The following is an 84,595-nucleotide window of genomic DNA, read 5'->3' as shown; positions in this document are numbered from 1 at the left end:
TGAAGCTTATAATAGTCATTCATCGCCCGAGACATTCGTGTTTTCCATGACCTCTTATAAACGCCGTGAATTCAATAGGCATATACTTTACACCTTTATTGATAAGTTAGATTTAGACCGGAATTTAATTTTAAATCACCCTAACCTTCCATCAGTCCTATCCTATGGTACTCTCGCGGCTTAAAAACTGTCCGAAGTATTGTTTCAATAAGTTGGGTAATTTTGTTTCAATCCGCTTTCGTCCACTGCGATTGAAACCATCGACAATTGGCTAACCACTTTTCAACTCTTTCATCCCTTTACGAATGGTGCGTCTGTTCCATCCTAACTCCTGTTCTACTAACGTTTGTCCACCTATTCCTAAATCTTTGACTACCGATGCCATGAATTGTCGTCTGTCTGTCCCCTTAAGTTTTTTAGCTGTTTCGATGTAAAGAGATTTGGCGTGTTCGGTCAGTTTCATTATAGATTTTAGAGACATAAGATAGGCTGCACACTGAAATTATCTTTTGGTCATTATAGGATAAATCATTCTGTGGTGTTCCCTTATTGGGTCGTGGCAAGGTCAAAATGCAGGTGATTGGTGCTTTGATGCGGAAATTGGTGCATTTGGCTTTTGGTATTTTAAAGTCCCAAAAGCCTTTCGACCCCAATTATTTACTTGCTACCCCTTGACAGCTCAAGACAGTATCTACAGGAATTGGGATTCAACCTTCCGCTGTCAACATATTAAATTGCTCGGTATCAATGCGATTTGCTTGATACAAAATCTCAGCTATCTCCGAAAGTGCTAGCACAGAATGTGCGCGATAACCGTTAGCCTGCAATTTATCTTTCACTCCCTGTTCGTGGTCAATTAAAACCACAATATCTTCCACATTCAACCCCACAGATTTTAACTTCCCCGCACCTTCCATCACGCTTTTACCGCTAATCAAAATATCATCGACTACGACAATCGTTTCTCCAGGCTGAAAATGCCCCTCAATTAACTTACCCGCACCGTAGGTTTTCACTTCCTTGCGCGGGAAAATCATCGGGCGTTCCATCCGCAATGCTAAACCCGTTGCTGTAGGTAAAGAACCGTAGGGAATGCCCGCAATGCGATCGAATTTTAAGTCTTTGAGAATGTCTGCGTAGGCGCTAACTATTTGGTGGAAAATTTGCGGAATTGAGATGATCTTACGCAGATCTATATAATATGGAAATACAGCGCCCGATGCTTGTACGTGGTCGCCAAAAACTACGCAGCCAATGTCATAAAGTTGCAAGATTAAATCGCGGTTGGGTTCTGGTTGCAAAAAGCAAACATCCGGCAGCCACAATTCGCAAGTCGGACTTCCTTCGATCGCGCGCAGCCTCTCTTTGTTAATATTATCCCGTAATTTCTCAATTTCTCGGCGTGGCTCCTTCCCCGCCAACAAACTTGGGGGGACTGGCAGCAATAAACCCTCACCATTCTTGCTTAAACCGGCCGCCAGCAGTTGCGCGAGGTCGTTTTCTTCTGTCAAGTGATTTTCTCCGGTGATGTCTCCTTCCACTAAAATCAGCCGTTCGGGAGCAGCTTGGCGAATTCGCGCCAAGATATCCGGCATTACTCCTACAGCTAAACCCAGTTGTTCGGGAGTTCCCCAAGTCTGAGATACTCGGACTAATTGCAAGTAGAAAGGGTTTTCTGCTGTCGGATATTCTTGCAATTCGGCGGCTGACGGGTTGGCGGTGGCACAGAGGACAAAGACTGTTTTTCCGGGATATAATAAAAAAGGCGCTACTTCATCGATTCCCGCGTAGGGACTTAAGGTAACAGCGTCAAATTGCCAGTCTTGGAATACGATTTTGGCAAATACCGCGCTGGTGTTTAAATCGCTGTGTTTGGCATCTAAAATTACTGGCAGGTGCTCTGGAATAATTGTTAATATTTGTTGCAGCAGTTGCCAGCCGGGAATGCCGAGAGATTGATAAAAACCGAGGGTGATTTTGCAGGCGCAGATTAAATCGGCTGTTTGGTCGATCGCACTTTTGAGCCTTTTCAACAAATCAGTTACAAAACTTTGAGTTTCCTCGACAGTCATCGAAACCAGTGCTGGCAAGGTTTCCGGGTTGGGGTCGAGGGCTAAATAAAGCAGACTTTGATTGATTTCAACAGCCGCTAACAGTTTATCAAAAAAATTTGTGCGATCGCTCATAGTTGCTTTGTTTGGTAACGAAAAATTACAAATTTGCATTTGAAAGTGGGATTGGTGTTGTGCCGGAATAAGCCGCTCCCCGTTGAAGTTTAAATTAAGAATCTTTTATAATTGTAGAAGGTAAACACTATGAAATCTGTAACTTTAGGAGCGATTTCATTTGGACTGATATTCGGGTTGGCTACAGCGGTGATTGCAGCGAACCCCCAGCAAATGAACCAGTTGCGGCAAACTAACCAATGTCCGGGATGCGATTTGAGAAGCATTCCCCTCCAGCAAGCCAGTTTAGCAAATGCCGATTTGCAAGGGGCAGATTTGAGAGGTGCAAATCTCAGAGAAGCGAATTTAGCTGGGGCAAATTTGAGCGGGGCTTCACTCAGCGGGGCATCTTTGCGGCAAGCTAATTTAGCAGGTGCTGATTTGACTGAGGCCAATTTAACCGGAGCCGATTTGACGGGGGCGAATTTGGAAAATGCTAAGCTTAAAGGGGCTACTTGGGTTGACGGTAGGGTTAAATAAGCTGTTGTATAGCCTTTCTGGTGTAATATGAGCTGCTAATAGGGCATGGGCATAGGGCATAGGGCATAGGGCATAGGGCATACCTCACTTATTTGAGAAAGGCTAAGCTGTTCGACATTCAAACTGCGCTATTTGTAGCTCAGACCCCATACTTTAAGGGGTTCAAGCAATAAATTTAAATGACTAACAGCTTATACACTTGAATTTAACTTTTCGGCAGCGTCGAAGGCTACCGCACAAGAGTTAAAAGAAAATAAGCGTACAATAAATAAAACCCGAACCTAAAGCAATGTCGGCTTTAGAATGCGGACAGTAATTTGACAGTTGACAGTTGACAGTTGACAGTTGACAGTTGGAAAGTGACTTCTACCTAAAACGAAGAGGATTGGAGTAATGAATAGTTTGAGTTTAATTTCTCCCTCAAAGGGTTCCGGCTTTCAACCAATTCTTGGTGGTAAATCGATCTAATTAAACGTGAAATACGGATAGCTAAAAAGCTGGCTGTGTATCTCTTTTCCCTCCTTCTTACTTCTTACTTCTCCCTTCTCCCTTCTTCCTTCTTCCTTCTTCCTTCTACTTAATGATAAATTCGATCGACTTTTCGATTTGGGACGAGTTGCTAAAATGCTACGTTGACGATTTCGGCCGCGTCAATTACCGACGCTGGAAAGCTGAAGGGGCGGAGGTTTTGAGCAATTGGCTGGGAACTTTGGCAGGTGTAGATTTAGCTGCTATGACGGATGCGGATGCGCGGTTGGCGCTGTGGCTGAATGCGTACAATGCGATCGCAATTTCCCAAGTAATCGAAGTATACCCGATCGCGTCCATCCGTCCCAAAATTTTAGGAATCCCCAACTGGCTGGGTTTTCTGGAATTCTTCACCCGTTCAAATTCAATTATTGGCCACAAAAAGTACAGTCTCAATCAAATCGAACACGCAATTTTGCGCCCGGAATTTGCCGAAGCGCGCATCCATTTTGCCTTAGTTTGCGCTTCCGTCGGATGTCCGTTGTTGCGCCGCGGCGCTTACTTTCCCGAGTCGGTGCGAACTCAACTGGAGACGGATGCGAATAGTTTTATCAAGAATCCCGATAAGGTGCGGTACGATGCTGGCAAAAAGACGCTTTATTTGAGCAAGATTTTCCAGTGGTACGGCGAGGATTTTGTCAAGACGGCGGGTTCGGTAGCTGCGTATGTGGGCGGTTATTTGGGGCCGGAGGTGGCTGTAAGCGATGAATGGGCGATCGTTTTTTTACCCTATGATTGGAATTTAAATCAAGTTTAGAACCACTCTTAAAAATGTCAATTTTTATCGACCTCACATCTGCGGTTACTCTATCAATCAACAATTTAGGCAATTCCAGTTTACTGTCTTCAAACACTCCTGTGCAACTTCAGCAGGTGTCCCAACATCCACCGACAATCGACCGACAAGTGACATTATTATAAGAATCACAGTTAAAACACTCTGGAATATTGAAAATGATTTCAGATAAATTTCGGCGCGAGTTGCGTGCAGAAGCCAAACTCTGGGAAGCAGAAGGATTCATCGACAAATCCTTCTACCAACAACTTTCGGAACGATATCAATTCCACATCATCGAAACCACTTCCCGCAACCAATTTCTGAGCATTCTCATCGGTTTGGGCAGCATACTTCTAGGCATAGGAGTTATAACATTTGTAGCAGCCAACTGGCAAGTTTGGTCGCGCGAAGTGAGAGTGGCACTGCTGCTAAGCGTTTTCGTTGCAGTCAATGTCGCAGGTTTCTATTTGTGGCGCATTCCCCCATCCCAAAACAAAAACTTAAATCAAAGTATTTTACCCGCAACAAAAGGGCGAAACAAGCTTCTCGGTGAAGGATTGTTACTCTTAGGTGCTCTGATTTTAGGAGCAAATATGGCGCTGATGGCGCAAATGTTCCACGTGGGCGGTTCTTCCTACGGACTTTATCTCGTTTGGGGAATCGGAGTGTTAGGAATGGCTTACAGTTTGCGCTTGACTTCGTTGGGTGTTTTGTCCGCACTTTTAATCGGTTTCGGCTATTGGCTGGCGGTGTTAGATTGGTCTTCTAAAGTTGAGTTTTCTTGGCTGGAAGTTTTGGTGCGACAAATGCCAATCGCTGGAAGTTTGATGTTTGTGCCGTTAGCTTATTGGTGTCGATCGCGTGTTATTTTTACTATAGGTGCGATCGCCATAATTTTCTCATTACAAGTTTCTATTGCCCAAGCAGTAGATGGTGGCTGGGGTGCAGCAATATTTTGTGGTTTAGCGCCCGCCTTGCTGTGGGGATACGACGATGCGATATGGCCTCACGTACACAGCAGGCTGTTTCAACCTACCGCCCGCAGTTTAGCACTGCTGTATTTCGCCGGCCTGTTTTACTTTCTGTCTTTCCACTGGTTTTGGCAATATTCGCCGACAGCTAGGCAAACCGGGTCTGATTGGGTTTTGTTGGCAAATGTCGCTGTTTTGGGCGGTTTAGCAGTGTTTGAGTGGCTGCATTTGGGACGTTTGGAGATGGGGCGCCGCCCGCGAAAAACAGTCAATTTGACTACAGGTGCGATCGGCATTTTCATTCTCGCCAGCGCTTTCATACCGTTTTTTCACCTCACTTTTACTCCGATTCCTCAATTAGCAACTTTTCTGTTTAATGTTTTATCATTTCTGCTCGCAGTCGGCTTAATCCGAGAAGGTTTAGCTTTAGGAAACCGTCAGAGTTTTTGGGGAGGAATGGTTTTCATAACTTTGCAAATTATCAGTCGAGTCTTTGAATACAACACAGAATTGTTGCTCAAATCTTTTGTCTTTGTATTGTGCGGAATTGGTGTAATTGCAGCAGGTTTGTGGTTCGAGAAACACTTCGCTAAAATCGATGATTAGGAGTCAGATAGTTGTTTCTAGGTATGTTGTTGGGCTTTAGCCCTCTTGAGAATTTTAGACAAAGAGGGCTAAAGCCCAACTACATACCAATTAATCACAAATTCCCAAATCCTAATATGAATACCGAAAACTCAGAAACAACCAACACTTTAATTCAGCCGCCATCCTTCACCCTTCCCCCCGCTGCAAAACGGCTTCCCGAGTGGCGGCTGTGGGCTCCTTTACTGCTACAAATTGGACTGATTGCCGCAGTACCGGCTCCAGCAGTTTACACTTTTGTTACTGGCAAAACAGTTGTCTTGCAAACTGCACCAGTAGACCCCTACGACTTTTTGCGCGGATATTACCAAGTTTTGAGTTATGATATTTCCGATCGCACAAATCTCGAAAAGCTCCCCGGCTGGAAAGATTTACCAGGAAAACTAGAGAAAATACCTTGTCGGCGCGGAGTTGTTTGCGAAAAACAAATATACCGTGTCAACCCAAATATCAGTTTTTACGTAATCCTAGAAGCGCCAACAGCCGCGACAAATTCCGCCCGCCCCCAACCTTGGAAGCCCACGCGCGTCAGTCTGAACAATCCCCCAAATTTACCCGCCAATCAAATCGCCATTCAAGGTAAATATAACGGTTCCCAGATGGAATACGGCTTGGAAACTTATTATATGCCCGAGAATGAAAGGGAAAAAGTCAATGACGAGATTAGCGAAGCTCAACGGAAGCAGCGGCAGTCTTTTGTCGTAGAAGTCAAGGTTGACAAAACAGGCCATGCTGTGCCTGTGAGTTTGTGGGTGCGCGATCGCAATTATCGATTTTAGCCGGTTTTGTCACAAGCACGCGGCGTAGCTATCCCGAGCGTGAATCGACCTTACAACCTGGCTTTGATATCAAATCCGGTGCTTCATTGGAATGATTCATCTCTATTCTCTCCCTCTGTGTCCTCTGCGCCCTCTGTGGTTTAATCATTTCGGTACAGCCGGATTTGATATGAGTGTTTTTGCTTAGAGTTGACCCAGTGGCGGGCGATTAAGATTCCGATAGCTACGCTTCACGACTTTCAAGCCCAAATCCCGTAAAATCGACCTGTGCCAGACAATATCCGTTACAATTGGCGATCGGATGTCAATTCAATTGCCGACAACCCAATAGAATCCATTAAGATAGATAAGACTTGCACAAATCTTGCGAATTCAAGGTTGCAAGTTCAGACTCTACTGGAGCTTCTCATGTTAGCCGAGCTAATTTCTGCCAGACGAATACTCAAAGCCCAACTCCTCGACTTCTTAGGACTTCCCGACAATTCTCAAGACCAAACAGATCGCATCGTCAGCACAATTGTATCAGTGCTGGAAGCAAATGCAGCCGAACAAGAAAGATTTTGGGAGACCTTCAAAAGTGAATTAGCCGTCGATCCGGTAGAATTAGAAGCAATGCTCAAGTGTTCAGCAGCAGAACGCCAGCAATGGATCGAACAAGGCAGACTCCCGATCCTAGAATACCGCTCTTTCCGCAAATCTGGAATTCATTTAGAATATCCCGTTCACGACAGAAGATTCATCTTAAGTCTCACGCCAACAGACATTGATAACTGGCGCAAAGAACCAAAAGGGTTGATTAAAAATCATCGCCCAACAGCCGAGCCAATCAATACAGAAAACTCCGAACAAAACGAACAATCGCGAGGAGCTTTTAGTGCAGCGTGGGAAAAAATTATTTCCGACTGGAAAGAACAAGGTTCGGCGGAAATTTCAGCAACTTTCCAGTTAGCTTACTGGACAGTTTGGGCGTCGCGGTGGGCAAAAGAAAATCAGCTTAACAGCTTTAAAGCAATTAAATCTAACGAAGTCTACGAAATTTATGAAATTCACCAGCAAGAATGGTACGAGCGCAAAAATCAAGCAGTCAAATTACTGATTGAAATGCCCTACGCTATGCTTTACTTTTACCGTCCTCCCGGTGCTGACAAATTATATCTCGAACTGTGCGACGACCACCAGGACATGATGAAAGATGACTACTATTGGGATAAGTGGGATTTTTTCTATCAAAACCGGAAACTGGTAAATAAGTGCCGGGAATGCGTGTACTGTGAAACAAAGGATTATTATTCGCTTTATTACCTAGAAATTAAGAGCGATAAGTTTCCCGATTTTAGTTTTTCTTACCACACGCCGTACCCGATTGGTCGCAAATTTTTACCGCATCCCGAAACGCTTCCTGCTGTAGACCACGTAGAACAAGATGGTATTTTTCGGTTTGGTCGCCCGCTACTAGAACAGGAGAAAGTTATTCACACCGAAAAGGATGTATTGCTTAAGTTTGAAGCAGCTTTGACTGAAGCGAAAAAGTTTGTTTAGTTGTTACTCATAAACCCAAATGTCACATTAAATCCAGGTACGTAGTTGCGCTTCAGCGCTCTTTCATGTATATAAAGAAAGAGCGCTTAAGCGCAACAACATACCTATTTTTGAACTTGAATTACCTGGATACTGCCGCCAGCATAAAGTTTAGGTTGTTGACTTCCTTCGGAATTGTAGAGTTGAAATCCCACTTGGGCCAACAAACTCTGCAAGTCAGTTTCAATCAACTGCCAAGCAGTTTCAGTCTCAAACAACCACAAAAATACAGCCAACCCCGGCCACAATAGCAGATTTGTGGGCCGATGAAAATCTACCAAAGTGAATACACCACCGGGCTTGAGCACGCGGTATACTTCCTCAAAGATTTGCCTCAACTGTAACGGCTGCATTTCGTGCATCGCAACGCTGCTGTGTACTAAATCAAAATGATTGTCGCCAAAAGGCATCGATTCGGCAAAAGCTTCTACATAATTTGCTGAGGGCACATTTTTCCTTGCCCGTTGCAGCGATAATGGCGAAGCGTCAAGTCCTGTGACATCCTGGGAATATTGCACGAGAAATTGCGTGGTTTGACCGCTACCGCAACAAAGGTCTAAAACCTTAGTTTCCGCGCCCAGGGTCACATTTTCCAAGGCTAGCTGCCTAAAACGAGTTTCACCACCTACGCTTAAAGCAGCCAGACGCGCGATCGCATCGTACAGCCACTGATACCTATAACTTAAATCTCTCAAAATTGTTGCCATATTCAAAATTATGTATATCTTGCTATCGACTTAAGATATTATTAAGTTATATGATAAAAATAAGTAACAGAACTGAGACGATGGGAGAGCTGTAACCGCTATGGGCCGTGTAGGAGTATTACTATTAAACTTGGGCGGGCCCGATCAAATCGAGGATGTCCGTCCTTTCCTGTTCAACTTGTTCGCAGACCCGGAAATCATTCGCATTCCGTTTCCGTGGATGCAGAAACCGCTCGCCTGGTTGATTTCGACTCTACGTTTTAAAAAATCCCAGGAAAACTACCGCCAAATCGGGGGCGGCTCTCCTTTGCGGCGGATTACCGAAGAACAAGCCTTGGCGCTGCAAGAACTTTTGCAGTCTAAGGGACAAGATGCCAGAGTATACGTGGGGATGCGTTACTGGCATCCTTTTACTGAAGAGGCGATCGGCAAAATAAAGCGCGATCGCATCGAACAATTGGCAATCTTGCCATTGTATCCTCAATTTTCGATCAGCACCAGCGGTTCTAGCTTCCGCCAGCTAGAAGAAATGTGGAACCAAGATCCAGAACTCAACCAGATAGAATATACCGCGATTCCTTCTTGGTATCACCGACCAGGCTACCTTCAGGCAATGTCGGAATTGATCGCCCAAGAATTAGATAACAGTCCAAATCCCGATCGAGTTCACATCTTTTTCAGCGCTCACGGCGTCCCCCTCAGCTACGTAGAAGAGGCTGGAGACCCCTATCAGCGCGAGATTCAAGATTGCACTCGCCTGATTATGGAACATTTGAATCGATCGAACGAACATACACTAGCTTACCAAAGTCGGGTTGGCCCGGTGGAATGGCTCAAGCCTTACACCGAAGAAGCGATTACCGAATTAGCAGAAAGTGGAGTTCAAGATTTGTTGGTAGTTCCAATTAGTTTTGTTTCCGAGCACATCGAGACTCTGCAAGAAATTGACATGGAGTATCGAGAATTAGCAGAAGAGTCGGGGATTGAAAATTTCTACCGAGTCCCTGCATTGAATACTCATCCGGTATTTATTGAAGCCTTGGCAGATTTAGTCATCGAGTCGATAGAATCTCCCAGCGTTAAATTCTCGGATGTGATACGCCCTTCCAAGAAAGTTAAAATGTACCCTCAAGAGCAGTGGGAGTGGGGTTTGACGACGGGGGCGGAAGTCTGGAACGGTCGTGTAGCAATGATTGGTTTTATAGCATTAGTGATCGAGTTAATTACGGGTCAAGGCCCGCTACACTCGATCGGCTTGCTTTAAATAATAATCGGTTGTGCGATCTATTTTTAGGTGCAGATTAAGCCTGCAATCTGAACCAACAGCAGACAAAGAATCTCAACATAAAACCCGCCCCGCGCATCTAAAAACTGCAAGAGGGCGGTTTTTGCATGGAGATTAAATCCATTAAATCAAAGGTACGTAGTTGCGCTTGGGCGCTCTTGGTACGTAGTTGCGCTTGGGCGCTCCGAGGTACGTAGTTGCGCTTCAGTGCTCTTTCAAAGGTACGTAGTTGCGCTTGAGCGCTCCGAGGTAGGTAGTTGCGCTTGAGCGCTCCGGAAAGGTTTTTGTATTGGAGAATAAACTGATTCCTAGACGCAACATTCAGATCAAACAAAAGGTACGTAATTGCGATGAAATCACTCTTTCTTATATATAAAAGAAAGAGCGCCCAAGCGCAACTACGTGCCTAAAAATTAATCTGGATTGCGCTTGTGGCGGCGGGGATTTCCCCCATCCCCCGGTACTCCCTGACTTCTGTACCAGCAATACCACTCCTTAGAACTGCGAATAGCCAACCACAGCAGCAGCATAGCAATTAACGCACCCTCTTTCGGGGCGTCAAAGGCAAACAAAACCAAGGAAATACACAGAACATCTTGCAGGAAAATCACCCAAATCGGTAAAATCTGTAGTCGGTAAAGCCATCCTGCTTGTACCAGTTGCAGCACTAAAGCCAGCAAACCTCCGACAATACCAATAATCCACAGCATCCCAGGGTGAAAAATGATTTCGTCGATCGCACTTACCTGAGCGATCGCAATTCCCATAATTGCTCCTACAATAGGACTAAAAATAATTTGCACAACTTGCAGCACCCGCTGTCCAACAAAGGTTTTAGAAGCAAATAGCTCTAACAGCGACCAACTCACCAAGATAGATATCACCACTTGGGGGTGAACGCGAGACAATAGAGGTATTTCCGACCAAAGTTTGTCAATCCGCAACAAACCAATCAACAGAAGCGGCAGGGCAATTCTCATACCCCCCGCCGCAGACGCAGAGAGCGCGGCTAGGAGTCCAACCATGATAATAATTTAGTTTATAACGTTTGCGAAAGCGTCGAAGATTTCAGAATATAATTCCCCTGGTGGCTGGCGGTGATTTGAGCGATGGAACTCAAATTGCTGCTTGAGCTTAAACATCACCCTCTATTTTAACTGTATTTGCTGAATCGGTGCTTGGGACTGCCCCGAAAGTCGATCGACAATCAGACAGAAGCCACCTATGGAGTTATTGTAGTTATCTAGAATCAAACCGGGAGCGCGATCGAATGAGAAAGTATCGAAAAACCAGCAGTTAAGCCAAAATAATTAAATTTAAAATACCACCTAACCCAGAGCTTTCCGGCAAATCACTCTCCTATCTTCCTTCTCCCGTCTTCCGTCTTCCTTCTCCTGTCTTTCCTCTTCCTCTTCCTTCTTCCGTCTTCCGTCTTCCTTCTTCCTTCTTCCTTCTTCCTTCTTCCTTCTTCCTTCTTCCTTCTTCCGTCTTCCTTCTTCCGTCTTCCTTCTTCCGTCTTCCTTCTTCCTTCGGTCAACTGTCAACTGTCAACGAAGAGGGCGGGCACGGGGGCACCGCCCCTACAACATATCGACTGTCAACTGTCAACTGTCAACTGTCAACTGTCAACTGTCAATTGTTACCTATTCTTATGTCTGAATCATTATTTGCCGATGCCAGCCGCCGATTAGAACGAGCCTTAAAATATGTATCCCTTTCCGAGGATACTAGCGAGCGGCTCAAATATCCCAAATCCAGTTTAATCGTATCAATTCCCGTGCGGATGGACAACGGTGAGCTGCGAATTTTCCAAGGTTATCGAGTGCGCTACGACGATACCAGAGGCCCGTCGAAAGGAGGAGTGCGCTACCACCCGAAAGTATCCCTGGATGAAGTGCAATCACTGGCATTTTGGATGACTTTTAAATGTGCAGTCCTCAACATACCTTTTGGAGGAGCAAAGGGCGGAATCACAGTCAACCCCAAAGAATTATCCAAACTCGAATTGGAAAGATTGAGTCGGGGTTATGTAGATGCGATCGCAGATTTTATCGGCCCAGATGTCGATATTCCCGCACCGGATGTCTACACCAATCCCATGATTATGGGTTGGATGATGGATCAGTACAATATTATTAAGCGGCAGTTAAGTCCGGCGGTTGTGACAGGTAAACCAGTAACAATTGGTGGCAGTTTGGGCAGAGATACCGCTACCGCCACCGGCGCTTTTTTTGTAATTCAAAATCTCCTACCCAAATTTAACCGAACTCCGTGGGAGACAACGGTAGCCGTCCAAGGTTTTGGTAATGCCGGAGCTGAATTAGCAGAATTGCTTTGGAAAGCAGGTTACAAAGTTGTGGCTGTCAGCGATTCCCAAGGGGGAATTTACGCGAAACAAGGGCTGGATATTCCCAGCATCCGCCGTTTCAAAGAAGCTAACAAAGGTATCAAAGCTATTTACTGCGAAGGTTCTGTTTGCAATATTGTCGAACACGAAATCTTGACAAACGAGCAGCTTTTAGCCTTAGATGTAGACGTGCTGGTTCCAGCAGCTTTGGAGAATCAAATCACTGCACAAAATGTCAATGATGTCAAGGCTAAGTTTATTTTTGAAGTAGCGAACGGGCCGATTGATTCTGCTGCTGATTTGATTTTGGAAGCGCGGGGAATTCAGGTGTTCCCGGATATTTTAGTCAATGCCGGGGGCGTGACGGTGAGTTATTTTGAGTGGGTGCAAAATCGCAGCGGGCTTTATTGGACGCTGGAGGAAGTCAACCAGCGCTTGCAGCACAAAATGGTCGAGGAAACTGAGGCAATTTGGACAAAATCTCAGGAATTGTCGGTTTGTATGAGAACTGCTGCTTACGTGTACGGTTTGCAGCGACTCGGAGAAGCTATGAATGCGAAGGGAACGCGCGATTATTACCTAAACGGTTGACGGAATGCTGGGAAGTGCGATCGAACGAACAGGCTAGAAGCTTGTTCCACAAAAAAAGGCTTCTAGCCTGTTTCACAAAAAAAGGCTAGAAGCCTGTTCCACACAAACAGGCTAGAAGCCTGTTGCACAAAAATAGGTTATCTCATGTCCGGTTGATTGACCACAATAAAATGGGTTCGTAGTGCGGACTTCAGTCCGCATAATACGGACTGAAGTCCGCACTACAAACTTTCATTGTTATGGTAATTGACCGGACATGATATTAGAAGCTTGTTCCACAAAAACAGGCTAGAAGCCTGTTCCACAAAAAAAGATTGAATATGATTGTGGGGCGGGCTGCGGCGAGGCTCAGAACAGGTAGCAGCTAATTATCAAAAATTTGGTGGACGCAGATTGACTAATATTACTTGATAATGTAAAGTAAAATGTTAATGGTCGCAAAATTTAAAAACTATGTGCGGCAAGGGGTCTCCTGTGAACTCGATCGAGTTTAACGGGAGAGAACGTAAAAAAAATTCCAATCATTAAAACTATATAGGCTACTCTAATGAGACAACCTTTATTTGGCAAACTCGCCGCGGCAGCGATCGTTCTAGGTACATCGGGTGTTTTTTCGCAGCCGAGCCAAGCTCAAACCAGAAATCAATTTTTCTGCGGGATTAGCGAAGGCAAACCAGCAACAATCGTCCGCACGGCCGCTAAAGGCCCCGTACCGCTGATAGTTTGGAACAATGAAGCTTTTTCCGGTTCAGGTTGGACTCCCAAACGGCGCTGCGAAGACGTATCGGCTAGATTTCAACGGTTTAACGATAACGGTCAACTCAGATTCATGAGAGCGGGGACTTTCAATGGTCAACAAGTATTGTGCGTCGATAGAGTCAGAGGTAGCGGGAACTGTTCGAGTGCTGAAGCAATAGTGCTGACAGTACCCCGGCCCAACAATGCCAACCAGATTCTCGAAGAAATGCTTAACACCCGCAACCGCGCCTCCAAGCAGCCGCTTTACCTGAGTGGGGAAAAGCAACTGGTAACATACGAAAATGGGTTTGCTAACGTCAATCTCAATCAATGGTTTGAAAACGAACTACCAGACAACGAGCGTTTGTGGTAAAAGTAGCAAAGAAACTGCGAGCTAAACAAACATGGATTGGCGTTCACTAATCTTGGCAACTTGTATCAGTGGCATCTCAATGATTTTGCCTGCACAACTTCCGCGTGCCAAAAATTTCTTAAAACAGATGCCAGTCGAAATGTCGCAACAGCAATTGCAGCAACACGCTGAGTCGATCGCTGTTAGGGTGCGATCGTCTGGACAAGTTGCCGGAACGGGAATCGCCATTCGCAAGCAGGGTTCGCAGTACACCGTACTGACAAACGAACACGTCCTCAAAGCCGGCAAGGCTCCCTACCAAATCCAAACCCCAGATAATAAAATTTACCCTGCAATCTTTGTCAAAGACGCTAATTTTAAAGGCAATGATTTGGCGTTGTTGCGCTTTACTAGCAGCGTTGAATATACCACTGCTAAGCCGGGTGCCGTACCAAAAGTTCAGGATGCAGTATTTGCAGGTGGGTTTCCTTTGACAGAAGAAGGTCAAAAAGACAGAGGATTTGTGTTCAAAACTGGCAAAGTTTGGCGAGTGTTAGATAAAGCTTTGGAAGGTGGCTATCAAATTGGTTACACCAATGAGATTGAAAAAGGGATGAGCGGCGGGCCGCTGCTGAATGTTCGCGGCGAGGTGGTGGGGGTTAACGGCGTCCACGCTTACCCGCTGTGGGGAGACCCATACCAGTATAAAGATGGCACTGAACCGAATGCAGCGCTGCGAGAGCAGATGAGTAAGTACAGTTGGGGAATTCCGATCGACACTTTTAAGCAGCTAGCACCTTCAGGGCTGGAAATGACAACCAATTCTGTGAAAAAATAGGCGCGATTGAGTGCGGGATATTTCGTGCTTTGGCTTGGTGGCGATTTGAGCGATCGAAAATATATACAAACCCGCCCTAATATTCCTGAAACTAAACTAAATAATTGGACTATGACAAAATTTTATAGCAGAATTCCAACAACATTGGTAGGGGCGGTGGCGATCGTCGTCTCAGTGCAAATTCTGCCAGCACCAGCACTAGAACGAACCGAAATCGGGGAAATTGCTAAAAAATTTACGGTAATGATCGCTGGCGACTGTCAGGGATCGGGCTCGATCATTGAGCGTCAAGGTGAAAATTATACAGTCCTTACTGCCAATCACGTCGTAGCAACTACTGGTGAATGCTTTATTCAAACTGGCGACGGTATGCGTTACAAAATCTACGAAGCCATAAACGTGCCGGGAACAGATTTAGCAGTGTTGCAGTTCCAAAGCAAAAATAACTATGGAGTCGCTCAAACTGCGACCTCTGCAAATTTGCAGCCTGGGTCAACAGTTTATGTAGCAGGCTATCCCAGTCCCGGACAATTTGATACCAAACGCGGCTACCGCTTTTACCCTGTCAACGTCAACGGTAGAGCACCCGGTTCTCGTGAAGGTTACGAACTATCCTACGACGGCGCATCTCTCCCCGGTATGAGTGGCGGCCCGGTTCTCGACAGCAACGGCCGTGTGGTAGCAACTCACGGTAAAGCTGACGTGCGGCTTCAACAGGCTGTAGAGAATTACGGCGTTCCTTTTGAGATATTTCTGGCGAGGCGGAACCAAATAAGGGGCGACGCCCGATCGACCTCAGCCCAGAATCCACCCGTACCAGCCCCCGCACCAGCACCCGTACCAGCCCCCGTACCAGCCCCCGCACCAGCACCTGCACCAGCACCCGCACCAGCCCCAGCCCCCGTACCAGCACCAGCGCCAGCGCCAGTACCAGCCCCCGCACCAGCACCAGCCCCCGCACCAGCACCAGCCCCTGCACCACAGGCGGAAGCACCAGCACCAGAACCGGAACGCATCGCAGCTAGGGAAGCGCTATCACCTGCGGAGTCGGCAATTAGTGCGATGGTGCGCGGCCAGCAAACCTATGTGGTTCGCAACCACGATTTTCTCAATTCTGTGGGGTCGATCGCCAAAACCTTTAGTATTTTATTGCCACAGGATTACAACTTTGCAATTCGCACCACTACCAGAGGCGCCTTTCACTACGCAATACCCAAGTCTGCGGATATGAAAGCTTATGTCGGAGCAATTTTCTTGGAAGAAAACGCCAATTTAAAGAATCCGGCAACTGTCTCCATTGTCTGCGAAGCCACCACACCAATCAATGTTCGCCCCTCCGATCCGACTTACGGCAGAAATAATTTAGTTTGCGGTGTGGGTACTCAACGCAAGACTGCCAGCAGTCTGCCGCAGCAAAACGTAGTAACCCAGCCTGCACCTGCGACAAGGCCTGCACCTGCGACAAGGCCAGCACCTGCGACAAGGCCAGCACCTACTCCCGCAGCCAGAGTAAATCCACCTCAAACTAGAGCCGCAGGGCCGATCGGGTTTTTGAGTTTAGTTAATGTTTGCAATACTTACGACCTCAGCGGTCAAAGTCCTCACCAAGAGAGAGCTTTAGAGTGGTTGCAGGGCAGGATTCCCGCGCCCACCATGCAGAAATTTGCTGAAGAGTGGCGCACTCAATTGATAGCAAGACTCGGTAACAGGCCGATTAATTTGGTCGATGTTTGCAAAGTGTACGATCGCGCCGGCCTTCACCCGCACCAAAATCGAGCTTTAGAATGGTTGCAGCAGCAAATTCCCAAGGAAACGCTGACAGATTTCGGGAAAAAGTGGCAAAATCAAGCCGGTTCGTAGTGAGGACTTCACTCCTTTCCAAGTTCGTAGTAAGGACTTCAGTCCTTTCCAAGTTCGTAGTAAGGACTTCAGTCCTTTCCAAGTTCGTAGTAAGGACTTCAGTCCTTTCCAAGTTCGTAGTAAGGACTTCAGTCCTTTCCAGGTTCGTAGTGAGGACTTCAGTCCTTTCCAGGTTCGTAGTGAGGACTTCAGTCCTTTCTCCTATGAAAAAATCAGGACTAAAGTCCTTACTACAAACAATTGGACTAAAGTCCTTACTACAAACTGAATTAGTTTATCTCAAAGGAATTCATCATATTTTCAGCCGTTTTCAAATATTCCGAATACTCTGATTTCTCCGCAGTGTAAGTAATCACGTAAGCTTTATTATTCATCAAAGTCCAAGTTTGCATTTTTTTTGTATTGGTTTGTCCGTCTTTATCATCAAAAACAACTGTATAACCTCGATGATTGGCAATGGTTTTAGGATTTTCTTCTAAAATTTTAACATCAGTAAAATTTGTTTTAATTTGCTTGAGAGACGATTCATTGTATTCATCGAGAGACATCGGTTTTGGCAAATCTTCTATACTGACAGTAATTTGTTCTTGATAAGCATCAGCCGTGTTCTTTTTGGGGGCGATGAATACAACCACATCGTTAATTACTGGATTTTGCAACTCTTGTTTTTCCCACTTTTCAGGGTATTTGATTTTAAACTGATGGGCCGAACTTTGATAACTTAATAAATTTTCTACTTGAGTTTTAGAGAAATGTTGGATTGCGAAGGCGGAAATGGCGATCGCCCCAGCAACTCCGAGTCCCATTAAAGCCGGCTTCCATCCCAAAGCAAATCTAGGACTTCTGCGATCGGGAGATGGCGATGGCGGGCGATTCCCTACGGGATAGCTTCGCTTCACGACCATTTTACCAAGTCGCTGCAAAAGAACTTGAGTATCCTTCGGCCTGTCTTTCGGAAAATAAGCCATCAAATCATCAATCAAATCTGCTAGCGGCTTCGATGTTTGAGTCGCCACATTCCGCCAAATCAATTTACCCGATCGCGGATCTTCCTGCAAATTTCTCGGTTCTTGAGCCGTCAGCAAATACGTAAAAGTCCGCCCCAAAGCAAAAAAATCAGAACGCGGCTCAGCCTTGCCCTTTTTCTGTTCTTCGGGAGTGTAACCCATCGAAGAAATGCGAGTTACTTCTCCAGTTGCTCTCTGAATAGTTTCTGTAACTTCCCGCACCGCCCCAAAATCAATTAATACTAATTTTCCATTCGACCGGCACATGACATTTTGTGGCTTAATATCCCGGTGAAAATAATTTTGATTGTGAACGAGATTCAAGATTTCCGTCAGTTGTGTCAACCAGTCAATAGCTAGTTCCGAGGAAATAGGTTGGTAGTTCTGAGCTTCTAGCCACTGCTGCAAATTTTTACCTTCAATTTTCTCCATCACCAGACAGTGCAAAGGTTTATCGCTACCCTTAACTCTAAAAGTAAAATAGCCCTCAGATTCAACTGTTGGGAGTCCCGGATGCTTCAGCCGCTGCAAAACGTTCGCTTCTCTCTGAAAAAGTTCGACACCTAGAGTATCGTTGTTCATCAGAACTTTCAACACTTTCTGAGTACCGTCTCTGTCTCTGACTGCAAAAGTTTTACCAAATCCTCCTTGTCCCAAAACAGTAATTACCCGATAGCGTGCGTTGATTAGCAACTCAGATCCGCAAGTTTGGCAAAAATTGATAGTTTGAGGATTTTCTGGATGGCGGCAGTTGGGATTAATGCAGTAGCTCATGGTTGGGAGAAATTAGTTTGGTAAAAATAGTATAGAAGTGCCAAAGCAGCTTAATGATAGCTATCTGATTTGGCAAATAGCTTGGGATTAGTGAGGTGCTTGTTAGCATTGATTATTAAACATGGTATAACATTACTCATGTTTTGAATACAGAATTCTCGCACAATCTAAAATCTAAAATCTAAAATCCTATGACAGGTCAAACCCATAAGAAAACAAACTTAATCGCCAGCCCCTATTTAGAAATCGACTATCAAGGCGAAGTGGTACGCTTGGAATTGACCAAGACTGAACACGTACTGGGACGAAATCCCCAACAAGCTGACTTGCTGGTTCCCAAAGATTGGGAGAAGCTGTCGAGATGTCAAGCGATTTTGCGCCAAGAAGGGGACGACTACCGCATCTATGACGGCGACGGCCTAAAACCCAGCAGTGGCGGGTTATTTGTGCTTCCGACTGAAACTCCTGTAACTCCGACTCAAGGCTGCGTTTTGCGACACGGAATCGAGTTGCGGATTGGTACGGATTTGAGAAATCCGGTGCGGGTGAGTTATTTCAATCCCGGAAGTCCGGCGCTGGCCGTTTTGGGTTCGCGGGAGTCTGTGTCTCTGCGAAATCGATCGGTCGTCTTGGGGCGCGATCGCACTTCTACGCTAGAGTTAAATTCGCCGATCGTCTCCCGCACCCACTGTACGATCGACGCCAACAAACGCGGAGACTACGTTCTCACAGACACCAGCGCCAACGGCGTATTTATTAACGGCCAACGCATCAAAAAAACAGCCGTTTTAACCGAAGGCGCCAAAATTCGCATCGGCCCTTTTCTGCTAATTTATCAAAACGAAGAATTAACAGTTATCGATCCAGGAAACGCGATCGGCTTAGAAGCAATTAACTTAAACCGACCTTTTGTCAACGATATTTCTTTAGTAATTGAACCCGGACAGTTAGTGGCATTAGTCGGAGGAAGCGGCGCGGGCAAATCCACATTAATGCGAACCTTGCTGGGAATTGAAACCACAGATCGCGGTATAGTTTACGTCAATGGCGACGAATTGCGAAAAAACTTTGAATGCTACAGTTCTTTAATCGGTTACGTGCCGCAGGATGATATAGTCCACGGCGAATTAACAGTTACAGAAGCCCTAACCTACGCAATTAAATTGCGCTTGCCACCGGATGTCGATGTCGAGCAAGTTTTGACAAAAACTCTGACCGATATTGAGATGTTGGACAAGCGAAAAACCTTTGTCAAAGACCTCAGCGGCGGGCAGAGAAAGCGGGTTAGCATCGGCGTTGAATTGCTGGCAGATCCGAAGTTGTTTTTCTTGGACGAACCAACTTCTGGACTAGATCCCGGGCTGGATAAAAAGATGATGGAACTGCTGCGGAATTTGGCAGACAAAGGTCGGACGGTGGTTTTGGTGACGCACGCAACGGCAAATGTCAATTTGTGCGATCGGCTAGTTTTTCTCGGCCGCAACGGCTACCTTTGCTACTTCGGCCCGCCCGCAGATGCTGCCAATTTCTTTGGAGTCAATCAAGCAGACTTTGCCAATATTTATAACGAATTAGAAATCGGCGAAAAAGTCATCAAAGAATGGGCGAATACCTATCGCAATTCCGCCTATTACCAGCGGTACATAACCGCGCCCTTAAGTCCAAAAGCACCGCAAAAACAAGCACCTCCCGTCAAACTTCCCCAACCCGCGAAAGTTTCCCCAATCAAACAACTGTTTATCCTTGCAGAGCGCTATTTCAAGCTAACTTTACGCGACCCAGTTAACGTTGGTTTAGGGCTGTTAACTGCTGCTGTTTGCCCGATTTTGCTAGCCGGAATCAAAGATATAGAACCGCTAGTTACCGGAACAGCAGACGATCCAGCGCTGGCTTTTTTAGCTTTGCGAATTTTGTTTGTATTTACATCGGCAGCTATTTGGGTAGGTTTGTCAAGTTCTCTGCAAGAAATCGTCAAAGAATCAGCCGTTTACCAGCGAGAAAGATTGGTTAATTTAGGTTTACTGCCCTATGTCGGTTCCAAGTTTCTGGTGTTGGGAGGATTGGCATTGCTGCAAGCAGTGCTAATGACAGCAGTAATTTTAATTGGTTTTAAACAGCCGTCACCGGATATAATCGCTTGGCCGCTGGGTTTGGGAATTACAGTATTTTTAACCCTGTTGGCCAGCATGAGTTTGGGATTGATGGTATCGGCATTTGTGAAGAATGGCAGTCAGGCCAACAGCGCTTTGCCTTTGCTGTTAGTGCCGCAGATTATTTTTTCGGGAGTCCTCTTCAGTCTGGGAAGTTTGTTTAAAATCGAGAAAATCGGTCAGTATATCTCGTGGTTGACAGTCAGCCGCTGGTCTGTGGGGGCTTACGGTAGCTTGGTTAACGTGAACGCGATGGTGCCAAAGCCGATCGAATTACCCGATCGAACAATCCTACCGCAGTTATTCGAGAAGAGTGCAGTTTACGAACCAACATGGCAAAACCTAGCCTTGAATTGGGGAATTTTAGGCTTGCACGCAGCAGTTTATTTGACCGTAACTTTGCTATTGCAGAAGCGGAAAGATATTTTCAAATAACGCAGAATATGGTTATATTTTCTTAGTCCCTCTCTGCTGGGACTTTGTTTGAGGTGAAGCGATTTCCAATCGCCAAGGGCAAAAGGACAAAAGTGTAAAGTGCTAGGAAGTTCACGCAGCCATACACGCAACCCGAAAACCGCGGGCACAGTAAACATCGTTCGGCGCACTGTGGTCACGAAACGCCGATTCACAGAGATCGGGAGAACTACTGTAACACGAACCGCCGCGCGTCAGCCGATCGTTGTTTGTTCCCGTTTCCCAAGAACTTCCGTCAGTCGGTGCACCATCATAATTGTCATGCCATCGATCGCTGCACCATTCCTCAACATTCCCGTGCATATCGTACAATCCAAAAGCATTGGGGGGACAACTTCCCACATCTATGGAGTAGTGTGTGTCATAGTTGAGTAAGTCTAAGTCAAAGGTTTCCCCAAAATGGAATTGCGTTGTTGTACCCGCACGGCAGGCGTATTCCCATTCGGCTTCACTCAGTAAGCGATATGTTTTCCTAGTTGTTTGCGACAGTTTCTCACAAAATTTGACAGCATCATACCAGGATACATTTTCTACAGGACGTTTTTCACCTTTAAAGCACGATGGGTTGTTTCTCATAACTGCTTCCCACTGTTCTTGGGTGATGGCGTATTTACCTGCATAAAATGTCGGTACTGTGACTCGATACTGCGGAATTCGATCGCCACTAACTCTGTAGATGTCAGGGGGGCCCATCGTAAATGTGCCGCCGGGAATCTTTACCATTTCTAAGCTGACACCGTGCCCTAGATTTTCACTAAAGTATTCGGCTTGTCGCTGTTCTGTTTTGACGATCCTTCCCCATTGGTAGAGTGTGATGACTTGGAATTGAAAGGTCTCTGCTGGACTTAGTTTTTCGTCAGCTATGATTTTATTTGGTGTTGGTGGTTGTACAGCAACACACGCAACCCGAAAACCGTTGAATCTCTCGCCATAGATCGGCTGTTCGCAGCTACGAACAGCCGATCGGCAATTCGTCGGATCGTTGGCCCACGAACCACCGCGCAACATCCGACAATTGTTTCCTGATTCCCAAGAACTTCCGTCAGTCGGTGCACCATCATAATTGTCAAGCCATTTATCGCTGCACCATTCCTCAACATTCCCGTGCATATCGTACAACCCAAAAGCATTGGGGGGAAAACTCCCCACATCTGTGGGTTCGTTTGATTCGGTTATGTAGTTGACTAATTCCGGGGTAATCGTTTCGCCAAAATGAAATGGGGTTGTTGTACCCGCACGACAGGCGTATTCCCATTCCGCTTCACTCAGTAAGCGATATGTTTTCCCAGTTGTTTCCGACAGTTTCTCACAAAATTCGACAGCATCATACCAGGATACACATTCAACAGGAAGTTTTTCACCTTTCAAGTACGATGGGTTGTTTCCCATGACGGCTTCCCACTGTGCTTGAGTGATGGGGTATTTCCCTGCAAAAAAAGCTGGTACTGTGACTTGATGCTGCGGGCTTTCGTCATCATCTCGTCCTGCTTCGTCGTTGGGGGAACCCATCATAAATGTGCCACCGGGAATGTAAACCATTTCCAATACAATTCCGTTACCTAAATCTTCCGGAAAAAAGCGAGCAAATGACTTACGACGACTGTTTTCTTGTCCATCCGCATCGACTGTGATGACATCAAATTCAAAGATAGGAAAATAGTTTTGTAAACCTTGTTTTATCTTCTCCTCATCCCGATCTTTCAGCAATAAAAAAGCAGCAGATTTCACCTGTATTGACTTATCCTGCAATGCTCCAAGTATCAAATCTAAGCCTGCTTCCCCATATTTGGGCGCTTCGGAGAGTGCGGCGATTCTAACTTCGATCGCAGGCGAGGCCAATCGGCTTTTAACGCCGGCGATGCCTCCGAGTACCGCAGCGTTGACCGGAATTGAATTTTGTCCGCCGAGGACTGCATCGTATTCTCTAGGTTCATTTTGATTGTCAGACATAATTTCAACCAGGTACTTTTGCGAGTTTGTCGGGTTGCAAGGTCGGCATCGCGAGCAATTCCTCGACGGAGAAAGGTTGCGGTTGAGGAATTGCAGCTTCAGCGTCCATGAGTTCTTTTATTTTATCAAAAATCAAAACTGCTTCTGCTTCCCCGTCAGTTAGTTGATCGTAAAAATTAGGTATGGAGAACCAATGTTCAAAAGCAATCTCTAACAAACCGTTAGTTGCTAATTGCACTTGCCAGTACCGAGAATATCTGGCATCGACTATCTCAAATAACGGGGCTGGATTGTGTATCGGATAATAAGTATAGCGTTCATCGCAAATATAGTACGATAAATTTCCTTGCCATTCCGAGATAGCATAGACAATATACTCTTTACCTACTATCAGTTTAAATTCAGTTTCTGTGGTGATGTCTAACGGTGGATCTAGGTAATTTTCCGGTAGTTCAGCCCCTCTGTTGGCAATGCAGCAAATTTTCATATTATATTAACCTCACTGGTTTTTAGGTGCTATTTTGGGATATGTACGTTTGATTTTGTACTCCACATTTTGGAGGGTGCGGACATTTCTATACCAATGGATTTCAACGACAGCCCCCTCGATAATCGCGCTTTGGTTACTAGCCATTTTATACCAATCTTCAGGCTGACCGCCATAGTTGGCGACCAATCTGGGAGCATCTCCTAGCGGTTTGCTGGAACCCCCTTGAATCATGATGGCAGGTTGAGCCTTAGCGTCTTGCAGCAGTATTTGCTCTTGTAAATTAGTTGGAATATCATCGGGAATTGCACCTCTAATCATCTTGCTATTAGTTACAAATTTGAAAAATATTTAATCTACCAAATCCTCTAAGGAAAGCTTCAAGAGGTCACACAATGCTTTCGTCTGTTCGAGATAGAGTTTTGGAATATGTCTACCTGCTTCCCAATTTTTCACAGTGGTTACTGTCACGCCCAATTCATCAGCAACTTGCTGCTGCGTCAAAGACAGCGATTGGCGTCGCTGTTTGAGTTTTTCCCCCACACTACTCATTCACTGTACCGATTTTAAAATTCCTATGGTTAACTTGACTTAACCAAAATTTGTCCGTAGTATGAGATGAGAACATCACGTTCGTCAGAAAGCCAGTGCATCCGGGCTACCAACCTATCAGCACTGGCTCTGGCTCCCATACGTATGGAGACAAGTTAATTATGCCTTACAAAGAACGACTTTATCCTTGGGTTATGGTTCGTTTGCTTCCCAAAATGCAGCGGTTGACAGTTGGTCAGTTCCGCACTCGATCCGATGCGGACGGTCATCTAGAGATTCTCGGTCGCTTGGTTCCAGGCGCGAAATTCGTGGTGATATTTAACCCCGACTTGCTAGAGTCCCAGCAACCTGAGACTTGCTACAGAACATTCGATCGCTAATTCTCAAAAAAAGAAATCCCCAAAACCAGGGGATTTCTCATATTTAAGTCCTTGCTAAATCTACTTAGTCTCAGGCATCAAACACTTGTCAGAATCGCAGCCCGCGGGCCCCGAGTCCATCATTTCACCCAAGTCATAACGACTCAGTGCTACCTGAAAAACATCTATTTGACGGCGCACTAAAACGTCTTTCAACATCGTCTCATAAGTTTGCTTTTCAATTGGTTCAAAAGGCAAACGCGGGAAAGTTTCCAGGGCATCAAATCGAGCTAAAAGTGCGGCGGAAATGTAGCCTTCATCGTCGCGAATGGCTTCGTAAATCCGCGTTCCCAAACTTTCAACTTCATTTTCCCGCAACTCAATCGTCGCGCTGGTGTTGTGCCGCACGTAGAACTTTTGCACTTGCATATAAAAGTCCATTTGTGCCGCGGCTGAGAATTTGTTGATGTCGATTTCATCGGCACCGGGCAAGTCAGCCCAACTGACAGCCACGGGTATTTCTACCAGCCATTCCGTACAGCGTTCGTCGAAGGGATTGTTGAGCAAATTGCCGTTTTCATCTTTGTCAGATTGGGACGGAATTACGTTGTATCCGTAGTCGATGCAGGCGAGGGCTACAGGGTCGTTTTTCCCGAAAGTGATTCGGCGAATGAAACGCTGCGATTTCGGGGGATGCCAGCCGGGGGAAGCACCTGTCAGTAGAGATTTGGTACCGGATGGTTGGACGGTAGTGCAGCGATTGGGGCGTTTTAAAGAATGGCGATCGCAATAATCCCATACTACGCGATTCACAATCTCCCGCCAACCAGTCAAATACTCTTCTTCCCGCTGTTTAAACGCAATTCCCTGGGGAGTTTCCGGGCGGCCTTCCACCCACCAGCGCAACCACTCAACGCCAAAAGCATGAACGAAGAAATCGAACAATCCCGTGAAAGATACGCCGACAATCGGGTCTAATTCGCGGCTGTATTGGTAGCGAGGTTCGCTAAATTTGTGATTGAGAAGTACGGCGACAGATAAACCTGCGGCGGTGAAAGCTTCCTCTTGTTCTTTGAAGTTGTAAGGGTCGATTTGATTGAGGTGAACCTCAGAAAGATTACAGTTTCCAGTTAGGGTATTGCCGAAAACTCCCTTATGAAACTCTGGTTCATTGAAGCAGTAAGTATCGTGCAATCCTGGTAATTCTTCGACACTTGTGACAACTTGCCATTTACCTTTGCCTTTAGCCTTCGTTCCTTTGCTCACATCTAACCGCTGACAAGGAATTTCACCGCAGTCAGTAATTTGCAAGTAGTACAAATCCTGACTTCTGACGCCGTAATTAGTAACTGCCCCTTGATGAGCACAAAGATTTAGCGATGAGCTAATACCACATTTGGTCAAAAGTAACTGAACTCTGAAAGCCCGCTCGCGATCGGAGATATAAATTCTGATACCATTACTATTGGTATTCGATCCATCCGTATCGGCTAATCCAGCAATAAAATGTAAGATTGCTTGCCGATTCCAGCTTGCAATTACATTTAGTGCTTCTGGGTTAACTTTCAAACTTTTCAGGAATTCTCCAGAAAAACTCAAGTTAGTTACATCTGTAAAAGCAGGTAAATAGTCATAGTTTCTTTCAGGAGACTTATTTCCTGCTACTGACAATGCCATTTTGCCTTCGTAAAGTCGAACTTTGGCATTGTCATTTTGGTCTGTAGTTCCATCTCCTACAGCCACACCCAAAGTGTAAGCATAACTTGCATCGATATTCATGCCATCCTCATACTGAATTGTAAAAGGTTCAGTATGAATGCTATATCGACTTGTATCCATCAAGTCTTTGGTTTGAACTTCTTGGTAAACTTTACCAAAGCGATCCTTGACAAAGAAACGATGATATTCTGTGGCATCCAGATAGGTTCCATCAGCAAACTTTACACGATAAAGTTTGCGTCGTCCAACCTTGGTATCGCTCGCTGTCTGAAATGGTGTGACGGAACTCCATCTTTGACCATTCCAAATTTCGATTTCACTTCCAACAACATCCTTTATTTTATGCAGTCCGTCTTTCGTAATTAACAGAGTTTCCCCACTGACACAGTGAAAATTAGAGCCGATGATTTCCAGTGTTGTTATCCTAAAGGCTTTTTATCCTCTAGTTCTACAGATTCCATATTATCTGTAGCTCGGCGTACTTTTTCATTTACTCTAATTGTAAATGCCCCGCACTCTTGCCAGGATTATGTTCTTCAATTAAGAAGGTTCACCTGGTACGCTCTACGGTGGTAAAGGATTTTTAATTCCCTTACTTACCTCGGAATTAACATCTCAGTCTTCTCCGATTTTGCGAAGTTTTTAACGTGAGGCAAAATTACTTACCACACGGGTTTAAGCCCAAACGGACTGACCGATGCTCTAATTCTTCCGCAGTCATATCAGGATAGCGTTCCTGCAACCAATGTTTAGCTTTTCCTTCTCCGTAAGCTTTCAAGAACTCAATTTTAAGACTCGGTGTTGAAAGTAAGTCAACGTTAGCTCTAGCTACAGCTTCACCAGCCCATTGAATCGCGCCTTCACCAGAATAATACTGTTTTCTAACAGCCTCAATACATTCTTCCAGTGTTGGTTTATAATGGAAAACACGAGAGTGATTTGCCATTCTCAAAGCATCCCGTTCTGGATCTATTTTCCAGTTGCCATTGTCATCTTGTTGCCATAGATTTTCTTTGGCATTTGCACCTAGTTCATCACCAGAATCAAACTGACGAATTCCGGCGGAGCGACGAATATTGCCGGCCACAATTGTCACCGCAGCTTCATCTATCAATACGCAGCATTCAACTGAATTTAACTGCCGCCCTAAAGCTTTATTCAAAATGACCGAGCAACGCTGATAAAGGTCGGGCAATTTGACTGGATTTGCGACTCCGCCAAAACCTTTTAAAGGCTCTCCCACCGGGCGAACATCGCTCAAATCGATGTGAACTTGAACTTCTCCTGCAAATCTTTCATTTGTGGATAATTCCAGCAAAGCTTGATAGGATTTTACCCAACCTTGACGGGAGTCTCCGACATAAATAGTTGCGGTTTTTTCTGATATTTTTACTTCGGTTTCTTGACGGCGCGACTGGGCGGGTGTAGAGCCGATTTCGCCTTGCATTGTCACGGTTAAGCGGTTGCTAATTGGTGGCAATTGGTTGATGTATTTGGGTTCCAAAACTGCACCGGTGCCGCAGCCCATCATCGCCAAATCCATCAGCAAGCCAAAGGCGCGCCAGTCGAGAATATTTGTTGAGGAACAATTATATGCGCCGGAAAAATTCTCTGGTTGCTCAATCCATTGGCTACCGCCCACCCACAGCCAGCGCCCGGAAGCGAGGGTTTTGAGCTCGTTTTGCATCCGGTATAGGAGTTCTGTTTCTTCGGGGGTGAGGTTTCCGAGCTTTTGGAGGCCCTTGACGGTTCGATCGCACACTTCGGCCCAAGTCTCCCGCCCTGTCTCGGTACGGCGGCTGTATGTCCTGAAAAATACTGGATTGGCTGCGGGTGCTGTTTCGGGAAAATCGGACAGGTTGCGTTTCTCGCGGGCACTCGATCGCTCTAATTCTCGAACCATAGGTTGTGTACTGACGTGTCGGAATAAATCAACAGACTATGAATATACAACAGGATTCAGATTTAGGGTAAAACCTTGACAAATTTCACAATTTGCACTAAATATGGGGCTTCGGACTCGGGAAGGTCGATCGGGCGATCGCCTCAAAACTTCAGCAAAAAACCCGATTTCTGCTAGAAAACGGGTGAAGCGCAAATCTTGTCAATTGTCAATTCTTTGTCAATAAAAACTCAATATTCGGTAACAGCGGGTCTTGAACAACCCCCACACCGTTGAATCCCCAACGCTGAAGCAGCGTTTTCACCTGAGAACCAGAAATCGATTCTACCCCAAATCGATCGGCAACATCGGCCGCGTGAGCGTTGAGATAGCTCAAAGCATCATAGTCTTCGCGAAACATCAGCAGGTAACTCACCGCCGAATCTGGATTAGGATTGGCCGAAAGATATTTGCCGTCAGCACGGGAACGCAGCAAGTAAAAAACTTGGGATAGCATCTTATTAATAGTTTTGAGTGCAGATGTAATATCATACCAAATCCATGTATTATCACCTCGATGGATTCATATCGATCGAGCGGCGGTTGAAACCGCTTCTATAAAAACAAAGTCCCAACAGAGAGGGACTAAGAAATATCGAACGGATGGCTAAGCAGTTCGTGTTTAGTAACGGCTACGATATCTTGATTTAATGCTTCCTTGATTCTTGAGTCCGTGCAGGCGGACGAAAGTTTCTGTAGTCGCGATTTCAAACGCCGAATCATCGAGAGAGTAACTGTCAACTGTCAAGGGCAATAGCATCTAAATCAAGGTTAGCGCCAAACCTTTAATCGATCGCCCGTCACCAATTTGACCGAGGATAGAAGCCCGACCGGTCGTCAGATTAATATTGTACAGGCTCGAAACTCCGCCAACATCGATCGCAGCCAAAGCTGTCTCGTTACCGCCGACACTCCTGATATCAAAGCCGAGGACGTTAGAAGCATCAATCCCCAAAGATCCGATCGTATTCAACACTCCATTATTTGGCGGATCTTGCCTTACCAAAACATCCGCATTGCTGTCAATGACAAACAAAGTTGTCGAAGTCGCCCCTGCAAAATTATTCACATACGCAGCCCCTACACCCGCAGGAGGATTTCCCGAATTACGTGAAGCGAAGCTATCCCGAAGGGAATCGCCCGTGGCATACACTAAATTGCGATCGAGTTGAATTCCCCCCGTCAGCGTGTCAGCATCGACAATTGCCCCGGTATCCGGGTTAATCCTGCCGTTTTGTCCCGCTTGATTGACAAACCGAATGCGATCGACTGTCGGATTGAAATCAAAACCCACAGCGCCCGGAGTTAGCTGTACGGCGAATTGCCCGCTACCGACTTGACTTGCAGCCCCAGTCACCGGATCGATCGCGTACAATCGATTGCTAGAACCCAAACCGTAAAGCAAACCGTTAGCAGGGCGAAAATCAATTCCCAGCAAACTTTCTCCCGGTTGTAATCCGGTAATTGCAGCATCGCTGAGTAAAGCGCGCGGTGCCGCTTCGTTAAAACCGATAATTGTTTCCGTGCCATTTCTGACAGTTAAAGCGTAAGCTGTAGGCAAAGGCAAAGCCAAACCGTTAATCTGTCTTCCGTCGGCAATTCTACCAGCAAAAGAAGCTTGACCCGTGCTTAAATTAATATTGTACAAGCCGGAAATTCCGCCAACTTCTAATGCAGCTACCGCAACTTCGCGGCCGCCAATACTTTTAATATCAAAACCGAGAATGCTAGTTGCATCAACTCCCAAAGATCCGATCGTATTTAAGACTCCATTATTCGGCGGATCTTGTTTCACCAAAACATCCGCATTGCTGTCAATGACAAACAAAGTTGTCGAAGTTGCACCCGCAAAGTTATTCACGTAAGCAGCCCCCACACCCGCAGGAGGATTTCCCGAATTGCCATCGCCCGTGGCATAAGCTAAATTGCGATCGAGTTGAATTCCTCCCGTTAGCGTATCAGCATCGACAATTGCCCCGGTATCTGGATTGAGGCGACCGTTTTGACCCGCTTGATTGACAAATCGAATGCGATCGACTGTCGGATTGAAATCAAAACCCACAGCCCCCGGAGTCAACCCAACAGCAAATTGTCCGCTACCAACTTGACTGGCTTCTCCGGTTTTTGGATTAATTGTGTACAAGCGATTGCTATTACCTAAACCGTAAAGTACGCCATTAGCGGGCCGGTAATCAATTCCCAGCAAACTTTCTCCCGCTTGCAACCCAGTCACCGGCAAATCTGAGATGACACTTCCCGGATTAGCAAGGCTAAAACCGACAATCCGATTATCCGGAGTTAAAGCATAAGCCGTTGTTAGCGGTGGAGGCGGAGGATTGGGAACAATGCTGCTAATATTAGTAGTGAAATCTGTTTGGTCGATCGCGCTTCGATTCACACCTCTAAGGCTAGCCAGAAATTCTCCTGTTACCCGATCTTGAATCACAGTATCGTTTCCAGCGTCCAGAATATTCAAGTCAGCAAAAGCGAGTCCGCCCGCCAAACCGATTAAATCTGTACCGTTAGCAAAATCTGCGATCGCATCAGCATTTCCCAAATTAACACCGCCGCTGGTACGGAAAGGATCGCCAACAGCATAGCGACTCAAAACAAATACATCCGCACCATCTCCTCCTGCTAAAATATCAGTATCGCGATCGCCCGACAATACATCGTTACCCGCATTACCAGAAATAACATCACTGCCTCTGCCGCCAAATACAAAATCATTATCTTCACCGCCATTAACAGTATCGCTACCTAAGTCGCCAAACAGAGAATCTCTGCCAGAATTGCCATCAATTGAATCGCTATCTTTGCCGCCAAAAATACTGTCAATTCCCAAATTTCCAGCAATTATGTCATTGCCCATCAAACCAAAAATAACATCGTCTTCAGGAGTGCCTGAAAGCGAGTCAGCTTCTATAGTACCTCTAATTTCTGCCATGATATATTGCACATCTAAATTTGACATTCCCAGTGCCTAAAAGCAGCGGGATTTTCAGTACAAAAAATCGCAAATTCACAGTATGCGCTAATATTACCGAAATTTTTTAGGCTATAAAAGCGCGTTAAGCTGTCGTGCATTTAAATTGCATATTCGGGACGGGCTAGAAGCCCATCCCACAAGACTTGGATTATTTCTTGACATACAGTTTAAATGCAGAACAGCTTATTTGATAGTTTGCAGTATGGTCATGACAAGTACAACGCAACTGTAAGCCGCCAAGCTTAAGTTTTTAGCGCTGTGAACTTATGAAATCTTGTACTGCGTTCATTAGTGATATACGCTGAATCTCTAATTTTGGATCTGTACAGTCAGAAATTAATTTTCAATTTTAATCTTAAAGTCTCTGAAGGTAATTTTTTTTTGTGTATAGGGATAACTATCGATCGGTATAAAGTCGATTATATGTGGGGATTTGGCATAATAAAAGGCAGGGGCAATACCCCAGTTGTCCAGCTCGGGGTAGGCACGCACCATCCACTACCCCTACAAATCTTCATGAATGATTTAGACTTGTTATAGATTAAGTTTGCATGGAAAATTCCTCTGGATCGATACCTCCATTTACCCAGCGAATTGCCTCCCTAGCCGATCGCACTTCTGGCGGCACTCTCAAAGCGTGAATAAATCCCGTACTCGGACAAGTCATTTTTAACAAACAAATCGGTTCGACATCGGCATTATCTATTTTTAATAATTCATATTTCTGCCAACTATCTATTTGTTGTGCTGCCAACTCTTGACAAATGCGATCGTAACCAATTGCTTCAATTAAAACTCGCCGAACTTCGGCATTGTCTTCAGATAAAATCCATTCTGCCTTCCACAAATTGGGATGCACTTGACCGTATTGTTCCGGCAATCTGACACCGTGATAATAGTAAAAATTCCATCCATCCGCAAACTCGATCGCAGGTTCTGCTTCAGCGTGCAAGCGGTTTTCACTGTCAAAGCGTAGGTGGCGGGGGCGATCGCACGCATAACAGATTTTTTCAAAAGGAATTATCGAGCCGCATTCCTCTAAAAGTTGCTTGAGATTGACCAACTCGCGCAACGCGCTGATATCGGTAATTCGATTGTGGTCGATAATCAGTTTTGTCAGATTGATGAGCGAGCCGAGGGAGCTGATGTCGGTAATTCGATTCTCGTCAAGATCCAGTGTTGTCAGATTGGTGAGCAAACCCAGAAAGCTGATGTCGGTAATGCTGCGATTGCAACCCAGATCCAGTTTTGTCAGATTGGTGAGCTAGCCAAGAGAGCTGATGTCGGTAATTTTACCGTTGAGATGCAGTGTGGTCAGATTGGTGAGCGAGCGCAACGCGCTGATCTCGATAATTTCATTCCTGTCCAGATACAGTGTTGTCAGATTGGTGAGCGAGCCGAGGGAGCTGATTTCGGTAATTTGATTGCGCTTGAGAGTCAGTGCGATCAGATTAGTCAGCGAGCCGAGAGAGCTGATGTCGATAATTCGATTACCGCAGAGATACAGTGTTGTCAGATTGGTGAGCGAGCCTAGGGAGCTGATATCGGTAATTTGATTGTGGTAAAGAGTTAGTCTTGTTAGATTAGTGAGCGAGCCTAGGGAGCTGATTTCGGTAATTTGATTGGCGCCGAGAGTTAGTGTTGTCAGATTGGTGAGCGAGTCGAGGGAGCTGATTTCGGTAATTTGATTGTGATACAGATCCAGTGTTGTCAGATTGGTGAGCGAGCCTAGGGAGCTGATGTCGCTAATTCGATTACTGCTGAGATTTAGTGTAGTGAGATTGGTGAGCAAGCAGAGAGAGTTGATGTCGCTAATTCGATTACTGCTGAGATCCAGTATTGTCAGATTGGTAAGCGAGCCTAGGGAGCTGATGTCACGAATTCGATTACTGCTGAGATCCAGTTCTGTCATGCTTGAAAGTATCCGCTCAGCTACTTCAGCATCATGAGTGCTAGCCTTTTTTAACAACACTTTAACTGTGTGCCTTGCCTCTTCTGAAAGACTGTCAATATGCCTGCACCAGTCGGCAAAGTGACTAAAACTCATTGGTTCGTTTGGTTGTTATTCTGACATAAAACACTCCAAGATGGGGAATGGGGCATCGGGAAGGGGGCATGGGAATACCGTTAACTGTTGACTATTACCGATCGCCATTCCATACCTTCTGTTACTCAATTAAGTCTATTTATTTCAAATCTTCCAGCTTAATCCTCGGATCGACCGCCTTGAGCAGCAAATCTGCAAACAAATTACCAACAATCAACATCGTAGCACCCATCATCAAACTCGCCATTACCAAATACAAGTCTTGATTGTTCACGGCTTCCAAAGTCAGCTTACCCAAACCAGGCCAATTAAAGAAAAATTCCGCAATAAACGCACCGCTCAACAAACTAGCAAACTCAAAACCTAATAACGTCACCAACGGATTAATCGCATTCCGCAGAGCGTGAATGTAAATTACTCGATTGTCCGGCAAACCTTTAGCGCGTGCTGTGCGGATATAATCTTGACGCAGCACGTCTAACAATTGTCCGCGCATCAATCTTTGCAAGCCAGCAAAACCTGTGACGCTGAGGGCGACTGTTGGCAAAATTAAGTGCCAGCAATAATCGAGGATTTGACCCCACCAAGGTAAGTCTGCATGGTCAATACTTGTCATTCCTCCGACGGGAAACAGAGGCGAAGTATTCTGTGCGAAAAATAGCAGCAACAAAGCTGTAATAAAGCTGGGAAATCCTTGTCCTGTGTAGCTGACTACTTGCAAAATGCGATCGACTGTCTTATTTTGATTAACGGCCGCGACAATTCCCAAAGGAAGTGCGATCGCCCAAGTTACAATCAAAGATGCGATCGCCATTAACAACGTCGCCGGTACTCTTTCCCACAGCAGCGACGCTACGGATCGCTGATACACAAAGCTCGTGCCAAAATTCCCCTGTGTCAGAATTTGTTTCAGCCACAGCCCATACTGCACAATCGCTGGTTTATCTAAGCCGAATTGCTGTTCGAGTTGTTTGAGTGTTTCCGGCGAAATTTTCGGATTTTGACTCAAAGTATCTAAGTAATTTCCTGGTGCGAGTTCAATAATTGCAAAACACAGAGCCGATGCTAAGAATAGGGTTAAAAGTGCCTGCAACAGTCGTTTGACAACATAAGTAAATGTCTCGCTGCCAAATAAAGAATTCAACATTCGCCAGTTTCGATTAGATTTAATAGAAGTCATACTATTTTAGATTTTAGATTTTAGGTTTTAGATTTGTGAATGATATTAATTCCAGTTGCATCGGAATGATTTAACCGCAGAGAGCGCAGAGAGCGCAGAGAAATATCGGAGAGAGATGAATGATTCCGATGCAAACTGAAAGGATATTATTTGTCAACAGTCAACAGTTAACAGTTAACACTCAACTACCTAATATTCAACTAGCGAGACGATCGGCACATCCGGCAATTTCTGCCTCCCGCCCAAAGCCTGCAATTCGATGACAAAAGCAAAACCGACAAGCTCGCATCCCGCTTGCTGCAACAAATTAGCCGTCGCGGCCGCTGTTCCGCCAGTGGCGATTAAATCGTCCACCACCAGCACCCGGCTGCCGGGTTTCATGGCATCTCGGTGCATCTCCAGTCGATCGACACCGTACTCCAACTCGTACTCAGCAAAAAGAACTTCTCCAGGCAGTTTTCCCGGTTTGCGGACAGGAATAAAGCCCACTCCCATTTTATAAGCCAAAGGCGTGCCAAAAATAAAGCCCCGCGATTCCATGCCCACCACATAGTCAGCAGACATTTCAGAGCATTTTTCAGCTAAACTGTCAATAGTGTAGCTCAGTCCTTGCGGGTTGCAGAGCAAAGTTGTAATGTCTCGAAACATAATTCCCGGCTTGGGGAAATCAGGAATGTCGCGAATCAGAGATTTGAGATCCATAAGCTTGCAGATCGACGTTGAGGGTAACGAGGCATCAAAAATGGTACAATGATAACGCAAAACATAAAAACTAAAAAATTAAAATTAAAAGTAGTAGCTTTTTGAATTTATATTGTTTAATTACTAGATAGTGTACGTACTACCTGGGCAAATGTCATAATTTCATAGCAACAGGGTTAACATCTGTTTCAAGAAATCTGTTTATTTCTAGCTAAATCTACTCATTTACCCAGAATTTGAAAACTGGTGACAATAGCTGTATAATTCAATTGCGCTTGATTCATGCGAGTTGCTCCCGGCTTAGTTGGTGTGATCACCGAACAAACACCTGGCACGAATGAATCATTAACTACAATTGAATATTTTTACCTCAAAGTCGCAAACTCGCGTCGGGGGAATTGTGGTCAAGCTTATTGTTGAGCGCAAGCCGAGCAGTAAGCAAGCAGTGATGCACTACTTTTTACATTGAGGAAGTTACACCGCAGACTTGGACTGGCTCTAGTGAAAGCTCTTCATGAGTAGATTTAGATAGGTTGTTAGAAGCGGTTGAATATCAAGATTTGTCGCCCTAAAATCTAAAGTCAAAAATCTAATATCTAAAATCCAATGATCAAGTTGGCAGCACGAGTGGGTGAGGTTCCTCCTTCCATAACCTTGGCGATCGCAGCTAAGGCAAAAGCTATGAGGGCCGAAGGGATTGATGTATGTAGTTTGAGCACGGGAGAACCCGACTTTGATACCCCAGAACACATTAAAGCGGCGGCAAAGCAAGCTTTGGATGCGGGGAAGACTAAGTACGGCCCCGTGGCTGGGGAATTGCAGCTAAAAGCTGCGATCGCCCGCAAACTCCAATCGGACAACAATCTTAACTATCAACCGGAAAATATCATTGTCACCAACGGCGGCAAGCACTCCCTCTACAATCTGATGATGGCTCTGATCGAGCCTGGAGATGAAGTAATTATTCCGGCTCCCTACTGGCTCAGCTATCCAGAAATGGTAAAACTCGCCAGCGGTAAGCCCGTAATTGTACGGACAGATGCTTCTACAGGATATAAAATTACACCGGAACAACTGAGTGCGGCGATTACTCCCAAAACCAAGTTATTTGTGCTGAATACGCCTTCTAACCCGACGGGAATGGTGTACACTCCAGCGGAAATTAAAGCGCTGGCCGAGGTGATAGTCGATCGAGATATTTTAGTCGTTTCTGACGAGATTTACGAAAAAATTATATATGACGGCGCCAAACACGTCAGCATCGGTTCCCTGGGCAAAGAAATCTTCGATCGCACCCTGATCAGCAGCGGTTTTGCCAAAGGTTACTCAATGACAGGCTGGCGGATCGGTTATTTAGCCGGGCCGATCGAATTAATTAAAGCCACCAGCACCATTCAAGGTCACAGTACCTCAAACGTGTGTACTTTTGCACAGTACGGCGCGATCGCAGCTTTGGAAAGCAGTCAAGAGTCTGTGGAAAAAATGCGGTTAGCTTTTGCCGATCGGCGTGAAGTAATATTTGAATTGCTTGAGGCGATCCCTGGAATTAGCTGCATCAAACCAGACGGTGCTTTCTATATGTTTGTCAATATCAGCAAAACTGGAATGACTTCTCTGCAATTTTGCGATGCTTTCTTAGAACAGCATCAAGTAGCAGTTATTCCAGGGATTGCTTTTGGTGCAGACGACCACATTCGCTTGTCTTATGCCACGGATTTAGGCACAATTAAAAAAGCCCTAGAAAGGCTCGATAAATTTGTTCGTAGCATCTAAAAATTTGTCATATCGTGTCCGATCGATTAACAGCAATAATATTCGTTCGTAGTGCGGACTTCAGTCCGCAAAATGCTGCGGACTGAAGTCCGCACTACGAACCGTTTTTGTTATCGTAATCGACCGGACATGATATCATGGGTCATTGGTCATTGGTCATTGATAGTAACTGACAACTGACCACTGACCACTGACTAATGACTACTGCCAACTGTCAACTGTCAACTTACTAAAGCTGTTTGGTCATAATTTCCTTCAGCAAATCCAGCCCTTTCTTAACTCGCCGAGAAACAGTCACCGCGCTAATACCCAAGCGTTCGGCCGTTTCCTTCTGCGTCAAATCGTACAGAAAAACAAACTCCAATATCTCCCGAGTCCGTTGTTCCAACATCGCCAAAGCTTGCTGTACGCGAATTTGATCTTCTTGCGCCAACTGAAAACTCCGATATTTGCTATCGGGCACCAATTCTCCCAGACAAGTCGCCCCCTCATCTTCATCCTGCACCGGCGCGTCTAAACTTAAAGGCGATCGATTGAGATGCGCTAACTTAATTTCTTGCCATTCTGCTACAGAAACCTCAAGCACTGCTGCTATTTCAGCATCCGTAGGTTTGCGGTTCAACTGCACCTGCAAATCCTTGATCGCTGCGACAGATTTGCGTTCCAGGGCCAACCAGTGGCGCGGAACTCGCACAGAAGGGCTTTTGTCCCGCAAGTAGTGTTGAATTTCGCCCCGAATGTAGGGAATTGCAAAGGAACTAAAAGCGTGTCCCTTCGAGATATCAAATCGCTCTATAGCCCTAATCAACCCAATGCACCCAACTTGCAGCAAATCGTCGTAGCTTTCAGAGCACTGATTGATCCAGTGGTAAACTTCTTTTCTCACCAGTCCAATATTCAGTTGAACTAACTGATTGCGGACTTCGTTCGAGCCAGAATTTTGGTACTCGCGCAACAATTGCAAATTTTCGCTTTTTAGCTCGTTGGGGATTGTGGTAGACATGGTGGCATAAGGGTTGGTAGAGCAGGGGACTGATGTTGCTTTAGACCGGGTTTTTAATCTAGTCTAAAAAAAATAATCTTGCTGTGGTGTAATCCTAGCACTTAAAAGCTGTGACAGCAGACACACCAGTTAAAGTTTGGGACTGTGCAAGGATTTGGCGGAGTCAGTCGATTTTAAATTTTAGATTTTAAAACTCCACAGATTAATTTGTGAGCTTCAACTTTGGTCTAAAATTTGGCGATCGACCCTAAGCGAGCGTCAGGGCTTCAGTTTTTGGTCGGGGTCATCCGAGAAGTGTTCAGCAAAATCCGTATTTCTACTGATGTTTATTTTTCACACCATATTGTAGTCGCAAATTTGTTTAAACGCAATACTTCAATTAATCAAAAATTCTAATTTAATAACTGGCAAGTCAATAACACTTTAATCATAAATTTAGTCATTAGTCAACAGTCTTCAGTTATCTTTCTAAAGACTGTTGGCTAATGAAGGGCGAGCAGTAGCTTTAGGACAAAAAACTGCTCGAGTGCGTTGGCGAAGCCCTCGCAGAGGATCGATCGAGAAAGACAATTTTACGAAACAGAAGGCTCAATCCGAGCGTAAAACAAGCCACGAATTTTCACGTCCAGAGCAGGTCTAGCTCCCAAATCAGTATCAGAAGGCTGTACGCTTTCAAAAATACCGCCAATTTCGCCAGTAGCGCTGTTGACCTTAGCAATTTGGAGAGAAATTTTGCCAGCCTTGGTACGGGTGTCAGCTAACTTAACATTAGAGCGTTTCAGCTTGGAATTGTCAGTAGCCGGCAACGCGACAGCATTGTCGTAGCCCGTCGATACACCGCGACCTTTAGGGTCTAAAAAGCCTGCGCTGCGGTAAGAAGGAACGTTAAATTCCCCTTGGAAATCGGTAGAAGTATTGAGCGCAACGACTCCCGGATCGGAAGTAGCCACTAACTCTTTAATGGTGAACAAGAAAGGTACTTGCTCTCCACCCGGTAACTGAACTGTAATTGCTTGAAAGTCCAAGCCGTCCTCTTCTGTAAAAGTCAGAGTACCGTCATTACCAACCTTGAGCGTACCTTGAACTTGGTCAATGCTCGACGTGAACCGTGTCAACAATTTACCAGGCACAAATTCTGCCTCTTGGCGTTTGTTGGCTGCTTCTTCCTTCACAAAGTAAGTTGTGGGCTGCAAACACATACCAGTCAGTTTATAGGTGCCGCCCGCTTCAATCGGGATCGATCCCCGAGAAGTTTCTGCCAAGCTAGGGCAGTTATTAGCCAATCCCGTACCTCTAATCTCGTCGTAGGTGAGCAACTCGGTAGTCGCCACCGTGGTATCAGTAGGAGCAGAAGAACAAGCAACCAGCGCACTCATGCAAAATGCTAAAAGTGCAACAATTAAAGCACGATATTTCATAAAAAAAACTCGGTAACTGGGAAACTCACAGTCTTTAGACCTGAGAGAAAAACGACCAGGCGATTTCAATCGCCTTGAATCTTTCCATTACCGCCTTGGAGTTGTAAAAGTCCGGTGTACTTTTGTAATGTACTTTCGATGGGACAATTACCATCTCAAATCTTACAACCCTGTACGCATAATGTTCGCTCCTGATGGAGCCTCCCTTGCGGGGTAATGTTCGCCTCGACCTGGTTATAAAGGCTTGTTAGACCTGCGACACTGTTTCAGTGACTTTAAAACTGTTTAATCGCAGGTGACAGAGCGGAAAACTGGCGTCGCATTCGCCGGTGTCGTGACCTAAATAACGTCTCCTCCGTATAGGGGTCTGGTCAGAACAGCTTGCAATTTCTTACAAGCTCAGTGGCTTTTAGCCCTGAGTTCCTGACTCCCAACCTCAATATCCAACATCGGATTATATTAAGAAAAAGCCCTAGTTCGAGCAAAATATAATTGCCCGCCGGCAGGCTAGGCCAGCGCCATAGCAGCATTTAGATCCAGATGGCTCGCTTCACCGACACTGGCTTTCACTCAAAAAATCGAGCTAGTGCGGTGAAAATCAGCAAGAACTTATGATTTCTCAATCATGTTCGGATCGCAGCCCAATACACATGGTACGACGGGTTGTGCTCTTTTCCTGACTTGAACTGCAAATAAATCTTGCGATCGTCAACCCACTTAAGTTACGTTGCTTATTGGCCCCGAATGGCGATCGCCACTAGCTCGATTAGTCGGCTCACCAAAAGGCTGGGGACAAACGCCTTGTAGATTTCAAAGGAAGCAGCGGTATGGACAACGGCAAAAATTTAGAGTCAGAAAAGTTGCAGTCTCAACTGCAATCGCTGACAGAGGCGATTCGGACTTTAGCCGAAAGTTGTCAGGGAGACAGTGTGCTGCTTTTGACCCTGCTGCGGGCCCTGGAAGCTTCGCACCAGGAAATTCGGGACGGTTTGTTCCAAGCATCTTTTCCCGACAACCGCCAAGCAGTTTACAAACTGCTCAGGAATATTGAAGCCAATGGCGGCTGGCCTTACATCCAGCGTATGAAACTTCGATCGATCTTGGGGTACGCCCAACAATTATCTCCACTAGAAAACGATCCGGCCAAGTCTGAAAATGACTCGGCCGGGACTGAGGAAGACCTTAAATAGTGATGAGTTTTGAGTTGGTGACGTTGACATTAACTCAAAACTCATCACAGAAGGGCGCTGTTGCACCTAGAACCCGAAAGGTGTAGGAGGTACGGGTATCGGACTCGGCAGCATTGCAGGAAATACCGGCATCTGGCCGGGCATCGGCAAGAGTCCCGGACTCGGTGTCGGGGCGATCGAACTAATTGACACCATTGAATCAGGTACGGTAACAGTCGGCGCAGTCGGAATCCTCGAAACCGTCGGAGTTGGAGTCGTAGTCGTCGGAGTTGGAGTCGTAGTCGTCGGAGTTGGAGTCGTAGCCGTCGGAGTTGGAGTCGTAGTCGTCGGAGTTGGAGTCGTAGTCGTCGGAGTTGGAGTCGTAGTCGTCGGAGTTGGAGTCGTAGTCGTCGGAGTTGGAGTCGTAGTCGTCGGAGTTGGAGTCGTAGTCGTAGTCGTCGGAGTTGGAGTCGTAGTCGTCGGAGTTGGAGTCGTAGTCGTCGGAGTTGGAGTCGTAATCGTAGTCGTCGGAGTTGGAGTCGTAGTCGTCGGAGTTGGAGTCGTTTCCGTTCCCGTAGTAGTCGTAGTCGTAGTCGTCGTAGTCGTCGTAGTCGTCGGCCTGGGGGAAAACGTCCCACTCACACTGATAAAATCAGTGGCATCGATCAGCGCCGACGGAGTGTTGACCAAAATTGCTAACAGCTTCCCGTCGATCGTAATTACCGTATCTCTGAGATTGGCACCATTACCTTGGCGAACTTGCAGTTGACTGAAAGATAAACTGCTCGGCAGTCCAAAGAAATCCTCAGCCTCATTGTAATCAGTAATTAAAACCAAACTTCCCGGGCCGGCTCCCAATCCAAAAATATCACTGCCGCTACCACCAGTTAGAGTATCCGAACCCTCACCTCCAACCAGAGAATCATTACCCTCTGCCCCAAATAAATTGTCATTGCCAAAACTACCCAAAATTGTATCGTCGCCCAGACCTCCGGCCAAAGAATCATCGCCAAAACCGCCGTCGAGAACATCATTACCTTTGCCACCAAATAGGAAATCATTACCTTCATCTCCCATGAGGCAGTCGTCACCTTGATCGCCGCGAAGGGTATCCAAACCGCTGCCACCAGAAAGTGTATCGTCAGCCTTGCCGCCGAATAGTTGATCGTTGCCGGATTCTCCCAAGAGCGAATCTCTGCCAGCATTCCCGTACAAAGTATCGTCACCGTCACTGCCGGCCAAATAGTCGTTGCCATCAAGGCCAAACAGTTGATCTCGCCCGCTACCGCCGTTGAGAGAATCGTTCCCAAAATCCCCGTAGAGATAGTCATCATCACTATTCCCGAACACGGAATCGTCGCCGTCATTCCCTCTGAGGGTATCGTTGCCAGTACCCCCGGCAATCACATCATTGCCTCCGTTACCACGAACCAAGTCGTCCCCTGCATCTCCCAACAAGCTGTCTAACCCGTCGTTGCCATCGAGAGTATCGTTACCCAAACCGCCGCGAACCGAGTCGTCCCCATTGCCACCGGAAAGAAAATCGCGGCCTTGGTTGCCAATGAGCTCGTCATTTCCTTCACCCCCAAGCAGCGAATCTGCTCCATCGCCTCCGAGAAGCTGATCCTTGCCTGCGTCGCCCTCTACGGTATCATCTCCATTCGCGCCCAGCAGTGTGTCATCGCCATCTAAGCCCCGAATTCGATCGCCCTGCGGAGTACCTAGAATAAAGTCGTTGCTGTCCGTGCCGATCAGGTTTGCCATAGGGAATACACCGCTCCTCAATAAAATAAATTGTTTTAAAGTATGTCAATCGCCTGCGTGACAAGGCATTGCTGCTTGCCTACGTTAGCATAGTTGAGATTTTGGCAAATTGCTGAAGCGGCGCGGGAAATTTTGCCAGTGTCTGGAGTGGTGGCAAATAGGTTCGATCGTTCCGAATGCGAGTCCTCGGATGGATGCGGACTAAAGTCCTCACTACAAACCTATGTTTAAAACCGCTATCATCACTAATGACTAATGTTCGCTCTTCTGGGACATCACTAATGACTTTCTTGACTAACAGGTAGGACGATCGCAAATTCAGTCCCCTCACCAACCGCAGAGTTGCAGCTCAACTTACCACCGTGGGTTTCCACAACGATTTGACGGGCGATCGCCAATCCCAACCCAGTACCTTTTCCTACCGCCTTCGTGGTGAACAAATGGTCAAAAATCCGCTGTTTCACAGATTCAGTCATCCCCGCACCGTTATCGGCAATTGTAATTTTGATATGGCGATCGCCCTCCAAACCGCTCCGCACCCTGATACAATTAGGATTCGCTTCAATTCGATCAAAACTGCGGCCTTGACTTGACTCATCTAGGGCATCGATCGCATTGCTGAGCAAATTCATAAAAACTTGGTTCAGTTGACCGGGAAAACATTCGATTCGAGGCAGATTTCCGTAATCGGTGACAACTTCGATCGCCGGACGGTGTTCGTTAGCTTTCAGTCGGTGTTTGAGAATTAAGAGCGTACTGTCAATCCCTTCATGAATATTAAAAGGAACTTTGTAGTCTTTATCGGCTCTGGAGAAGGTGCGGAGGCTCGTGCTGATACCGCGAATGCGATCGCACCCCACTTTCATCGACGACAGCATCTTGGGCAAATCTGCTAAGGCATACTCCAAATCAATATCCTCAGCATCTTGTTCGATTTCTTCGCCGGGATTTGGCAGCTTTTCTTGATATAATTTTAAGTGGTTAATCACATCTTTGATGGTAGTCGTTGCTTCGTCAATATTGCCGTTAATAAAGCCGACGGGATTGTTGATTTCGTGGGCGACTCCGGCGACGAGATTGCCCAAGGCGGACATTTTTTCGCTCTGTACGAGCTGTAACTGGGCTTGCTGCAAGTCAAAGAGCGATCGTTCTAATTCTTGGGCATAAGCTTGAGATTGTTGGTACAAGCTGGCATTTTCGAGGGAGATGGCCGCTTGGGCGCACAACAGTTGGATGACTAGAGTGCGATCGTCCGTAAATGCCCCAATTGTCAAGTTATTTTCTAGATACAGCAACCCGATTAATTTACCCTGATACACAATCGGCGTGCACAGAACACTTTTGGGCTGTTGTTGCACGAAATACGAGTCAGCCATAAAATCGGTTCCTGCTGTCGCATCATCCAGTACGACGGTTTTTAAGGTACGTTTAACATAGTCGATCGCTGTGACGGGAAGCAATTCACTGCTTGCTAAGGGGATTGATAGTAAGGTAACGCTTTCATTTAGGTTCGCTAGGGCTTCCACCGTCAGATTATCGTCTTTGAGCAACAGCAGAGCAGCCTTGGTTGCTCCGGCATTTTCGATCAATACTTGCAGGAAGGTAGAGAGCAATTGATCTAGTTGAATTTCACTCGATAAAGCTTGTGATACTTTGCAAATGGTAGCAAAATCGAGGGATTCAGAAATGCTGCTGCTAGAGGAGATTGTTTGGATAGTTCGATCGCTCAATGAAGATTTATCAGCAGTTTGCAGGCGGTTTTCGGTGAGAAAATGGCGATCGCGCCCCGGTTGCAATATGGGAACCAGCAGTTGGGGATAGCGTTTTTCTAAATCATCGATTTTGGCTTTGGCTCCCCAGCGGGCATAGCAGTAATACGCTTCCTGCATATAGCCTGCGGCGACTTTTTCTTTGCCCCAGTCGAGGTAGAATTTAGCAGCGAGCTCGTTGGCTAAGGCTTCTTCTTGGATGTATTCGTTGGCTTTGGCTCCGGCGATCGCGCGATCGTACAGTTCTATGGCCTCTGTTTTTTGCTCTAAAATTCGATTTTTTTCGGCGACCACCAAATCATACTTATGCTTGAAATTCATCGGCGCATAGTCCGCCCATTTTTGCAAAGTTTCCTGATTAGACTCTACAATCGCTAGATCGGCATCGGGATAGTTCGCCAAAAGTGCTAATGAGTAATAAAATTTGTGCAAAGACACCATCATAGGTGAAAACTCACTGTTAATACACTCAGATGCCAAGATAGAATGTTCGAGACAGGCTGTATAATTTCCTAACAAATACAGTAGGATAGACTTCGCAACATATACAGAAAATAGCAGTGTAAAGCTATTAGATATTTTTAACTGAGGTATTGTCAATGTTTCATCAAAGCTTTCTCCTACCAAATGGGTTGCCTCCACAGATTCTCCCATTAGGTTCAAAGCAGCTTGCCTCCAAATTCCAAAAAAAAGCATCGAGAATTCTAATTTCAACTTAACTAATAAATCTCGATATTGTTCCTGCAATTGTTTAGTTTCTTTGAGATTTTCTCCTGTGAAGAAAAGGTGATTGCAGTAATTCATAGCACAGTAGGAAGCATACTCAAATTCTCCTGTATCTAAGCCAGCCTGTAATCCATTTAGAAAGGGAATTAAGCTGGCACGTCCACGCTCTTTATGAGGGCGAATAAAGACGTTAAAAATCAGTTGTAATTTAGACTCAATTTCTTTAGCGTGAAAACGTTCTAGTAATTGTAGCGAGAGTAACCCAGAGTGATACCCTGGATCTATATATCCCGGCTTAAGAAACAACAGCGCTCCAAAGCCATATCCAACAGCAGATAAGGCTGAATACCCATACTCAAAAGAGGCTTGAATGACAGCCAAGGTCACTTTAGGAAAAAGATCCGGTTGCGCGAAGTAAGCAGGACTGATCAGGCTCGCTAGGATTTGTACCTTAGCTAACTCAAAAGGATCCGTCATTGCCTGAAGAGAATTAACAGAATCAAGACTAGGTATTTCTATATTAGCAAGATCGATATCTGAAGAAAGCGATAGAGAAAATCCCAAAATATCTAACGCTTTTAAGCCAGTTTCTATTGCTTTTAGCATATTGTTTTGAGCAATATGAAACTGAATTTTTAGTTGATGGACTGCTACCTTATCCAAAACTGTTTTTGTATGTTGTAGAGTTAACTCTGCTAGTTCAGCAGAGCGAGCAAAATTTGCGTTTAGATACTCTAATTCGATTGTCTCTAGATGTAAAGCCAGACTAAATTCATACTGGTCTTCCCAACTATTTTCCGTCAGCAGTGTTAGAGCAGTATTTGAGTATCTGAGTGCAGCTTCATAGGCAGCAGAAGCTTTAGCCTTGCGTCCAGCAATTAAATTCAATTCAGCTAACTCATCTTTTGTTACTTGCTTTGCTTTAGTGAAGCTTTCCGCAGCTAGCGCATCTATTCCTAGATTTAATTGGTTGACAATATTAAAAATATTCAACTCCCTTTCTGTTTCTGTTATACTTTGCAAAAGCAAGAATCCAATTTTCAGATGGGTTGACTGTTTTTGGTCTTCAGCAATCAGAGAGTAAGCAGCTTGTTGGACGCGATCGTGGAGGAATTTATAATTAACAATCTGTGCATCTTGCTCCTTGTCGTGAATTGACTCTCCCACATAAAACTTATAAACTTCACTTTGTGGCAGAATCAACCCTGACTGCAAAGCTTTCCATAGAGATGTTGCCACTTCCGTTTGTGACCCAGCAGAGACAATCGCCAATGTATTTAAATCAAACTGATTCCCAATACAAGCTGCTAACTTCAAAATATCCTGAGTTATTGCAGGCAGTTTCTGCAATTGCAACGCCATAAACTCCACCACATCATCCGTCAGCGCCGCCTCCCGCACTCGAGCGATATCGCACTGCCACCCCCCGTAGCTCCCCCCTCGATCAGGGGGGGCTACGGGGGTAAAACTAATCAGCCCATCCTGATGCAGTGCTTTGAGAAACTGCGTAGCAAAAAATGGATTTCCCTGGGTTTTTTGCGCCACCAAATCAGTCAATGGTGTTGCCAAATCTGGAGTACAATTGAGGGTGTCAGCAATTAAATTATTGAGACTTTTTGAACTCAACGGTTCCAGAGTAATAGTATTCACAGTTGCCCCTGTTTTGACTACTGCATTCAGTGTCAGCATCAAGGGATGTGCTGCAAATACTTCATTATCTCGGTAAGCACCAATTACTAATAAATAGTTGGTTTTTGACTCGGACATCAGCAGTTGCATTAACTGTAGCGAGGCGGAATCTGCCCACTGCAAGTCATCCAAAAACATCACCAGGGGATGTTCTTTGGCGGTAAATACTCGAATAAAGTTTTGGAACACCAAATTAAACCTATTCTGTGCCGCAGTTCCTGAAAGTTCGGTCGCAGGTGGTTGTTGACCAATAATTGTTTCTAGTTCGGGAATTACTTCAATGATAACTTGCCCGTTATCGCCCAGTGCTTGCAATATTTGAGTTTGCCATTTTTCTAACTTTTCGTCACTTTCGCTGAGCAATTGTCCCATTAAATCTCGAAAGGCTTGCACAAAAGCTGAAAACGGAATATTGCGGTTAAATTGGTCGAATTTGCCTTTGATGAAATAACCCCGTTGCCGCACAATTGGTTTGTGGACTTCGTTAACTACAACTGTTTTCCCAATCCCTGAAAAACCAGCTACTAACATCATTTCGACCCCCCTCTGTCCCCCCTTGGTAAGGGGGGATGCAACGCGCTCAAAGGCTTCGAGTAGGGTTTTTACTTCGGTTTCTCTCCCGTAGAGCTTTTCTGGTATGATGAAGCGATCGCACAAATCCCTCTGGGCTACTGCAAAAATTCCAATTTGACCACTTTCTTCTAGTTGACGCAAACAAAATTCTAAATCAAATTTCAGCCCCAAAGCGCTCTGATAGCGGTCTTCAGCATTTTTTGCCATCAATTTGCTGACAATCTGGGAAAGTACCTGCGGGATTTCCGGCTTCATAGAATGTAGTGATGGCGGTTGCTTGGCAATATGAGAGTGTACCAATTCCATCGGATCGTTGGACTGAAACGGCAATTCTCCCGCCAGCAATTCATAGAAAGTCACGCCCAAAGAATAGAAATCAGTTCGATAGTCAATGCCGCGATTCATCCTGCCGGTTTGTTCCGGAGACAAATAACAGAGTGTCCCTTCGAGCACGTTAGGATTCATCAGAGTTTGAGTTTCCCTCGGCAGCAAAGATGCGATGCTAAAGTCAATTAGTTTGACTTGTTTTGTTTCTGGATTAATTAAAATATTGGCGGGTTTAATGTCTTTGTGAATGATGCGGTGGCGGCAGAGTATATCTAATGTACCGCTGATGTCGATCGCCATTTGCAGAAAATCCCTCAAATTCGGCGCAGTTTCCGCTTGTTCCCTCCATTCCTTCAGAGAGATTCCCCCGAAGTCTTCCATTACCAGCGCATAGCTGTTTTGGTAAGTTTCTAAGCTGTATGTTTCGATGATTCCGGGTAAATTGAGGTTTTTGGCAATGGTATATTGATTGCGAAATTGCACGAGTTCGCTAAAACTGGGATACTCGCTCCGCAGGACTTTGATGGCTACTGGCTGTTTGTCGCTAGTACGGAAACCTCGATAAACTAGGGTGCGAGTTCCTGAGTAAATGCGATCGACAATTTCATAACCTGTCAATGTAAAATTTTGAGTTGTCATACTTTTATTATTCGCCTCATCTGTGGGCTATTTGTAGCTTAACAGAAGAAAATTGAATTTCCAACTCCAGTGATTGTTAAGTAAAATGAACATGACATAGATCGCTCAATGGTTGTGATTCATGTCACTAAAATAACCCCCTTCTTAAACTAATCAGATTCTATTTTCATGAAAAACTAAATAGCAGCATCCAGATTGGAATCGTGAATAATAAAGTAACGCAGCCAATACCGATCGCAGTTACGGTCAATTCGCGATCGAGATTAAAAACTTCAGCCAGCAAAGTAGTACCAAAAGCCGGAGGCATTGCCATTTGCAGCACCAGCGAAAGCCGCGGCGCGCCCGTAATGCCAACAAACGTTAAACCCGCGCCAAATACCAAGGGAATTAACAGCATTTTAATTGACAGACAACTCAAAACTTGTTTGAGATTGTGCAAAGAATTCAACTTGCTCAACTGCATCCCGATCGTAATCAAAGATAAACTAATTACAGCCCAAGCACCTGTTGTTAACAATCCTTCGATTAATGTCGGCAGTGGCAAGCTGCGCGAAACAAATCCCATACCCAGAGCCCACAGTGCCGGATTCTGCAAAATTGCTCGCAGGGGACTTAACCAATGCTGGTGTAGATTGCTGTTACCGCAGCCAGAGGCGATCGCAATTCCGAGTAAATTGATTGCCGTACCAGTACCCAGCAAGTCGTAAAACAACCCCCAAGCAAAGTGTTCCGGGCCCAACAAAGACAAGGTGATGGGAATTCCTAAAAAACCCGTATTACCAAACATCGCCGCTAATAAAAAACTGCCTTGAGTCGGCAAACTCCAGGCGGTTTTGGCTTCCGAGGTATTTTTGCCTGGATTAATAGTCTTGAGACGTTCCTCGCCCCAGCCGAAATTTATCACAATCCAAGCAAGTCTGCCACCCGCTAGAATTGCCGCGCAAGCTATCAGCGGCGCCAGCAAAATAGGGCCAGAAAAATTGGCGTGGCGGATAAAAGTAACAATGCTCAGCGGTGTGCCAAAAAAGAACAGAAACTTGGCTAAATATGTAGAATAGCTTCTCGGTAGCAGGCGGCCGAGAATGAATCCAAACGCTACCCATCCGATTAAATTTAGATAGAGTTTGAGCAGCGGATTTGCTAAATTTAGCATTATTGATTAAATATTTTAGGACTTGCACGCGCGGTCATAAACCGAGTTTTTACGAATACTAAATCTGTAGGGTGCGTCAGCAACAGAATATGATGACTGCTCAAAAAAATCGCCCCTGACGCACCCTACAGTAACTAAGGTACGTTGTTGGGCTTTAGCCTCCTTTAGACTTATAGATAAAGAGGGCTAAAGCCCAACAACGTACCTCTCCCTACAATAACGATAATTTTCCTCAACAGGCCTTGACACCGACAAAAGGGCGTGTCAAGATAGTGTTGAGGAATAAATCAACACGAGTGAAAAGTATGGCACGGCAAGCAAAACAATCATCTCAGGTCAAAAGTTCCAGCAGCCAAGCAGCCTCGAATAATCGCACCAAATTTACCCTCTATAATTTTGCCGGAAATGAAAAGGCATTCTATTTAGTCGATCGCCTCAATCTCGAAAGAACACCAGGCGATATCCCCGAAAAATCCGTTGCCCACAGCATCATCATTATCGATCGCTCCGGCTCGATGTATTATGACTTAAAACCGCTGAAAGAGACCCTAGTCAAGCTTTTGACTTTAGACGAATACAACAATTACCAACTAATTGTCAGCCTCATTTCCTACGCTGACCACGGAGACGTAATTAGTCACTTTCAGCGAATTTCCATTCAAGAAGTGACGAAGATTGACTCTCAATACATCAAACAAATTAAAAATATCCAAACCGCTGGCTGTACCTGCATATCCCAGTCGATGCAGCTTGCTAAATCTCTCGTAAAAGCGGGAGAAGTGACAGCAATTAACTTGCACACAGACGGTTACGCAAATGACCCAAGTCCTAATGCCGAAGCAGCAAAACTAGCGGAAATTTGTGACGAACTTAAGGACATGGATGTGTTTGCCAACACGATATCCTATGCTTCTGCTGACTTCAAACTGCTCTCGAAAATCGCCAACACTTTATCGGGAAATTGCATCCGCGCTGGCGAAGTTAAAATGGTTTATGATGCTCTGTACGACAGCACTAAACTGTTAGGTGATTCGGTGGCGCCGCCGCTGGAAGAACCGTTAATCAAGGAATACGATTATCAAGTTTTTGTTTCCAAAAGCGGCAAGAAAATCAGCGGTTCATCGAGTACGCTGAAAATCTGCGGGCTGAAAGCAGACGATGCGGGACTGTTTTACAAGTATCAGCAAGTCACCAAAGATGAGTATGACAAATTAGAAGTTCCGGTTGCTCAAACTGATGAGTCGGTGTTTGCTTTTGCGAAAGCTAACCTCGCTGACGGCAATTTGAATACGGCGAAGTATGCGCTGGCGAGCACCTTCGATGCTACTTTGACGGAAAAACACGCTAAAGCTTTGACAAATGCTCAAATAGCCGAGTTTACGGAGGATTTGGAACAAGCTGTGTTTGCGCCTGATGTGTTGCAAAATCATGAAATTGGCGATCGGGTAAAAGTCAGCGATAAAATTTCCCTGCTGGAGTTGATCGAGATATTAGAGGAAAACAGCAACAGCATCATCATCAACTTAAAACACTTGCAAAAAAACTATCAACGCAAAGGTTTGAAGCGAGTTGAAGGAAAGCGAGACGAAAACGGCAACCTTGTCAAGCCTTGGCTGAAAACAGAATTCTTAGATGGTGGCGAATACGTGCGGATGGGTTCATTTGCGATCAATCAAAATACCGCTACCATCAATATGCTGATTACCAGGAAAGTTAAACTGGTAAAAGTTGAGGATGGAAGTGCGATCGCAGAAGTGGCAGGAATTCTGGTGACAGACCTCAATACTTTCAACAATTATACCATTGTCAGCGACGGCGAAGTTAATATCAAGTCGCTGCGAACCAAAATCAGCAGCCAAGCAGTGTTTGATTTGCTCAAAAAATGCGGTGTCATCGAGCAAGACGGCTCGCCTGCGGGAGATTTTGACTTCCATTCGGAGTACGATCTTAACTTAGAGAGTTTGCCGCTAGTGCCTTTTGACGGACGTTACGGCAGCCTTGACGGAGTGTTTGAGGAACTCGCCAACATTAAAATTCTCTCCAGCATTCTCTCGGCTCATTTGAAGGAAGCATCCGAGAGTTATACGGCTCAACAGTTGGAAGAGTTGAAACAGCACTATCTGTCGAAAAGCCTTTACCTCAACTTTCCGACGACGACGGAGTACACAGAGTTGAAAAGTGCGATCGCAAACGGTTCAGTAGATTCGCGAGTCAGCTACAAAATCGACATCGGCAGCAAAAACATCCTCAACTTCGGCAAATTGCACTCGGCCAACAAATTTCTCGATCGCCTGTACGAAGTTTACCACAAAAATACTGGGGAAAAGCTGGCAAAACCGACATTTGACATTACCTTAGATGAGCCTGTCGTCTTCGGGCACAAAACAGTTTCATCCCGCACCAAAATCACCAAAGTTGACGACTTAATGAAACAAATTTTCGATGACTTTTTGGGGTTGGAAAATAACGGAATTGTGAGCGCTACCTTAGAAAAAGTTGGTGCAGACAGTTTGCTGAGGCTGCTGCAAGCAAAATGGCACGAAGAAGATGTCAAGCGAGACGAATTTGTCGCTGCTTTAGCTAGTGCAAACGAGCAACTGGAAACCTACGCCGAAAAAGTGTACAGCGAGAAAGTTTCGCCGCTAGTTTTCTACATCGGTTCAACCGGACTTATTCCCGATGAAATGGAGGCCAAGGCGACAACTGCTGATGAAATGGGTGCTAAATACAGCAACTTGCAATTCTCTAAAGATGAGCAAGAAGGGATGTTTTTTGAAGTCGGCGATTGCATTATCAGCGTGTACGCTAAAAATGAGTATTTCACCGTAGGAAAGTAGCAAAAAAGGTACGTTGTTGCGCTTAAGCGCTCTTCGAGGATCTATGAAAGAGCGCTGAAGCGCAACTACATACCTCAGATAAGCGCTGTTTCATAAGATAAAGGGCGCTGAAGCGCAACTACATACCAAAGAGCGCTGAAGCGCAACTACATACCTTAGATAAGCGCTCTTTTATAAGATAAAGAGCGCTGAAGCGCAACTACATACCAAAGAGCGCTGAAGCGCAACTACATACCCAAGATATTGCTTAAAACGGGATTTCCTCATCTTCATCTTCCACAGTCTTGGCCGTCATCCGCCAACTGGTAATATACTCAATCTGCACATCAATTGTGTTAATCGCATCCCCCAACTGCTTTTGAATGTATTGAGTCAGCGTCACCATAAAATCTAATTCAATTCCCGCAGATTGCACAAGTTTAGCCAAGCTAGCAAAATCTACCTTCAAAATCGAAGAACTAGATAACTTAAAATCAGGAGTATTGCTCTTATTTTGCACCAACATTGCTTTTTTAATCCGTTCTTTCAGATGCTCAACTTCCGAATCCAGCAACTTCCATTCAGGGAAAATTTCTTGATATCTTTTCCCCAATGCTGTTAAATCCTCACTCTCGGGTTCCGGCGCAATTTTCTTAGTAGGAGATTTTCGCCGCTGCTGTACATTAGAATTCAACCGCCAACTAGCAATATCCTCAACTTGCAAAGATGGGTGAGTGATGAGTTGTCCTAACTGTTTTTGAATTTCTTTTGTCAGCGTCACCGGAAAATTTAAATCAATTTGCTGAGTTTGTGTCAGTCTCGCCAGCGTCATAAAATTAACTTTCATCGTTATCGAACTGGAAAGCTGAAAACAAGAGCTATCTTTGAGCTTTTGCGCCATCATTCCTGCTTTAAATCGTTCTTTCACTTCAGCGATTTCTGCATCTAGTGGCTTCCACTGAGATTCTATTTGCTGATATTTTTTCCCCAAGGATATCAAGTTTTCCGTTGCGGGTTCGGGGTAAGATTGGGCAAGGATTTCTAGCAAGCGGCTGTGCACTTTAGCTAAATAAACCGCGTCCATCTTGGCATATTCTAGCTGCTTCTCAGTCAGGGGACGCTTTGCCCAATCGCCGCTTTGTTCTGTTTTATCTACATAAGTAATGCCGCAAAGTGTTTCGATTAAGGTTTTGAGTTGTCGGTTGGGTAAGGGGAGGATATAAGCTGGAATCTGTCTCGACATTTTTAATGTACAAGTGACATTTTTGGCGTCGTCATTACCCAAAAATCTGATGTCATAGCTGGCGCTGTGGAAGACTTTTTCAATATTTGGATTTACCATGATTTGGTTGATGAAGTCTTTTGCCAATTCAGGTTGATCTAAGACATCTAGTAGAAAGGTGGCATCTCCTGTCGAATCGGTGGAGTCTGCTAACACTTGAATTAGAGATAATCTGGGGTTCGATTTATAGTCTGCTATTTCTGTGTCAACCCACAGGATTTTAGATTGCGAAAATTTAGCGATGAGTGCTTTGATGTCGTTTGCTGCTGTTAAATAAGGCATTTTTACAGACTTTTACTATTAACTTTATGCTTATATTATGCTATAGCAATTATTGTGTCAATTGTCAATGATTGAAGTGCCGCACATGGAATTGCACATTAGTGTCAACTTAAAGTCAGTCGTCAGACAAATTAGGTACGTTGTTGGGCTTTAGCCCTCTTTATAAGACTAGGAAAGAGGGCTAAAGCCCAACAACGTACCTTAAAAAGCAGTAAGGTGCACCGCAGCACACCCTACAAACTATTAACTTAGGACTCTTCTACCGCTTCCTCAGATTGCGCTTCTTCGATCGATTCCTCACCCGAAGCCGGCACCAAAGCCACAGCTACGATCGAATCATCCTCATCCAAGCGTTGCACCCGCACACCCGTTGCAGTACGCGATTGCGTGGAAATTGCACTCACAGCTTGACGGATAATAATACCTCGGTTGGTAATAATCATCAATTCGTCATCTGCGTTGACAATTCGCAGCGCTGCTACCTGATCCTTACCTTTCTTCGACTTGAATTTAGTAGCAGTCAATCCCTTGCCAGCACGTCTTTGGAGGCGGAATTGAGAAACAGGAACTCGCTTGCCGTAACCGTTGGTGGTGATGACCAAAACGCTAGGAACTTCGCTGCTAACGGCGGGAATTTCTTCGGCATCTTCGCCTTCAACTTCCTCAGCATCCAGTTCTAATTCTTCGTCTTCCAATTCCACATCTTCAGCAATTTCGGCTCCTTCAAATTCCGATTCGCCCGTTTCTAAGAGAGCAACTTCTGTTCCTTCCAATTCTGAATCTTCTGTGTCAGCAATTTCGGCAACAATGGAACTTGGCAAGATGTCCATGCTGATCAACTCATCGCCCGATCGCAATTTCATTGATTTCACACCCCGAGTCGCGCGGCCAACCGGACGCAACTGCTCGTGATTGGTGCGGAAGTGAATCGCCATACCTTGGCGCGTACCGATGATAATGCTGTCACCAACTCTTGCTCTCCGCACCCAACGCAATTGATCGCCTTCTTCTAGAGAAATCGCGATTAATCCGTTAGTGCGGATGTTGCCAAAAGCTGAAAGTGCGGTTTTCTTGATGTAGCCGCCGCGAGTCAACATCACCAAGTATTCTTCGCTGGTGAATTCTGTAACTGACACCATAGAAGTGATTTTTTCTTCTATAGGAATCGGCAGCAGTTGTACCACGGGAGTACCGCGAGCCGTGCGGGAACAAACGGGAATTTGATAAGCTTTGACAGAGTAAACTACGCCCCGATCGCTAAAGAACAAAACGCTATCGTGATCGCAACAGGAAAGGAAATGTTCTACTCCGTCATCTTCCTTCATTTTCGCGCCTGCTTTGCCGCGAGTAGCGCGACTTTGGGCCTCGAAAGTGCTGACAGGCATCCGCTTGATGTAGCCTTGCTCTGTGATCAGAATAATTGCTTGTTCGTTGGCAATTAAATCTCTTTCATCGATTTCTCCTTCGGCGTGTTCGATGATACTGCGCCTGGGAGTAGCGATTTTGGTTTTGATTTCGAGTGCTTCGACTTCGGCGATTTCTAAGATGCGTTCCCGACGCGCTAAGATATCTTCCAAATCGGCGATTTTAGTGCGAAGTTCTTCGTGTTCTTGCTGAATCTTTTGCGCTTCTAATGCTGTCAAACGCCGCAGTTGCATTTGCAGGATTGCATCAGATTGTTGTTCGGAAAGACCGTAATTATCGATCAATTCTTGTTTGGCAGCGGCGGAGTCGGCAGCGGCACGAATTAGGTGAATAATGGCATCTAAATTGTCTAGGGCAATTAATAAGCCTTGCAGGAGATGGTCGCGTTCTTCTGCTTTGCGGAGTTCGTATTGAGTCCGGCGAGTAATTGTCTCAATGCGGAAGTCTAGGAAGACATTGAGGAATTGTGAGAGCGTCAGTAGTTGGGGTTCCCCGTTTACTAGCGCTAACATATTGGCTCCAAAATTTGATTGGAGCGGTGTTTGTTTGTAGAGGTTGTTGAGGACGACGCGGGGATAGGCGTCGCGTTTGAGTTCGATCACGATCCGCATTCCGTCTCTATCGCTTTCGTCGCGAATGTCGGAAATCCCATCTAATCTTTTGTCGTTTACCAGTTCGGCAATTTTCTCAATTAACGCTGCCTTGTTTGTTTGGTAAGGCAATTCGGTGATAATAATTGCTTCTTTGTCGGGGCGGCCGGCGTGTTCGATGGTTTCAATGCCGGCGACTCCGCGCATTGTAATCGAGCCGCGCCCGGTGGTGTAAGCATCGCGAATGCCGCCTCTGCCGAGAATTTGCCCGCCGGTGGGAAAGTCTGGGCCGGGGATGTACTGCATCAATTCCAGGTCGGTAATTCCTGGATTGTGGATTAGGGCTAAGAAACCGTCGATTATTTCGCCCAAGTTGTGCGGCGGAATGTTGGTTGCCATCCCGACGGCAATCCCGGAGGAACCGTTGAGCAAAATTTGGGGGATGCGTGCGGGGAGTACGAGGGGTTCTTGTTGGGAACCGTCGAAGTTGTCGCCGAAATCTACTGTTTCGCAGTCGATGTCGCGCAGCATGGAGTCGCTCGTCAGGGCTGTGAGGCGACATTCGGTGTACCGCATGGCAGCGGGCGGGTCGTTGTCAACGGAGCCGAAGTTGCCGTGGCCGTTGATCAGGCGTTCGCGCATGGAGAAATCTTGAGCCATCCGCACCAGGGCGTCGTAAACTGCTGTATCTCCGTGCGGGTGATACTTGCCCAGCACCTCCCCGACGACGCGGGCGCATTTGCGGAATGGTCGATCGGGAGTCAAGCCCAATTCGTTCATGGCGTAGAGAATGCGTCGGTGAACGGGCTTGAGACCGTCCCTAGCATCTGGTAGCGCCCGACCGACTATGACGCTCATGGCGTATTCCAAGTACGATCGGGACATCTCACCACCCAGATCCGTCGGGATTATCCGCGACTCAGAGATACTCATAGGTTGAAAAACTCCGCTAAAACTTTAAATTTGACCGCTATAAATCCCAAAAATGCGATAAAATCGATCTGGATTCAGTTGAGCTGCCAAATATTGCAAATTACTCCTAAAATTATATCACAATTTGCCCTTAACTTTATGGGAAAGTTGGCAGAAAAATTAAGGGACGAAACAAGGGAAATTCGTAAGGAAAGCAGTTGGTGATTTAGTCATCAATTGGCAAAAGCTAGAAAGGTTTTTTTAGGCGGTCGGGTTTCATGCTTTGGTGAGTTTTTTTGAGGGCTATATAAAAAATCAAAATGGTGGCCCGATCGCAATTTTAATTTCACAAAACCGAAGGCTTTCTTAAAGCAAACTAAAAATCTAAAATCCAAAATCTAAAATCTAAAATCAGCCGATGCTACCCGTCATCTATTCCGAAGATTTTTTGCTGCACAAGACTGGAATGCTTCACCCAGAGCGACCAGAACGTTTGACGGCGATCGTCAAGGCTCTGAAAGCTGCTCCCTGGGCCGATCGCATTGAGTGGCAACTGCCGACGCCAGTGGCGCAGCGCGAACTAGAACTGTTGTCAGCAATCAAAAAAGTTCACGCGCCAAGATACATCAAAGAAGTCGAACATTTGGCTAATCGTGGAGGCGGCTACCTCGACGGTGACACGCCGATTTCTGCTGAAAGTTACGACGTAGCGCTGCTGGCGGTGAGTGCTTGGCTCGATGGGGTCGATCGAGTTTTAGCAACCAACGAACCAGCTTTTACGATCGCCAGGCCGCCGGGACACCACGCCGAAAACAGCCGTGCGATGGGATTTTGCTTGTTTTCCAACGCTGCGATCGCAGCTCGCTATGCCTTGGAACAGCCGGGAATCAACCGCGTCGCCATCCTAGACTGGGACGTGCACCACGGCAACGGCACTCAATCTTTGGTGGAAAACAGCAGGCAAATTGCCTACTGTTCCTTGCACCAATCTCCCTGCTATCCGGGAACCGGAGATGCTGACGAGCAAGGCGCCTACAACAACGTGCTGAATATTCCCCTGTATCCGGGTGGCGGCATAGCTGAATACCTGAGCGCCTTTGAATCTCTTGTCGTGCCGTTTTTGTCAAATTTTGAACCGGATTTGTTGATTGTCAGCGCCGGTTACGACGCAATAGCCTCGGATCCGCTGGCTAGCATGAATCTGGCGCCGTCAGATTTCGGTACTTTCACGGGATATTGCCTGCAAATCACCCGTCGCATCGCCTTCGGTTTGGAGGGCGGTTACGCGCTGCAAGAGTTGGCCGAGTCGGTTGTAGCGACTATTGACCGGTGCCTCAATTAGCTGCAAAATTGGCAGACGGGATGATGAGGGGATTGATGTCATGTCCGGTCAATTGACCGCAATAAGTAAGGAACGCACGTGTGGACTTTAGTCCGCAGAAATTGATGCGGACTAAAGTCCACACTACGAACAGTCGATCGGCCTTCTTCCCTCGAACCTCTCCCCTCTGCCTTCTGCCCTCGATCAACTGTCAACTGTCAACTGTCAACATTTGTGACAAGCATCACGAATTTAAAAGATCCGAGTCACTGAGCGTCTAAGTCTCAGTCACAAATTTTTAGCCTATAAATCACACCGTGTCAATGTTTTCGATCGCAGGAATCGGCGATCGGACAGAGCATAATAGGACTACGATCAGCCTGTAATATTTTAATATCTCTCAATCAACTAGGAGGTTTATCATGTCCGTTTCCCAAATGACGCTCGAAGAATTATTTGGTCAGGTCATGTTCTCTAGTGTCGTGACTCGCCACGACCGGAGACAGCTAAGATCCGCACTCTTAGAAAGAACCCTGAATGAAGATGAGTATGCCATCATCAACCGACTGCTGTACAATGTGCGTCGCGGTTGGGTGAAAATTGTCGATTAAAGACCCAGCACCCAACCCCCGAGCGAGAAAGAAGTTCATAGCCTTTTCAATTTTCGCTTAAAGAATTGGTAATGACTGATGATTATCGGGGTATAGAACATGGGCCTAAAGTTACATTCTTTTGCAAACTGGATAAAATTAGAACTTGCCACTTAGGGAAGTTTTCCGTGTTTTTAAGCGACAGTTTAATGTTTGGAGATCGGTGTTAATGATTCTAATTGCGATCGACATCCGCCTAGAAGTAGAGATAATTATAAAATAACAGGTTTCGGGTGCATCTCTACTTGTTTAAAAAATATGAGTTTTGAGTTGCTAACTTCCAAGTTAGAATTAACTCAAAACTCATACTTGTTTGGAGGTAATAGAAGAAGGAAGTTCGGCAACGGATTTTGTAAGGGATGTAACGGATAAACTGTTAGTCATTTAAATTTATGGTTTGAACCCTTTACAGCATGAGGTCTGAGCCACAAATAGTGCACTTTGAATGTCGAACAGCTTATCAGTAAGAGGGTAGAATGTAGAGTGGAGATGGAATCGAACCTAATGTTTTTAGTAGTAATTAAGAACATCTTAACCATCCAAGGCGGTTGCTAGAAAAGTTGATATTTGAGACTAGAAAAGACTGAGGGTGCTGGGGGTTGGGAACCGCGATCGAGTTGAAAAGTTTTAAACCGCGATCGAAAATCAAAACAATCAGCAGTTTCGGGTTGAGTCGGAATGTGCGATCGCCACAAGCACAGGAAGTCGGAACGTGCGATCGCCCATTCCGGCAAATTAAGCCCAGAAGTGTCAAAATATTAACAACCAGTTCATCCTTAAAATATATGGCTCCCGCCGTTTTAATTGAAAATCTTCAGAAACGCTACGGCACTGTAGAAGCCGTTAAAGATGTTTCCTTCAAGGTAGAACCGGGGGAAATATTTGGTTTGCTAGGCCCCAACGGTGCAGGCAAAACCACAACCCTGCGGGTACTTTGTACCTTGAGTTCGCCTGATAGCGGACGTATTGAAGTGTCAGGCATTTCAGCAGTCAGCCAGCCGAGAATGGCGAGACAGAAACTCGGCTACGTCGCCCAAGAAGTCGCTCTCGATAAGGTGTTGACAGGGCGCGAACTCCTGCAATTGCAAGCGGCGCTTTACCATTTGCCGCGCAAGACTATTAAAGGGCGGATTGACAAAATGGTGCAACTCCTCGGTTTGGAGGAGTGGGAAAATAAAAAAACGGGCACCTATTCCGGGGGTATCCGCAAGCGCCTCGACTTAGCTGCTGGATTGCTGCACCAGCCGGATGTTTTGGTGTTGGATGAACCGACTGTCGGGCTCGATATTGAAAGTCGGGTGGTGGTGTGGGATTTCCTGCGGCGCTTGCGGGATGAGGGTACGACGGTTTTGATTACGAGTCATTATCTCGAAGAAGTGGATGCTTTAGCCGATCGCGTGGCGATTATTGACAAAGGTACGGTGATTGCTGAGGGGACGCCGGAGGAGTTGAAAAATCGGGTTGGGGGCGATCGGGTGACTTTGCGGATTCGGGAGTTTTCGCCGATCGCAGAAGCCGAAAAAGCCAAAACTCTGATGGAATCTCTGCCTTTCGTGCAGGAAGTGATTGTCAACGCCGCCCAAGGAAATTCTCTAAATTTAGTAGTAACACCGCAAAGCGACGCGCTGGTGACAATTCAGCAAGCTTTAAAAAATGCGGGATTGCCTACTTTTGGGATTGCTCAATCTCGGCCGAGTTTGGATGATGTGTATTTGGCGGCGACTGGTAAAACTTTGTTGGATGCGGAGTTGGCCGCTGCTAGCAATCGCGATTTGAAGGCTGAGCAAAAACAGGCGATGCGATCGTAGTTTAGTTTAATAGAAAGCTTTGCGCGCGGGGTCAGAAACCCGGTTTCTTTATAGATTTCTCGTCGCCAAACCAGATTTTTGCGAGAAACCGGGTTTCTTTGGCTTTAGTCCCTACAATATTATTTTGGGTAGGGACACTCCAAGAGCCCATAGGTGTCAACTTAAGGTACAACCCATAGTCCGGCAAGGGTTGAAACCCCTGCCTCAAAGCTAAAGTCGTCTGAAGACGACTAATGAGTTCTTGAGTCCTCTTTGAGAGGACTTTAGCTATTAGACAGGGGTTTGAACCCCTGGCGGACTCACGGGATGACTAATGGACTTGGCGGGCTGACAGCTTAAGTTGACACCAATGGGCATTGCCGTCTCCTCTATCATTCCGGTGCAACCAGATTTGATATCATACATCCAACACTAGCTCTGCTGTCAATGCTAATTCTGGGAAAGTTCGGGAGATAATTCGCTCAGTTCCTCGGTAAGCAGTCATTTGATAAACCCCATTTTCATCGAGCAGGTAAACAAAAACAGTCGGTTCTTTCGGATTCCCCAAATAGTTTCTGCTACCCAAAGCTAAATAATCAACAATCCAGTATTCAGATATTCCCAGCCGCTGATATTCATCCAGCTTGTCGATATAATCATCTTCCCAATTTGTAGAGACAACTTCTACAACTAATTGTGGGGGTTCAGTTAGGGCTGAATAGTCGAAGGGCTTCGACTCCCAGAGAGTTTTGTCTACTACAGTAAGATCGGGATGGCGGCCTTGTTCTTTACCATTTGAGGTGAAAGTCCTGACTACAATTCGGCCAGATACCCTGTAATTCAGGTTGAGGCGTTTCTCCTCGTCGTGGAACGTATTTTCAATAAAATCAGCTACATTTTCGTGCAGTCTGATTGTTGGTAAGATTTTAACAATTTCTCCATTAACAAGTTCATAGCGTCCGTCTTCATCGGGAAGTTGCTTGATGAATCGATCGAAAGTGAGCATTTGTTTATCTTTGGTAGGAAATGCGGTCATATTTTGCTCTTTTTTAGCTAGATATTTAATACAAAATCCTGGTTAAAATTCCTCTTATTTCTTAGTCCGCGCAGGCGGACTTCGTTCGTGTAGACGCGGTTTTAACCGCCGAATAATCAAGGTGGTATCTATTCTGCCACCATTTTAACATACTGTTTTAACACGGGTGGAATTGTGAAAACCGTTTCAGTTTCATGGCTCAATTTTGCGATCGTTCCCCGTCTGTCTAAAGATTGAATTGCTTTAAATAATTCCCCCTGCGAACCTTGACATTTTGCCATCAATTGAGTAAACGAAATAGGTTCAATTTCATTGCCGATTAGAGCGATAGCCTGTTTTTCGATTTCCGACAACCGCTGATAGTGGTGCTGCAATATGGGTCTCAATTCATCGCTTAAAAATACTGGTTGATAACTTAAATATTGAGAGACTCTACCGCTAAATAAGTTTTTTATAGTTTGAGCGACTAATTTTAACCATAGGGGATTGCCTTGATAAAGCTCAATCAATTCTGGCCAGTATTCTTCATCTAATAAACCTTTTTCTCTAAGAATTTCTGTTGCTGCTTCACCTAAACCGGTTAACTGCAACAAACAGACTGCTGAATTGTCGTCGGTAAATGTGAGGATGTCTGAGGGTGGTTCCCAACTATTGAGGATTAAGCAACTGTTGTGGGGGATTTCGCCGATGAGTTTAAATAGGGTTCCGTAGTTTTCATATCCGGGTTTATAATTTCCTGCAAGTTGCCCGCTGCTGAGAATTTGCTGCACGTCATCTAGGATAATGAGACAGCGATTGTCTCGCAAATATTCGATTAGGATTGATAACTGAACATCGGTGTTGGCGGGGAAAACCCCCTCTTCGCCCCCCCTTGGTAAGGGGGGGTTGGGGGGGTTTTGATTTGAGAGGAATTGAATCAGGTTTTTGAGGGTTGTTTCTAGGGGCGGGGAGGTGCGGAGACTGCGCCAGATGATGCGATCGAATTGAGTTTGAATTTGGGGGATGAGGTGACGGGCGATCGCACTTTTGCCGGTGCCTGTCATGCCCGTGATGGTGAGGAGGCGGCAGTTTTGGTGTGCGATCGAGTTTTCGAGGGCGGTGAGGGGTGAGTTGGGGTAGTTGTAGAAGGTTTTGATCTCCGGTGCATCTCTTAAATCGAGTCGCGGTTTTTGTTGGGTGTTGTCTTCATTTGAGGTGTGTATTGAGGGTGAGTTTTGTGGAGTTTTTGGAGGGTGTGAAGTTGCTGTGCAGAAGTTATTGATGTTACCTTTTTGCACAAGGTTAAAATGACCGGAATTTGAAAGCTTAGAAAATTCATACCTTTCCATTGCAGAGCGAAAATTTGATTTCTTGACATTTTCTCCCAATATATCAGAGAGAAGTTTCCATAATTCCCTGGCAACCTGTTTAATATGATCCTCACTGCGATTGCAAGCTTTAGCTATTTCTGGGTATTTATGACCTTGCCACACTTGCTCTAATGTACATCTTTGTAGGGAATCAAGATGTTTTCCCGTCTTAGCCAATATCTGAGCGTCTGTCCATTGTAATACATCTTGAATGTCCATAGGGCTACCTGGGAGCATTGTTTGATTTAGGGCATTCTCACTTTATCGCACTTTTTCCCACTTTGACAACTAAATCCTACTGTCTAACACTAAACTATAGCTGTAATGTTTTATAAATAAATATTCGCTAAATCCTACTTTTTACCACTTAAGAAATTTATCAACAAGTTTATAATCACAATAACCGTCCACAAGCTTGCACTTAAGCCAAAGATATTTGTGGCCAAGTTCAAGCAAATATTTCGCTGGCTACGGTTAATTTCCGAATTAATGAAATGGATTTTCAGAGGTTAAAACCATGTCTTCAGAAAAAAACCCACGTTATGATGTGAAAACGAAGTCAGAGAGTTCTTGGAACCCGATTACGCAATTTGTCGAAGGAACAAAACAAATAACGACAATTCGTGATAATACGACTGGCAAGGAGCACAAGGGTTCTGGTAAAACAGCAGAACAATCTCGTGACAATGCTTGGAAAAGAGTTAACGAAGAATAGACTCATCTAAGGAAGGGCGATCGCGCTTCATGAATGAGCGCGATCGCTCTTTATCGATGGGTTGCGATGAAGAGCGATCTCCCTTTATGAGTGGAAATTACTCTCTGAATAATATTTTTATAAATAGATAGTTACCTAAGCTTTTCACAAAGGTAGAAGTATATGGATGAGCTTTGGCAAGAATTTTGCAATGGTATAGCTAGTGCTCTTGGTGGACTTGTCGTCAGAGCGTTATTTACTAAACAGGGCTTACAAGTAGCAGGGTGTGTTTTAGCTGGCGGGATAGTCCTGACTTTTTGTAGCAATTTGTCGTCTCCTGAATCTCAAGCAAGAAGCATTGTAAAAACTCAGTGTCGCAATGCCTGGTCTTTTTACTACAAAAATGGGAGGATGTCTTCTACAGGTATAAATTTAGGCAACAACTCTACTTACACTTTCGGGGTTGTACCTACACAGTACAGTAATGCCTCCATAATAGCTGCTCAGTCTATCAAGTCAAATTTCAGCAATTTTGTTGGAATTGCTTTTGGATTTTCTTACAGAAATCAGCGTTATTCGTGCTTAATCTGCAAAAGTAATAACTATTCTAATAGAAATATATCACCTGTATTAACGAGTGGTGCACTTGGTTGCCCTAATGGATACCGGGAGGTGGAAACAATCAAGCCGTAATGTCTAGGAAAAATACGCAGAATCCAAATAACTAATTGAGCAAGTACGATCGCCCTTCCTTAACCCAAGTGCGATCGCCCTTATCCCATCCCCATCAACTCTCTTTCGTCTGCGATCGCTAAAAAGTGCGATCGCCCTTTCCATGCTCATGCTCTTGATTCGGCGGCGGGAATAACTTCAAAATGATATTAAAATCCGGGTTGCGAATGATGTCGCGGCATTGGGCATTGAGTTTGGGGTCGTCAAACAGCCACCACAACAGGATATGGGTGTCAATGAGATAGCTTATTCCCATTGTTCGAGTTCCTCTTATGGTAGGGACTCAAAAAAAGCATCACCGAGTTTTCCTATCAGTAAACCGGGCGTGCGAGGCTGTGGCTGTTCTCGTCCTAATCCGAGGCGAAAGTAGTGAATCAAGTCATAGATTTCTGCAAGTTTGTCTTCGGGAATGTCTTGTAGTTCTTGAAGGATCTTCTCAATTAGCATAAATCAAACACTCCGATAGTTGCTGGTTAATCGATCGAGCTACTGCGATCGCCTTTTGATAAGTAACTACTGATACTCTACTACAGCCGCGATCGCCCTGGCAATTTCGTCCATATCAGTAGTCAAAAGTTCTCCTATTTTCCGAATGAATCTTTGTACATCCATACCCCGCAATTGCAACACATCCACTGCCGAAACTTTCGTTAAACCATTCGCAATATCTGGCTCAATCTTAACGTACCAGATATTGCTAGTATAATATTCTTTCCAATCTGTGATAGGTGCAGCCAATTTCAGTGGTAACTTGCCAACACTATCAGAACTTACCACTACAGCCGGACGGATTTTTTTGATTTCGGCTCCCACTGTCGGGTCAAAATTAGCCAACCAAATATCACCCCGTTTAGGAGAAGGAGAGTTAGTAGTCAATTAAATCACCTGCTTCTAATTCTTGCCATTCTCTATCTTCGTGGTAATGTTGCAACATTACCTCAGCTTGTTTTGCGAGAATCTTTCGCCTCTCTTCTAGCGACAATTGCATAAATTCTCGGCGACTGGGGTAGTTGGCTATTGTTGGTATTTCTAAAGCTATATCAATATCTAATGGCTGTGCTTTTCCTTCGGAAATTTCCTGTTTGGCAGGTTTTGCAGCCCTAATCAGCGATTCTTGTGTGTTCTGAAAAGAGAAATTCCACTGTTCTTCATCCCTTAAGTCTTCAAGATATTCTCGCAAATGTTCAACCACTCGGTCTTGAAGAGTTTCTGGCAAAGATTCCATGATTTTGACCAAAGTTGCGATCGCACTTGATGACATCAGCCAATCCTCCTAGTAACTCAAGTTTTTATTCAGCATATTTGATGAGCTTATTCTCAATTTTAGTTCGATCGCCCGCCCCACACCACCAATACCCCCAGACTTGCTACCCTAAAGATAGTGAGATTTAATCAACAAGCAATTATGAGCGGTACTGTTACATCCCCCAACAACCTCAACCAGCAGCGACCACTCGCCACGCCATCCGCTGACACTTCGAGTTCCCTGCTGGGCGACTTTATTCAAGAAACACTCGCCTTAACCAAGCGCCTGTTTATTCAATTGCAGCGCCGCCCCTCGACGCTAGTTGCAGGCATTATTCAGCCGCTGATGTGGTTGGTTTTGTTCGGAGCTCTGTTTAAAAATGCTCCCGCAGGCTTGTTCGGCGAAAGCCAGAATTACGGACAATTTCTCGGCGCAGGCGTGATCGTTTTTACTGCGTTTGCGGGAGCGCTGAATGCCGGTTTGCCGATTATGTTCGATCGCGAATTCGGATTTCTCAACCGCCTGTTAGTGGCGCCCCTGGCTTCGAGATTTTCCATAGTCCTCGCTTCGGCTATTTTCATCGTCACCCTCAGCTTTATCCAAACAGGCACAATCGTTACGGCGGGAGCCTTTTTGGGTTCGGGATTCCCTGGAATTGCTGGACTCGGCGCGATCGCCCTGATAGTCCTGCTGCTAGTTTTAGGTGTCACCGGTTTGAGTCTCGGTTTAGCCTTCGCTCTCCCAGGCCACGTAGAATTAATCGCAGTGATTTTTGTTACTAACTTGCCGCTGTTATTTGCCAGCACAGCCCTCGCGCCGCTGTCATTTATGCCAGAGTGGCTGCAAGTTGTGGTGACTCTCAATCCTCTCAGTTACGCGATCGAACCCATCCGCTATTTGTACCTCCACAGCGATTGGTCGCTAGCTAGCGTCGTCATGCAAGCTCCTTGGGGTACTGTCACCTTTGGAGGAGCGCTATTAGTGCTGCTGGCGTTTGATTTGGTGGCGCTCCTCAGCATTCAACCGCTGCTGCGCCGTCGGTTTGCTTAGATCCCACGGCGGTTGAAACCGCGTCTACAAAAACCAAGCACGGCGGTTGAAACCGCGTCTACAAAAACCAAGTCCGCCTCCGCGGACTGAAAAAAATAACGTAATTTCAACTAATCTTCTTCAACCCGCGGAGGCGGGTTTTGTCTATGTAGACGCGCTTTCAACCGCCGTCTTCGTTTATTAGCTGTCAGTCAGAATATTGTTGAGATACAATTGTTTTTTTGAAAGTAGAACTAATCAATCATGAACATCAAAACTTCTAAATCGGGCAAATTGATGGTGCGGATTGCTGCAAGTGCGATCGCCACCTGTGCTCTTTTGTCACCTCAAGCAACCTTCGCTCAAGCTAGCGGTTTAAATAATAACAACCCCCAACCGCTGCAAGACTTTCAAACTAAAGACAACACCGACCCTTTTTCCGGCCGCAGCACCGGAGGCGGAATATTTGATTTAATTCACAGATCCAGACTCGGAGGTGGCCGCAGCATCGAAGAATTCAATACTGAACAGCGCCAAAATTTGAACGATGCGGCCGCAGAATTTCGCAACAAACAGCGCCAAATGCTCGAAAAACAAGCAGCACCAGCACCGGGGGCGATCGCACCTACAGAAATTACCGCCCCCGCCCCTTAAATTGCGGTTTGTAGTCAGGACTTTAGTCCGAATTGACAGGTTTGTAGTCAGGACTTTAGTCCGAATTGACAGGTTTGTAGTCAGGACTTTAGTAACAATTAGTAGGGTGCGTCAGAGGCAAGCCCTAATTATTTCGCACACATCCTCAATCTGACGCACCCTACAAGTCCATTGAATCGTGACAATTGCATCCAAGACTGCTTTTTTTAGTTAACAAACCCCCCAAACACCGCCATACCGTAGTATTTCCAAGGAACTGCCACAGTCTCAAATCCAGCATTTGCCAGCATTTCCAACTGTGCCGCAACTGTCGCTAGGCGATCGGGATTAGAATAGCCGTAAGACACACTCGTCCCCACACCAGCACGAATTGTGGCTAAAGTTTCCCCCTGACTTAGCGCCCAATCTTCTCGCGCCGCTTGATAAATATCTTTGATTGCTGCTGATTCTGCCAAAACAGGATCGGCATTCCAAAAACAGCCACCAGCATTTAAACTTTCGCGAATCCGTTGAAACAATTTCAGCTTCATTTCGTCCTCAAGATGGTGAATTGCCAGAGATGAAATAGCAGCATTAAACTTATCCCCCAAACCTAAAACATTTGGATTGTTCGCCCATTCTCCAAAATCCAATTCTATGCCAGTCCACCGGGCTGCGTATCCTGCCGACTCTATCTTAGCGCGGGCAAAATCAAGCATTCGCGGCGAATAATCGACAGCAATTATTTCCGCAGATGGGTAACGTTCGAGAACTTTTAAACTCAGTTCCCCCGTACCGCAGCCGAGTTCTAAAATGCGATTGTTGGCGCTATCAATGCAGCCAACTAATACATCCAGCATTTCGTCATATTTAGGTAAAAGTCGCCGAATGCCCGTATCAAAATCCGCAGTGTTGACAAAAACTTCTCCCGGAAAAATTTCGTTGCGTGCAGGTGAGACAGTAGAGTCAGAATTCACGATCGCCAATTAGAGACTACAATCGCTATCCTAACCGAAATAGAGCAAAAAGTGCATGAAGTAGGGAAACCGCACGGCGCCGTGTGCTTACCGATATTTTATTTCATTTAGATTAAAAAATATATAAAGTTATGCGTACTGTTACGGACAAGGGAAACACTCGCGGCAAACAAGAATTAACCATCCCTTGCACTATCGAGTCTTGCTTTACAGCAAAACACTCTGAAAAAGCAGTGTTATGTTAGTAGTGCATAAAATAAAATCAATATCGAACCTCACACTTGAGGATAGCATGGACAAATTGATTTATCGCAGTCTGGCTGCCATCAACCAATTAATTTACAAGCGAATTCTGCTTCTGATGACAATTTTATTTTGTGTAGGTGTAGGAGTAGCGATGGCAAATATGTCTCGTCTTTCCTCTACCCTAATACAAGCCCAAGCCCTCCAAAATGCTACACTTTACGCCCAAGCTATTAAAGAAGCCCGCACCCTTTACAGTTCTGATGTTATCAGTCCTCTCAACACGAAGAAAGCAATTAACTTTACCCACGACTACAACCCAACAACAACAAAAGTAACAGTGCCCGTACCTGCCACATTCTTAATAGAACTCGGCAAGCATATCACCAACAAAAATCCCGAATTATCAGTTCGTCTATACAGCGACTACCCGTTTCCCTGGCGGAGAGAAGAAGGCGGAGTCCGAGACGATTTTGAATGTCAAGCTATTACCTATTTGACGCAAAATCCAACCGGACAATTTTTCCGCACTGAGGATTTTCGCGGTAAGCCCGCATTTCGATATGCCCAGGCAGATCGTCTCCTTCCTAGTTGCGTTAACTGTCACAACACTAACCGCGATAGTCCTAAAAAAGACTGGAAAGTGGGAGATGTGCGCGGGATATTAGAAATTACTCAACCTCTAGAAACTATCACTCAAACAACTAGAACCGGACTGAAAGACCTGTTTTTACTGTTAGCAGGACTTTCAATTTTAGGCATCGCAGGATTAACTTTAGCTCTCAGCAGGTTGCGCCAAAATGCTAAACAATTAGAACAGCGCGTCAGGGAACGCACGGCACAATTGCAAGAAACTAATGTAGAATTGTTGAAAGAACAAGAAAAAAGCGATCGCCTGCTGCTCAATATTTTACCCGAATCCATTGCTGCTAGGTTAAAAGACGGTCAAAATAGTATTGCTGACGGCTTCGCCGAAGTGACTATTTTGTTTGCGGATATAGTCGGCTTTACCGTGCTTTCAGCCCAAATATCTCCCGAAGAATTGCTTGTTTTTCTCAACGAGATTTTTTCAGCCTTCGATAATTTGACAGAAAAGTACGGCTTGGAAAAAATCAAAACAATAGGAGATGCTTACATGGTAGTGGGAGGTTTGCCAAATCCCAGCACCAACCACGCCGAAAGCATTGCCGAAATGGCCTTAGATATGCAGGAGGAATTAGCCAAATTTAATGTCAAACATCATTCAGGAATTAACATTCGGATCGGCATCAATACCGGGCCTGCAATTGCGGGAGTTATTGGCACCAAAAAATTCATTTACGACCTCTGGGGCGATGCCGTAAATACAGCAGCCCGCATGGAATCCCACGGAATTGCAGGCGCGATTCAAGTCACAAAATCAACTTACGATATCTTGCAAAATAAGTATCTGTTTGAAGACAGAGGAATTATCCAGGTCAAAGGCAAGGGTGATATGAATACTTATTTGCTTGTATCCCGATTAGTTAGTGTAGTTTCGGTTTAATTTGTTTATTATATTATTAAGGAGCTAGCCAATACGCTTGGGATCGGAAGACCGGGCGGTTGAAACCGCTTCTACACAAAAAAACCCGCCTCCGCAGGTTGAAGAGCGGGCGGTTAAAATTACGCTATCTTCTTTCTTCAGTCCGCGGAGGCGGACTTCGTTTGTGTAGGCGCGGTTTCAACCGCCGTCCTATCTTGGTTGAAAAACCCAAAATTTATTACAAGAAACCCAGTTTCTTTTCCTATGTCCTAAATTAGCCCTTTGCAGAAGACTAAATTTTATGTCAGTGCACATTTTATCATTCTTGGAGTTTTTCAAATCTCGCTTGTCTAGACAAATAGCTTTGTGGGTGTTTGCTAGTATTCTTGTGATAGAGGGAATTATTTTAGTTCCCTCTTATTTTCGGCGCGAAAATGAACTTTTAAATCAACTGGAACAGGTATCTCACGCGACTGTTGAGGCTCTAGAGGTTTTGCTAAAACAAGATATTTACGATCGTACTGTCTTTGAAGAAGAAGTCAAAAATATTACTAAGGATTCTCAAGTAGTATTAGGACTATCTATTTACCAATTTGACGACCAGCTAATATATCAACTTGGTGAAGCACCCAAAATTGATTTGGATGAACTAAAACTTGCTCGTATAATTCGCCAGAAAACTTTCGATGGCAAGCGCTATGATATTGCTTGGACAGAGCGACATTTGGGAGGAGATTATACGTTAATTGTTCGGCATGATGCTTCTACTGTTCAACCAGAACTATACGCATTTATAGGGCGAATTGCTATTCTAGTCATCATTATATCAGCCTTTGTCACTTCTGTAACTATGCTATTTTTAGGGGTGACAGTAATTGCACCAATCTTGAGATTGCGCGATGATTTGATCGCTGCGGGAGTAGCTTTGAGCAAAGATCGAGAAAAACCTGATTTCTACTCTCTATCTGTCAAGCGCGATGACGAGTTGGGAGAAGTTATGGTCGCCTTCAATCAAATGTTTCAACGAGTTTATAAGGAAATCGCACAGCGGAAAAAAGCTGAGGAAATATTGCGCGCCGAACAAGAAAAGTCGGAACGTTTACTGCTAAATATTTTACCCGAAATGATTGCCGATCGCCTCAAACAAGGTCAGATAAATATCGCAGATGGATTTGCTGAGGTGACGGTGCTGTTTGCGGACATTGTGGGCTTTACCGAAATATCCTCCCGCACGTCTCCAGCAGAATTAGTCGAACTGCTGAACAAAATATTTTCAGCTTTCGATTGCTTAAGCGAGAAATATGGCTTGGAAAAGATTAAGACAATCGGCGACAATTATATGGTAGCAGGCGGTTTGCCACTTCCATCTACAAATCATGCAGAATGTATTGCCGAAATGGCGATGGAAATGCAGCAAGAAATTATGAAATTTCGCGACGAATCCGATATACCTCTCAGTATCCGCATTGGAATTAATAGCGGGCCTGTGGTAGCCGGTGTCATCGGTACTAAAAAGTTTATTTACGACTTGTGGGGAGATGCTGTAAATACAGCAAGCCGCATGGAATCCCAGGGACTCCCTGGTAAAATTCAGGTTAGCGGCTCAACTTATGAATTGCTGCGCGATAAGTATGTGTTGGAAAAACGCGGTAAAATCAATGTTAAAGGAAAAGGAGCAATGACGACTTATTTGCTGATTGGCAGAAAAAATTTAACTGACAAATTCAACTATCGCCCGGGAATACCGGATCTGGCGGTAGACGTTTCAGCGCCGCCGCCCCCCAACACTAAACTAGATTTTTTTTAACGAACCGCGAAGGCGCAAAGGACACGAAGAAAGGAAGAAAAGAGAAGAAGAAAGAAGAGAAGAAAAAGGGTTCACAATTGAGTTACAATTGCTTTAAAATGCAGGTTGATATTAGTGGCAGGGGTAAAAATGACTGCGAAGCAGGAACATAATTCTTCAACTTCACCAATTTGGCAGCCCTTCACGCAAATGAAAACTGCTCCGGCGCCGCTGAAGGTAATTAGCGGGAAAGGATCGGTGCTGGAATTAGAAGATGGGCGGCAAATTCTTGACTGTATTTCTAGTTGGTGGGTGACGATTCACGGGCACAGCCATCCTGTTCTGGCTGAGGCTCTTTACGAACAAGCCAAAAAGTTAGAACACGTAATCTTTGCGGGATTTACTCACGAACCTGCACAGAAACTTGCTGACAAGTTGATAACTCATACGCCTGATTCTTTGACGCGGATTTTCTTTTCTGATAATGGTTCGACTGCTGTTGAAGTTGCTCTGAAAATGGCGTTTCAATATTGGCTAAATCTCGGAGAAACTAACCGCACTAGCTTTATTGGTTTTGAGGGAGGTTATCACGGCGATACTGTGGGCGCGATGTCTGCGGGTAGAAGTTCGCTGTGGTGGGAACCTTTTGCGCCTTTAATGTTTGCTGGGGATGTTGTGCCTTTTCCTGCGACTTTTGATGGTGATGAGGAGGTGGAAAGCAAGGAGGCGCGGTGTTTGGAGAAGCTGGAGTCTTTGTTGAAGCAGGGGAAGGGGTATGCGGGAATTTTTATTGAACCTTTGGTGCAAGGTTCTGCGGGTATGCGAATGTGCCGCCCTGAGTTTTTGCGGGCGATCGCACAAATGGCCCGCCAGTTTAATGTATTGTTGATTTACGATGAGGTGATGACGGGTTTTGGGCGCACGGGCGAACTGTTTGCCTCGCTTAAATCTGCAACTGTACCGGATATCCTGTGTTTGTCTAAGGGATTGTCTGGCGGCTGTTTGCCAATTGCTGTCACAATGGCATCGGAGCATATTTATCAAGCTTTTTGGCGAGATGAATCGGACAAAGCTTTTTATCACGGTCATTCTTATACCGGAAATCCCTTAGCTTGTGCGGTGAGTGTAGCATCTCTGGAGCTTTTGGAGCAAAACCCAAATGCCTATCAAGGAATGGAAAAACTGCACCAAAAATACCTGAATCAATGGCTGATAGATCATCCTAAACTCGAACGGATTCGGACTTGCGGCACTATCGCAGCAATGGATGTGAAAACGGAAAGCGTTTCCGGTTATTTTAATGACATCGCCCCTTTATTGAAAGCCAGATTTCTGGAAGCGGGGTTTTTGCTCCGCCCCTTGGGAAATACGCTTTACTTGATGCCTCCCTATTGCATTTCTCCTGATGAACTAGAATCGATTTATCGCGTGATTCGTCAGGTTTTGGATACTCTGTAAACTCTTTTATTTTAGTAATGAATTTACCCAATTGGAACGATTTGGCTGATGACTCGCTGGCGGGGAAATGTCTCTCTCGCGAGCAATCTTTGGCTGTATTGCGCGCGCCGGATGAGGTTTTGCTGGAACAACTAAACGCAGCTTATCGGGTGCGCCGCCACTACTGGGGAAACCGCGTCAGGTTGCACTATTTGTTAAACGCTCAAAGCGGCCTTTGTCCTGAGGATTGCCATTACTGTTCTCAGTCGAAAATTTCTAGTGCAGAAATAGAAAAGTATCCGCTTTTAGCTAAGGAAAAAATTCTGGATGCGGCCCAACGCGCCGCAGATTTAAAGGCTGGTACGTTTTGTTTTGTGATTTCTGGCCGCCAACCGAGTGCATCTACTTTCGATCGCGTTTTGGATGCTGTAGAAACCGTCAAGGCAAATCACAACCTGAAAATTTGTGCTTGTTTGGGGTTGTTGACCGAGGAGCAAACTCACCGTTTGGCTAAAGCTGGAGTCGATCGCGTAAATCACAATCTGAATACTTCCGAATCGTACCACACCGACATCTGCACAACTCACACTTTTGGCGATCGCGTGGAAACAGTCGAAAACGTCAAAGCAGCCGGAATCACAACTTGTTCCGGCGGAATTTTGGGGATGGGCGAATCGGATGATGATGCGATCGATTTGGCGCTGTCGCTGCGGAATTTGGGCGTTACTAGCGTACCGGTCAACTTTTTCATTCCAATCCCCGGAACGCCCTTTGCAGACGTTAATCGCTTAAATCCGCGCCAGTGTTTGCGGATTCTCTGCTTGTTCCGATTTTTGCTTCCCAGCCAAGAAATTCGGATTGCTGGGGGACGGGAGGTGCACTTGCGATCGATGCAACCTCTGGGACTTTACGCTGCTAATTCGATCTTTGTGGGCGATTATCTCACAACTCCCGGACAAAGCGCCAATCAAGATTGGGATATGATTCGAGATGCAGGATTTGCGATCGAATCCCCGGAAGGTTCTATCTTAGAAGTTGATTCAAAAGATAAGACGGCGGTTGAAACCGCGTCTACACAAACGATGTCCGCCTCCGCGGACTAAAGAAGAGCGCCTAATTTTTACCGCCAATTCTTCAACCCGCGGAGGCGGGTTTTGTCTGTGTAGACGCGAATTCTATTCGCCCGGTCTTCTGAATTAACCAATCTCAAATCATATAAGAGGGGGAATTATGGACAAACGCGAAGAAATTACGATCGCAGAATACCAGACAACAGCCGAATCTTTCCGAGAAGGAACATGGCATCACGACGTATCCCAAAATCGCGATGCACTCACCGCTGCCATGCCCCGCAACCCCGGTAAAATACTCGACATAGGATGCGGGCCCGGACGAGATTTAGTAGCGTTCAAGAGCCAAGGACACACCGTTGTAGGGTTAGATGCAACTCCAGCTTTTGTACAAATAGCAAAGAAGTTATCCGGCTGCGAAGTTTTGCAGCAATCTTTTCTGAATCTCGACTTACCAAAGGCTGAGTTTGACGGTATTTTCGCCAATGCTTCCCTGATTCATGTTCCCAGCGATAAAATGGTGAAAGTGCTGCAAGATTTGCACAAAACCTTAGTTGTTAGCGGTGCAATTGTCATGTCAATGTGCCGGGGAAATTGGGAAGGCTACGACGAGAGACCGACAGGAAAACGCTATACTGCGGGATGGGAATACGAAACTTTAGCGCCCTGTTTGGAACAAGCGGGATTTGCCATTGTCAATCACTACTACCGCCCGCCCGGTTTGCCGCGCGAAGCTCAATCTTGGGTAGTAATAGTCGGCAAAAAAATCTAACGTAAATTAGAAAGTGCGAATCTTTCCCCTCTCTTCCTCTGCGCCCTCTGCGCCCTCTGCGGTAAAAAAAACAATTCAAAAAATTATAGAGGATTGTTGTATACTGTTCCACAGTCAAAAAACCAACTCCTGCCCAAATTAAAACAAAATTAATATGACAGATAAATTCCACATCTTTTTAGCAGGTGCTAGTCGAGGCGTTGGCTTAGAAATCGCCAAATGTTTGGTAGCACAAAATGTACAAATAACTGCACTTTTGCGATCGCCCAACCACCGCACCGAATTAGAAGCAATGGGCATCAAAGTCATGACAGGCGATGCTTTGGATACAGCGGCTGTGGAAGCTGCGATGGCTGGAGGCGCACCAATCCATGCCGCAATCAGCACCATTGGCGGCTTGCCAAAAGATGGGGAAAGAGCCGATTATTTTGGCAACAAAAACTTGATTGATGCTGCTGTCAAAGCGGGCGTACAAAAATTTATTTTAGTTTCATCCATCGGTAGCGGCAACACTGCTGCGGCTTTACCACCGCAAGCTTTAGAAACATTGCGCCCGGTATTGCTTGAAAAGGAAAAAGCCGAAAATCATTTAATCGCAAGCGGGATGATTTATACTGTAATTCGTCCGGGCGGACTGAAATCGGAACCTGCAACGGGCAATGGTGTGTTAACAGAAGATTGTCGAATTGCCGGAACAATTCACCGGGCGGATGTAGCGCAGTTAGTTTGTCAGTGTTTGGTTTCGGATGCTGCTAACAATAAAGTTTTGTCGGCAGTTGACAAACAAATGGTTTACGGCACTCTAGAATATGAGGTATTGTAAAACTTCATTGAGTTGATAAGCAATTATAAACAATAATGGTATTATATTGTTGTGAGTGTGGAACAAAGAATACGCATAGCCCAAAGAACGGAAGTCTCAAATGCAACTAACAGAGAGGCACATCATTAAATCAACGGAACTCCGTTTTATCGAAATTGACCAACTAGCTTTCAAATCCAAAAATCTGTATAATGCCGCCAATTACGTCATTCGTCAGAGCTTTGTTTACGGATGGGGCTATGTCAATTATAACGAAATGAACCGATTGATGAAGTCTCATGAAGCATACAAGGCTTTGCCTTCCAAAGTAAGCCAGCAAATTTTGATGGTATTAGATAAGAACTGGAAATCGTTTTTTGAAGCAGTTAAAGCTTACAAGGCTGATTCTTCAAAATTTACGGGTCGCCCGAAATTGCCAAAGTACAAAGACAAAACTAAAGGGCGAAACATTCTTGTCTACACGATTCAAGCGATTAGTCGCAAACAGTTGAAGAAAGGAATCATTAAACTTTCGGGTACTGAACTTTTAATCAAAACCCAAGTCGCTCCCGCTCGAATTTGCCAAGTTAGACTGGTTCCGAAATGTGATTGCTATGTAATTGAGGTAATTTATGATGAACCGGAGTCCACCCTTGGCAACGCTAATTCTGTAGCTAGTATTGATTTAGGACTAGATAATTTAGTGGCGTTAACTTCAAATCAACCGGGATTTATCCCTTTGTTGCTCAACGGGCGACCATTGAAATCGATTAACCAGTTCTACAACAAACGCTCTTCACGATTACAATCCCAGTTAAAACGGAACCGCAAAACTTCACTCCGGATTCAGCGCTTAACTCGTTGTCGCAATCAAAAAGTAGACAATTACTTGCATCATGCGAGTCGCACGATTGTCGATCTTTTGATCGCACAACAAATCGGGACGCTAGTAATCGGCAAGAATGCACAGTGGAAAACCGATATCAATCTCGGAAAGCAGACCAATCAAAACTTTGTCAGTATTCCTCACGCTCGACTAATTAAGATGTTGGAGTACAAAGCTTTCTTGGTTGGAATCAAGGTAATCGTGCAGGAGGAATCCTACACCTCTAGAGCCAATTTCCTGGGTTTAGACCCGATTCCTGTTTACGGAAAAACAGAGATAGAACCTATATTTACCGGGAAACGAATCAAGCGAGGCTTGTACAAAACATCGGCTGGTCAGTTAATTAATTCTGACGTGAACGGTGCTTACAATATTCTCAGAAAAGCAATCCCAAATGCGTTTAGCAATGGGATAGGGAGCTGTGTAGTTCAGCCGAGGCGGGTTAATCCGCTCAAAGCAAAAGTGAAGGGGGAGGGACTTGAAGCCTCTCATGTCTATAAATGACTATGCTTTTGCCAGCTATTAACTTTCAGTTAAATTTCATAAACAGGTTCGTAGTGAGGACTTCAGTCCGCATCCAATCAGGTTCGTAGTGAGGACTTCAGTCCGCAAAAAACCAGGTTCGTAGTGAGGACTTTAGTCCGCATCCAATCAGGTTCGTAGTGAGGACTTCAGTCCGCAAAAAACCAGGTTCGTAGTGAGGACTTCAGTCCGCAAAAAACCAGGTTCGTAGTGAGGACTTTAGTCCGCATCCAATCAGAGGACTGAAGTCCTCACTACGAACACCCGAAAGCTTTAATCAACGATCGCCCGATCGCCCAATCCAACACCAAACCCGCGATCGCAAACAATACCACACTTTCCACCCCACCAACCGCAAACGGCAATAACTCCTGCAAACCCGGCATCTTGCCCGCCTCAAAAGACAATCCAGCATCCAACTGTCCAAAAGCCCGCACCAACCCAAAAGCCAACACCACACCAGATTTAAGCTGCGGGTTAGTATCGCGGCGGATAGCGTAGCGGTAAGTCACGCCAAACAAAAAACCGCCCACAACTGCCATCAATCCTCTCAAGCCAAAATTTAGGTCAATTTCCCTGACCTGCAAACCCGCCAGAGCATCCCACCTCTGCGCTAAGATTAAGGTGTTAACAAGGGCGATCGCCCCAAAAGCAAGCAAACAAGACAAAGCAGCAACACTTCCTGCTTTCAAAGATTCTACCCGCTCAGCGAAACTAAAATTTGACGAGTCCTTCACAGCGCCCTCATTTCAAAAATGGCTCAAATTGAATTATCATAAGCTTTGGAGTCACTTTGTACAGTTTGTTCAATAAATAGCTATGGATATTTTGTCACTCGGTTGGGTTTCGGTGCTAGTTTTGTTCTCCTTCTCAATTTCAATGGTAATTTGGGGCCGCAACGGTTTCTAAATTCCAGAATAGCTGGCGGGGCAGGCTTTTTAACTGCCCTGCATTTTTTTTAAATCCTATTTAAGCAAATACGCTTGGGTTAAAACTGTTTATTCCTCGGAGATCCCCCTAAATCCCCCTTAAAAAGGGGGACTTCGCAGCACCTTCTTGTTCCCCCCTTTTTAAGGGGGAGTAGGGGGCAAGCTAAGGGGGGATCAGCCTTATCTAAAGCCTATTCCTATTTAAGCAAATCAAAATAACAGGAGTTACAAACATGGCTGCAAAAAAAATCTTAATGCTAGTCGGCGACTTTGTAGAAGACTACGAAGTAATGGTTCCATTCCAAGCATTGCAAATGGTAGGTCACACCGTCCATGCAGTCTGCCCCGACAAAGCCGCAGGCCAAACAATTCGCACCGCAATTCATGACTTTGAAGGCGATCAAACCTACAGCGAAAAACCCGGTCACAACTTTACTTTAAACGCAACTTTTGACGAAATTAACGCCGCAGACTACGACGCTTTGATTATCCCTGGAGGACGATCGCCAGAATACATCCGCCTCAACGAACAAGTGCTGCAAATTACCCGCTACTTTGCCAACAGCAAAAAGCCGATCGCATCTATTTGTCACGGATTGCAAGTCCTCACCGCCGCCGGCGTACTCGAAGGCAAACGCTGCACCGCATACCCAGCTTGCAGCCCCGACATACTCCGGGCTGGTGGCAAATATACCGAAGTTCCCGTTACCGAAGCAGTAGTTGATGGCAACTTAGTCACAGCCCCCGCATGGCCTGCACATCCCAACTGGCTGGCTGAATTTCTCAAAGTTTTGGGAACAAAAATTGAACATTCAGATAGTCATTAGTTATTGGTTATTGGTTATTGGTTATTGGTTATTAGTCACATGAAAATGTTTGCAGTCAAAGTTAAACCAAATTCCAAACAGCAAAGCATCGAAGAGAAACCAGACGGCAGCCTGACAATACATCTCAAATCGCCGCCAGTCGATGGAAAAGCCAATCAAGAGTTGATCGTGCTGTTGGCGAAAAAGTTTAAAGTGTCCAAATCGGCGATCGCAATTAAATCCGGTCTTTCCTCTCGCAATAAACTTGTCGAAGTTGCGATTTAACCAATCTTTAGATAGATATCTAAATCTTTCTCAAGATAGATTAAGACTCAGCTTTTAATTTATACAGTAATAGTTGTAAGGTTAGGAGAAAAAATTATGACCATTGAAAACAGAGTCGAAGCAACGGCTAAGAATATTGAAGGCAAAATCCAAGAAGCTGTTAGCGAAGTAACTGGCGATCAAAAAGATAAATTAGAAGGTCAAGCCAAGCAGGACGAAGCCTCAGCAATGCACATGAAAGAAGACCTCAAAGATAAAGCCAAAGAGATTGTAGATCGAGCTTAATTACTTTGCTTCTTCACAGTATTCGCTAAAAGTTTCCTGCCTACTAAATTCTGCAAACAACATATCGTTTGCGGGATTTTTTTTAGAGATACTTTTGTAGATTATGAAAAATATTGGTGGCAAAATTTATCGGCTAACCGCCCCTACAGATTCTACTAAATCATAATGTAAAAGCATTAATTTTGTGGCGGAAATTGTTTCCATTGCATAAGTTGTGCCATCTTGATGAGAAAATTCTACCTCAAAAGCACTGCCATCAAATTCCATTACGACTGTTCCCACTTGTCCTTTATATAATTTAATGATTTGTTTTGTTTCAAAATGGGTTGCTTCTAAATCTTCAGTTAAAGCAACAATATCTAGGTCTTTAATTGTTTTCATTGTTTTTACCTCACTTTTTGACGGGATAACAACTTGTCAATCTGGGGAAAGTTTCACCTGAGCGGACGATCCAAGCTGCTAGAATCAGAGATTCACCTACTTCGGTTTTCAGCAAGAATTTCATGTTGTAATGTGTTCCGTATTCGTTGTTTTTTTGAATAACAACATCTTCGTTGATAGCAGATTCTTTTAAAGCCTGTTTGAGCATTTCAGCATTTTTTAGGGTAATGCCTAACTTACTGGCAAACAAAATATAGCGGATCGAGCTCTCATATGAGGTACGTTGTTGGGCTTGGGCCCTCTTAGTTCAAGGAATGATTGGCGGGTGGCAAAATCGATCGCTGAATCTGCCCTTCCTTTCAATGCCAATGTTATAAAAGCCCAATGCCCAATGCCCTGTTTGGCCTTCTTCCCAATGCCCCATGCCCCATGCCCCATGCCCAATTCCCAATGCCCCATGCCCCATGCCCCATGCAATAAAAAAGCTAGGGATTCATATCCCTAGCTGGAAACATAGCACAATTAGTTTTTAGAGTTGGCGCGGGCGATCGGCTTTTTCCAAACCGACTCTCACCCGCTGCCACCTACATTAAATCAGGGTAATATCAGTCGCAGTCAAGCCTGGTTTGCCGTTCAGCAGTGCCAGTTGAATTGGTGCTTGGCCGCCAGCACCGTCTCTGTCGTACAGCAAGCGACCTGTGGAACCTTCGTAAACGAGGACTGGTTGTCCAGGATTAGCTCCAGCAGGAGTCAGATCGTTGTTGTAAGTTCCGGTTTCTACCTGTAAGAAGGCTCTGGAAGAAGGACGATTGGGCAGAGTATTGTCAAATGGTGGCAATTGGAAGGACTCGAAGTTCAATATCAACTTGTCACGGCCGACTTCAAAATCGCCGATTTGGTCTGGGCTGGTACCCAGGCTACCGTTGGCGTTGATCGTGACGCCCTCGCCGAAGTTGTTGTAGTAGAAGCTGTCATTGCCGGCGCCGCCAATCAGCGTGTCTGCACCGGGCCCGCCACCGAGAGAGTCGTTGCCGTCTCCTCCGAGCAAATAGTCGTTCCCAAAGCCGCCCAACAGCGTGTCGTTTCCGCCGCCGGCATTCAAGGTGTCGTCCCCGTCAGATGTCGATCCAGTAGGAAGACTGCCGGGGCCGCCGAACAGTATGTCGTCGCCAGCACCGGTAGTGATGACATCAGTACCGTTGCCGCCAATGATGAAGTTGGAACCTAAGGTATCGGTAATAAGGTTTGTCGATGTGGCACCGGTAAAGTTGACAGTGCTGGCGTAGGAGATAAAGTCGTTACCAGCAAAAGAGCCAACCAATCGATCGCGTCTGCTACCAAACACGATCGTGTCACTTCCTTCACCACCGTTCATGAAGTTTGTGACGGTGCCGGTGGTAGTAAGGTTAGTGCTGGTGTTGCCAAGTAACAGATCGTCACCCAGGCCGCCGTCAAGAGTAATCAGCGCAGTAGTAGTACCGATCGCAAAAGTGGTGGCATCGATCGTATCGTTGCCATCTCCACCGAAGGCTTGATTGAAGATGCCGCTCAAGCTGTCATTGCCACCGCCACCGATCATGCTATCACTGGCAAAAGCTGCAACGATCGTGTCGTTACCATCTTCGCCATTGAGCAAGTTCCGACCCGCAAAGCCTGGAAATGAACTCGACGCGCCTACGCTCGAAAGTGCAGACACCGTAGACGACTTGATGAAGTCGTCACCAGCGCCTCCCAGCGCCGTGTCTTGAGTAGCAAAAACCGTGATCGTGTCGTTACCAGCACCGCCGTCCAACAAGTTTTTGCCGGTGCCAAAGTCTCCGATACCGCCTAGGAGAGAATCGTTGCCCTCACCGCCGAGCAAAGTGGTTTTCTCAATGCCGATCGTGATGACGCTCGAAGAAAACGGACTCGACTGGGTACTGTTGAGAATGACTAAGGTGTCGTTGTCTAGGTCGCCGGAAAGATAGCTGTTGCTGGCCACACCGTATATTGTGTCGTTGCCTTTACCGCCGATCAGAGTATCTTTCTGATTGATACCTACAACAAAGTCGTCGCCCAAGTCTCCGCGCAGGAAGTTGCTGCCTTGATTGCCACCGGCACTGCCGCCGATGCGAAGACCGAGGTTGTTGCCGCCGCCTGCGATGAAGAAGCCGAGGGAGTCATTGTCCTTGCCACCGTAGAGGGTGTCTCTTCCGAGGGCGCCTCCTAGCATCGTATCTGCACCCTGATTACCAAACATCAGGTTGCCATCGACAGTGCCTTGGAGCAAGTCATCTCCCGCACCGCCCAACAGCGTCGAATTGCGGCTTTGAGCAATTACGGTGTCACTGCCTCCATCGCCAGACAGGAAAACCCGCTCGCGCTGGCCTACTAATGAATCTTCGTCAGGGCCACCGTATAGGCTATCGTTGGGGCCGACGGAAATTAGAGTATCGTTATCGCGTTCGCCAAATATTAAGCTGCCGCCGAGGGTAGAAGTTGTAATTAAATCCCCCCCCGCTCCGGCAAAGATTGTATCCGGGCCCAGTCCCGGAGTGTTTAAATTAGTTTGATCGGAATTGTCAGTTAACGTTGTCATACAGCTTCACTCCTCTACTTGTTGGTCATCGCTTGTGCGACTACAGACACTGCCTAGAACACCGAATGTTTGGATGCCGCTGTAGTTTAACCTGTTTGCCAGCCGCAAGTCTAGCCTACTGGTGTTAACCCTGTCTAGACTTTCTCCCTCGCGGACTTTTTGCTTGTAAGCTTTTATTTTCAATGTCTTCACCCTTTAATAATCCTTGTGCAATGTCTCATGTGCTCACGCTCAAGAAGACGCGGCTCACATTCTTAATGTTCCATTCTGGATTGGCGCTCGGGGATCGCCTCCGGGGAAGGAAATTAAAGATTAACAAGGGTCGATCGGGCGATCGCCTGACAAAGAAAAGCGAGAGATTGGTTACTTGGTTACAAAGCTTTGTGGCAATTTCCGGTTTTCCAGGCAGGGCCGTCTTTAAATAATTCTGGCTCGGATTGAACTCCGCACCGCTGTGGGGTGTGACGTACCCGACACTGATGCTATGCATACAGTGCGGGCTTCCCGTTTCATCCGCCGTTGCCTCTACTATCCGAAGATAGTGTTGGTCTTACACCGCGTCCAGAGGTTTTAGTCAATGCTTGAATCAATCTACACATTGCTACTGACTCTTTCACTATCCCGTGATAGTGACCGGGCAGACTCCCTGCGTCCCAAGGAGTTTAAGTTCTACTCGCACAACACACCATGGATTTACGGCAATTGCCAACCAGCTAGGCGTATTCCTTCCCCGAACTCTGGTCTTGCTGTGGCAAGCGTTTGACCGCTACTGTAGCCTGTCTGTTCGAGCAGTCGGGCGGGTCAACGACCATTGACAATATAGCGTGAAAACAATTCTCTGAGGGCATTTCAAGGTTTTCGACAATCCAGGAGGTTAACTGACTGTTTCCTCCATCTCCTGCGAGTCTGTTGGGCAACGCCCAATTCGTTCAGGGAGCGTCGTCAACAGCCCTGCTCTCATCCCGACGCTCATCTTTCAGATAGAGCGCGGGGCTTCCCGCGAGATAGCTAAAAGTCTACACCCCGCTTTAGTTCTACGCCCCGATCGCCGTAGTGTTTGTGACAGTATACCTCCGAGTGTACGCTTGCCAAGTCAAAGTAACCATGGGGTTTGTGGCAGCGCCCGGTGATAATTATTTCTGTATCGCGGGGCTTTCGCAGCAGGGCTTCGACGATCGGCTCTACCGGTAGCAGTTCTAAGTCTACTGTGGGATTGAGTTCGTCGAGAATGATCGTTTTATACCAGCCGCTGGCGATCGCCGTTTTGGCGATTTCCCAGCCGCGTTCTGCCTCGATGCAGTCTAATTCCTGCTGTTGCCCCCGCCAAACTATAGCATCTCGGCCACACCGCTGGTGGTCTACTAACTGCGGGTAACTTTGCCGCAATGCTGCGATCGCTGCATCTTCAGTATAACCCGTGCCACCTTTGAGCCATTGTACAATTAACACCCTGTGAGATTGGTCTTGGCTGATACCCCTACCTATTGCCTGCAAAGCTTTCCCCAATGCACTCGTAGACTTTCCTTTTCCGGCTCCTGTGTATATTTCGATACCAGAAATATTGTGTTCGGCCGCTGCGGGGTGATAGTGGGGCTTCATTTCTGAGTGCAAGTCGGCAATATCCAGCAAAGCTTCGGGGGCCGCTCGGCCAGTGGCGATTACTTCTAAATATTCTGGTTTGTTTTTGAGGGTTTGGACTACTTCGTCCACTGGCAGTAAACCCAAGTCCAATACGGGGTTTAGTTCATCTAGAACTACTACAGAATAAAGCTCGCTGGCGATCGCTCCTTTGGCGATGTCCCAGCCTCGCTGGGCTTCTGTGCGATCGAAGCGGGTGATTGCTTCGGCCCCAAAATATTCGGCTCTGCCGGTACGCACTTGATCGATCAAGTGCGGAAATGCCCGTTGCAGGGCTTCTATTGCCCCGTCTTCGTCGTAGGAGCGGCCGGGCCCTTTCAAAAATCGCAGCAATAACACTCGCGTGGGCGAGTCAGAATTAATACCCAGCCCGATCGAGCGCAACACTACTCCCAAAGCTGCCTGAGACTTGCCTTTACCAGCACCGTCGTAGACGTGAATCTGACCCGCGATGCGTTCTGAGCGGGATGAGGCTGTCCGAATACCAATGCCATTCCTTACCATAATCCGCACTTATTTTAGTCTGTCTCGGGGTGGGTATTCGATCGCGCCCATTGAATGTTTAATATTTCCCTTCTGTTGGCCGATCTCAAAAGATTTTGACTTTTCCCCTGCCTAAAGGCGAGGGGATTCTAAACGGATACTGCTACGTGGGCTGAAGGCACACTTCACACGCTTCAATATTTTCCGGTTAGCTGACCAGTGTCTCTGTTTCTGGGGACGAGTCAAAGCGCCCCTACTCACCTCAGAACAGCTACTTTGCAGTGCTGCCATTGGGTCTACCTTCGAGTCGATCGTGGTTTCGCACTTTTCAACACTTTCGCCAGTTCGGTACGCTCCCCATCCTGCATTGCTTGGCTGTGCCATAGTCTT

General features: G+C 45.7%; 73 protein-coding genes and 2 pseudogenes. 34 read left to right on the top strand and 41 right to left on the bottom strand.

Going from position 1 to position 84,595, the window contains the following annotated elements; all coding sequences use genetic code 11:
• Positions 1 to 271: 271 nt before the first annotated feature.
• A complete protein-coding gene (locus QZW82_RS09430; RefSeq protein ID WP_293147364.1) occupies positions 272 to 463 on the bottom strand; it encodes a hypothetical protein in 192 nt (63 codons plus the stop codon).
• A 92-nt stretch (positions 464 to 555) separates the two neighbouring features.
• On the opposite strand from QZW82_RS09430, the pseudogene QZW82_RS09425 reads away from it, so the two are divergent.
• Positions 556 to 675, top strand: a pseudogene (locus tag QZW82_RS09425) (IS110 family transposase); the annotation flags it as partial.
• A gap of 32 nt (positions 676 to 707) precedes the next feature.
• Here QZW82_RS09425 and QZW82_RS09420 read toward each other — a convergent pair.
• The gene (locus tag QZW82_RS09420) at positions 708 to 2,186 is read right to left on the bottom strand and encodes a bifunctional orotidine-5'-phosphate decarboxylase/orotate phosphoribosyltransferase (protein ID WP_293147362.1); all 1,479 of its coding nucleotides are present in this window, start codon (positions 2,184 to 2,186) and stop codon (positions 708 to 710) included.
• Between the two features lie 129 nt (positions 2,187 to 2,315).
• On the opposite strand from QZW82_RS09420, the gene QZW82_RS09415 reads away from it, so the two are divergent.
• The 5 genes from QZW82_RS09415 to QZW82_RS09395 all read left to right on the top strand — a co-directional run bounded on the left by QZW82_RS09415 (position 2,316) and on the right by QZW82_RS09395 (position 7,945).
• Positions 2,316 to 2,705, top strand: a complete 390-nt coding sequence (locus QZW82_RS09415; protein ID WP_293147360.1) for a pentapeptide repeat-containing protein — start codon at positions 2,316 to 2,318, stop codon at positions 2,703 to 2,705.
• Between the two features lie 580 nt (positions 2,706 to 3,285).
• A complete protein-coding gene (locus tag QZW82_RS09410; protein WP_293147358.1) occupies positions 3,286 to 3,990 on the top strand; it encodes a DUF547 domain-containing protein in 705 nt (234 codons plus the stop codon).
• Between the two features lie 197 nt (positions 3,991 to 4,187).
• Positions 4,188 to 5,588, top strand: coding sequence for a DUF2157 domain-containing protein (locus tag QZW82_RS09405; protein ID WP_293147357.1), 1,401 nt, complete (start codon positions 4,188 to 4,190; stop codon positions 5,586 to 5,588).
• Between the two features lie 116 nt (positions 5,589 to 5,704).
• Positions 5,705 to 6,406 (top strand): GDYXXLXY domain-containing protein, encoded by a 702-nt coding sequence (locus tag QZW82_RS09400; RefSeq protein WP_293147355.1) that lies wholly within the window; start codon positions 5,705 to 5,707, stop codon positions 6,404 to 6,406.
• Positions 6,407 to 6,814: 408 nt separating this feature from the next.
• Positions 6,815 to 7,945 carry a hypothetical protein gene (locus tag QZW82_RS09395; RefSeq protein ID WP_293147353.1) on the top strand — a complete coding sequence of 377 codons (1,131 nt, stop codon included), beginning with the start codon at positions 6,815 to 6,817 and terminating at the stop codon, positions 7,943 to 7,945.
• A gap of 104 nt (positions 7,946 to 8,049) precedes the next feature.
• Here QZW82_RS09395 and QZW82_RS09390 read toward each other — a convergent pair whose 3' ends face one another.
• Positions 8,050 to 8,691: a class I SAM-dependent methyltransferase gene (locus tag QZW82_RS09390; RefSeq protein WP_293147351.1), complete on the bottom strand. Its 642-nt coding sequence runs from the start codon at positions 8,689 to 8,691 to the stop codon at positions 8,050 to 8,052.
• A 100-nt stretch (positions 8,692 to 8,791) separates the two neighbouring features.
• Here QZW82_RS09390 and hemH point away from each other — a divergent pair, with 100 nt between their 5' ends.
• Entirely contained in the window at positions 8,792 to 9,955 is a 1,164-nt protein-coding gene (gene hemH, locus QZW82_RS09385) for a ferrochelatase (protein ID WP_293147349.1), read from the top strand.
• Positions 9,956 to 10,389: 434 nt separating this feature from the next.
• Here the strand turns inward: hemH and QZW82_RS09380 are convergent, their stop codons facing one another.
• Both QZW82_RS09380 and QZW82_RS09375 read right to left on the bottom strand, forming a co-directional pair.
• Positions 10,390 to 11,001: a DUF4126 domain-containing protein gene (locus tag QZW82_RS09380; RefSeq protein ID WP_293147347.1), complete on the bottom strand. Its 612-nt coding sequence runs from the start codon at positions 10,999 to 11,001 to the stop codon at positions 10,390 to 10,392.
• A gap of 326 nt (positions 11,002 to 11,327) precedes the next feature.
• A complete protein-coding gene (locus QZW82_RS09375) occupies positions 11,328 to 11,513 on the bottom strand; it encodes a hypothetical protein (protein WP_293147345.1) in 186 nt (61 codons plus the stop codon).
• A gap of 114 nt (positions 11,514 to 11,627) precedes the next feature.
• Here QZW82_RS09375 and QZW82_RS09370 point away from each other — a divergent pair, with 114 nt between their 5' ends.
• The 4 genes from QZW82_RS09370 to QZW82_RS09355 all read left to right on the top strand — a co-directional run bounded on the left by QZW82_RS09370 (position 11,628) and on the right by QZW82_RS09355 (position 16,702).
• A complete protein-coding gene (locus tag QZW82_RS09370; RefSeq protein WP_293147343.1) occupies positions 11,628 to 12,914 on the top strand; it encodes a Glu/Leu/Phe/Val dehydrogenase in 1,287 nt (428 codons plus the stop codon).
• Positions 12,915 to 13,461: 547 nt separating this feature from the next.
• Complete coding sequence (locus tag QZW82_RS09365) at positions 13,462 to 14,025, top strand: COP23 domain-containing protein (protein ID WP_293147341.1); 564 nt, start codon at positions 13,462 to 13,464, stop codon at positions 14,023 to 14,025.
• Between the two features lie 31 nt (positions 14,026 to 14,056).
• On the top strand, positions 14,057 to 14,842 hold the full coding sequence (locus tag QZW82_RS09360) for a serine protease (RefSeq protein ID WP_293147339.1): 786 nt from the start codon (positions 14,057 to 14,059) through the stop codon (positions 14,840 to 14,842).
• Between the two features lie 111 nt (positions 14,843 to 14,953).
• Complete coding sequence (locus QZW82_RS09355; protein ID WP_293147337.1) at positions 14,954 to 16,702, top strand: trypsin-like peptidase domain-containing protein; 1,749 nt, start codon at positions 14,954 to 14,956, stop codon at positions 16,700 to 16,702.
• Between the two features lie 269 nt (positions 16,703 to 16,971).
• Here the strand turns inward: QZW82_RS09355 and QZW82_RS09350 are convergent, their stop codons facing one another.
• A complete protein-coding gene (locus QZW82_RS09350) occupies positions 16,972 to 18,483 on the bottom strand; it encodes a serine/threonine-protein kinase (protein WP_293147335.1) in 1,512 nt (503 codons plus the stop codon).
• Positions 18,484 to 18,674: 191 nt separating this feature from the next.
• Here QZW82_RS09350 and QZW82_RS09345 point away from each other — a divergent pair, with 191 nt between their 5' ends.
• On the top strand, positions 18,675 to 21,068 hold the full coding sequence (locus QZW82_RS09345) for an ATP-binding cassette domain-containing protein (RefSeq protein WP_293147333.1): 2,394 nt from the start codon (positions 18,675 to 18,677) through the stop codon (positions 21,066 to 21,068).
• Positions 21,069 to 21,179: 111 nt separating this feature from the next.
• Here QZW82_RS09345 and QZW82_RS09340 read toward each other — a convergent pair whose 3' ends face one another.
• From QZW82_RS09340 to QZW82_RS09325, 4 genes are read right to left on the bottom strand one after another with little or no spacing between them, the layout of a single operon-like run.
• On the bottom strand, positions 21,180 to 23,057 hold the full coding sequence (locus QZW82_RS09340) for an SUMF1/EgtB/PvdO family nonheme iron enzyme (protein ID WP_293147331.1): 1,878 nt from the start codon (positions 23,055 to 23,057) through the stop codon (positions 21,180 to 21,182).
• A gap of 4 nt (positions 23,058 to 23,061) precedes the next feature.
• Positions 23,062 to 23,544, bottom strand: a complete 483-nt coding sequence (locus QZW82_RS09335; RefSeq protein WP_293147329.1) for a hypothetical protein — start codon at positions 23,542 to 23,544, stop codon at positions 23,062 to 23,064.
• Between the two features lie 12 nt (positions 23,545 to 23,556).
• Positions 23,557 to 23,865 carry a hypothetical protein gene (locus tag QZW82_RS09330; RefSeq protein ID WP_293147327.1) on the bottom strand — a complete coding sequence of 103 codons (309 nt, stop codon included), beginning with the start codon at positions 23,863 to 23,865 and terminating at the stop codon, positions 23,557 to 23,559.
• Positions 23,866 to 23,895: 30 nt separating this feature from the next.
• Positions 23,896 to 24,096: a helix-turn-helix transcriptional regulator gene (locus tag QZW82_RS09325; protein ID WP_293147325.1), complete on the bottom strand. Its 201-nt coding sequence runs from the start codon at positions 24,094 to 24,096 to the stop codon at positions 23,896 to 23,898.
• Between the two features lie 161 nt (positions 24,097 to 24,257).
• Here QZW82_RS09325 and QZW82_RS09320 point away from each other — a divergent pair, with 161 nt between their 5' ends.
• Positions 24,258 to 24,476: a hypothetical protein gene (locus QZW82_RS09320; RefSeq protein WP_293147323.1), complete on the top strand. Its 219-nt coding sequence runs from the start codon at positions 24,258 to 24,260 to the stop codon at positions 24,474 to 24,476.
• Positions 24,477 to 24,536: 60 nt separating this feature from the next.
• On the opposite strand, the gene nrdJ (QZW82_RS09315) is transcribed toward QZW82_RS09320, so the two are convergent.
• The 9 genes and pseudogenes from nrdJ (QZW82_RS09315) to QZW82_RS09275 all read right to left on the bottom strand — a co-directional run bounded on the left by nrdJ (QZW82_RS09315) (position 24,537) and on the right by QZW82_RS09275 (position 35,034).
• Positions 24,537 to 26,294, bottom strand: coding sequence for a ribonucleoside-triphosphate reductase, adenosylcobalamin-dependent (nrdJ, locus tag QZW82_RS09315; protein WP_293147321.1), 1,758 nt, complete (start codon positions 26,292 to 26,294; stop codon positions 24,537 to 24,539).
• 60 nt (positions 26,295 to 26,354) lie between these two features.
• Positions 26,355 to 26,579, bottom strand: a pseudogene (locus QZW82_RS09310) (hypothetical protein); the annotation flags it as partial.
• 253 nt (positions 26,580 to 26,832) lie between these two features.
• On the bottom strand, positions 26,833 to 28,077 hold the full coding sequence (gene nrdJ / locus QZW82_RS09305) for a ribonucleoside-triphosphate reductase, adenosylcobalamin-dependent (protein ID WP_293147319.1): 1,245 nt from the start codon (positions 28,075 to 28,077) through the stop codon (positions 26,833 to 26,835).
• A 208-nt stretch (positions 28,078 to 28,285) separates the two neighbouring features.
• Positions 28,286 to 28,573, bottom strand: coding sequence for a hypothetical protein (locus tag QZW82_RS09300; RefSeq protein WP_293147317.1), 288 nt, complete (start codon positions 28,571 to 28,573; stop codon positions 28,286 to 28,288).
• Between the two features lie 303 nt (positions 28,574 to 28,876).
• On the bottom strand, positions 28,877 to 31,090 hold the full coding sequence (locus tag QZW82_RS09295; RefSeq protein WP_293147315.1) for a DUF4394 domain-containing protein: 2,214 nt from the start codon (positions 31,088 to 31,090) through the stop codon (positions 28,877 to 28,879).
• 556 nt (positions 31,091 to 31,646) lie between these two features.
• Positions 31,647 to 32,360 carry a DUF6745 domain-containing protein gene (locus tag QZW82_RS09290; RefSeq protein WP_293147374.1) on the bottom strand — a complete coding sequence of 238 codons (714 nt, stop codon included), beginning with the start codon at positions 32,358 to 32,360 and terminating at the stop codon, positions 31,647 to 31,649.
• A 9-nt stretch (positions 32,361 to 32,369) separates the two neighbouring features.
• A complete protein-coding gene (locus QZW82_RS09285; RefSeq protein ID WP_293147313.1) occupies positions 32,370 to 33,152 on the bottom strand; it encodes a leucine-rich repeat protein in 783 nt (260 codons plus the stop codon).
• A 139-nt stretch (positions 33,153 to 33,291) separates the two neighbouring features.
• A complete protein-coding gene (locus tag QZW82_RS09280; protein ID WP_293147311.1) occupies positions 33,292 to 34,332 on the bottom strand; it encodes an ABC transporter permease in 1,041 nt (346 codons plus the stop codon).
• Positions 34,333 to 34,521: 189 nt separating this feature from the next.
• On the bottom strand, positions 34,522 to 35,034 hold the full coding sequence (locus tag QZW82_RS09275) for an adenine phosphoribosyltransferase (protein WP_293147309.1): 513 nt from the start codon (positions 35,032 to 35,034) through the stop codon (positions 34,522 to 34,524).
• Positions 35,035 to 35,640: 606 nt separating this feature from the next.
• Between QZW82_RS09275 and QZW82_RS09270 the strand changes: the two genes are divergently transcribed.
• Positions 35,641 to 36,807: a pyridoxal phosphate-dependent aminotransferase gene (locus QZW82_RS09270; protein ID WP_293147307.1), complete on the top strand. Its 1,167-nt coding sequence runs from the start codon at positions 35,641 to 35,643 to the stop codon at positions 36,805 to 36,807.
• 229 nt (positions 36,808 to 37,036) lie between these two features.
• Here the strand turns inward: QZW82_RS09270 and QZW82_RS09265 are convergent, their stop codons facing one another.
• Positions 37,037 to 37,810: an RNA polymerase sigma factor SigF gene (locus QZW82_RS09265; protein WP_293147305.1), complete on the bottom strand. Its 774-nt coding sequence runs from the start codon at positions 37,808 to 37,810 to the stop codon at positions 37,037 to 37,039.
• 572 nt (positions 37,811 to 38,382) lie between these two features.
• Positions 38,383 to 39,228: a photosystem II manganese-stabilizing polypeptide gene (locus QZW82_RS09260; RefSeq protein ID WP_293147303.1), complete on the bottom strand. Its 846-nt coding sequence runs from the start codon at positions 39,226 to 39,228 to the stop codon at positions 38,383 to 38,385.
• Positions 39,229 to 40,055: 827 nt separating this feature from the next.
• On the opposite strand from QZW82_RS09260, the gene QZW82_RS09255 reads away from it, so the two are divergent.
• Positions 40,056 to 40,418 (top strand): hypothetical protein, encoded by a 363-nt coding sequence (locus QZW82_RS09255; RefSeq protein ID WP_293147301.1) that lies wholly within the window; start codon positions 40,056 to 40,058, stop codon positions 40,416 to 40,418.
• A gap of 66 nt (positions 40,419 to 40,484) precedes the next feature.
• On the opposite strand, the gene QZW82_RS09250 is transcribed toward QZW82_RS09255, so the two are convergent.
• From QZW82_RS09250 to QZW82_RS09235, 4 genes are all read right to left on the bottom strand, one after another.
• Positions 40,485 to 42,161 carry a calcium-binding protein gene (locus QZW82_RS09250; protein ID WP_293147299.1) on the bottom strand — a complete coding sequence of 559 codons (1,677 nt, stop codon included), beginning with the start codon at positions 42,159 to 42,161 and terminating at the stop codon, positions 40,485 to 40,487.
• Positions 42,162 to 42,240: 79 nt separating this feature from the next.
• Positions 42,241 to 42,477: a hypothetical protein gene (locus QZW82_RS09245; RefSeq protein ID WP_293147297.1), complete on the bottom strand. Its 237-nt coding sequence runs from the start codon at positions 42,475 to 42,477 to the stop codon at positions 42,241 to 42,243.
• A complete protein-coding gene (locus QZW82_RS09240) occupies positions 42,440 to 47,884 on the bottom strand; it encodes an ATP-binding sensor histidine kinase (protein ID WP_293147295.1) in 5,445 nt (1,814 codons plus the stop codon). Before QZW82_RS09240 ends, QZW82_RS09245 begins: the two co-directional genes overlap by 38 nt.
• Before the next feature lie 166 nt (positions 47,885 to 48,050).
• On the bottom strand, positions 48,051 to 49,037 hold the full coding sequence (locus QZW82_RS09235) for an AEC family transporter (protein WP_293147293.1): 987 nt from the start codon (positions 49,035 to 49,037) through the stop codon (positions 48,051 to 48,053).
• Between the two features lie 305 nt (positions 49,038 to 49,342).
• On the opposite strand from QZW82_RS09235, the gene QZW82_RS09230 reads away from it, so the two are divergent.
• Positions 49,343 to 51,874: a VWA domain-containing protein gene (locus QZW82_RS09230; protein WP_293147291.1), complete on the top strand. Its 2,532-nt coding sequence runs from the start codon at positions 49,343 to 49,345 to the stop codon at positions 51,872 to 51,874.
• Positions 51,875 to 52,121: 247 nt separating this feature from the next.
• Here the strand turns inward: QZW82_RS09230 and QZW82_RS09225 are convergent, their stop codons facing one another.
• Positions 52,122 to 53,417: a ribonuclease D gene (locus tag QZW82_RS09225; RefSeq protein ID WP_293147289.1), complete on the bottom strand. Its 1,296-nt coding sequence runs from the start codon at positions 53,415 to 53,417 to the stop codon at positions 52,122 to 52,124.
• 248 nt (positions 53,418 to 53,665) lie between these two features.
• Positions 53,666 to 56,365 carry a DNA gyrase subunit A gene (gene gyrA, locus QZW82_RS09220; protein ID WP_293147287.1) on the bottom strand — a complete coding sequence of 900 codons (2,700 nt, stop codon included), beginning with the start codon at positions 56,363 to 56,365 and terminating at the stop codon, positions 53,666 to 53,668.
• Between the two features lie 397 nt (positions 56,366 to 56,762).
• Between gyrA and QZW82_RS09215 the strand changes: the two genes are divergently transcribed.
• From QZW82_RS09215 to QZW82_RS09205, 3 genes are all read left to right on the top strand, one after another.
• Entirely contained in the window at positions 56,763 to 57,686 is a 924-nt protein-coding gene (locus tag QZW82_RS09215; protein ID WP_293147286.1) for a histone deacetylase, read from the top strand.
• Between the two features lie 401 nt (positions 57,687 to 58,087).
• A complete protein-coding gene (locus QZW82_RS09210) occupies positions 58,088 to 58,276 on the top strand; it encodes a hypothetical protein (protein ID WP_015175516.1) in 189 nt (62 codons plus the stop codon).
• A gap of 824 nt (positions 58,277 to 59,100) precedes the next feature.
• Entirely contained in the window at positions 59,101 to 60,123 is a 1,023-nt protein-coding gene (locus QZW82_RS09205; protein WP_293147372.1) for an ABC transporter ATP-binding protein, read from the top strand.
• A 397-nt stretch (positions 60,124 to 60,520) separates the two neighbouring features.
• On the opposite strand, the gene QZW82_RS09200 is transcribed toward QZW82_RS09205, so the two are convergent.
• On the bottom strand, positions 60,521 to 61,138 hold the full coding sequence (locus QZW82_RS09200) for a Uma2 family endonuclease (RefSeq protein ID WP_293147282.1): 618 nt from the start codon (positions 61,136 to 61,138) through the stop codon (positions 60,521 to 60,523).
• 128 nt (positions 61,139 to 61,266) lie between these two features.
• A complete protein-coding gene (locus tag QZW82_RS09195; protein WP_293147280.1) occupies positions 61,267 to 62,706 on the bottom strand; it encodes an NB-ARC domain-containing protein in 1,440 nt (479 codons plus the stop codon).
• A 298-nt stretch (positions 62,707 to 63,004) separates the two neighbouring features.
• Here QZW82_RS09195 and QZW82_RS09190 point away from each other — a divergent pair, with 298 nt between their 5' ends.
• Positions 63,005 to 63,202: a hypothetical protein gene (locus QZW82_RS09190; protein ID WP_293147278.1), complete on the top strand. Its 198-nt coding sequence runs from the start codon at positions 63,005 to 63,007 to the stop codon at positions 63,200 to 63,202.
• Positions 63,203 to 63,364: 162 nt separating this feature from the next.
• Positions 63,365 to 63,874 carry a hypothetical protein gene (locus tag QZW82_RS09185; RefSeq protein WP_293147276.1) on the top strand — a complete coding sequence of 170 codons (510 nt, stop codon included), beginning with the start codon at positions 63,365 to 63,367 and terminating at the stop codon, positions 63,872 to 63,874.
• A gap of 118 nt (positions 63,875 to 63,992) precedes the next feature.
• Here QZW82_RS09185 and QZW82_RS09180 read toward each other — a convergent pair whose 3' ends face one another.
• The 4 genes from QZW82_RS09180 to QZW82_RS09165 all read right to left on the bottom strand — a co-directional run bounded on the left by QZW82_RS09180 (position 63,993) and on the right by QZW82_RS09165 (position 65,174).
• Entirely contained in the window at positions 63,993 to 64,169 is a 177-nt protein-coding gene (locus QZW82_RS09180; protein ID WP_293147274.1) for a hypothetical protein, read from the bottom strand.
• A 14-nt stretch (positions 64,170 to 64,183) separates the two neighbouring features.
• Positions 64,184 to 64,360 carry a hypothetical protein gene (locus QZW82_RS09175; RefSeq protein WP_293147272.1) on the bottom strand — a complete coding sequence of 59 codons (177 nt, stop codon included), beginning with the start codon at positions 64,358 to 64,360 and terminating at the stop codon, positions 64,184 to 64,186.
• A gap of 66 nt (positions 64,361 to 64,426) precedes the next feature.
• A complete protein-coding gene (locus QZW82_RS09170) occupies positions 64,427 to 64,789 on the bottom strand; it encodes a type II toxin-antitoxin system PemK/MazF family toxin (RefSeq protein WP_293147270.1) in 363 nt (120 codons plus the stop codon).
• Positions 64,779 to 65,174 (bottom strand): hypothetical protein, encoded by a 396-nt coding sequence (locus tag QZW82_RS09165; RefSeq protein ID WP_293147268.1) that lies wholly within the window; start codon positions 65,172 to 65,174, stop codon positions 64,779 to 64,781. Before QZW82_RS09165 ends, QZW82_RS09170 begins: the two co-directional genes overlap by 11 nt.
• A gap of 144 nt (positions 65,175 to 65,318) precedes the next feature.
• Here QZW82_RS09165 and QZW82_RS09160 point away from each other — a divergent pair, with 144 nt between their 5' ends.
• Entirely contained in the window at positions 65,319 to 66,209 is an 891-nt protein-coding gene (locus QZW82_RS09160) for an ABC transporter permease (protein WP_293147370.1), read from the top strand.
• Between the two features lie 243 nt (positions 66,210 to 66,452).
• On the top strand, positions 66,453 to 66,842 hold the full coding sequence (locus QZW82_RS09155; protein ID WP_293147266.1) for a hypothetical protein: 390 nt from the start codon (positions 66,453 to 66,455) through the stop codon (positions 66,840 to 66,842).
• Between the two features lie 206 nt (positions 66,843 to 67,048).
• Here the strand turns inward: QZW82_RS09155 and QZW82_RS09150 are convergent, their stop codons facing one another.
• Complete coding sequence (locus tag QZW82_RS09150) at positions 67,049 to 67,798, bottom strand: class I SAM-dependent methyltransferase (RefSeq protein ID WP_293147264.1); 750 nt, start codon at positions 67,796 to 67,798, stop codon at positions 67,049 to 67,051.
• Positions 67,799 to 68,090: 292 nt separating this feature from the next.
• Here QZW82_RS09150 and QZW82_RS09145 point away from each other — a divergent pair, with 292 nt between their 5' ends.
• The 7 genes from QZW82_RS09145 to QZW82_RS09115 all read left to right on the top strand — a co-directional run bounded on the left by QZW82_RS09145 (position 68,091) and on the right by QZW82_RS09115 (position 76,802).
• Positions 68,091 to 69,566, top strand: coding sequence for an adenylate/guanylate cyclase domain-containing protein (locus QZW82_RS09145; protein WP_293147262.1), 1,476 nt, complete (start codon positions 68,091 to 68,093; stop codon positions 69,564 to 69,566).
• A gap of 280 nt (positions 69,567 to 69,846) precedes the next feature.
• Positions 69,847 to 71,352, top strand: coding sequence for an adenylate/guanylate cyclase domain-containing protein (locus QZW82_RS09140; RefSeq protein WP_293147260.1), 1,506 nt, complete (start codon positions 69,847 to 69,849; stop codon positions 71,350 to 71,352).
• Positions 71,353 to 71,481: 129 nt separating this feature from the next.
• Positions 71,482 to 72,789, top strand: coding sequence for an adenosylmethionine--8-amino-7-oxononanoate transaminase (gene bioA, locus QZW82_RS09135; protein ID WP_293147258.1), 1,308 nt, complete (start codon positions 71,482 to 71,484; stop codon positions 72,787 to 72,789).
• Between the two features lie 17 nt (positions 72,790 to 72,806).
• A complete protein-coding gene (gene bioB, locus QZW82_RS09130; protein ID WP_293147257.1) occupies positions 72,807 to 73,871 on the top strand; it encodes a biotin synthase BioB in 1,065 nt (354 codons plus the stop codon).
• Positions 73,872 to 73,998: 127 nt separating this feature from the next.
• Entirely contained in the window at positions 73,999 to 74,610 is a 612-nt protein-coding gene (locus QZW82_RS09125) for a class I SAM-dependent methyltransferase (protein WP_293147255.1), read from the top strand.
• Positions 74,611 to 74,764: 154 nt separating this feature from the next.
• Positions 74,765 to 75,433, top strand: a complete 669-nt coding sequence (locus QZW82_RS09120; RefSeq protein WP_293147246.1) for an SDR family oxidoreductase — start codon at positions 74,765 to 74,767, stop codon at positions 75,431 to 75,433.
• A gap of 100 nt (positions 75,434 to 75,533) precedes the next feature.
• Positions 75,534 to 76,802, top strand: a complete 1,269-nt coding sequence (locus QZW82_RS09115) for a transposase (RefSeq protein WP_293147244.1) — start codon at positions 75,534 to 75,536, stop codon at positions 76,800 to 76,802.
• Positions 76,803 to 77,074: 272 nt separating this feature from the next.
• Here QZW82_RS09115 and QZW82_RS09110 read toward each other — a convergent pair whose 3' ends face one another.
• The gene (locus QZW82_RS09110; protein WP_293147242.1) at positions 77,075 to 77,557 is read right to left on the bottom strand and encodes a hypothetical protein; all 483 of its coding nucleotides are present in this window, start codon (positions 77,555 to 77,557) and stop codon (positions 77,075 to 77,077) included.
• An 82-nt stretch (positions 77,558 to 77,639) separates the two neighbouring features.
• On the opposite strand from QZW82_RS09110, the gene petN reads away from it, so the two are divergent.
• From petN to QZW82_RS09090, 4 genes are all read left to right on the top strand, one after another.
• Positions 77,640 to 77,729: a cytochrome b6-f complex subunit PetN gene (gene petN / locus QZW82_RS09105; RefSeq protein ID WP_071883976.1), complete on the top strand. Its 90-nt coding sequence runs from the start codon at positions 77,640 to 77,642 to the stop codon at positions 77,727 to 77,729.
• A 253-nt stretch (positions 77,730 to 77,982) separates the two neighbouring features.
• Complete coding sequence (locus tag QZW82_RS09100) at positions 77,983 to 78,576, top strand: DJ-1/PfpI family protein (RefSeq protein WP_293147241.1); 594 nt, start codon at positions 77,983 to 77,985, stop codon at positions 78,574 to 78,576.
• Between the two features lie 39 nt (positions 78,577 to 78,615).
• Positions 78,616 to 78,840, top strand: a complete 225-nt coding sequence (locus tag QZW82_RS09095; RefSeq protein WP_293147240.1) for a DUF167 domain-containing protein — start codon at positions 78,616 to 78,618, stop codon at positions 78,838 to 78,840.
• Positions 78,841 to 78,936: 96 nt separating this feature from the next.
• Positions 78,937 to 79,125, top strand: a complete 189-nt coding sequence (locus QZW82_RS09090; RefSeq protein WP_293147239.1) for a CsbD family protein — start codon at positions 78,937 to 78,939, stop codon at positions 79,123 to 79,125.
• A 126-nt stretch (positions 79,126 to 79,251) separates the two neighbouring features.
• On the opposite strand, the gene QZW82_RS09085 is transcribed toward QZW82_RS09090, so the two are convergent.
• The 6 genes from QZW82_RS09085 to QZW82_RS09060 all read right to left on the bottom strand — a co-directional run bounded on the left by QZW82_RS09085 (position 79,252) and on the right by QZW82_RS09060 (position 84,589).
• The gene (locus QZW82_RS09085; protein ID WP_293147237.1) at positions 79,252 to 79,506 is read right to left on the bottom strand and encodes a DUF4926 domain-containing protein; all 255 of its coding nucleotides are present in this window, start codon (positions 79,504 to 79,506) and stop codon (positions 79,252 to 79,254) included.
• Positions 79,507 to 79,516: 10 nt separating this feature from the next.
• Positions 79,517 to 79,756, bottom strand: coding sequence for a DUF6883 domain-containing protein (locus QZW82_RS09080; protein ID WP_293147236.1), 240 nt, complete (start codon positions 79,754 to 79,756; stop codon positions 79,517 to 79,519).
• A gap of 339 nt (positions 79,757 to 80,095) precedes the next feature.
• Positions 80,096 to 82,084, bottom strand: coding sequence for a calcium-binding protein (locus tag QZW82_RS09075; protein ID WP_293147234.1), 1,989 nt, complete (start codon positions 82,082 to 82,084; stop codon positions 80,096 to 80,098).
• Between the two features lie 713 nt (positions 82,085 to 82,797).
• Positions 82,798 to 83,001, bottom strand: a complete 204-nt coding sequence (locus QZW82_RS09070) for a hypothetical protein (RefSeq protein ID WP_293147232.1) — start codon at positions 82,999 to 83,001, stop codon at positions 82,798 to 82,800.
• Positions 83,002 to 83,092: 91 nt separating this feature from the next.
• Complete coding sequence (locus QZW82_RS09065; RefSeq protein ID WP_293147230.1) at positions 83,093 to 84,226, bottom strand: cob(I)yrinic acid a,c-diamide adenosyltransferase; 1,134 nt, start codon at positions 84,224 to 84,226, stop codon at positions 83,093 to 83,095.
• A 111-nt stretch (positions 84,227 to 84,337) separates the two neighbouring features.
• The gene (locus QZW82_RS09060) at positions 84,338 to 84,589 is read right to left on the bottom strand and encodes a hypothetical protein (RefSeq protein ID WP_293147228.1); all 252 of its coding nucleotides are present in this window, start codon (positions 84,587 to 84,589) and stop codon (positions 84,338 to 84,340) included.
• Positions 84,590 to 84,595: the final 6 nt, after the last annotated feature.

Origin of the sequence: Microcoleus sp. bin48.metabat.b7b8b9.023 (assembly GCF_013299185.1) — a bacterium.
Lineage (GTDB): Bacteria > Cyanobacteriota > Cyanobacteriia > Cyanobacteriales > Microcoleaceae > Microcoleus.
Note: the sequence above shows the minus strand (reverse complement) of the source record. Positions and strands in the feature narration are given on the sequence as shown.

Excerpts from the sequence above, each read along its gene's own strand:
- QZW82_RS09430 (WP_293147364.1), bottom strand. The coding sequence starts at position 463 with ATGAAACTGACCGAACACGCCAAATCTCTTTACATCGAAACAGCTAAA.
- QZW82_RS09260 (WP_293147303.1), bottom strand. The coding sequence starts at position 39,228 with ATGAAATATCGTGCTTTAATTGTTGCACTTTTAGCATTTTGCATGAGT.
- QZW82_RS09085 (WP_293147237.1), bottom strand. The coding sequence starts at position 79,506 with ATGAAAACAATTAAAGACCTAGATATTGTTGCTTTAACTGAAGATTTA.
- QZW82_RS09390 (WP_293147351.1), bottom strand. The coding sequence starts at position 8,691 with ATGGCAACAATTTTGAGAGATTTAAGTTATAGGTATCAGTGGCTGTAC.
- QZW82_RS09165 (WP_293147268.1), bottom strand. The coding sequence starts at position 65,174 with ATGTCATCAAGTGCGATCGCAACTTTGGTCAAAATCATGGAATCTTTG.
- QZW82_RS09295 (WP_293147315.1), bottom strand. The coding sequence starts at position 31,090 with ATGTCAAATTTAGATGTGCAATATATCATGGCAGAAATTAGAGGTACT.
- QZW82_RS09265 (WP_293147305.1), bottom strand. The coding sequence starts at position 37,810 with ATGTCTACCACAATCCCCAACGAGCTAAAAAGCGAAAATTTGCAATTG.
- QZW82_RS09145 (WP_293147262.1), top strand. The coding sequence starts at position 68,091 with ATGGACAAATTGATTTATCGCAGTCTGGCTGCCATCAACCAATTAATT.
- QZW82_RS09195 (WP_293147280.1), bottom strand. The coding sequence starts at position 62,706 with ATGGACATTCAAGATGTATTACAATGGACAGACGCTCAGATATTGGCT.
- QZW82_RS09190 (WP_293147278.1), top strand. The coding sequence starts at position 63,005 with ATGTCTTCAGAAAAAAACCCACGTTATGATGTGAAAACGAAGTCAGAG.
- QZW82_RS09360 (WP_293147339.1), top strand. The coding sequence starts at position 14,057 with ATGGATTGGCGTTCACTAATCTTGGCAACTTGTATCAGTGGCATCTCA.
- QZW82_RS09410 (WP_293147358.1), top strand. The coding sequence starts at position 3,286 with ATGATAAATTCGATCGACTTTTCGATTTGGGACGAGTTGCTAAAATGC.
- QZW82_RS09160 (WP_293147370.1), top strand. The coding sequence starts at position 65,319 with ATGAGCGGTACTGTTACATCCCCCAACAACCTCAACCAGCAGCGACCA.
- QZW82_RS09180 (WP_293147274.1), bottom strand. The coding sequence starts at position 64,169 with ATGGGAATAAGCTATCTCATTGACACCCATATCCTGTTGTGGTGGCTG.
- bioA (WP_293147258.1), top strand. The coding sequence starts at position 71,482 with ATGACTGCGAAGCAGGAACATAATTCTTCAACTTCACCAATTTGGCAG.
- hemH (WP_293147349.1), top strand. The coding sequence starts at position 8,792 with ATGGGCCGTGTAGGAGTATTACTATTAAACTTGGGCGGGCCCGATCAA.
- petN (WP_071883976.1), top strand. The coding sequence starts at position 77,640 with ATGGATATTTTGTCACTCGGTTGGGTTTCGGTGCTAGTTTTGTTCTCC.
- QZW82_RS09125 (WP_293147255.1), top strand. The coding sequence starts at position 73,999 with ATGGACAAACGCGAAGAAATTACGATCGCAGAATACCAGACAACAGCC.
- QZW82_RS09330 (WP_293147327.1), bottom strand. The coding sequence starts at position 23,865 with ATGATTAGAGGTGCAATTCCCGATGATATTCCAACTAATTTACAAGAG.
- QZW82_RS09225 (WP_293147289.1), bottom strand. The coding sequence starts at position 53,417 with ATGCCTTATTTAACAGCAGCAAACGACATCAAAGCACTCATCGCTAAA.
- QZW82_RS09175 (WP_293147272.1), bottom strand. The coding sequence starts at position 64,360 with ATGCTAATTGAGAAGATCCTTCAAGAACTACAAGACATTCCCGAAGAC.
- QZW82_RS09140 (WP_293147260.1), top strand. The coding sequence starts at position 69,847 with ATGTCAGTGCACATTTTATCATTCTTGGAGTTTTTCAAATCTCGCTTG.
- QZW82_RS09095 (WP_293147240.1), top strand. The coding sequence starts at position 78,616 with ATGAAAATGTTTGCAGTCAAAGTTAAACCAAATTCCAAACAGCAAAGC.
- QZW82_RS09335 (WP_293147329.1), bottom strand. The coding sequence starts at position 23,544 with ATGAAAATTTGCTGCATTGCCAACAGAGGGGCTGAACTACCGGAAAAT.
- QZW82_RS09065 (WP_293147230.1), bottom strand. The coding sequence starts at position 84,226 with ATGGTAAGGAATGGCATTGGTATTCGGACAGCCTCATCCCGCTCAGAA.
- QZW82_RS09280 (WP_293147311.1), bottom strand. The coding sequence starts at position 34,332 with ATGACTTCTATTAAATCTAATCGAAACTGGCGAATGTTGAATTCTTTA.
- QZW82_RS09275 (WP_293147309.1), bottom strand. The coding sequence starts at position 35,034 with ATGGATCTCAAATCTCTGATTCGCGACATTCCTGATTTCCCCAAGCCG.
- nrdJ (WP_293147321.1), bottom strand. The coding sequence starts at position 26,294 with ATGGATACAAGTCGATATAGCATTCATACTGAACCTTTTACAATTCAG.
- QZW82_RS09395 (WP_293147353.1), top strand. The coding sequence starts at position 6,815 with ATGTTAGCCGAGCTAATTTCTGCCAGACGAATACTCAAAGCCCAACTC.
- QZW82_RS09420 (WP_293147362.1), bottom strand. The coding sequence starts at position 2,186 with ATGAGCGATCGCACAAATTTTTTTGATAAACTGTTAGCGGCTGTTGAA.
- QZW82_RS09415 (WP_293147360.1), top strand. The coding sequence starts at position 2,316 with ATGAAATCTGTAACTTTAGGAGCGATTTCATTTGGACTGATATTCGGG.
- QZW82_RS09285 (WP_293147313.1), bottom strand. The coding sequence starts at position 33,152 with ATGAGTTTTAGTCACTTTGCCGACTGGTGCAGGCATATTGACAGTCTT.
- QZW82_RS09355 (WP_293147337.1), top strand. The coding sequence starts at position 14,954 with ATGACAAAATTTTATAGCAGAATTCCAACAACATTGGTAGGGGCGGTG.
- QZW82_RS09340 (WP_293147331.1), bottom strand. The coding sequence starts at position 23,057 with ATGTCTGACAATCAAAATGAACCTAGAGAATACGATGCAGTCCTCGGC.
- gyrA (WP_293147287.1), bottom strand. The coding sequence starts at position 56,365 with ATGAGTATCTCTGAGTCGCGGATAATCCCGACGGATCTGGGTGGTGAG.
- bioB (WP_293147257.1), top strand. The coding sequence starts at position 72,807 with ATGAATTTACCCAATTGGAACGATTTGGCTGATGACTCGCTGGCGGGG.
- QZW82_RS09325 (WP_293147325.1), bottom strand. The coding sequence starts at position 24,096 with ATGAGTAGTGTGGGGGAAAAACTCAAACAGCGACGCCAATCGCTGTCT.
- QZW82_RS09255 (WP_293147301.1), top strand. The coding sequence starts at position 40,056 with ATGGACAACGGCAAAAATTTAGAGTCAGAAAAGTTGCAGTCTCAACTG.
- QZW82_RS09090 (WP_293147239.1), top strand. The coding sequence starts at position 78,937 with ATGACCATTGAAAACAGAGTCGAAGCAACGGCTAAGAATATTGAAGGC.
- QZW82_RS09400 (WP_293147355.1), top strand. The coding sequence starts at position 5,705 with ATGAATACCGAAAACTCAGAAACAACCAACACTTTAATTCAGCCGCCA.
- QZW82_RS09320 (WP_293147323.1), top strand. The coding sequence starts at position 24,258 with ATGCCTTACAAAGAACGACTTTATCCTTGGGTTATGGTTCGTTTGCTT.
- QZW82_RS09185 (WP_293147276.1), top strand. The coding sequence starts at position 63,365 with ATGGATGAGCTTTGGCAAGAATTTTGCAATGGTATAGCTAGTGCTCTT.
- QZW82_RS09155 (WP_293147266.1), top strand. The coding sequence starts at position 66,453 with ATGAACATCAAAACTTCTAAATCGGGCAAATTGATGGTGCGGATTGCT.
- QZW82_RS09200 (WP_293147282.1), bottom strand. The coding sequence starts at position 61,138 with ATGACCGCATTTCCTACCAAAGATAAACAAATGCTCACTTTCGATCGA.
- QZW82_RS09380 (WP_293147347.1), bottom strand. The coding sequence starts at position 11,001 with ATGGTTGGACTCCTAGCCGCGCTCTCTGCGTCTGCGGCGGGGGGTATG.
- QZW82_RS09345 (WP_293147333.1), top strand. The coding sequence starts at position 18,675 with ATGACAGGTCAAACCCATAAGAAAACAAACTTAATCGCCAGCCCCTAT.
- QZW82_RS09060 (WP_293147228.1), bottom strand. The coding sequence starts at position 84,589 with ATGGCACAGCCAAGCAATGCAGGATGGGGAGCGTACCGAACTGGCGAA.
- QZW82_RS09215 (WP_293147286.1), top strand. The coding sequence starts at position 56,763 with ATGCTACCCGTCATCTATTCCGAAGATTTTTTGCTGCACAAGACTGGA.
- QZW82_RS09300 (WP_293147317.1), bottom strand. The coding sequence starts at position 28,573 with ATGCTATCCCAAGTTTTTTACTTGCTGCGTTCCCGTGCTGACGGCAAA.
- QZW82_RS09270 (WP_293147307.1), top strand. The coding sequence starts at position 35,641 with ATGATCAAGTTGGCAGCACGAGTGGGTGAGGTTCCTCCTTCCATAACC.
- QZW82_RS09235 (WP_293147293.1), bottom strand. The coding sequence starts at position 49,037 with ATGCTAAATTTAGCAAATCCGCTGCTCAAACTCTATCTAAATTTAATC.
- QZW82_RS09405 (WP_293147357.1), top strand. The coding sequence starts at position 4,188 with ATGATTTCAGATAAATTTCGGCGCGAGTTGCGTGCAGAAGCCAAACTC.
- QZW82_RS09230 (WP_293147291.1), top strand. The coding sequence starts at position 49,343 with ATGGCACGGCAAGCAAAACAATCATCTCAGGTCAAAAGTTCCAGCAGC.
- QZW82_RS09250 (WP_293147299.1), bottom strand. The coding sequence starts at position 42,161 with ATGGCAAACCTGATCGGCACGGACAGCAACGACTTTATTCTAGGTACT.
- QZW82_RS09350 (WP_293147335.1), bottom strand. The coding sequence starts at position 18,483 with ATGAGCTACTGCATTAATCCCAACTGCCGCCATCCAGAAAATCCTCAA.
- QZW82_RS09210 (WP_015175516.1), top strand. The coding sequence starts at position 58,088 with ATGTCCGTTTCCCAAATGACGCTCGAAGAATTATTTGGTCAGGTCATG.
- QZW82_RS09365 (WP_293147341.1), top strand. The coding sequence starts at position 13,462 with ATGAGACAACCTTTATTTGGCAAACTCGCCGCGGCAGCGATCGTTCTA.
- QZW82_RS09205 (WP_293147372.1), top strand. The coding sequence starts at position 59,101 with ATGGCTCCCGCCGTTTTAATTGAAAATCTTCAGAAACGCTACGGCACT.
- nrdJ (WP_293147319.1), bottom strand. The coding sequence starts at position 28,077 with ATGGTTCGAGAATTAGAGCGATCGAGTGCCCGCGAGAAACGCAACCTG.
- QZW82_RS09075 (WP_293147234.1), bottom strand. The coding sequence starts at position 82,084 with ATGACAACGTTAACTGACAATTCCGATCAAACTAATTTAAACACTCCG.
- QZW82_RS09115 (WP_293147244.1), top strand. The coding sequence starts at position 75,534 with ATGCAACTAACAGAGAGGCACATCATTAAATCAACGGAACTCCGTTTT.
- QZW82_RS09240 (WP_293147295.1), bottom strand. The coding sequence starts at position 47,884 with ATGACAACTCAAAATTTTACATTGACAGGTTATGAAATTGTCGATCGC.
- QZW82_RS09100 (WP_293147241.1), top strand. The coding sequence starts at position 77,983 with ATGGCTGCAAAAAAAATCTTAATGCTAGTCGGCGACTTTGTAGAAGAC.
- QZW82_RS09370 (WP_293147343.1), top strand. The coding sequence starts at position 11,628 with ATGTCTGAATCATTATTTGCCGATGCCAGCCGCCGATTAGAACGAGCC.
- QZW82_RS09120 (WP_293147246.1), top strand. The coding sequence starts at position 74,765 with ATGACAGATAAATTCCACATCTTTTTAGCAGGTGCTAGTCGAGGCGTT.